This window comes from Sphaerisporangium sp. NPDC049003 (assembly GCF_043197795.1).
Lineage (GTDB): Bacteria > Actinomycetota > Actinomycetes > Streptosporangiales > Streptosporangiaceae > Sphaerisporangium.
Genome location: NZ_JBICTU010000025.1, coordinates 1 through 115343 on the forward strand (window position 1 = coordinate 1; position 115343 = coordinate 115343).

The 115343-nt window shown below is 70.0% G+C and carries 99 protein-coding genes, 1 tRNA gene and 1 pseudogene (1 of these 101 running past the window's edge); 51 read left to right on the forward strand and 50 right to left on the reverse strand.

The window, feature by feature from the left end; genetic code table 11:
* Positions 1-443 precede the first annotated feature (443 nt).
* Positions 444-845 (forward strand): hypothetical protein, encoded by a 402-nt coding sequence (locus tag ACGFIV_RS26000; protein ID WP_358547161.1) that lies wholly within the window; start codon positions 444-446, stop codon positions 843-845.
* A gap of 106 nt (positions 846-951) precedes the next feature.
* Positions 952-1143 carry a hypothetical protein gene (locus ACGFIV_RS26005; protein WP_358547154.1) on the forward strand — a complete coding sequence of 64 codons (192 nt, stop codon included), beginning with the start codon at positions 952-954 and terminating at the stop codon, positions 1141-1143.
* Position 1144: 1 nt separating this feature from the next.
* Here the strand turns inward: ACGFIV_RS26005 and ACGFIV_RS26010 are convergent, their stop codons facing one another.
* Positions 1145-2731 (reverse strand): bifunctional 3'-5' exonuclease/DNA polymerase, encoded by a 1587-nt coding sequence (locus tag ACGFIV_RS26010; protein WP_358547152.1) that lies wholly within the window; start codon positions 2729-2731, stop codon positions 1145-1147.
* Positions 2732-2851: 120 nt separating this feature from the next.
* Between ACGFIV_RS26010 and ACGFIV_RS26015 the strand changes: the two genes are divergently transcribed.
* The 7 genes from ACGFIV_RS26015 (at position 2852) to ACGFIV_RS26045 (ending at position 10369) form a co-directional block, all read left to right on the forward strand.
* Entirely contained in the window at positions 2852-3667 is an 816-nt protein-coding gene (locus ACGFIV_RS26015) for a UbiA family prenyltransferase (protein WP_358547149.1), read from the forward strand.
* A gap of 225 nt (positions 3668-3892) precedes the next feature.
* Positions 3893-4711: an SCO2525 family SAM-dependent methyltransferase gene (locus ACGFIV_RS26020; protein ID WP_358547147.1), complete on the forward strand. Its 819-nt coding sequence runs from the start codon at positions 3893-3895 to the stop codon at positions 4709-4711.
* A 30-nt stretch (positions 4712-4741) separates the two neighbouring features.
* Positions 4742-6574 (forward strand): SCO2524 family protein, encoded by a 1833-nt coding sequence (locus ACGFIV_RS26025; RefSeq protein ID WP_358547144.1) that lies wholly within the window; start codon positions 4742-4744, stop codon positions 6572-6574.
* A 2-nt stretch (positions 6575-6576) separates the two neighbouring features.
* Positions 6577-7494 carry an SCO2523 family variant P-loop protein gene (locus tag ACGFIV_RS26030; RefSeq protein WP_358547142.1) on the forward strand — a complete coding sequence of 306 codons (918 nt, stop codon included), beginning with the start codon at positions 6577-6579 and terminating at the stop codon, positions 7492-7494.
* Complete coding sequence (locus ACGFIV_RS26035; protein WP_358547139.1) at positions 7491-8423, forward strand: SCO2522 family protein; 933 nt, start codon at positions 7491-7493, stop codon at positions 8421-8423. The genes ACGFIV_RS26030 and ACGFIV_RS26035 overlap by 4 nt, the downstream gene beginning before the upstream one ends.
* 37 nt (positions 8424-8460) lie before the next feature.
* Entirely contained in the window at positions 8461-9453 is a 993-nt protein-coding gene (locus ACGFIV_RS26040; protein ID WP_358547136.1) for an SCO2521 family protein, read from the forward strand.
* Positions 9454-9460: 7 nt separating this feature from the next.
* Positions 9461-10369, forward strand: a complete 909-nt coding sequence (locus tag ACGFIV_RS26045) for a hypothetical protein (RefSeq protein ID WP_358547133.1) — start codon at positions 9461-9463, stop codon at positions 10367-10369.
* Here the strand turns inward: ACGFIV_RS26045 and ACGFIV_RS26050 are convergent.
* From ACGFIV_RS26050 to ACGFIV_RS26075, 6 genes are all read right to left on the reverse strand, one after another.
* Positions 10332-11513, reverse strand: a complete 1182-nt coding sequence (locus ACGFIV_RS26050; protein ID WP_358547131.1) for an FAD-dependent oxidoreductase — start codon at positions 11511-11513, stop codon at positions 10332-10334. The two genes, ACGFIV_RS26045 and ACGFIV_RS26050, sit on opposite strands and share 38 nt — an antisense overlap.
* 199 nt (positions 11514-11712) lie before the next feature.
* Positions 11713-11789: transfer RNA gene (locus tag ACGFIV_RS26055), tRNA-Met, on the reverse strand.
* Positions 11790-11900: 111 nt separating this feature from the next.
* Entirely contained in the window at positions 11901-14822 is a 2922-nt protein-coding gene (locus ACGFIV_RS26060) for a UPF0182 family protein (RefSeq protein WP_392838027.1), read from the reverse strand.
* 338 nt (positions 14823-15160) lie between these two features.
* Complete coding sequence (locus tag ACGFIV_RS26065; RefSeq protein ID WP_358547125.1) at positions 15161-16204, reverse strand: PDZ domain-containing protein; 1044 nt, start codon at positions 16202-16204, stop codon at positions 15161-15163.
* Positions 16205-16303: 99 nt separating this feature from the next.
* A complete protein-coding gene (locus ACGFIV_RS26070) occupies positions 16304-16729 on the reverse strand; it encodes a molybdenum cofactor biosynthesis protein MoaE (RefSeq protein WP_358547122.1) in 426 nt (141 codons plus the stop codon).
* Positions 16730-16897: 168 nt separating this feature from the next.
* Positions 16898-17968, reverse strand: a complete 1071-nt coding sequence (locus tag ACGFIV_RS26075; protein WP_358547119.1) for an NAD-dependent epimerase/dehydratase family protein — start codon at positions 17966-17968, stop codon at positions 16898-16900.
* Between the two features lie 82 nt (positions 17969-18050).
* Between ACGFIV_RS26075 and ACGFIV_RS26080 the strand changes: the two genes are divergently transcribed.
* From ACGFIV_RS26080 to ACGFIV_RS26090, 3 genes are all read left to right on the forward strand, one after another.
* On the forward strand, positions 18051-19385 hold the full coding sequence (locus ACGFIV_RS26080) for a zinc-dependent metalloprotease (RefSeq protein ID WP_358547116.1): 1335 nt from the start codon (positions 18051-18053) through the stop codon (positions 19383-19385).
* The gene (locus tag ACGFIV_RS26085; RefSeq protein WP_358547113.1) at positions 19382-19924 is read left to right on the forward strand and encodes an NUDIX domain-containing protein; all 543 of its coding nucleotides are present in this window, start codon (positions 19382-19384) and stop codon (positions 19922-19924) included. The genes ACGFIV_RS26080 and ACGFIV_RS26085 overlap by 4 nt, the downstream gene beginning before the upstream one ends.
* Positions 19925-20081: 157 nt before the next feature.
* Positions 20082-21062, forward strand: a complete 981-nt coding sequence (locus ACGFIV_RS26090; protein ID WP_358547110.1) for an endonuclease/exonuclease/phosphatase family protein — start codon at positions 20082-20084, stop codon at positions 21060-21062.
* 6 nt (positions 21063-21068) lie between these two features.
* On the opposite strand, the gene ACGFIV_RS26095 is transcribed toward ACGFIV_RS26090, so the two are convergent.
* Entirely contained in the window at positions 21069-21659 is a 591-nt protein-coding gene (locus tag ACGFIV_RS26095; RefSeq protein ID WP_358547107.1) for a DUF2064 domain-containing protein, read from the reverse strand.
* Positions 21653-22168, reverse strand: a complete 516-nt coding sequence (locus ACGFIV_RS26100) for a M48 family metallopeptidase (protein WP_358547104.1) — start codon at positions 22166-22168, stop codon at positions 21653-21655. The genes ACGFIV_RS26095 and ACGFIV_RS26100 overlap by 7 nt, the downstream gene beginning before the upstream one ends.
* Positions 22169-22610: 442 nt before the next feature.
* Here ACGFIV_RS26100 and ACGFIV_RS26105 point away from each other — a divergent pair, with 442 nt between their 5' ends.
* Positions 22611-23735, forward strand: coding sequence for a ThiF family adenylyltransferase (locus ACGFIV_RS26105; RefSeq protein ID WP_392838028.1), 1125 nt, complete (start codon positions 22611-22613; stop codon positions 23733-23735).
* A complete protein-coding gene (locus tag ACGFIV_RS26110; RefSeq protein ID WP_358547098.1) occupies positions 23732-25075 on the forward strand; it encodes an AarF/UbiB family protein in 1344 nt (447 codons plus the stop codon). The genes ACGFIV_RS26105 and ACGFIV_RS26110 overlap by 4 nt, the downstream gene beginning before the upstream one ends.
* 457 nt (positions 25076-25532) lie before the next feature.
* On the opposite strand, the gene ACGFIV_RS26115 is transcribed toward ACGFIV_RS26110, so the two are convergent.
* The 5 genes from ACGFIV_RS26115 to ACGFIV_RS26135 form a co-directional block, all read right to left on the reverse strand.
* The gene (locus ACGFIV_RS26115) at positions 25533-25727 is read right to left on the reverse strand and encodes a hypothetical protein (RefSeq protein ID WP_358547096.1); all 195 of its coding nucleotides are present in this window, start codon (positions 25725-25727) and stop codon (positions 25533-25535) included.
* Positions 25728-25780: 53 nt separating this feature from the next.
* Positions 25781-26050: a WhiB family transcriptional regulator gene (locus tag ACGFIV_RS26120; protein WP_358547093.1), complete on the reverse strand. Its 270-nt coding sequence runs from the start codon at positions 26048-26050 to the stop codon at positions 25781-25783.
* A 128-nt stretch (positions 26051-26178) separates the two neighbouring features.
* Positions 26179-26517 carry a hypothetical protein gene (locus ACGFIV_RS26125; protein WP_358547090.1) on the reverse strand — a complete coding sequence of 113 codons (339 nt, stop codon included), beginning with the start codon at positions 26515-26517 and terminating at the stop codon, positions 26179-26181.
* A 111-nt stretch (positions 26518-26628) separates the two neighbouring features.
* Complete coding sequence (locus ACGFIV_RS26130) at positions 26629-27501, reverse strand: acyl-CoA thioesterase II (RefSeq protein ID WP_358547087.1); 873 nt, start codon at positions 27499-27501, stop codon at positions 26629-26631.
* Complete coding sequence (locus ACGFIV_RS26135; RefSeq protein WP_358547084.1) at positions 27498-29567, reverse strand: ATP-dependent DNA helicase UvrD2; 2070 nt, start codon at positions 29565-29567, stop codon at positions 27498-27500. Before ACGFIV_RS26135 ends, ACGFIV_RS26130 begins: the two co-directional genes overlap by 4 nt.
* 210 nt (positions 29568-29777) lie before the next feature.
* Between ACGFIV_RS26135 and ACGFIV_RS26140 the strand changes: the two genes are divergently transcribed.
* Positions 29778-30965: an alpha/beta hydrolase fold domain-containing protein gene (locus tag ACGFIV_RS26140; RefSeq protein ID WP_358547081.1), complete on the forward strand. Its 1188-nt coding sequence runs from the start codon at positions 29778-29780 to the stop codon at positions 30963-30965.
* 78 nt (positions 30966-31043) lie between these two features.
* The gene (locus tag ACGFIV_RS26145; RefSeq protein ID WP_358547078.1) at positions 31044-31289 is read left to right on the forward strand and encodes a mycoredoxin; all 246 of its coding nucleotides are present in this window, start codon (positions 31044-31046) and stop codon (positions 31287-31289) included.
* Positions 31290-31459: 170 nt separating this feature from the next.
* Here the strand turns inward: ACGFIV_RS26145 and nudC are convergent, their stop codons facing one another.
* Positions 31460-32446 (reverse strand): NAD(+) diphosphatase, encoded by a 987-nt coding sequence (gene nudC / locus ACGFIV_RS26150; RefSeq protein WP_358547076.1) that lies wholly within the window; start codon positions 32444-32446, stop codon positions 31460-31462.
* A 190-nt stretch (positions 32447-32636) separates the two neighbouring features.
* On the opposite strand from nudC, the gene ACGFIV_RS26155 reads away from it, so the two are divergent.
* The 4 genes from ACGFIV_RS26155 to ACGFIV_RS26170 all read left to right on the forward strand — a co-directional run bounded on the left by ACGFIV_RS26155 (position 32637) and on the right by ACGFIV_RS26170 (position 38977).
* A complete protein-coding gene (locus tag ACGFIV_RS26155; RefSeq protein WP_392838029.1) occupies positions 32637-33791 on the forward strand; it encodes a siderophore biosynthesis protein in 1155 nt (384 codons plus the stop codon).
* Complete coding sequence (locus ACGFIV_RS26160) at positions 33788-35590, forward strand: IucA/IucC family protein (protein WP_358547070.1); 1803 nt, start codon at positions 33788-33790, stop codon at positions 35588-35590. The genes ACGFIV_RS26155 and ACGFIV_RS26160 overlap by 4 nt, the downstream gene beginning before the upstream one ends.
* A complete protein-coding gene (locus ACGFIV_RS26165) occupies positions 35587-37611 on the forward strand; it encodes an IucA/IucC family protein (RefSeq protein WP_392838030.1) in 2025 nt (674 codons plus the stop codon). The genes ACGFIV_RS26160 and ACGFIV_RS26165 overlap by 4 nt, the downstream gene beginning before the upstream one ends.
* 88 nt (positions 37612-37699) lie before the next feature.
* Positions 37700-38977, forward strand: a complete 1278-nt coding sequence (locus tag ACGFIV_RS26170; RefSeq protein WP_392838031.1) for an alanine racemase — start codon at positions 37700-37702, stop codon at positions 38975-38977.
* Between the two features lie 119 nt (positions 38978-39096).
* Here the strand turns inward: ACGFIV_RS26170 and ACGFIV_RS26175 are convergent, their stop codons facing one another.
* The 3 genes from ACGFIV_RS26175 to ACGFIV_RS26185 form a co-directional block, all read right to left on the reverse strand.
* A complete protein-coding gene (locus ACGFIV_RS26175; RefSeq protein WP_392838032.1) occupies positions 39097-41328 on the reverse strand; it encodes a sigma-70 family RNA polymerase sigma factor in 2232 nt (743 codons plus the stop codon).
* Between the two features lie 45 nt (positions 41329-41373).
* A complete protein-coding gene (locus tag ACGFIV_RS26180; protein WP_358547066.1) occupies positions 41374-41706 on the reverse strand; it encodes a YciI family protein in 333 nt (110 codons plus the stop codon).
* Between the two features lie 355 nt (positions 41707-42061).
* Entirely contained in the window at positions 42062-42868 is an 807-nt protein-coding gene (locus ACGFIV_RS26185) for a carboxypeptidase-like regulatory domain-containing protein (protein ID WP_392838033.1), read from the reverse strand.
* 174 nt (positions 42869-43042) lie between these two features.
* On the opposite strand from ACGFIV_RS26185, the gene ACGFIV_RS26190 reads away from it, so the two are divergent.
* Positions 43043-44086, forward strand: a complete 1044-nt coding sequence (locus ACGFIV_RS26190; RefSeq protein ID WP_392838034.1) for a hypothetical protein — start codon at positions 43043-43045, stop codon at positions 44084-44086.
* A 161-nt stretch (positions 44087-44247) separates the two neighbouring features.
* Entirely contained in the window at positions 44248-45165 is a 918-nt protein-coding gene (locus tag ACGFIV_RS26195) for a TIGR03619 family F420-dependent LLM class oxidoreductase (protein ID WP_358547060.1), read from the forward strand.
* Between the two features lie 235 nt (positions 45166-45400).
* Here the strand turns inward: ACGFIV_RS26195 and ACGFIV_RS26200 are convergent, their stop codons facing one another.
* Positions 45401-46114, reverse strand: a complete 714-nt coding sequence (locus ACGFIV_RS26200) for a TioE family transcriptional regulator (protein ID WP_392838059.1) — start codon at positions 46112-46114, stop codon at positions 45401-45403.
* A 305-nt stretch (positions 46115-46419) separates the two neighbouring features.
* Between ACGFIV_RS26200 and ACGFIV_RS26205 the strand changes: the two genes are divergently transcribed.
* From ACGFIV_RS26205 to ACGFIV_RS26240, 8 genes are all read left to right on the forward strand, one after another.
* Complete coding sequence (locus ACGFIV_RS26205; protein ID WP_358547056.1) at positions 46420-47568, forward strand: erythromycin esterase family protein; 1149 nt, start codon at positions 46420-46422, stop codon at positions 47566-47568.
* A 274-nt stretch (positions 47569-47842) separates the two neighbouring features.
* Entirely contained in the window at positions 47843-49549 is a 1707-nt protein-coding gene (locus ACGFIV_RS26210) for an OPT/YSL family transporter (RefSeq protein ID WP_392838035.1), read from the forward strand.
* A gap of 111 nt (positions 49550-49660) precedes the next feature.
* Entirely contained in the window at positions 49661-49795 is a 135-nt protein-coding gene (locus ACGFIV_RS26215) for a hypothetical protein (RefSeq protein ID WP_358547051.1), read from the forward strand.
* A 99-nt stretch (positions 49796-49894) separates the two neighbouring features.
* Positions 49895-51418, forward strand: a complete 1524-nt coding sequence (locus tag ACGFIV_RS26220) for a radical SAM/SPASM domain-containing protein (protein WP_358547049.1) — start codon at positions 49895-49897, stop codon at positions 51416-51418.
* Between the two features lie 116 nt (positions 51419-51534).
* On the forward strand, positions 51535-52278 hold the full coding sequence (locus tag ACGFIV_RS26225) for a methyltransferase domain-containing protein (RefSeq protein ID WP_358547046.1): 744 nt from the start codon (positions 51535-51537) through the stop codon (positions 52276-52278).
* Positions 52269-53642 carry a TldD/PmbA family protein gene (locus tag ACGFIV_RS26230; protein WP_358547044.1) on the forward strand — a complete coding sequence of 458 codons (1374 nt, stop codon included), beginning with the start codon at positions 52269-52271 and terminating at the stop codon, positions 53640-53642. Before ACGFIV_RS26225 ends, ACGFIV_RS26230 begins: the two co-directional genes overlap by 10 nt.
* Entirely contained in the window at positions 53626-54996 is a 1371-nt protein-coding gene (locus ACGFIV_RS26235) for a metallopeptidase TldD-related protein (protein WP_392838036.1), read from the forward strand. The genes ACGFIV_RS26230 and ACGFIV_RS26235 overlap by 17 nt, the downstream gene beginning before the upstream one ends.
* A 10-nt stretch (positions 54997-55006) precedes the next feature.
* On the forward strand, positions 55007-56278 hold the full coding sequence (locus tag ACGFIV_RS26240; RefSeq protein WP_358547040.1) for an FAD-dependent oxidoreductase: 1272 nt from the start codon (positions 55007-55009) through the stop codon (positions 56276-56278).
* A gap of 1376 nt (positions 56279-57654) precedes the next feature.
* Here the strand turns inward: ACGFIV_RS26240 and pepN are convergent.
* Positions 57655-60207 (reverse strand): aminopeptidase N, encoded by a 2553-nt coding sequence (gene pepN / locus ACGFIV_RS26245; protein ID WP_392838060.1) that lies wholly within the window; start codon positions 60205-60207, stop codon positions 57655-57657.
* Positions 60208-60311: 104 nt separating this feature from the next.
* Between pepN and ACGFIV_RS26250 the strand changes: the two genes are divergently transcribed.
* The 3 genes from ACGFIV_RS26250 to ACGFIV_RS26260 all read left to right on the forward strand — a co-directional run bounded on the left by ACGFIV_RS26250 (position 60312) and on the right by ACGFIV_RS26260 (position 63359).
* On the forward strand, positions 60312-60701 hold the full coding sequence (locus ACGFIV_RS26250) for a metalloregulator ArsR/SmtB family transcription factor (RefSeq protein ID WP_358547037.1): 390 nt from the start codon (positions 60312-60314) through the stop codon (positions 60699-60701).
* Positions 60702-60823: 122 nt separating this feature from the next.
* On the forward strand, positions 60824-62149 hold the full coding sequence (locus ACGFIV_RS26255) for a GTP-binding protein (RefSeq protein WP_392838037.1): 1326 nt from the start codon (positions 60824-60826) through the stop codon (positions 62147-62149).
* A gap of 160 nt (positions 62150-62309) precedes the next feature.
* Entirely contained in the window at positions 62310-63359 is a 1050-nt protein-coding gene (locus ACGFIV_RS26260) for an anion permease (RefSeq protein WP_392838038.1), read from the forward strand.
* Positions 63360-63614: 255 nt separating this feature from the next.
* On the opposite strand, the gene ACGFIV_RS26265 is transcribed toward ACGFIV_RS26260, so the two are convergent.
* The 4 genes and pseudogenes from ACGFIV_RS26265 to ACGFIV_RS26280 all read right to left on the reverse strand — a co-directional run.
* On the reverse strand, positions 63615-64088 hold the full coding sequence (locus ACGFIV_RS26265; protein WP_358547028.1) for a hypothetical protein: 474 nt from the start codon (positions 64086-64088) through the stop codon (positions 63615-63617).
* 176 nt (positions 64089-64264) lie between these two features.
* On the reverse strand, positions 64265-64477 hold the full coding sequence (locus ACGFIV_RS26270; RefSeq protein WP_358547026.1) for a DUF397 domain-containing protein: 213 nt from the start codon (positions 64475-64477) through the stop codon (positions 64265-64267).
* Positions 64465-65070 (reverse strand): DUF5753 domain-containing protein, encoded by a 606-nt coding sequence (locus ACGFIV_RS26275; protein WP_358547164.1) that lies wholly within the window; start codon positions 65068-65070, stop codon positions 64465-64467. The genes ACGFIV_RS26270 and ACGFIV_RS26275 overlap by 13 nt, the downstream gene beginning before the upstream one ends.
* Before the next feature lie 3 nt (positions 65071-65073).
* Positions 65074-65349 (reverse strand): annotated as a pseudogene (locus tag ACGFIV_RS26280) (helix-turn-helix domain-containing protein); the annotation flags it as partial.
* 199 nt (positions 65350-65548) lie between these two features.
* Between ACGFIV_RS26280 and ACGFIV_RS26285 the strand changes: the two are divergent.
* Positions 65549-65926: a hypothetical protein gene (locus tag ACGFIV_RS26285; RefSeq protein WP_358547023.1), complete on the forward strand. Its 378-nt coding sequence runs from the start codon at positions 65549-65551 to the stop codon at positions 65924-65926.
* Between the two features lie 331 nt (positions 65927-66257).
* Positions 66258-67673, forward strand: coding sequence for an ice-binding family protein (locus ACGFIV_RS26290; RefSeq protein ID WP_392838039.1), 1416 nt, complete (start codon positions 66258-66260; stop codon positions 67671-67673).
* 118 nt (positions 67674-67791) lie between these two features.
* Here the strand turns inward: ACGFIV_RS26290 and ACGFIV_RS26295 are convergent, their stop codons facing one another.
* The 4 genes from ACGFIV_RS26295 to ACGFIV_RS26310 all read right to left on the reverse strand — a co-directional run bounded on the left by ACGFIV_RS26295 (position 67792) and on the right by ACGFIV_RS26310 (position 75645).
* Positions 67792-68370, reverse strand: coding sequence for a PIN domain-containing protein (locus tag ACGFIV_RS26295; protein WP_358547017.1), 579 nt, complete (start codon positions 68368-68370; stop codon positions 67792-67794).
* Between the two features lie 21 nt (positions 68371-68391).
* Positions 68392-68844 carry a helix-turn-helix domain-containing protein gene (locus ACGFIV_RS26300; RefSeq protein ID WP_358547014.1) on the reverse strand — a complete coding sequence of 151 codons (453 nt, stop codon included), beginning with the start codon at positions 68842-68844 and terminating at the stop codon, positions 68392-68394.
* A gap of 211 nt (positions 68845-69055) precedes the next feature.
* Positions 69056-72424: an ATP-dependent helicase gene (locus ACGFIV_RS26305; protein WP_392838040.1), complete on the reverse strand. Its 3369-nt coding sequence runs from the start codon at positions 72422-72424 to the stop codon at positions 69056-69058.
* A gap of 68 nt (positions 72425-72492) precedes the next feature.
* Positions 72493-75645, reverse strand: a complete 3153-nt coding sequence (locus ACGFIV_RS26310) for an ATP-dependent helicase (protein ID WP_392838041.1) — start codon at positions 75643-75645, stop codon at positions 72493-72495.
* Between the two features lie 338 nt (positions 75646-75983).
* Here ACGFIV_RS26310 and ACGFIV_RS26315 point away from each other — a divergent pair, with 338 nt between their 5' ends.
* Entirely contained in the window at positions 75984-77042 is a 1059-nt protein-coding gene (locus ACGFIV_RS26315) for a DMT family transporter (RefSeq protein ID WP_358547006.1), read from the forward strand.
* Here the strand turns inward: ACGFIV_RS26315 and ACGFIV_RS26320 are convergent.
* The 10 genes from ACGFIV_RS26320 to ACGFIV_RS26365 all read right to left on the reverse strand — a co-directional run bounded on the left by ACGFIV_RS26320 (position 76969) and on the right by ACGFIV_RS26365 (position 88141).
* Entirely contained in the window at positions 76969-78423 is a 1455-nt protein-coding gene (locus ACGFIV_RS26320; RefSeq protein ID WP_358547003.1) for a PLP-dependent aminotransferase family protein, read from the reverse strand. The genes ACGFIV_RS26315 and ACGFIV_RS26320 overlap by 74 nt on opposite strands.
* Before the next feature lie 87 nt (positions 78424-78510).
* Positions 78511-79380: a GNAT family N-acetyltransferase gene (locus ACGFIV_RS26325; protein WP_358547000.1), complete on the reverse strand. Its 870-nt coding sequence runs from the start codon at positions 79378-79380 to the stop codon at positions 78511-78513.
* Between the two features lie 133 nt (positions 79381-79513).
* Positions 79514-80113 carry a type II toxin-antitoxin system PemK/MazF family toxin gene (locus ACGFIV_RS26330; protein WP_392838042.1) on the reverse strand — a complete coding sequence of 200 codons (600 nt, stop codon included), beginning with the start codon at positions 80111-80113 and terminating at the stop codon, positions 79514-79516.
* Positions 80113-83070 carry a CDP-glycerol glycerophosphotransferase family protein gene (locus tag ACGFIV_RS26335; RefSeq protein ID WP_392838043.1) on the reverse strand — a complete coding sequence of 986 codons (2958 nt, stop codon included), beginning with the start codon at positions 83068-83070 and terminating at the stop codon, positions 80113-80115. Before ACGFIV_RS26335 ends, ACGFIV_RS26330 begins: the two co-directional genes overlap by 1 nt.
* A gap of 71 nt (positions 83071-83141) precedes the next feature.
* Complete coding sequence (locus ACGFIV_RS26340; RefSeq protein WP_358546992.1) at positions 83142-83444, reverse strand: MGMT family protein; 303 nt, start codon at positions 83442-83444, stop codon at positions 83142-83144.
* Positions 83441-83803: a hypothetical protein gene (locus ACGFIV_RS26345; protein WP_358546989.1), complete on the reverse strand. Its 363-nt coding sequence runs from the start codon at positions 83801-83803 to the stop codon at positions 83441-83443. Before ACGFIV_RS26345 ends, ACGFIV_RS26340 begins: the two co-directional genes overlap by 4 nt.
* 137 nt (positions 83804-83940) lie before the next feature.
* Positions 83941-85137 carry a S8 family serine peptidase gene (locus tag ACGFIV_RS26350; protein WP_392838044.1) on the reverse strand — a complete coding sequence of 399 codons (1197 nt, stop codon included), beginning with the start codon at positions 85135-85137 and terminating at the stop codon, positions 83941-83943.
* Positions 85131-86036, reverse strand: a complete 906-nt coding sequence (locus tag ACGFIV_RS26355) for a hypothetical protein (protein WP_358546984.1) — start codon at positions 86034-86036, stop codon at positions 85131-85133. Before ACGFIV_RS26355 ends, ACGFIV_RS26350 begins: the two co-directional genes overlap by 7 nt.
* A 9-nt stretch (positions 86037-86045) precedes the next feature.
* Positions 86046-87428, reverse strand: a complete 1383-nt coding sequence (locus tag ACGFIV_RS26360; protein WP_392838045.1) for a S8 family serine peptidase — start codon at positions 87426-87428, stop codon at positions 86046-86048.
* Entirely contained in the window at positions 87422-88141 is a 720-nt protein-coding gene (locus tag ACGFIV_RS26365) for a hypothetical protein (RefSeq protein ID WP_358546980.1), read from the reverse strand. The genes ACGFIV_RS26360 and ACGFIV_RS26365 overlap by 7 nt, the downstream gene beginning before the upstream one ends.
* Before the next feature lie 127 nt (positions 88142-88268).
* Here ACGFIV_RS26365 and ACGFIV_RS26370 point away from each other — a divergent pair, with 127 nt between their 5' ends.
* Together ACGFIV_RS26370 and ACGFIV_RS26375 are read left to right on the forward strand one after the other, a co-directional pair.
* A complete protein-coding gene (locus ACGFIV_RS26370) occupies positions 88269-88763 on the forward strand; it encodes a hypothetical protein (RefSeq protein WP_358546977.1) in 495 nt (164 codons plus the stop codon).
* A complete protein-coding gene (locus ACGFIV_RS26375; RefSeq protein ID WP_358546975.1) occupies positions 88763-89065 on the forward strand; it encodes a transcriptional regulator in 303 nt (100 codons plus the stop codon). The genes ACGFIV_RS26370 and ACGFIV_RS26375 overlap by 1 nt, the downstream gene beginning before the upstream one ends.
* An 82-nt stretch (positions 89066-89147) precedes the next feature.
* Here the strand turns inward: ACGFIV_RS26375 and moeZ are convergent, their stop codons facing one another.
* Complete coding sequence (gene moeZ / locus ACGFIV_RS26380) at positions 89148-90326, reverse strand: adenylyltransferase/sulfurtransferase MoeZ (protein ID WP_358558836.1); 1179 nt, start codon at positions 90324-90326, stop codon at positions 89148-89150.
* A 117-nt stretch (positions 90327-90443) separates the two neighbouring features.
* Positions 90444-91418, reverse strand: a complete 975-nt coding sequence (locus tag ACGFIV_RS26385) for an alpha/beta hydrolase (protein WP_358558835.1) — start codon at positions 91416-91418, stop codon at positions 90444-90446.
* Between the two features lie 329 nt (positions 91419-91747).
* On the opposite strand from ACGFIV_RS26385, the gene ACGFIV_RS26390 reads away from it, so the two are divergent.
* The gene (locus ACGFIV_RS26390; protein ID WP_358558833.1) at positions 91748-92260 is read left to right on the forward strand and encodes a hypothetical protein; all 513 of its coding nucleotides are present in this window, start codon (positions 91748-91750) and stop codon (positions 92258-92260) included.
* Positions 92261-92541: 281 nt separating this feature from the next.
* Here the strand turns inward: ACGFIV_RS26390 and ACGFIV_RS26395 are convergent, their stop codons facing one another.
* Positions 92542-93468: a Ku protein gene (locus tag ACGFIV_RS26395; RefSeq protein WP_392838046.1), complete on the reverse strand. Its 927-nt coding sequence runs from the start codon at positions 93466-93468 to the stop codon at positions 92542-92544.
* Positions 93469-93641: 173 nt separating this feature from the next.
* Here ACGFIV_RS26395 and ligD point away from each other — a divergent pair, with 173 nt between their 5' ends.
* The 4 genes from ligD to ACGFIV_RS26415 all read left to right on the forward strand — a co-directional run bounded on the left by ligD (position 93642) and on the right by ACGFIV_RS26415 (position 95969).
* The gene (gene ligD / locus ACGFIV_RS26400; protein WP_358558829.1) at positions 93642-94550 is read left to right on the forward strand and encodes a non-homologous end-joining DNA ligase; all 909 of its coding nucleotides are present in this window, start codon (positions 93642-93644) and stop codon (positions 94548-94550) included.
* A 58-nt stretch (positions 94551-94608) separates the two neighbouring features.
* Entirely contained in the window at positions 94609-94842 is a 234-nt protein-coding gene (locus tag ACGFIV_RS26405) for a hypothetical protein (protein ID WP_358558827.1), read from the forward strand.
* 162 nt (positions 94843-95004) lie between these two features.
* Positions 95005-95625, forward strand: a complete 621-nt coding sequence (locus ACGFIV_RS26410) for a TetR/AcrR family transcriptional regulator (protein ID WP_358558825.1) — start codon at positions 95005-95007, stop codon at positions 95623-95625.
* A gap of 113 nt (positions 95626-95738) precedes the next feature.
* The gene (locus tag ACGFIV_RS26415; RefSeq protein ID WP_358558824.1) at positions 95739-95969 is read left to right on the forward strand and encodes a DUF3107 domain-containing protein; all 231 of its coding nucleotides are present in this window, start codon (positions 95739-95741) and stop codon (positions 95967-95969) included.
* A gap of 361 nt (positions 95970-96330) precedes the next feature.
* Here the strand turns inward: ACGFIV_RS26415 and ACGFIV_RS26420 are convergent, their stop codons facing one another.
* Positions 96331-97032 carry a ferritin-like fold-containing protein gene (locus ACGFIV_RS26420; RefSeq protein WP_358558822.1) on the reverse strand — a complete coding sequence of 234 codons (702 nt, stop codon included), beginning with the start codon at positions 97030-97032 and terminating at the stop codon, positions 96331-96333.
* A gap of 406 nt (positions 97033-97438) precedes the next feature.
* On the opposite strand from ACGFIV_RS26420, the gene ACGFIV_RS26425 reads away from it, so the two are divergent.
* The 3 genes from ACGFIV_RS26425 to ACGFIV_RS26435 all read left to right on the forward strand — a co-directional run bounded on the left by ACGFIV_RS26425 (position 97439) and on the right by ACGFIV_RS26435 (position 101385).
* Complete coding sequence (locus ACGFIV_RS26425; RefSeq protein WP_392838047.1) at positions 97439-99268, forward strand: DEAD/DEAH box helicase; 1830 nt, start codon at positions 97439-97441, stop codon at positions 99266-99268.
* A gap of 212 nt (positions 99269-99480) precedes the next feature.
* Positions 99481-100359, forward strand: a complete 879-nt coding sequence (locus ACGFIV_RS26430) for an alpha/beta hydrolase (RefSeq protein ID WP_358558818.1) — start codon at positions 99481-99483, stop codon at positions 100357-100359.
* 117 nt (positions 100360-100476) lie between these two features.
* Positions 100477-101385 (forward strand): oxygenase MpaB family protein, encoded by a 909-nt coding sequence (locus ACGFIV_RS26435; RefSeq protein ID WP_358558816.1) that lies wholly within the window; start codon positions 100477-100479, stop codon positions 101383-101385.
* Positions 101386-101450: 65 nt separating this feature from the next.
* Here ACGFIV_RS26435 and ACGFIV_RS26440 read toward each other — a convergent pair whose 3' ends face one another.
* From ACGFIV_RS26440 to ACGFIV_RS26450, 3 genes are all read right to left on the reverse strand, one after another.
* On the reverse strand, positions 101451-102401 hold the full coding sequence (locus tag ACGFIV_RS26440; RefSeq protein ID WP_392838048.1) for a RecB family exonuclease: 951 nt from the start codon (positions 102399-102401) through the stop codon (positions 101451-101453).
* 150 nt (positions 102402-102551) lie between these two features.
* The gene (locus ACGFIV_RS26445) at positions 102552-103268 is read right to left on the reverse strand and encodes an MBL fold metallo-hydrolase (RefSeq protein ID WP_358558812.1); all 717 of its coding nucleotides are present in this window, start codon (positions 103266-103268) and stop codon (positions 102552-102554) included.
* 122 nt (positions 103269-103390) lie between these two features.
* The gene (locus tag ACGFIV_RS26450; RefSeq protein ID WP_358558810.1) at positions 103391-104071 is read right to left on the reverse strand and encodes a DUF6758 family protein; all 681 of its coding nucleotides are present in this window, start codon (positions 104069-104071) and stop codon (positions 103391-103393) included.
* Positions 104072-104098: 27 nt separating this feature from the next.
* On the opposite strand from ACGFIV_RS26450, the gene ACGFIV_RS26455 reads away from it, so the two are divergent.
* Complete coding sequence (locus ACGFIV_RS26455) at positions 104099-104506, forward strand: NUDIX domain-containing protein (protein ID WP_358558808.1); 408 nt, start codon at positions 104099-104101, stop codon at positions 104504-104506.
* A 157-nt stretch (positions 104507-104663) separates the two neighbouring features.
* Here ACGFIV_RS26455 and ACGFIV_RS26460 read toward each other — a convergent pair whose 3' ends face one another.
* The 3 genes from ACGFIV_RS26460 to ACGFIV_RS26470 form a co-directional block, all read right to left on the reverse strand.
* Entirely contained in the window at positions 104664-107306 is a 2643-nt protein-coding gene (locus ACGFIV_RS26460; RefSeq protein WP_392838049.1) for a hypothetical protein, read from the reverse strand.
* A 923-nt stretch (positions 107307-108229) separates the two neighbouring features.
* Positions 108230-109126 carry a CPBP family intramembrane glutamic endopeptidase gene (locus tag ACGFIV_RS26465; protein WP_358550343.1) on the reverse strand — a complete coding sequence of 299 codons (897 nt, stop codon included), beginning with the start codon at positions 109124-109126 and terminating at the stop codon, positions 108230-108232.
* A gap of 413 nt (positions 109127-109539) precedes the next feature.
* Positions 109540-110478 (reverse strand): CoA ester lyase, encoded by a 939-nt coding sequence (locus ACGFIV_RS26470; protein WP_358550345.1) that lies wholly within the window; start codon positions 110476-110478, stop codon positions 109540-109542.
* A 157-nt stretch (positions 110479-110635) separates the two neighbouring features.
* Between ACGFIV_RS26470 and ACGFIV_RS26475 the strand changes: the two genes are divergently transcribed.
* Both ACGFIV_RS26475 and ACGFIV_RS26480 read left to right on the forward strand, forming a co-directional pair.
* Complete coding sequence (locus ACGFIV_RS26475) at positions 110636-111202, forward strand: biotin transporter BioY (RefSeq protein WP_358550347.1); 567 nt, start codon at positions 110636-110638, stop codon at positions 111200-111202.
* A 229-nt stretch (positions 111203-111431) separates the two neighbouring features.
* A complete protein-coding gene (locus ACGFIV_RS26480; protein WP_358550349.1) occupies positions 111432-111668 on the forward strand; it encodes a DUF6879 family protein in 237 nt (78 codons plus the stop codon).
* Positions 111669-111701: 33 nt separating this feature from the next.
* Here ACGFIV_RS26480 and ACGFIV_RS26485 read toward each other — a convergent pair whose 3' ends face one another.
* A complete protein-coding gene (locus ACGFIV_RS26485) occupies positions 111702-111845 on the reverse strand; it encodes a hypothetical protein (RefSeq protein WP_358550351.1) in 144 nt (47 codons plus the stop codon).
* 448 nt (positions 111846-112293) lie between these two features.
* Positions 112294-112782, reverse strand: coding sequence for a hypothetical protein (locus ACGFIV_RS26490; RefSeq protein ID WP_358550353.1), 489 nt, complete (start codon positions 112780-112782; stop codon positions 112294-112296).
* A 113-nt stretch (positions 112783-112895) separates the two neighbouring features.
* On the opposite strand from ACGFIV_RS26490, the gene ACGFIV_RS26495 reads away from it, so the two are divergent.
* On the forward strand, positions 112896-114233 hold the full coding sequence (locus ACGFIV_RS26495; RefSeq protein ID WP_358550355.1) for a hypothetical protein: 1338 nt from the start codon (positions 112896-112898) through the stop codon (positions 114231-114233).
* An 899-nt stretch (positions 114234-115132) separates the two neighbouring features.
* Positions 115133-115343: the 5' portion of a hypothetical protein gene (locus ACGFIV_RS26500; protein ID WP_358550357.1), read on the forward strand. 173 nt of this gene lie beyond the right edge of the window; only the first 211 of its 384 coding nucleotides appear in the window; its start codon is at positions 115133-115135; its stop codon lies beyond the right edge, outside the window.

Consider the following 115343-nt stretch of genomic DNA (forward strand, 5'->3'; position numbering starts at 1 on the left):
ACCAGATCCAGACACTTTCTGTCAAATCATCCGATCTGGCAGAAACCGCCCCGAACTGGTACAGTTCGGCCGCCCCGTCTCCAGGGCAACCCGTCTAACTTACCGGATCAACCGGACAGATGCAATCTTACTGCATCAACCGGGATGATCCCGACGCTAGATGGGGGTGTGGGCAGGCCAGTAGCCCGCAAGATTTTTTGGATCTCCCGGGGCCCTGATCGCCGCCCAACGAGGGGAAACTCTAGCAGCATCCCAGGAGTGCCGGACGCCACTCTGATATCCGGTAAACCTTTCCCGCCCCTCAGCCATCCCAAACAGCGAGCGATTCGCGCCGGCGCAACCTGCCAGCAAGTCATCCGCAATCGCCAGACGTTACGAAGAGGGTGCGGGACTCCGCTGGCGCCACCCCGGTGCCCGGATCCCCGCCCGTGGAGGTGGTCATCATGACGCGGTCGGAGTTCGACGACATCCGCGCTCACATCGCGGCCGAGGAGGGCGACTCAGACGATCTCCTGCAGATCGCCCGAACCCTGCTGGACGACTTGGAGCAAGCGCGACTTCGCGAAGCGACCCTTCGCACCCAGTACCTGGGCCTGCTGACGGCCGGACGGGCGACCGTCGCCTCCGACGCCGTAGGAGACGCCGACCCACTGACATTCCTGCGGCACGAGCTGGACAAGCGGGGCCAGCTCCCCGCCGGCGACGAGGAGGTCGTGCGCATCCTCGCGGACGCACGTATGGCCGAAGAGCTGCTCGCCCATCTGGAGGAGGCGCCGCCCGCCCGCCTCAGGACGGGCGGGCGGATGCGCCGGTGCGCCGGCGTCTCGCGCAGGCTGCCTCACTAGCGACAACCCGCACTAGCAACATTCCGTCGAAATCGGTGATGCAAGCTCACTTGTTGAGATGACAGCCTTTGCCCTGACATGAGGGTCGTCCTGGAAGACTTCCCCCATGTGGATCCGGGGGCTGAACTGGGCGGCCATCGCCCTGGTAGCGGTATTCGGCCTGCTCTGGCTGGGCGTGGTGGTCTTCGCCGCCACGACCACGCCAGGCTGGCTGCGCACCGTCCAGGCTGTCTTCAGCATCTGCCTGCTCGGCTGGGCCGGCAGGAAGTCACTGCACCTGATAAGAGCCGTCGCGTGACCTATTTCGCGTCCGCGTAGCAGGACACCGCCACCGCCTCCATGGGAATGCGGACGGGCGTCTCTCCGAACAGCAGGCGGGTGGCGTCCTCCGCCGCCCGGCCCACCGCCGCCGACACCTCGCCGACGAGGTCCTCCGGGCAGTGGACCATCACCTCGTCGTGCTGGAAGAACACCAGCCTGGCCGGATGGGGCAGCCGCCCGCGCAGCAACGCCATCAGGGTGAGCGCCCACTCGGCGGCGGTGGCCTGCACGACGAAGTTGCGGGTGAACCGCCCGCGGTCGCGCGCCGCGCGGCTGCCCTCGGGGCCTGTGACGAGGTTCCGCCAGTGCGCCGACGGGGGCGGGCACGTACGTCCGAGCCAGGAACGCACCAGTCGGCCCTCCTCGCCGGATCGCGCGGCGTCCTCCACGAACGCGTACGCCTGCGGGAACCTCTGCCGCATTATGGCCAGCAGCTTCGAGGCGTCTCCGCTGGTGCCGCCGTACATCGCGGAGAGCATGGCGATCTTGGCGTTGTCGCGGGCGCCGCCGAAGGCCTGGGCCAGCGCGGCGTACAGGTCGATCTCCCCCGCCGCGCGGGCCAGGCCGCGGTCGCCGGCCATCGCCGCCAGCACCCGGGGTTCGAGCTGGGCCCCGTCGGCCACGACCAGCCGCCACCCCTCGTCGGCGACCACCACGCGGCGCATCACCTTGGGGATCTGCAGCGCCCCTCCCCCGCTGGTGGCCCAGCGGCCCGACACCACGCCCCCCACCACGTACTCGGAATGGAACCGGTGATCGCGCACCCACTGGTGGGCCCAGGCCCAGCCGTGGAAGCTGTGGAGCCGGGCCAGCTCCTTGTATGCCAGCAGGGGCGCGACCGCCGGATGGTCGACCTGCTTGAGCACGTGGGACCTGGTCGAGGAGACGTCGAGGCCCGCCGACTTGAAGGCCTTGACGATCTGCTGCGGGGAATCGGGGTTGACGGTGGCGCCGAAGGCGGCGCTCACCTGGTCGGCGAGGGCCTGGAGCTTCGCGGGCCGCATGCCGTGGACGGGCCGGGGTCCGAGGAGACCCGTCAGCAACTCGTCGTGGACGTCCTCACGCCAGGGCATGCCGTCGTGGCCCATCTCGGCGGCGATCAGGGCTCCGGCCGACTCCGCGGCGACCAGGAGACGGAAGCGGCCGGGGCTCTCGGTGGCCTCGATCCTTCTGAGCTGGTCGAGATAGACCTCGGTGACGTCGATCTCGGCGGGCTCGGGCTCGAACAGCGTGTCCTGCACGGCGTGTGGGCCCGCCCCGTCGTCGGGGACCGGGAGGCCGTGCAGCCTGGCGTACGCGGCCTGCGCCGACCTGGGCTCGCCGTACCTGCCCTCGTGACCGAGGAGCAGTGACTCGGTGAGCGTCAGGTCGTGACAACGCGCCAGCCGTACGTCGCGGGCGAGGAGCGCCGGGTAGATGTCATGGGTGCCGGCCCAGATCCACCGGGGACGCTCGGATCTCTCCAGGTCGCCGATGGCGCGCGCGAGGTCGCCGACGCGCCTGGCGCCCTCCCCTATCGGTCGCAGCGTGCCGCCGCCGGCGTCCGCCGTCACCGCGATCCGCATACCGACGAGAGTATCCGAGGCCACCGACAGTCTTCGATCACAGGTTCGAGTGCGCGGTCCGCGCGTTCATCCGGTGGCGGTGCGTTGCGTGGACGGGGGTGCGGGCGCGAGTCTGATCACATGCTTGCGTTGATCAAGGCGTGTCACCCGGGTCCCACGGCGGTCGTCACGGCCGTGGGCTGCGCGCTCGCGGCGGGTGCCGGGCGGGGCACGGGCGGCGCGTTCCTGGTCGGCGCCGCCGTGCTCAGCGGTCAGCTGTCGATCGGCTGGAGCAACGACTGGATCGACCGCGCACGCGACCGCGCCATCGGACGGCCAGACAAGCCGCTCACCGGCGACTCGGCCGAGCCTCGCACGGTCGCGAGGGCCGCGTTCGCCGCGCTGGCCCTGTGTGTGCCGCTCTCGCTCGCCAGCGGCGTCCTGGCCGGGATCGTGCACCTCGCCGCCGTCGCCTGTGGATGGCTGTACAACCTCAGACTCAAGGCCGGAGTGGCCTCGCCATTGCCCTTCGCGGTCGCCTTCGGCCTGCTGCCCGCATTCGTGACGCTGGGACTGCCCGGGGAGCCGTGGCCCGCGTGGTGGGCGTTGCTGGCGGGGGCGCTGCTCGGTATGGGAGCCCATTTCGCCAACGTCGTCCCCGACCTGCCCGACGACCTCGCGCTCGGGGTGCGCGGCCTTCCCCAGCGTCTCGGGCCGACGGGGGCGAGGCTCGGCGCCGCGCTTCTCCTGGTCGCCGCGTCCGTGGTGATCGCCCTGGCTCCGGGGGATCGCGGGGGGCCGGTCGGTGTGGCCGGTCTCGGAGCGGTCGCGCTCGTGCTGGGCGGGAGCCTGATCGTGGCCCGGCGCTCGGTGCGGCGGGCCGCCTTCGCCGTGACCGTCGCCGTGGCCGCCATCGACATCATGATGTTCGCCGCCCAGGGCGCGAGCCTCGTGTGATGACAAGTCCGAAATGCCCGAAAATAGCGGATCGTTCCATTAGTCGCTTATTCTGGAAGGGGTCCGTCCAACTCACATGTTCCGAGATTTATCCGTACCGTGACCTTCACACTCGCAAGAAGTGATCAAGCTATCACAGACTGGGAATGACCTGCGAAAACACAGGGGACGAGTGTATAAGAGTAGGACCTTGGTCGTCCCGGTCCTCACCCTCTGGGGAGAGGCGTGGCCCCGGCGGCAGAGGGCTCCACCGACCGAGACGAGATAAGGCAGCGGCGCGCAATGACAGGAAATCAAGCGGGCGACACGCTCGTCAAGGGTTCGAGAAACACCGACTACCCCTGGGACGAGTTCGATCCCCACGCGTATTGGCAGCACAATTACGGCGTACTTCGCGAGGACGACCGAAAAATAGTCGAACAGGTGCGCGATTTCTTCGCGGGCATACGCGATGTCTACGATGCCGAGGGCCTCGACGTGGGGACCGGTCCCAATCTCTATCCCGCGCTCGCGATGCTGCCGTTGTGCGGCAAGATCACGCTGTGGGAGCACTCCAGCGCCAACGTCGAGTGGCTGGAGCACGAGGTGCTCAACTACTCCCCGACGTGGGACCCCTTCTGGAAGGTGCTGCAGGAGAAGATCCGCTACCAGAAGATCCGTGACTCGCGCTTCGCCCTCGCCGAACGCGCCGTGGTGCGAAAGGGAAGCGTCTTCGAACTCCCGCGGGCCAAGTGGGACCTCGGCACCATGTTCTTCGTCGCCGAATCGATCACGACCGCCAAGCTGGAATTCGAACGGGCGATCAGAAGCTTTCTTGAGGCGCTCAGGCCGGGAGCGCCGTTCGTGATCGCCCTCATGGAGAACTCCGAGGGTTACCGGGTCGGCACCCATTTCTTTCCGGCCATCAGAGTCGACGAGCTTGTGGTGCGCAGAAAACTGATACCGTACGCGCCTGATGTCGTCGTGAGGCATATTGACAGTGACGGGTTGCTGCGCGAGGGCTACAGCGGGATGATCCTGGCGCATGGTCGACTGCGAAAGTGACGTAACGCCGCCGGGAGAGGTCCTGCGCCTATGAAACTGCAGCCACGGCAACAACTTCTCGAAGTCTGGAAAGCAGTTTCCCGCGCGTCTATCCAAGATGGCCGGTGGACGTGGGGCGGGCGTGACGGCTCCAACTCGATTTCGGACACCGAGCAACTCTTATGTCTCATGTTTCCGGCTTCTGAGCTGGTCGGATTCAAGCTCGACGTACCCGACGAGACGGCCGAGGACGTCCTCGACGCGCTCGGCGCCCTCGGGGACAGCGTCGAGATCCCCAAGACCCTGATCAAGGTCATCGGCGAGTACCTCGACGCCTACACCGATGACATGGGCCGGCCGGTGTTCGCCGGCGGCAGCTACTTCAAATCGAACGACCCCGACCAGGAACCGACCAAGGAACAGCAGCGGCTCGACGTCGTGGACTCGTTCTCGATGTCGGTGACCCTGATGCTGAGCGTCCTCGGGTTCCTCCGGGTCTTCCGCCGCAGCGTACGCCGTGAGGATCTCCTCAAGGAGATCGCCGACGTGGAGACGCGCGCCGGCAAGCGGCTGTCGGCGGCCATGGTCAACCTTCTGCGCAGCTTCACGATCAATGTGTTCGACCCGGCTTCACCCCAGGGCAAGGCGCTCATCCGCTCGGTCAACCAGGAGAACCTCCCGGAGCGCCGGGTCGTCGAGGAGTTGCAGAAGCAGCTCACGGGCGTACGGGCCGGCCTGCGCGACCTCACCATCGGATCCGGGCAGGTCGACCTCGACAACCACAACCTCATCTTCGAGTGTGGCTGGAGCTGGGGCATCGTCCAGGACGCCCCGGAGGTCGAGACGGACCTGGACGTGGGGCCGCAGCCGAACGGCATCGCGCCCAACCTGCCGTTCCTCTACTTCACCGTCATCGCGCTGACGACCATCACCGACCTGTTCTCGGAGCGCACACGCGTCCTCGGCCTGCTCGACGACGAGCAGCAGCAGCTCGCCAACGCCCTGCAGCGGCGCTGGGACCTCACCCAGGCCTACTGGGCACGCGTCGCCATGTACGGACGTGGGCGCTGGCCGCTGGAGGACATCCCCTGGCGCACGACCGACGACGTCGAGTCCGACTACTTCTCCCTCCTGGTCACCGCCATGGTGGTCGAGAACCTTCTGAGCACCCGCGCGACCGACACGGTCCTCAGCCGCGTCGCCGGAATCCTCGACGAGCTGGCCATGAGAGCCCGCATCACCCGCCGGGCCACCAGGGACGACCCCCCGGTGAGGATGCACTCGCCGGGCGTGGTCTACCAGCTCGACGGCAGCGACGCCCTGGGCCCGCCGATGCACTGGCTCATCTCGGACTTCTCCATCACGCTGCTGAAGCGGACCATGGGCGTGGCGTCCATCGCCCGCAGCACCCAGATGCGCGAGCGGCTGTTGTCCCTCGCGGACGAGATCTGGGACCACATCTCCCACCGCCGCTACACCAAGGGCCCGGCCACGGGTCTGTGGGACCAGCCGTCCAGGGTCTTCACCGACCTCGAACCGGTCACCGACCTGCCGTCCTGGTACTTCACAGAACGCGCGGTGGAGTTCCTGGTCTCGGCGGCCAAGACCATCGAGACTCAGCCCATCCGCAGCCCGCTGCTCGCCGACATCGCCAACGAGATGCTCAGCGAGGCCGAGCATCTGTACGACCAGGAGCAGCTCATCTGGGTGGCCGGCTCCAGGCAGGCGCTCCAGCCGAAGCTGCGAAGCATCGAGGCCAACCTCGGGCGAGCGCGGGTGATCATCCGTTCGCGGCCGGGGAGCGCCATCGCCCTCGTCAGCGAGTGCCTCCGCGATCTCGAACTGCTGGCCCTCGCCCGGGAGAACGCCACGGAGGGAGGCTGACGATGCTGGTTTTCGCGATCAGCGACAAGGGCGGCACCGGCCGTTCCGTGACGAGCAGCAACATCGTGTACCGCCGTGCGCTCGACGGCAACGACGTCTGCTATCTGGACTTCGACTTCGGCTCCCCGACGGCCGGCGCCATCTTCAACGTGAGCACGGCGGAGCGCGGCACCGACCGCGGCGGCATGCACTCCTACCTTCAGGAGAAGGTCCAGGAGCCGTACCGCATCGATATCTGGGCCGAGTCCGACCGCGGCGCGCTGCGCGGCAAGCCGCCCGGTGCCGGGCAGCTCGTCCTGTTTCCCGGCGATTCGAGCGGCGGCGAGTTCCGCACCACGACGGGGATCGTCCAGCAGTGCGTACGGCTCTTCCTCCTCCTGCAGGAAGAGTTCGACCTCTGCCTGATCGACCTCAGCGCCGGACGCTCGTACGCCGCCGACATGGTCCTGGCCGCCACCGCGCACCCCGAGCTCGCGGCCGTCCCCTTCCGGTGGCTCGTCTACCACCGGTGGACCCGCCAGCACATCATCGCGGCGTCCGGGCTCGTGTACGACAAGCGGGGCCTGCTGGAGGTCGGCGCCGCCCACGGGCACGACAAGAGGGCCCTCGCCGAGCAGATCCGCTTCGTCCGCACGGCCGTCGTCGAGCCGAGCGCGCCTGAGCTCTCGGCCCTGCGTTCCACGCAGCTCGCCTGGCTCGACGAGTGCAACCGCGACCTGCACGAGCTGGCGAGGCGCCACCGGGTCGGCCGTACGGCGATGCTCGGGAAGGTGCCGCTTGACCCGGTGCTGCAGTGGAGGGAACAGCTCATCGTCGACGAGGACGTCTACGCGAGCCGCATCGCCAACGAGAACACGATCAAGGCGTTCGACGACCTGGCCACGAAGATCTTCGACGTGCACGCCTGGGAGGGACTGTGAAAGCCGTCTTCACCGAGGACACCGCGGAGCGCCGAATCGAGTCGACTCCCCTGTCCCACGTCTCCGTCGAGCTCGGCCACCTGTACATGGAGGACTTCGCCGTCGGCCCCGAGCGCATCCGTGAGCAGTTCCGCCTGGTCGCGCCCTGGTTCGAGACCCTGCGCAGGACGCTCCACCCGAAGGCGCGGGTGAGCACGTGCTTCCTCATCGACGACTACTTCAGCCGTTTCAGCACTCCGGCCGAGGTCGTGCCCATGGTGATCGAGGCGGCGGCTGAGGCCGGGCTGGTGATCGACTACCTGGCCCGGGAGTCGGCCTGCGCCCACTCGGGCACCGTGGACGTGGCCCGGTTGGTCCTCGACCGGATCGTCGACGACCCGGCCCCGGGGTCGAACGGGTCGCGCCCGCCGCTGACCAAGAGCGGCTGGCTCTGCAACGGCCGGCGAGAAGCGGACGGAGCCGAGTCCGAGGCCATGGGCACCGAGTCCGGCTGGCGGCCTCCCGAGCAGAACGCCGCCCGGCGGCACTCGATCTTCATCGACGTGGAGCTCTGGGACGAGCCCCGCGGTACGCGGGTGTGGTCCTGCCCCTACCTCGCCGCCGTCTGGCAGTTGATGCGCCTCGGCCTGCTCCGGCACCACGGCAGGCCGGTGGTGACCATGTCCCGCGTGGAGGAGGGGTTCCCCGGCGACTGGGACGCGCTTCCGCCCTTCGTGCAGCTCAACCCCGGGGCCCCGCCGTTCGCCGCCTACCGCACCGCGTCGGTCCTGTCCTCGCGGTTCCTTCCCGTCGAGCTGGCCGTACGGACGATCCTCGGCCAGGTGGCGGCCGATCCGGTGGTGCTCTCGCAGGTGGCCGGCCGCGCGCGCGGCGAGGGCCTGCGGCTTGAGGACGAAGTCGTCGACCGCGTCTCCTACGTCTTCCTGTAGGGACCGGCCGCCTGCGAGGGACCGGCCTGGAGGCCACATGTTGATAGTGGGGGAAGTGCACACCGGGCTCCTGCGCAACCGGGGAGAGCTCTCCGACGCCCAGTGCCGGGAAGCTCTCTGTCTCGTCTCAGGTGAGCAGGTTCGTACCTCGCTGCGCCCCTTGCCCCACGCGATCTCCCCCGAGGTCCTCGCCGGGGTCGACTGCCGCCTCCCGAGCCTGTCGGGTGCGCGCATCAGGGCGACCGGTACGGTGACCCACCGCGCCGCCATCACCGGAGGACGGATCCTGCAGGGCTCGTCCTACGCCGTCATCGTGCGGGCGGAACGCGACTACCGGATGCCCTGGTCGCACTACCTGGCGCGCCCGGGGCAGGTCGAGGTGCAGGGCAGGCCACGCTGGCGTGACATGGCCGACGGTTTCATGGCGTCGGAACTCGCGCTGGACATACTCGATTTCGGGGCGATAAGCGGGCGGCTGATGAACCGCGTCCAGGATTCTCCGCGGCTGGACCGGAAGACGCCGTTCAAGACGACCCGCACCCGGCTGCGATGGGTGATGGAGCGGGGGAAGGCGGAAGAGGAGGAGGGCCTCCCGCCCGTACGGCTCACCCTCTGGAACGGCATGCTCCGCACGCTGCGCCTCACCGGGGAGCCGGATACGCGGATCGTCGCCTTCTGCGAGGACCTGGCCCTTCACGACTGGCTTCTGACAACGCTGCAGACGCTCATCGAACGGGCTCTCATCGGGACCGCGGCCCCCACGCAGATCGCCGCGAAGCTGTCGCCCGCGATCGACCATCTGCTGCACCTGTGGATGCCGGGAGCCCGTATGGACGACTCCTTCCAGCCTTTGTGGGAGGAGCTGGAAAGGCACCCGGGTTTCTCCCGGCAATGGAAATCGTCTGTAGAAAGAATCCGCGACCAGGTCGCGGTCAACACCCTATCTCTTCTAAGCGTGATGGCAGAGAGCAGGCGAGAAGCAGATGGCGACCCCATCTCGAGCCGAGTTACTCCCCCAGACGGTACGTAAGATCCTGGTGACCCTCCTGATCGGCGGGTCGTCTTTCGTGCTGACCAATGTGCTCGTGGCCGAGGCCGATGTCCTGTCCAGCGTGACCCTGTCGGTCTTCATCGGCGGAGCGGTGTTCGTGGTGCAGTTCCTCGTGGACGTCGACAGGCAGTTGCAGGCCGTCCTGCGGGACCAGCGCGTGCATCACAGCGCGCTGCACCTGCTGGTCGACAGCGGCTTCAACCGGATCAACGAGGCGACGGAGCTGTTCGGCCTGGCCGAGACGTCCGCCCTGCAGACCGATGTGATCACCCAGTTCGTGCGCAACGCCACCGCGCTGAGCACCGACCTGCCGAAGCTGATCCAGGACCTGGCGCAGTCGGAGATCGCCCGGATGACCCACTTCCTGCGCGAGCTCAGCGAGGGCATCGTGACCCAGGAGGGCGAGGACCGCGACTGGCTGCTCGGCCTGTCGAAGCACGCGAGCGCGTCGATAGACGCGATCAGCATCCCGATGGTCGACGCCGGAGCCTGGGACATCGAGGGCGGCTTCTGGACGACCGACCTCGGCATGCGATACCTGGAGAACCAGCGTGACCGCGCGGACAAGGGCGTCCGGGTCCGGCGTATCTTCGTCCTAGATCGTTCCGACCGGCCCGACGAGGAGCTGTTCAGGCGCGTCTACACCTGGCAGGCGGAGGTGAACATCGAGGTGCGGGTGCTCGACCCGTCGACGATCCCGACCACCCTGCGCGGCTGGCTGTCGGACTTCATCGTGTTCGACGGGGTGGTCAGCTACGAGACGACCCTCGGGCCGAGCGTGGGCGAGGGCATCTACATGATCAAGAACACGCAGCTCGTCCTCGACCCCGTGCAGGTGAGGACCCTGTCGGAGAGGTTCACCCATCTGTGGGCGCTGGCGCGACCGCTGGACTGAACCTCGCCGGATCGCACAGCCCGAGCAGCGCGCGCGTGGCCGCGTCGGCGGTACGGCCGCGGTCGAGCAGCGCGCCGACGAGCTCGGCGCTGACGGGCGCGAGCGTGATGCCGAGCCCGACGTGCCCCGTGGCGAGGATCACCCGGCCGTGGGGCTCGACGTGACCGATGAGCGGGATGCCGTCCAGGCTCCCCGGTCGTACGCCCGCCCAGTGCCGGCCGTGCCTCCAGGTGGCGGCCTCCGGGGCGAGGACGGCCAGCCCGCGCCGCATGACCGCGAGGTTCCCCGGCGTGGGCGCCGTGTCCGATCGGCCCCGCTCGTAGGTGACCCCGACCGCGAGCCGTCCGTCGATCCTCGGGACGACGTAGATGTCGCGCCCCTCGACGCAGGCGTAGACGTGATGGCGCATGGGGTAGCCACGCGCGCCGGGAGCCACCACCTCCATCGCCTCCCCCTTGATCGGGAGCAGCAGGTTCGCGTGGTCCGGGACCAGGGACCCGCTGAGGTGGCCGCCGGCCACGACGAGGTGGCCGGACTCGACGCGGGCGCCGTCTCCGAGGGTCACGGCCACGCCGCCCGCGTGGACGTCCACGCGCTCGACCCACGAGCGCGACTCGATCCGGACCGCCGGGTCCCGCCAGAGGACGGCCGAGAGCGCGGACATCAGCCGCGGCGGCTCCAGAGCCAGCTCGGTCGGCAGGTGGAATCCGCCCCGGACCTCCTGGCTGATGAGCGGCTCGACCCGGAGCACCTCGTGCCTCGACAGGGGCTCGACCTTCGCTTCGATGGCGCGCCAGCGGGGCAGGACGCTTTCCTGGAGCCTGGCCATCTCCTCGTCGTCCAGCGCGATTTGCAGAGCGCCGGTGGAAAGCAATGGAACCTGTATTCCCGACAGGCCGATAATGGTTTCCAGCCACACGGGATACAGATCTCGGCTGCGTTTGACGAGCTCGCGCAATGGGCCCAGGCACAGTTCGTCGGTCTCGGTGATGATGCCGCCCATCGCCGCCGAGGAAGCCCCGCTGCCGAGCCTGGCACCTCCATCGACGAGCACAACTGTGCGGCCTTCGGCGCTGAGCCGATGGGCGATGGCGCAACCAACGATCCCCCCACCGGCAATGGTCACGTCATAGGTTGCGCGCACGCGCGACTCCTCGCCACCCCGTAGTGCCCGTGCCCTGTTTTCGCGCGATACGCGGACCCATTCCTTTCTCAACGAGGCATTTGCGTCCGTACGACGATATCGCGGCGGGACAACGCCGAGGAGAGCCGAGCGACATCGGGAGACAATCCGACCCGGACATGCGTGAGGGCCCGGGATCCATTGGATCCCGGGCCCTCATTGGTAGCGGGGGTAGGATTTGAACCTACGACCTCTGGGTTATGAGCCCAGCGAGCTACCGAGCTGCTCCACCCCGCGTCGGCTTGCATTTAAAGACTATCGGCCCTTTGGGGCACTGGCAAATCGTATGGTCCTCGCCGTTCCGGGGCGGGCGCGGCCGTCGCCGGCCGTACCCGCCCCGGAACACGCCTACGAGCTGGGCGTCGGCGTTGGAGTGGGGCTCGCCGTGGGCGTCGCGGTGGCGGCCGCCGCCGGCGCCCCGGTGGGCGTCGCCGAGGGCGTGGCCGACGGGCTGGGCTTCTGCTTGCCCAGCGCCGACTCCAGGTCCTTCAGCGCCTGGGCGAGCCGCTTCTGCGCCTCGCCGTACGCCGCGAAGTCACCGTTCTTGATCGCCTTCTGCCCGTCCTCGTACGCCTTCTGGGCGCTGTCGAAGGCCTTGGTGAGATCGGGCGTCACGGTGGAGGTGTTCGGCTGGCTCGGCGTCAGCGGCGTCGTCGGGGTGGACGGCAGTTGCTGGCCCTGGCCGAACACCTGGTTCAGCGCGTCCGCGAGCGTGGTTCCGATGCCCACGTCGGACCCGAACATGACCAGCACCCGCGCCAGGGTGGGATAGCGCGCGGAGTTCTGCACCTTCGGCTGGACGTAGACCGGCTCGACGTACAGCAGGCCGCCGCCGAACGGCAGGGTCAGCAGGTTGCCGTTCAAGGTCTCCGTCGTGCCGCCGATCCGCAGGTCGTTCAGGACGCTGGCGGCCTTCGTGTCGAAGGTGTTCTGCGCCTGTTTGGGACCGGGGATGGTCGTGTCGCTCGGTAGCTGAAGGATCTTGATCTTCGTGGCCGAGTCGCCGGTGGCGTCCACCGCCATGAAGGCCGCCAGGTTGTCCCGGTTGTTCGGCACCATGGTCGTGGTGAGCGAGAAGCGCGGCTCCGCCTCGTTCGGCATCCTGAGCGTCACGTAGTACGGGGGCTGCTTGGTCTTCGAGCTCGCCGGGTCCTCGGGCACCTTCCAGAAGTCCTGGCCGCCGTAGAACGCGTTCGAGTCGGTGACGTGGTAGTTGCCGAGGATGTCGCGCTGCACCTTGAACAGGTCTTCGGGGTAGCGCAGGTGCTCCATGAGCTCGGTCGAGATCTTGGACTTCGGCTGGATGACGCCGCCGAAGGCCTTCTCCCAGGTCTGGAGCAGCGGGTCCTTCTCGTCCCAGGCGTACAGCGAGACGGTGCCGTCATAGGCGTCCACCGTCGCCTTGACCGAGTTGCGGATGTAGTTGATGTGGTCGCGCGGCTGCGGGGCGGTCAGGAGCCTCTCGGTCGAGGTGTCCCTGGTCATGTCACCGAAGCTGCGACGCTCGGAGTAGGGGTAGTCCTCGGACATCGTGTAGCCGTCGACGATCCACAGGATGCGCCCGCCCACGATCGCGGGGTAGGGGTCGCCGTCGAGCGTCAGGAACGGGGCGACCTGCTGGATCCGGTCGCGCGGGTCGCGGTTGTACAGGATGCGCGACTTGCTGTTGATGTCGGACGACAGCAGCAGGTTGGTCTCGCCGTACTTGCTCGCGTACAGCAGGCGGGTGAGGAAGTTCCCGATGGGAACGCCGCCCTTGCCGGTGTAGGTGAAGTTCTCCTGGCCGCTGCCCTGCCCGTTGTTGCTCTGCTCGGGGAAGTCGAGCTCGATGGGCTTGGCGCCGCCGCCGACGATGGAGTACTCGGGGGAGTTCTCACCGAAGTAGATGCGCGGCTCGAAGTCGCCCAGCCCCTTGGTGGGCGGGATGTCCTTCACGATGAAGTCGGGCTTGCCCTGGGGGTCGGTCTTGCTTCCCGGGCCGGCGACGAACCCGAAGCCGTGGGTGTAGACCAGATGGTCGTTGATCCAGTTGCTGTCCGGAGCCTTGCCGACTTCACGGACCGCCACCACCGTGTCGCGCGACACTCCGTCGATCTTGTAGCGGTCGACGTCGAGCTGGTCGGGGAACTGGTAGTAACCCTTGATCTGCTGGAGCTGCTCGAAGGTCGGGGAGAGCACGCTCGGGTCGAGCAGGCGCACGCCGGGGATCGTCGAGACCTCGCTCTGGAGCTCCTGCTGAGTGCCCTGCGTCTTGGCGCTGTAAGGGGTGACCTCGGTGGACGAGACCCCGTAGGCGTCTCTGGTCGCCGTGATGTTGCGCTGGATGTAGTCCTGCTCTTTGCTCTGCTGGTTCGGCTTGACCTGGAACTGCTCGACCAGCGCCGGGTAGACGGTGCCGACCAGGACGGCCGAGAGCACGAGGAGCCCGAAGCCGACTCCGGGGAGCATGCCGCCGGACCGTACGATGCCGGCGAAGAAGAGCGCGGCACAGATCAGCGCGATGATCGCCAGGATGCTCTTGGCGGGCAGCACGGCGTGGACGTCTGTGTAGGAGGCGCCGAAGACCTTGCCCCGGTCGGAGAAGACCAGGCCATAACGGTCGGTGAAGTACGCGACGGCCTTGAGCAGCACGAACAGGCCCACCAGCACCGACAGGTGGACCCGGGCGGCACGCGTGGCGTGCAGGCCCGGCGACTGCAGCCGGAAGCCCCCGTACAGGTAGTGGACGATCGCCGCCGCGACGATCGAGATGATCACCGCGGTGAACAGGAAGTTCAGCACCATCCGGATGAACGGGAAGGTGAACATGAAGAACGAGATGTCCATGTGGAACATCGGATCGGACTTGCCGAAGGACGACCCGTTGATGAAGAGCAGCCAGGTCTTCCACTGGCCCGCGGTGGAGGAGCCGGTGAACAGGCCCAGCACCGCCAGCCCGACCAGAAAGACCATCTTCCGGTGCGGGTCGATCGCCGCGCGGTAGCGGTCGGCCCCCTGGGAGGCGCCGCCGAACATGCCGATCCCGAACAGGGGACGGGCGCGGTAGGCGATGATCATGTTGCCGCCGACCACGCCGCCCATCAGCAGCGCGCCGAACACGAACAGCAGCAGCTGGGTGACGAGCATGGTCGAGAAGACCGAGGTGTAGCCGACCGAGTCGAACCACAGCCAGTCGGTGAAGATACCGGCGAACACGAAGAACAAGATGACGATCGCGACCAGAGTGATCGCGACGGGAACGAGAAGCCGCGGCCGGCGGGGCATACGCATCGCCCGACCCGCGCCGGGGTTCCGGAAGGTCAAGGCCCACCCCTAGATTTCACGAGTAACGGTCCGTGTCTGGCAACCTACACCGGTAGTGAAGCGGTCACCTTCCAAGCCACGGGCACGGTCGGGCCACAACTTGCGGCCTTCCCGCGCCCGGCCGGCCCACGCGCCGCGTGAGGTCGGGCACGGCTCGGAGCACGCGCGACGCCACCGGATAGGACGTGCGCGTACAGGTGGCCCAACGCCCCGGGCACCCGGCGGGTTCCCCGCCGGCGGGCCGGGCACGCGGGACGGGCCGCGAAACCCCGAAGGTTCACGCGGGCCCGACCGGCCGGGTGAGGTCACCTGGCCGGACAACTCGCCACTTGCCCGGACCCCGTGCGCAGCGCGTCGATCGCCTTGACGGCCTCGTGCATCGTGCTCACCTTCACGAGACGAAGGCCCTTCGGGACCGCCTGGACGGCGTCGTCGCAGTTGTCGGCGGGGGTCAGGAAGATCGTGGCCCCCGCGTCGCGCGCGCCGACCATCTTCTGCTGGATGCCGCCGATCGGGCCGACCTTGCCGTCGGGAGTGATCGTGCCGGTGCCGGCGATCGACGAGCCGCCCGTGAGCGGGCCGGGGGTGAGCTTGTCGTAGATGCCCAGGGAGAACATCAGGCCGGCGCTCGGGCCGCCGACGTCACCGACGTTGACGTTCACGGTGAACGGGAACTTGAACTGGGTGCCCATGATCATGCCGACGATGGAGCCGTTGGCGCCCGCCACCGTGCCGATCTTGAGGGTCATGGGCTTGCCGTCGCGCACGACGCTGAACTCGACCTGCTCGCCGGCCTTGTGCTTGCGCACGCCGGCCGCGACCTCGTCCACCGTGCGGACCGGCGCGCCGTCGACGGCGGTGATCTCGTCGTTGCGCAGCAGCTTGCCGTCGGCGGGCTTGCCCTTCTGCGTGGAGGCCACGGCCACGATGACCTTGATGGGGATCTTCAGCTCGTTCAGCGCCGCGGCGGTCGCGTCCTGCTGGGAGCTGCTCATCTCCTGGGTGTTCTGCTCCTCGACCTCTTTCACCGACACGGCCTTGGGGAAGATCGTCTCTTCGGGCACGACGGCGACGGTGGGGTCCATCCAGCCGCGCAGCGCGGTGAGCAGGTCGATGTGGGCCTCGGGCCCGCCCTGGTATGCCACGGTGACCAGGCTCAGCTTGCCTGAGGTGGGATAGGTCTGGTGCCCCGAGATGCTGATGACCGGCTTGCCCTTGACGTCGCCCAGAGTGTTCTCCGTCGGACCGGGGCTCAGGGCGACGTACGGCACGGGCAGCAGCGCGCCGGCGCCGCCGAGCACGAGCGTGAGCACGCCCGCAACCATCAACGTCAGACGTCGTCGGGACATGGGGGCAACTCTATGCGCTCGCCGGGACGACGGTTACGCGGACACACACAGGGCGGACATCCAGGTCAATCACAGCCTCAGGTTCGGTGAACCCCCTGGTCAGCCGCAGGCGCCGACCCATTCGGCGGAGCCGTCGGCGAAGACCTGGTGCTTCCAGATGGGCACTTCCCGCTTGAGGTCGTCGATCAGGCGCCGGGAGGCCTCGAACGCCTCGCCCCGATGGGCGGCCGCCACGGCGACGATCACCGCCGTGTCGCCCAGCTCCAGATCGCCGACCCGGTGGACGGCCGCGAGCGCGGTCAGGGGGAAGTCGGCGGCGACCTTCTCGGCGACGCGGCGCAGCTCGGCCTCCGCGCTCGGGTGCGCGGAGTACGAGAGCAGGGTGACGGGCTTGCCGTGGTCCTGGCTTCGCACGGTGCCGACGAAGATGGTCGTACCGCCCGCCGCATGGTCGCCGACGGCACCGAGGACCTCGTCCACGGAGAGCGGGGTGTCGCGAATGCCCAGCAATCGGATGACGTCCACGCCATGAGGGTACTCCGCGGCCCGGACGTGGCCGGAGATCTCCATGCCCATAGGGGTGCCCGGATCCGCTGCCGGACCCGTACACCCGCAGGTCCGGCGGGGGACCCCAGAACTCCTCCTAGATCCGCTGCGATCCCTCTAGATCCGCCTGGTTCCGCCTGGTTCCGCCTAGATCCGCCGCTTGCGGCGTGCTCTGCGGACGATCGCGGCGGTGCCGATCACGGCGACGGTGGCGCCGGCGGCGGTGAGCGTGGCCTCCTTGCCGGAAAGGCGGCGGCCGACGACCGCGTGCTTGCCCTCGCGGAGATCCAGAAGCTGCTGGAGCGCGGCCTCGTTCGTCCAGGCGGGCTTCCACCCGGCGGCACGCAGGGAGGCGCAGTCGACCACCCAGGGGTAGACGACATAGTGCAGGTCGGTGGCGGGGGCCGGCGTGATGCCGAGGCGGTGCAGCCGCTGCGCGGTGCCGAAGGTCAGCCCGGCGGGCAGCTCGAAGCGCCGCAGGCCGGACAGCTCCTCGACCTGCTCCATTTCCAGCCATCCGTCGCTGCCGACGGTGACGACCCCGGAGACCAGGCCGAGCGCCGCCAGCTCAAGGGCCGACACCAGGTCGTCCACGTGGCAGAACTGCCAGTGCGGAGCCGAGCCCTTGACGGTGAGCAGGCGCGGAGCCTCGAAGTGGCGCGTGACCACCGTGTCCATGCCCGGCCCCACAACGGCGGCCGGCCGCAGCACGGTCACCTCCAGGCCGGGATGACTGCGAAGGCAGCGCCGCACCAGGGCCTCGATCTCCAGGTGGTCGCCGACCACGCCGGAGTCGGGCTCGGCGGCCACCGGCGCGTCCTCGGGCAGCGGAACCGGGTTGTCCGGCACCGCCCCGTAGACCATCGCGCTCGTCACCAGGACCACCCGCCGCACCCGCGCGGCGGCCGAGGCCGTGAGCACGGTCTGCGCCGCCCTGAGGTTGTAGGCGCGGCGCTCGGCCGGGTCCGCGTCGAGCCGGTAGTCGGAGGCGAGATGGACCAGGACGTCGACGTCGGAGATCCGGTTCGCCAAGAGCGGATCTCGGACGTCGAGAACCCGCCAGGTGACGTTCGGGACGTCGCCTCGCTGGTCGTCTATCGCCACCACGCGGCGGAAATCCGCAGACGAGGCGACCCGGGAGAGGAACTCCCTGCCCAGCCCTGTGGCCGCGCCGGTGACGGCGACGACCGGTGGCCGGAGGCGTTTCGAGGTAGGCACGAGGTCCTCACTTTGCACTGATCCGCCCTACGACGGATAACGTGGCGGATGTGGACTCCTCCATCCTGCACGAGGTAGAGCGGTGACTGACCTGCCAGGTCGCGAAAACGACCCCAACGAGAATCCGTTCGCGATGTTCGGCGACCCGGAGCAGATGGCCGCGGCCATGCGCCAGTTCGCCGACATGCTCTCGGCCCCAGCGGGCTCTGGGCCCGTCAATTGGGATATGGCCAAGAACATCGCGCGCCACGCCGTGGTCGCCGAAGGCGATCCGAGCGTCATGGAAGGCGAGCGCCGCCAGATCGTCGACGCGCTCCGCCTCGCCGACCTCTGGCTGAACGAGGTCACCGATCTGCCGAGCGGCCTGACCAATCCGGAGGCGTGGAGCCGTTCGGAGTGGATCGAGAAGACCGTCCCGGTCTGGAAGCGCCTCTGCGACCCGATCGCCGAGCGCATGGTCGAGACCATGGGCGGCGTCCTGGGCGGCGCGGGTCTCGGCGGCGAGGCCCAGGCGATGGCCGCGCAACTCGGGCCGCTGATGGGCATGATGCGCCAGATGGGCGGCATGATGGTCGGCACCCAGATCGGCCAGGCCCTCGGCACGCTGGCCCCCGAGGTGATCGGCTCCTCCGACATCGGGCTGCCGCTGTCGGAGACCGCGGCGCTGCTGCCCGGCGGCATCGCCGCGTTCAGCCACGGCCTGGAGATCCCCGCCGAGGAGATCCGCCTGTACCTGGCGCTGCGGGAGGCCGCGCACCACCGCCTCTTCCAGCACGTCCCGTGGCTGCGCACCCAGCTCTTCGGCGCCGTCGAGGAGTACGCCAAGGGCATCACCGTGGACACCTCCGCCCTGGAGGAGCAGATCCGCGGGCTCGACATCAACAACCCCGAGCAGATCCAGGAGGCTCTGAGCGGCGGGGCGCTGCTCAAGCCCGAGGAGACCGAGCGCCAGAAGATCGCGCTCGTACGGCTGGAGACCATCCTCGCCCTGGTCGAGGGCTGGGTCGGCACGGTGGTGGACTCCGCGGCGGAGGGCAAGCTGCCCTCCTCGGCCGCTCTGTCCGAGACCGTGCGGCGGCGCCGCGCGACCGGAGGGCCGGCGGAGCGCACCTTCGCCACGCTCGTGGGGCTGGAGCTCCGTCCGCGTCGCCTGCGGGAGGCCGCCGCGCTGTGGCAGGCCCTCGCCGCCGACCGCGGCGTCGACGGGCGCGACGCGGTGTGGTCCCACCCCGACCTCATGCCGACCGCCGGTGACCTCGACGACCCCCAGGCCTTCGTCCGGGGCGAGGCGAGGTTCGACCTCTCCTCGTTCGAGGACCAGGGAGGACGTGAGGGCGGATCTCCGGAGAAGCCCGGCGACACCGGCACCCCGCCCGGCCCCGGGGAACCGGGCACGAAGGAGCCCGGCGGCGAATGACGCTGCGCGACGAGGCACGAGCCGCGCTGAGCCTGTGGACGGCGCCGACCCCCGCCGAGGAACTGCTCCGCAAGGAGTTCGTGGATCACCTGCACGCCCACGACGACGCCATGTGGCGTTCGTGCGCGGCGGGCCACCTCACGGCCACCACGGCGGTGCTGTCCCACGACGGCGCCAAGGTGCTGCTGACCCTGCATTCGAAGGCCCAGATGTGGCTGCCCATGGGCGGGCACTGCGAGGTGTCCGACGCGTCGCTCGAAGCCGCCGCGCTGCGCGAGGCGACCGAGGAGTCCGGCATCCCCGGGCTCCGGCTGCTGCCGGGGCCGCTCGCGCTCGACCGCCATCGGGTGTGGTGCCATCCGCCGCACTCCTGGCACCTCGACATCGAGTACGGCGCGGTGGCGCCGCCGGGAGCCGAGTACGTGATCAGCGACGAGTCGCTGGAGCTGCGGTGGGTCCCGGTCGACGACATCCCCGAGCCGACGGATGAGGCGACACGCAGGCTCGCCCGCCGGGCGAGGGCGCTCGTGCTGTCCTGACGGGTCTGAGCCCGGGTATCGCTCCTCCCCTTGACACGCCCCCTGTCGTCCCGGCTTCTTCACGCGGTTCCTACATCCGCTCGATAGGGTCGTGATCGGAACACCGAGCCGAACCTTGAGATGGGTGAAAGCCACGGCCGAGACACAGGTGGGCGGCGTGATAGTGACCCCTGGCCGCCGACGGCTCCGACTGCGCGTGCCGGGCACACTGGCCTGGCTCGCGGTGACGCCGTTCGCCGCCTGGGCCGTCACCCGGGTGGGCGGCTTCGAGCGCGGGTCGTTCTCCGAGCAGATCATGACGGCCACGCCGTACGCCGCGGCGGGCTCACTGCTGCCGGTGCTGCTCTCGGTCCTGTCCAAGAAGAAGGCCGTGACCGCCGTCTCCGTCGCCACGTCCGTGGCGCTGGGGTTCAGCGTGCTCCCCCGCGCCTTCGGGGACGCCCAGGCCGCTTCAGGCCGGCCGTTCACGGTGCTCACGACGAACCTCTTCTTCGGACGCGGTGACGCGGAGACCGTGGTCGACCTGGTCCGCCGGCACCGGCCCGACATCCTCAACACCCAGGAGCTCACTCCGGCGGCCGTGGCCGATCTCGACGCGGCGGGGCTGAAGGAGCTGATGCCCTACCGCGTCCTGCAGGACGAGTGGAGCGCGGCGGGAAGCGGCGTCTACTCCAGCCATCCGGTCACCCGTCTCGACGGGCTGTTCCAGGTGATCGGCCACAACATGCCCGCGGTCCGGCTGAGCCTGCCCGGGGGAACGCAGGTCGAGGTCGTCGACGTGCACACACTTCCCCCGCTGGGCCGTCAGGCCACGCAGTGGGCCGAGGGGCTGCGGGCGCTGCCGCCGGGACCGGCATCTGGACCGTTCCGCATCCTGGCCGGCGACTTCAACGCGAGCCTCGACCATGCCGAGCTGCGGCGTCTGATCGCCCGGGGTTACCACGACGCGGGCGACACGACCGGCAACGGCCTGACCCCGACCTGGCCGGCCAACAAGCGGGTGCCCCCGATGATCACGATCGACCATGTGCTCGCCGACCAGCGCATCTCTGTGCTGGGGTACCAGGTGTACGACATTCCGGGCACCGACCACCGGGCCGTGCTGACCCGGCTGTCGCTGCCGGTCGCCGGGCACTGACGGCGGCTACACGCTGAGCAGTGCCCGGGTGTTCTCCCAGCCTTCGAGGCCGGGGTCCAGCCGGGCGATGTCGCCGGGGCCGCGCAGGCGGTGCCAGCCGGGGCCGGTGGCGACCATGCGGCTTCCGGGCGCCTGGCCGCGGAGCCGTGCGACCACGTCGTGATCGTCCATGCCGGCCGAGGCCCACGCGGGGTACGGCAGCCTGGCGGCCATCGCCACCGCGCCGCCGTCGGCGGCCGGGCAGACCGCGATGGGCGCGCGGCCCAGCTCGCGGAAGAGCTTGCCGATCAGCAGCGGGGGCAGGTCGGGCGCGTCACCGCTGATCACCACCGCCTCCTCGCCGTACGGCCGGAGGGCGGCGAACGCCTCGGCGGGACCTGCCTGATCGGAGAGCGGGAACACGCGGGTGCCCGGCCAGGCGAGGTCGTCCAGCCCGTCCACACCGGCGGCGAGGATCACCGGCTCCACCAGGTCGAGCCCGGCGACGATCTCGTAGGTGTCCTCAGCCAGGGCGAGCAGGAAGTCGCCGGGGTCGATCCCGGGCGGCGCCCCCTTGCCCATCTCGGGCGTGACCAGGACGGCCGCGAGCCTCAACACTCCTCCACAGAACCATTGGCGGCCATGGAGTAGCCCTCCAGGAAGCCACGCGCGCGCTCGGCCTTGGGATAGCGCTCCACCAGCGCCCAGAAGCGGGGACCGTGACTCGGCACCAGCAGGTGCACCAGCTCATGCATGATCACATAGTCGACCACCCAGGAGGGCATGCCCCGCAGGCGCGTCGAGAGGCGGATGCTGCCGTGGTCAGGGGTACACGAACCCCAGCGGTGCCGCTGGTTGTCCACCCATCGCACGCTGGTCGGCCACGCCTGGTCGTCGAGATAGCGGGTGGCCAGCTCTTTGGCCCGCCCGAGCAGGTCGTCGTCGCTCGGGCGCCTGCGCTGCTCCTTGGCCGCCAGCCGATCGAGCATGCGGCGCACCCATTGTTCCTCATCCACACTGCTCAAACCGGCAGGCAGGAGCACGATGGTCTTGTCGCCATCGCGGTATGCGGATACGGTCCGCCGTCGGCGTGCACTCCGGCGGACCTCGACTGTCTCGGGGGGCACATATGCACGGTAGCCGAGACTTGTGGGATTCCACAGGGGGTGAATCACGTTTTCCCTGGTCAATCCGCGTTCGCGTAATGTTCAACAACCACTTGACTCACACCTGCCCCACGAGATGGTGAGCACGGGGCCTGCGAGACGGGACCGGTCCATTCTTGTTCGCCCAGGGCGCATCACCCCTGTCGCCGCCTCCCGCACCCATCCGGATCCGTGACCGCAGGACGGAGGCGGCCGGCTCCCGTCACCTGCTCAAAGGACGATCCGGCTCCGATCATCGTCTCGCGGAGGTCATCCGGTTCACGTCGTCGCCTCGCGGAGGTCATCCGGGTCACGTCGTCGTCTCCCGAGTTCCCCCCGGCTCGCCGCGTCGTCCTCCGAAGTTATCCACAGGTGGGCACAACCGGCCTCGGCCCGGGGTGGAGGTGTGCCAGGCTGCGCGACCGTGACCACTTCACCGCCTCCCGCACGCCGGCCCGCCCGGCAGCCCGTCCGGCCCCGGCTGAAGCCCGCGCTGCGCCGCCTCGACCGTGACGACCGCACCCTCCAGCTCGGCGTCCATCCCCTCCGGGCCGTGGTGCTGACCGATCTCGAACCCCGCATGCGCAGGTTCGTAGAAAGCCTCGACGGCACGCGCACGCTCGACGAGCTCATCGCCCATGGCGATCTCGACGAGGGCACCGTCCACCAGGTCATGCGCCTGCTGACCGAGCGCGGGCTGCTCGACGACGCGTCGGTGCGGCCCGAGCCGCTGCGCGGGTTGTCCGCCTCCGAGCGCGACCGGCTCGGGCCCGACCTCGCCGCCCTGTCCCTGTCACCCGCCGACGCGGGCGACGGCGGGCTGGCCGCGCTGGAGACCCGCCGCGCGGCCTACCTCCGGGTGTACGGCGCGGGCCGGGTCGGCGCCCAGATGGTCGCCCTCCTCGCCGCCGCGGGCATCGGCCACCTGTGCGTGGTCGACCCGGGCCCGGCCCGCCACGAGGACGTCGTCCCGGGCGGGCTCTCCTTCGCGGAGGTCGGGCTCTCCAGAGAAGACGGCGCCGTGGCGGTCGCGCGCCGCGTGGCGCCGGGCGTCAACGCCTGGACGGGCCGCGTGGCCTCCCACCTCACCGATGGCGCCCGCCGTCCCGACCTGGTGGTCCTGGCTCCCGTGGGGCCGCTCGACGGTGTGGTGGCCCGGGAGCTCGTGACCCTCGGCATCCCCCATCTGCTCGTGACGGCGGGTGAGGGGGTCGGCTCGGTGGGCCCCCTGGTGCTCCCCGGGCGCACCCCATGCCTGAGGTGCCTCGACCTGACCCGGCGCGACCGCGACCCCTCATGGCCGGTCGTCGGCGCCCGGCTCGGCGGTTTCCCTGCGGGCGAGATCGCCTGCGACACGGTGCTGTCAACGCTGGTCGCGGCGCAGGCGGCCGGTCATGTGCTGGGTTCTGTCGACGGCCTGGAGCCGATTGTGACCAATAGCACAGTTGACGTAATGCCTGATTGGCGTTGGAAAAAACGCTCGTGGAGCACTCATCCGCAATGTCGTTGTAGTCGAAACCAGTTCGGTCCGCTAACAATGGTCGCGTGAGTGACTTCCCCCAACATGCCGTGACGCGTTCCGCCAAGCTGGCGACGCTCCCTTTGGGGTTCGCCGGCCGCACCGCTCTCGGGCTGGGCAAACGGATCGGTGGGAAGTCCGCCGAGATCGTCGCCCAGGAGATCCAGCAGCGCACCTCCGAGCAGATCTTCCGGGTCCTGGGCGAGCTCAAGGGCGGCGCGATGAAGCTCGGCCAGGCTCTGTCGATCTTCGAGGCGGCGCTCCCGCCCGAGATCGCCGGGCCCTACCGGGCGACGCTGACCAAGCTGCAGGACGCGGCGCCGCCGCTGCCGGCGTCCACGGTGCACGCGGTCCTCACCGAGCAGCTCGGCGACGACTGGCGGGAGAACTTTCTGGAGTTCGAGGACACCCCCACCGCCGCCGCCTCGATCGGCCAGGTACACAAGGCCGTCTGGCACGACGGCCGGGAGGTCGCCGTCAAGATCCAGTACCCCGGCGCGGGCAAGGCGCTGCTGGCCGACTTCAACCAGCTCGCACGGCTCGGGAAGCTCTTCGGCGTGCTGTTGCCGGGGCTCGACATCAAGGCCGTGGTGGGCGAGCTGCGAGAGCGCATCTCCGAGGAGCTCGACTACCTCCGGGAGGCTGAGGCCCAGCACGGCTTCGCCATGGCGTTCCACGACGACCCCGACTTCCGCGTGCCGGACGTCATCGCCGCCAACGAGCAGATCCTGGTCACCGAGTGGATGGACGGCACACCGCTCTCCAGAATCATCTCCGACGGCACCAAGGAGCAGCGCGACCGCGCCGGGCTGCTGTTCGTGCGTTTCCTGTTCAGCTCCCCCGCCCGCGCCGGCATGCTGCACGCCGACCCTCACCCCGGCAACTTCCGCATCCTGCCCGACGGCCGCCTCGGGGTGCTCGACTTCGGCGCGGTGAACCGCATGCCCGACGGCTACCCCGAGGTCTTCGGCACGCTCACGCGCATCTTCAACAAGGGCGACATGAGCACCGTCGTCCAGGGCCTTCGCGACGAGGGGTTCATCCGTCCCCACATCGAGGTCGACACCGAGGCGCTGCGGGCCTTCCTCGCGCCGTACGTCGAGCCGACCCAGGTGGAGGAGTTCACCTTCAGCCGGGAGTGGCTCCAGCGGCAGGTCGCGACCGTGACCGATCTTCGCCCGACGAACGTCGTGCGCCAGCTCAACCTGCCGCCCTCGTACGTGCTGATCAACCGGGTCCACGCCGCGGGCATCGGTGTGCTGTGCCAGCTCGGCGCCACGGCGCGCTTCCGCGACGAGGTCGTCCGATGGGTCCCCGGCTTCTCCGACGACGACCCCGAGGGCATGCCCACCGCCCTCGCCGCCTCCTGAGCCCGCCCGTACCGGAAGACGGGTCAAGGTCGCTCGCGCCCTCACCGGAGGACGCGGGTACCTTGCCCTGACCGGAAGACGCGGTCGCTTTCGCCCTGCACGGAAGGCGCGACCGCTCTTGCCCTGGCCGGAGGACGCGGGTTCCTCACCCTGACCGGAAGACCCGACCACCCTCACCCTGACCGGAAGACCCGACCACCCTCGCCCTGACCGGAGGACTCGGGTTCTTTGCCCGTGCCGGAAGGCGTGGTCGCTTTCGGCCTGGCCGAAGGCGTGGAATTCTCGCGCTGATCCGGGGGCCGGGATTTTCGTGAACGCACGGTGAATCGGGGAGAGCGCACGGCGAAGGGGCGAATCCGGGTTGCCGGATCCGCCCCTTCGATTGTCATCTCCACGCGGTGGTCACGGCGGTTCCACGAGCATGCGGCGCCATGATCACGGGCGTGTCGTCATCGCGTCAGACCATGCGCGCGAGCGCCTGCCGCAAGCGTACGGAAGCGCGTTCGGCCTGCTTGCGGGCCCTCTGCACGCGGACGATCTTGTTGACGAGCCGTTGCTCCTCAGCCTCGCGGTGAAGGGTTTGTATTCGGTCGTGAACCAGTTCTTTGTGCATATAAGGCATCTCGCTGGTCCAAGAAGGAAGAGTGGCCATCGGAGTGGTCCTTTCGAAGTCTTTGGGCTTGCTAAGAAGGGTTACGAGGTGTTTCAGGCTGCGACCGGGGTCTTGCGAGGACGCCCACGCGGCCTCTTCTTGGGAACGACGGTTCCCCTGAGAACGAGCTCCCCGCCCCAGACGCCCCACGGCTCCTCGCGCTCCAGCGCGCGGGCCAGGCAGGCCTTCTGGATCGGGCACCCACCACAGAGTGCCTTGGCGAACTCGACGTCGTCGGGGGACTCGGCGAACCACAGGTCGGGGTCGGTACGACACGGGATATCGGCTTCGTCGACCAGGTCCATGGTCGTCCAAACCGCCATCTGCGTCACCTTTCTGTCTGCTGTTGATCTGGTCTTTTACCTCTTGGGTGGTCGGATCATGGCGGCCGGACAACAAGAAGGCCGCGGATCCTGGTACGGATCCGCGGCCTGGAGGCTTTATCAACCGGTCAGGTTGTGACCGGTTGCCTCCAGGGTGGCGGACCCTGCACCCCACCATTGGCGGTGCTCGTGGTCTGCGGGTCGCCGGCCTGTCGCTCGAAAGCGATCGGGTGCGCGGTGACCATGGCGGTGTCGCCGTAGGCGAAGGCGGCCGAGCCCAGGGCAGCCTGGACGCGGGCAGTCTTCTCCTGCCGAAGTTTCGCCGGGCCATCAGCCGTGAGGCCGAGGGTCGTGGGCGTGATCGGAGCGCTCATGCTCCGCTCGGCTGCGGCGGGAACGACAGTGCTGCTGCTCCGCAGGGAAGCGAGCCACGGCGTGGCGAACTTCGAGATCAGAATCGTCTTCACGGTGGTCACCTCCCAATCGAGTGCGGGGTCGGACGGGGATCGTCCGACCGGCTTGTGCATGACTCTAAACGCGGACCGCGCAGCCCGGCAACACATTTTCTACCTGCGATTTCACGGATTCGCGACACGAATCATGCACTCCTGCACGACCGAGACCGCAAGCTCTCCGGTGGGAGTGAACATCTGCCCCTGGGCGAGGCCGCGCGCGTTGCCCGACCACGGCGACTCCTGCGCGTACAGGACCCAGTCGTCGACCTTGAGCGGACGGTGGAACCACATGGCGTGGTCGAGGGAGGCGCCGATGACGTTCGAGGCGCCCCAGGCCAGCCCGTGCGACAGCAGCACGGTGTCGACCAGCGTGTAGTCGGAGGCGTAGGCCGCGAGCACGACGTGCAGGAGCGGGTCGTCCGGCAGGTCGGCGTCGTAGCGGAACCACACCTGCGTCTCGGAGCCGCGCAGCGAGGGGTCGCGGTGCGCCTCCCAGGTGAGCGGCGTGACGTAGCGCGCGTCCACCGGGCGCGGCTTGGCCAGCCACTCGCTCCAGGGCTCCGTGTCTCCCACCAGATCGCGCATACGGTCCTGGAAGATCGGCAGGGTCTCGGGTTCGGGCACGACCGGCATACTCGCCGCCTGGTGGCTGACGCCCTCCTCGAAGACGTGGAAGGACGCGGACAGCGCGAAGATGGTCTTGCCGTGCTGGATCGCGACCACCCGGCGGGTCGTGAAGGACCGGCCGTCGCGGACGCGCTCGACGTTGTAGACGATGGGGATCGCCGGGTCGCCGGGTCTGATGAAGTACGCGTGCAGCGAGTGGACCGGGCGGTCGGAGGGCACCGTGCGCCCCGCCGCCACCAGTGCCTGCGCCGCCACCTGCCCGCCGAAGACCCTCTGGATGCGCTCCTCCGGGCTCCGCCCCCGGAAGATGTCGAGCTCGATCTGCTCCAGGTCGAGCAGGTCGAGGACCTCCTTGAGCGCCTCGTTCACGTCACTTCCCCTCCGCGGCAGATCTCCAGCACGGCCTCGCCGTACCGCTCCAGCTTGACGCGGCCGATACCGGCGATCGAGAGCAGGCCTTCCTCGGATGTGGGGACCCGCTCGGCCATCGCCTGGAGCGTAACGTCAGTGAACACGACGTATGCGGGCACCTTCGCCTCTTTCGCCGCGTTCGTACGCCAGAGCTTAAGCCGTTCGAGCAGTTCCTCGTCATAGTCGGCGGGACAGGAGGAGCAGCGGCCGAGCTTCTGCTCGGCGCCGACGGTCAGGGTCTTGCCGCAGACCCGGCACTGGATCGGGGTCGCGACGCGGGACTGCCCGGAACGCCTGGCGCTCGCCTGAGCGCCCGTACGGCCTGCGGCGCCGGCGGTGACGCCGGTGAGCCCGTCCAGGAAGCGCGACGCGCGCCGGGCCTTGCGCCCCCCCGGCGAGCGGGCGAGCGCCCATGACAGGTGGAGGTGGGCGCGCGCGCGGGTGACGCCGACGTAGAGCAGGCGCCGCTCCTCCTCGACCTGCTCAGGGGTCTCGGCGTAGATGATCGGGAGCATGCCGTCGGTGAGGCCGACCAGGAACACCGCGTCCCACTCAAGACCCTTGGCGGCGTGCAGGGAGGCGAGCGTCACGCCCTCGATCGGCGGGGCGTGCTGCTCGGTGGCGCGGCGCTCCAGCTCGGCGACGAAGCGCGGCAGGTCGCCGCCCTCGGCCGCGAGGTCCTCGGCCAGCTCCGCCAGGGCGTTCAGCGACTCCCAGCGCTCGCGCGCGGTGCCGCCCCCCGGCGCCTCGGCGGTGAGGCCGATGCCGGCGAGGATGCCGTGGACGGCCTGCGCGAGCGGCTCCTGGTCGTTGGCCGAGCGAGCGGCCCCCCTCAGCAGCACGACGGCCTGCCGTACCTCGGGCCGCTCGAAGAACCTCTCGGCGCCGCGCAGGAGATAAGGAATGCCCGCTTGGGCGAACGCCTGCTCGTACACCTCGGTCTGGGCGTTGACGCGGAACAGCACCGCGATCTCGCGCGTGGGCACGCCCTGGGAGATCAGCTCCTTGACGCGCCTCGCGACGGTCTCGGCCTCTGCGGGCTCGTCGTCGCACTCGGCGAAGACCGGCCTCGGGCCGTCGGGCCGCTGCGCGACGAGCTCCAGCCGGTGGGGGGTGCGCGACTTCGCGAGCACGCTGTTGGCCAGGCCGACGACCTGCGGAGTCGAGCGGTAGTCGCGCACCAGCTTGATGACCGTGGAGGACGGGTGCTCGACGGCGAAGTTGGTGAGGTAGCGCGGCGTCGCGCCGCTGAAGGAGTAGATGGTCTGGTTCGGGTCGCCGACGACGCAGATGTCGTCACGCCCGCCGAGCCAGGTGTCGAGCAGGAGCTTCTGCAGCGGGTTGACGTCCTGGTACTCGTCGACCACGAAGTAGCGATATTGCCGGCGGATCTGGGAGGCGACCTCCTCGTGCTCGGTCATCACCGCGGCGGTGAGCTCAAGGATGGTCTCGAAGTCGACCAGGTGACGCCGGCGCCTCAGCGTCTCGTACGCCTCGTACAGGCGCGCGACCTCCTCGGGGGGGATCGGGGGCGTGCGGCCGGACTTCGCGGCGAGCCCGGGGTAGTCCTCCGGCCCGACCTGGGTGACCTTGGCCCACTCGATCTCGCTCGCCACGTCGCGGAGCTCGCCCCGGTCGGGGTTGCGCCGCAGCTCGCGGCAGGCGTCGATCAGGAGCGGCAGCTTGGACTCGACCACTTTCGGCGGATCGCCGCCGATCACCCGGGGCCAGAAGTAGGTGAGCTGGCGCAGCGCGGCGGCGTGGAAGGTGCGCGTCTGGACACCGTGGGTGCCGAGGTCGCGCAGGCGGTGCTTGAGCTCGCCGGCGGCACGCGTGGTGAAGGTCACGGCCAGAACGCCCTGCGCGTCGACCACGCCCGTGCGGACGGCGTGGGCGATGCGGTGGGTTATCGCCCGGGTCTTGCCCGTGCCCGCGCCGGCGAGCACGCAGACCGGCCCCCGCACCGCCTCGGCCACCTCGCGCTGCTCCGGGTCGAGCCCGGCGAGGGCGTCTTCGCGCTCCAACTGGGCCTCCTAACGTGCGATGCGGACAGGGGTGCTGGCATCATCCTTCCAGCAGCGAACCACGCGCGTGGCTTCTCATGTACACAACCCAGTGCTGTACGGGCATCATCAAGGCACCTGGGTGTCCGCCACCGGGGCGCTCGCGCGTGCACAACCGAGGCATTTTGCACCACAATGGGGTGTCATGATTACGGGGAAGGAAAGAGCCCAGTGAGAAGCGCGGTAACGGTGGGATCGCTCGCTCTGGCCGCCGCCGTGGCCCTGGCACCCGCCGTGGCGTCGCCGGCCGGTGCGATGACCGCTCCGTCCCCCACCCCCACCCCCACACCTACACCCACCCCCAGCGCCACTCCCTCGGAGGACGTGCTGGCCTCGACGGTGGTCCGCACCTACTCCTACGGGCGGCAGTCGGCGCACCAGCGCATGGACGTGTGGTGGCAGCCGGACGCGGGGCGCAGGCCGGGTGTGTTCGTCATCCACGGTGGCTGGTGGAGCGGCGGCGACAAGAAGTACATGACCGAGGTCACCCGCATGTACGCCTCGATGGGCTACACGGTCTTCAACATCAACTACCGGCTCTCGCAGGAAGCGCCGTGGCCGGCGCAGCGCACCGACACGCTGTCGGCCATCGCCACCGCCCGCAGGCACGCCGACCTGTTCTCCTTCGACCCCGACCGCTATGTCGTCATCGGGTTCTCCGCGGGGGGCCACCTCGCGACGGCCGTCGGCACGTACAAGGACGGCATCCCGGGGTTGCGCGGCGTCGTCGGGGTCTCCCCCGTGGTCTCCCCGCTCACCGCGTACTCCGACGGTGACGAGGGGGCCGACTTCGAGCAGCGCAAGCTCCGTCAGGCCGCCATCGCGCTCGCGGGCCACTGCCGTCCGACCGGCGCGTGCGCGAAGGTCTGGTCCAGCATGGAGGTGCCCTGGCACGCGAGCGCGCACGACGCGCCCGTACTGACCGTGCACTCCAAGGACGAGTTCGTCCCCGCCTACCAGAGCGAGTTGCTGAAGGAGCAGCTCAACCAGGTGGGTGTGGCGATGAACATCCGGGTCGTGCCGGGCATCAACCACAGCGCGCCGCTCTACCGCGAGCCCGGTGTCGCCACGGGCATCGCCGAGTGGGTCGCGGGCAAGCTGGCACCGCCCGCGCCGCCGAGGACGGACGCCCAGCAGCAGACCTCGGCGCAGCGGAAGACCGCGACGCAGCGGAACGCCTCCGCGCAACGGAACACCGCGATCCAGCGGAAGACCACGGTGCCGCGCAAGACCGCGGTTCAGCGGGACACGTCGGCCGAGCGGGACACGTCGTCCGAGCGGAAGACCCTGGCCGAGCAGAGGGCCGCGATCCACCTGCCCGGTCTTCACAAGGTCAGCGCCCGCAGATCCGTCTTCTAGAGCGCCGGGAACACGAGCGATCCTCACGGTGTTGCCAGCTAGTGGCCAATCGGAGGACGTGAAGGGATAAATCACGCTATGGCGCTCAAGGTCTACACCACCAGTTGGTGCGGTCCGTGCAAACGGCTGAAGAGCCAGCTGACGCGGGAAGGCATCTCCTACCAGGAGATCGACATCGAGGCCAACCCCGCCGCGGCGGAGTTCGTCATGAGCGTCAACGGCGGGAACCAGGTGGTCCCCACCGTCGTACTCGAAGACGGCACCGCGCTCACCAATCCCTCCGTCATCAAGCTGAAGGGGCTGCTCGCGCGCGCGCAGTCCTGAAGCGGCCACGGCAGGTCCAGCGGCGATCGGGGTCTCCCGGTCGCCGTTCGCCGTTCACGGACGTCCCGAGCGCGTACGGCCCGTACCCGCTCGCGGGCCTGGGGTTCACCAGTCTCCCTTCACGGATGTCCCGAGCGCGTAAGGCCCGTACTCGCTCGCGGGCCCGGGGTTCACCAGTCGCCGGGCAGGTACGAGCCGTACCACGTCTCGATGAGGCGGCGGGCGATGGAGACGCCGGGCGGGAGCCGGATCTCGCCGTTCTCCACGGCGGCGCCGAGCTCGGCGCGGGTCACCCAGAACGCCTCGGCGATCTCCTCGGGGTCACAGATGATCTTCGTGGTGGTGGCCTGCGCGAAGAAGCCGAGCATCAGGCTGCGCGGGAAGGGCCACGGCTGGCTCCCCATGTAGCGCGGGGCGGTGACGGTGACCCCCACCTCCTCGAACACCTCACGCGCGACGGCCTGCTCCAGCGACTCGCCGGACTCCACGAACCCCGCGAGGACCGAGAACCGCCCCTCGGGCCACTGCGGGCCGCGAGCGAGAAGGCAGCGGTCGCGGCCGTCGTGGACCAGCATGATGACGGCGGGGTCGACGCGGGGGAAGTGCTGGCTGCCGTCCTCGGGACAGACCCGCATGTGACCGCCGGCGGCGACGTTCGTCGGGGTGCCGCACCTCGGGCAGTGGTCGTGGGTGGCGTGCCACGCCTCCAGGGCGACGGCATTGACCAGCAGGCCGGCGTCGCGGTCGCCGAGCGCCGCCCCCGCCTTGCGCAGCCCTTCGGAGGCGACATCGGCCCAGTCGGGGACGTCCTGGATCGCCCCGGCCACCTCGGTGCCCCCGGGCAGCGGCAGCGGAGCCGGAAGTGGCAGCGGGGCCTCGACCGCGACGGCGAAGTACGCGACGCCCTGGGGGTCGACGCCGAGAAGGTAGCGCTCGCCCGCCGGTGCCTGATGCGGAGCCAGGAACACCAACTCGGCCGTGCCGTTGTGACGGCGGATCAGCGTGTTGCCGTCGTTGATGAGCAGGACACGCGTGCCTGGGTCGGCCCATGCAGACTTCAGCCAGGCCTCGTCGTTTCGGTGAAGAGCGGACCTGTCGACCCCTCCTCGCGCCAGAAGCAAGGGTCCGAGCAGCCCCTCCTGCGAGATCTCCTCCACGCGCGCCTCCTCCCAGCAGACTGTCCATCCTATGCCGCCCCCACCCGCCCGGAAGAACCGACCGAAATGCCCAGCGAACCCATGCCAACACGGACTTTCTTGGTGATTAGCATGTCGGGCAGCGGGATGATCTCCATACGGCTAGGATGCGCTAGTTAGGTTAGCCTTACCTGATCCGGGGGTGCCCTGCGTGCGGCTGTACCTCACCGCGCTCAATCCGACCGACTCGGTCACCAATGGATTCCTTCCCGCGGCCCGGGCGCTGGGATGCGAGGTGACGCTGCTCACCGACCAGCCCGAACGTCACCCCGGCGTGGAGGCCCTGCGGACCGACGTCCGCGACGTCCGCTCGGTGATCGACACGATCGCCCGTCACCACCCGCCCGAGGCGATCTTCTCCAACTCCGACCACATCCAGCCCGAGACCGCCCTGGCGGCCGACTATTTCGGGCTTCCCCGCAAGGACTGGTGCGCCTGCCTGACCGCCAAGAACAAGGCGCTCACGCGGGACAGGCTCGCCGCCGCCGGGGTGGAGACCGTCTGGTCCGTACGGCTCGCGCCCGGTGACCCGGTGCCCGGCGATCTGCCGTACCCGGTGGTGGTCAAGCCGCGCGAGGGGGTCGCCAGCGAGGACGTCGTCCTGGCCGTGGACGGCGGCGAACTGGCCCGGGTCGTGGAGGACATCCGTTCCCGGCGGCCCGGCGCGACGCTGGTCGCCGAGGAGTACCTCGAAGGGCCGCTGCACACGCTCGAAACGCTGGGCGACGGCCGCGCCCTGCACGTGCTCGGCGGGTTCCGCACCACCCTCGGCCCGCTGCCCCACTTCGTGGAGGAACGGCTCGACTGGCATCCTCCCGACCCCGCGTGGCAGGAGCACGTCCTCCGGGCTCTCACCGCGATCGGTGTCGGCTTCGGTGCCTGTCACACCGAGTACGTCCTCACCGCGCGGGGTCCGCGCATCGTGGAGGTGAACTACCGGGTCATCGGCGACACATGCGACTTCCTGCTCGCCGAGATGCTCGGGGTGCCGCTCTTCGAGTGGATCCTCCGCGTCCACCTGGGCGAGCCCGCCATGACGCCCCCGCACGCGGCCGGGCACGGCGCGGCGGTGAGCCTGATCGCCGGACGGTCCGGAACCATCCAGGAGGCTCCCGGAGACGTGACCGACACCATCCAGGGCGTACGGCTCTGCCACCGGCCGCTGCGGCCGGTGGGAGAGACCGTCGAGCTGACCCGCACCAACCGCGACTACCTTGGCATCGTCCGTGCCACCGGTCCGGACGAGCAGGCCGTGAACGGGGCGATCGACGCCTTCCGGGCCCGCTCCCCCTGGGTCGTCGAATGACCCCCGCGACCGTGGAACACGACGCACCCCGCTCGGCCGTTCTGGGGCGCGGCGGGGACACCGCCGAGTCCTACCTCGCGGCTCGCGTGCTGAACGCGCTGCTCCGTGAGGACTACGGCGGGCTGGCCGCCCGCATGACCCGGACCAAGGACGGTGTTCAGCTCGTCCTGCCCACGGGGCGGCGGGTACGGCTGGCGCCCGGCCGGTTGTATCAGGACTTCGTGGTCGCCGGTGATGAGTCACTGACGCTAGACGAGGTGCTGAGCACGCTCACCGGGATCGCCGACCCGGCCGACGTCGGAGGGGTGGCCGCCTTCACCGAGGAGTGCCGCGCGGCCCTGCGCGCGTACGAACTGCACGCCGCGCACCGGGCGGACGTACTCAGTCGCCTCCGCCGCGAGCCGGGAACCGCGTCGGGCCGTTCAGCCGGTCACGGGGGTCTCGCGGGTTCGGCGGGTCAGGCAGGTTCGGCGGGTTTCGTGAGTTCCGCGGGGGTGATCGGTTCGGGGGGTGGGGAGGTTCGGGCGTTTCCGAGCGTTGTCTACGAGACGTTGGGGGCGTTCGCCGATCACCCGGTGTACCCGACCTCACGGTCGCGGCTCGGCCTCTCTGATGAGCAGGTGACCGCCTACGCGCCCGAGTTCGCGCCGAGCTTCGCGCTCCGCTGGGCGGCGGTGCCGATCGACCGGGTCACCCGCTCGGGAGACCTTCCCCACTGGTGGCCGGCCGCCGCGGACCCCTCGTACGCGCCGTTCCCCGCAGACCCTCCGTACGTGCCGTTCCCCGTACACCCCTCGTACGTGCCGTTCCCCGTACACCCGCTGACTCTGGACGCGGTGCGGGAGATACCGGGCGTGGTCGTCCACGACGAGCCGTACCTGGTGGTGCGGCCCACGCTGTCCATGCGCACCGTCGAGGTGGACGCCCGCACGCATCTCAAGCTGCCCCTGGCCACCAGCACTCTCGGAGCGCGCAACCGCAGGTCCATCAAGCCGGGCACTCTGGGCGACGGCGCGCGAGCGGAGCGGCTGCTGCGTGAGGCGCTGCTCAGGGAACCCGACCTCGACGTGCTCCTCGCCGACGAGCAGACCTACGCCCACGCCGGGAACGAGCACCTCGGCTGGATGGTCCGCCGCCTGCCGCCCGGAGAAATCGTCTCGATCGCCGCCCTGCTGGCCCCGTCGCCCACCCGGACCGCCGGGCCCCGCGTGCTCGACGACCTGGCCGCGCGGTATCACGGCGGGGATGTCAGCGCGCTGCTGCTCTGCTACCTCCGGGTGCTGTTCACGTGGAATGTCAGGCTGTTCGTCACGTACGGCATCGCGCTGGAGGCACACCAGCAGAACCTCTCCCTCGTCTTCGGCGAGGGGACGACGCGGTTGCTGGTCAAGGACAACGACGGGCTGCTCGCCTCGCCGGACCGGCTGCTCGCCGCGGGCCTCGCCGTGCCGGACTTCGCCGACCGGCGGCTGCTGACCGACGACCCGCATGCCCTCGCGGACGTGTTCGTGACGATCACCCTGCACCTGGCCGCCGCCGCGATCGCGTTCGGGGCCGGCCACGGCGAGTTGGTCGCGGCAGCCCTCGAAGGCGCCCTCGCTCAGCACGGTGGTCATCCGATGGCCCGGCTGCTGCGCGCGCGGACGCTGGACGCCGCGCGGCTGGTCGGCAAGTCCATGGTCAGCGCGGGAACCCTGGTGGACCGGGCACGCATCGGCGCCGCCGACATCAACAAGCACTACGGCACCAGCGGCCCGAACTACCTGCGCCGCCATTCTCGCAGAGAGGCGAACCATTGAACGGCGTCGTGCTCGACTCCCCCACCCGCGGCTCTTCCGACCTCGACTCCTCCGGTCGCGGCGCTTCTGACCTCGACTCCTCCGACCTCGGCTCTTCCGGTCGCGGCGCTTCCGGCCTCGACTCCTCCGGACACCGCTCGGCTGGACACGGGGCCTCCGGCCTCGGCTCGTCCGGCCTCGCGGCGGGCGGATCGGAGGAGGTCGCGCGGGGGATCGCGGAGGAGGCGTCACTGGCGGCACTGCTGCGCTGCTGCGTGCGGGAGGTGGCGGGCCCGCGTGGCCAGGTGTGGGCCACCGCGCCTTTCCTGCTGCTGCGCCTGGCGGGGAGCCTCATCCGCGTGCCCACCTCGGGTGGCCTGGCCCTCCGCTTCGACGGCCCGGCCGAGCGCCTGGAGTACGGGTGCTGGCATCCCCTCTCCGTGGACCGTCTCGTACGTCTCGTCGAAACCGAGCTCGGCGGCGGCCAGGACACCGGCACCAGCACCAGCACCAGCACCAGCGATGGCGCCGGGCACGACGAGGGCGGAACCAACGCGACCTGCAAGGAGGCCGGGACGAGCGCGGGGCACAACGAGGAGTTCGCGGGGCAGGTGGCCGGCAGCCGGGAGGCGATCGCGATCCTGCTGCGCGAGCGGGCGTCCACGGCGGCGCCGGAGGATCCGTGGCTGGCCTCCGAGCAGGCGCTCGTCTTCGGGCATCCGTTTCATCCCTCGCCGAAGTCCCGGGGCGGGTCGGCATGGGTGCGGTACGCGCCGGAGGCACACGCCGCGTTCCCGCTCCGGCTGCTCGGCGTACGTGACGACCTGGTGGAGGCCGGGGGCGATCCCGGAGTTCTCGACGGACTGGGCCAAGCGCCCCCTGGATACACGCTGCTGCCCGCCCACCCGTGGCAGCTTGAGCTGCTCGGCGCCGAGCTTGCCGCCCCGTTCGCGGACGGCCGGCTCGTGGACCTCGGGCACGGCACCCTGCCGACGGTTCCCACCTCGTCGGTGCGCACGGTGTACGAGCCGCATATCGGCAAATGCCTGAAGTTCAGCATCGATGTGCGGATCACGAACTGCGTGCGGAAGAACGCCTGGTACGAGCTGGCCGCGGCGGCTGAGCTGAGCAGGCGGCTGGAGCCGGTGTTCGGCGACCTCGCCGAACGCCTTCCGGGGACTGGCTGGCTTCCCGAGCCCGGATACCGGTCCGCGTCGCTCGGCACACGCCTGCTCGAAGGCCTCGGGGTGATCGTCCGCTCCAGCCCGTGGGAGGTCACGGGGCCGGGCATCACGCCCGTACTGGCCGGCGCGCTCGCCGCACTCGGGGACGGTACGCGGGACATGGGCGGCCACTCCGAAGACGAGGCCGGGGGCGTGCGCGGAACGGTCGCGGGCGCCACGCTCCACTCCGGGGCCGGGACGGGGGACGTCTGGGGTGCGGTGGTCGGGGCCATGCGACGGGATCCGGTGGGTTGGTGGGGGGCCTATGTCGATCACGTCGCGCTGCCGGTGCTCGACGCGTACTTCCGGCACGGCGTGGTGCTGGAACCCCACCTTCAGAACGTGCTCGTGGGCATCGACTCCGCAGGCATGCCAGGTGAAGCCATATTTCGGGATATGGAAGGCACCAAGCTCGTTGCCGGACGGCACGACGTCTCCGGCCTGCCCAATTCGGTCGCGAGGGCCGCCACCTATGACGCCACGCGTGGCTGGAACCGCGTGGTCTACTGCGTCATGGTGAACCACCTCCCCGAGATCGCGGCCACGGTCGCAGGCTCGGCGACACTCCCTGGCGGAACGGCCGTGGAGCAGGTGGCATCCTGCGGCAGAGACGAACTGCTGCGTGAGCTGTGGGCCGACGCGCGCACCCGGGTCACCCGGTACGCCGACGAGAACGGCCGGCCGCTGCCTCTGGGCGACCTGCTGGCCGGGGTCCCCCTGCCCGCCAAGGCCAACCTGTCGACCCGATGGGCCCGCTCGGCCGACCGCGACGCCGGGTACGTCCCTGTGGCCAACCCCTTCGCGGGAGGACACGCGTGAACGTCGCATTCGTCCCTGTGGACCAATCCCATCGCGAGAGGGTCGGCATGATCGTCCCTGTGGGCGACGCCTTCATGGGAGGGGGCGTGTGATCGTTCCTGATCGGGTTCGGGAGCGGGCGCTTCGGCTGGCTGACGCGCTGCCGGCATACGTGTACGACATGTCCGCGCTGGACAGGCACGCGTCCGCCGTACGGCGGGCGCTGCCCGGGGTCGAGATGTACTACGCGGTCAAGGCCAACCCCGACCCCGCGCTGCTGCGCGCGCTGGCCCCCTACGCCGACGGCTACGAGGTGTCCTCCATAGGCGAGGTCGCCCACGTGCGGTCGGTGCTGCCGGACGCCCGGCTCGCGCTGGGCGGTCCGGGCAAGACCGACGCCGAGCTGGCCCTCGACGTCCACCGCGTCCACGTCGAGAGCCCCGGCGAGCTGCGCCGCCTCATCGCCGCAGGCCGTCCACGGGGCGGTCGCCTCATCGACGCCGCCCGCCCACCGGGTGATCGCCTCATCGACGCCGGCCGCCCGGTGGACGCGCTGCTGCGGGTCAACCTGGACGTCCCTGTGGAGGGCGCGTCGCTGACGATGGGCGGCGGCGCGACGCCCTTCGGCATGGATCCCGACGGGATAAGCGAGTGCCTGGAGCTCCTCCGGGGCCAGAACCGGGTACGGCTGCGCGGCGTCCACGCTCACCTGGCCAGCGGGCTCCAGGCCGGCGAGCTGCTCGACCTCGCCAAGGCCGTGATGTCCTTCGGCCGCGAACTGGAGGCGGCGGAGATCAACCTCGGCGGCGGGATGGCCGTGTCGTACACCGACCCCGAGGAGCGGTTCGACTGGGAGGCCTACGGACAGGGCCTCGCGGGCCTGCGGCGGCCCGGCGAGACGCTGCGCGTCGAACCCGGCCGGGCGCTGACCGCCTACTGCGGCTGGTACCTCACCCGCGTGCTCGACGTGAAGCGCGTCCACGGCGAGGTGTTCGCCGTGGTCACCGGTGGCACCCACCACCTGCGCACCCCGGTGGCCAAGGGCCACGATCAGCCCTTCGCCGTCCTACCGACCGGCCGTCCGAGCCGTCCGAGCCATCCGGGGCACCCGGGGCATCCGGGCTGTACGAGCCCCGGGGTCATCCCCGGCACCCCGGTCAGCGGGGGCAGGCAGGGTACTTCCCCCCTGCCCCGCGGGGTCACCGACGAGCTGGTCACGATCGTCGGCCAGCTCTGCACGCCCAAGGACGTGTTCGCCCGGCGCGTCCTCACGTCGGTGAACGTGGGTGACATCGTCGCCTTCGGCATGGCCGGCGCCTATGCCTGGACCATCTCCCACCACGACTTCCTCATGCACCCGAAACCGGGCTTCCACTACCTGACCTGACCCGCCTCCTCCCCGCCGTCCTGCAGGGGTGCCGGAGCCCCCGCCGCCCCGGACCCGCACGCCACGCTCCCCCCCCGCCCCGGACCCGCACGCCCCGGACCCGTGCGCCACGGTCCCCGTCATCCCGGAGGGAGCTGCGTGAAGTGGTCTCCGCCGGTCCGTAGTTGGTTGAGGGTGTGGCCGGTGGCCTGTTTGAACAGGTATTCGGCCCGTTCGTAGGAGAGCCTGCGGCGGCCGGTCTCGGGGCACAGGTCGCCGGGGGCGGGGGGACGGCCGGGGCCGGGCCTGCGGTCCGACAGGAACAACGGACCACGGCGACGGCCCGCGAGGAGGCGGGGGATCAGATCGGCGGTGCCGGACCGCCACTGGATCCAGCGTGACCCGCCGGTCGGCTTCGCGCGCATGCCGGCCAGATCGAGGTCCTCGACGTTGAGCGCGAGCGCGGCGCCCACACCGGCCCCACTCTCGTAGAGCAGCATCCACAAGGTGCGCTCGCGCAGGGCGAGGTCAGGTCGTTCCCACAGCTCCTCGACGCGCGGGCGGTCGATGGGGCGGGTACGTCCCCGGGGCTCGGGCCGCCGCTCGATCCCGGCGGCCAGGTCATCGATTCTTCCTGCTTGCGCGCCGACGGCCAGGTCACCTGGCGGCCGGTCCTGGGCGGCGGCGACCAGGTCATGTGTCCGCCGTTCGCCGGTCGCCGCGGCGCCGGGGGTTCGGGCCTGGGCGGCGGCCCAGGTGGAGAAGGAGCGGACGGCGGCGCGGTGGCGGTTCCACGTGGCGGGGGCGACGTTCCCCCAGGCGGCGGTGAAGGCCGCGACGACCTGTCCCGCGGTCACGTGCGGCAACGGGACGTCGTCCCCGAGTTCGCGGCACAGCCGGCGCATGGTCTGCCCGTAGGAGCGGACGGTCGCGGCGTCCAGGTCGTCACGGGCCAGGAAGGCGCTCGCGGCCCCGCCCAGCGTGACGCCCGTCCCCGGCGTGGCCCCTCCGGCGCCGGTACGGATCGCGGCGGCATCAGCGCAGGTCGCATCAGCGCAAGCGGCGGCATACGCGACATCGGCCGAGGCGGCGGCACACGCGGCGTCAGCGGAGGCGGCGGAGGCGGCGGCGCGTTCGAGGAGGATCTTGCGTTCGGGCAGGTTCAGGGTGAGCGTCGCGGCGCGTTCGAACTCCTGCCTGGCCTCTTCGTGGCGGCCGAGCCTGGCCATCAGATCGCCGCGCACGCTCGGCAGGCGGTGGTACCCCTTGAGCGCCGGCTCGGTGACCAGCGTGTCGGCGAGCGCCAGGCCCGCCTCAGGGCCGTGCGCCATGGCCAGCGCGACGGCGCGGTTGAGCTGCACGACCGGCGTGGGCAGCACCCGGGCGAGGGTCGCGTAGAGTGCGGCGATCCGCGCCCAATCGGTCTCTTCCGCTGTACGGGCGCGCGCGTGGCATACGGCGATGGCGGCCTGCAGGACGTACGGGCCGAGGGGTCCACCGGCCTCCCTCGCGCGCAGCATGGCCGCGAAGCCCCGGCGGATGTGAAGCTGGTCCCAGCGCCCTCGGTTCTGCTCGTGCAGCGCGACGGGCTCCCCCGACGGCCCCGTACGGGCGGCCAGCCGCGAGGACTGGAGCTCCATCAGCGCGACCAGTCCGTGCGCCTCGGCCTCGCCCGGCGTCAGCCCGGCCAGCAGCCGGCCGAGGCGCAGGGCCTCGTGGCACAGGCCCTTGCGCATCCAGCCGTCGCCTGCGGTCGCCACATACCCCTCGTTGAAGATCAGGTAGATGGCCTCCAGGACCGACGACAGCCGCGCCGCCCGGTCCGGCCCCTCGGGAACCTCGAAGGGGAGCCGGAGGGTCGCGATGGTGCGCTTGGCCCGGACGACGCGCTGGGCGACCGCCGCCTCCGAGACGAGGAACGCACGGGCGATCTCCTCGGTGCGCAGGCCGCCGAGCAGCCGCAACGTCAGTGCCACCCGGGACTCGGCCGGCAGCGCCGGGTGGCAGGAGACGAACATCAGGCGCAGGACGTCGTCGCCCACCTCGCCGTCGAGGGTCGCGTCGACGTCGGCCTCGGCGGTGTCCTGCCGCGTGGCGAGCTCGCGGGCGAGCTGCTCGTGCCTTCGGTCGAGCCGCTCGTCGCGCCGCGACCGGTCGATGGCGCGACGCTTGGCGACGGCCATGAGCCAGGCGCCCGGATTATCCGGAACACCCGACTCCGGCCACTGTTCGAGGGCGGCGAGGAGCGCGTCCTGCGCCAGTTCCTCGGCCAGGCCCACGTCGCCCACCATCCGGACGAGCCCGGCGACGACCCTCGCCGACTCCATCCTCCAGACCGCGTCGACCGCGCGGTGGGCGTCCTTGGACGTCACGTGCTCGATCAGAGCACCGGCCCGGCTGGACGCGCGAGCATCCGATCAGTTCTCCGGGCCGAAGACCTGCTGGATGTGAGCCTCGCCGTCACCGATGATCTTCCAGAAGCGCCGGGTGAGCTCGATGGCCTCCTCCTTCGAGCGCGCCTCGATCAGCGCGAAGCTGACGATCGCCTCCTTCGCCTCGGTGAACGGGCCGTCGGTCACGGTGATCTCGCCTCGGGAGGCCGAGACGTGGGTGCCCGCCGGGTCCAGTCCGCCGGTCGCGAGCAGCACCCCCGCCTGGGTCATCTCCTCGACGAACGCGGCCATCTCGGCGTAGACCCGCTCGTCCGGGGGCGCCGCGTCGCCGGCCTTGGTCGTCATGAGGAATCGCATATCCGTATCTCCTTCTGGTGCCAGATGACCGGGTCCTCGCCGGTGTCTGGCTACGCGTCGATCCGGCGCGGCGGAAATCGACACCGCGCCATCTGACCAGGTCGCGAGCATATGTGACAGGGAATGCGATGTGACAGGAAGGGCCCGCGAATCCCACAGGCAGAGCGGGCGGGATCGTCTGGCACAGATGTCCACGAAATAGCCCGGGTCGGGTCACTCCTCGCCGGAGAACCGCTCCCATGCGGACTGGCGGGTGATCCCGAAAGCTTCGCCGATCTTGGTCCAGGTGACGCCGCAAGCCGATCGCTGTTACAGACACACGCTCCTGGACCTTTGTGTCCTGGTCTTTCGATACCTAGGGCTTGAGGTCGAGTTCGATACGGTGGGAGGTGGTCAGGAATTTCTCGAATACGGTGTCGACGGCCTCGGCGTACTCGCCGGTGTCGCGAAGCCGGATCCGGAGGGGGCGCCCGAGGCTCTCGGCGGTGATCCGGTACCGGCCGATCGGGATGTCCGTCAGGCCGGGTCCGTCGGCGGTGCGCTCGGCTCGCCGCGTGATGGCCTCACCGGCCGACCCGTCGATCAGCGGCCCCTGGGGGGTCAGGGTGAGAGTGACGTCCTCCTCGCGCAGGTACTCATCCGGGTTCGGCAGATCCCAGACGTCCATGTTGAAGAGCACCAGGCTTCCGTAGAAGCCCAGCCCGTCGGGCCGTTCACCGGTGAGCCGCCAGGTGAAGTCGCGAATCGCGCCGGTCGGACCGGCGAAGGACGTGTCGTCGTGAGGGGTGAGCTGCATCGTGTAAACGCGGCCCTCGAAGCGCCGGGTCACGGTGCCGGACACCTGGAACGTGGCCGTGGCGACGTTGGTGCTCACCCGGTAGCGACCGTCCGCGTCGGTCATCACGACAAGATTGCTGTTGTGGAGAAACTGGTTGTCGGCGACGATCTCCGCGCCCGCGATGGGCCGGCCCTCCGCGTCGACGACCCGGCCCTTGAGCACCCCGGCCTCCACCCCCGCCGTGGTCTCCTGCCCGGTCGCCGTCTCCTGCCCCGTTGTCGTCTCCTGTCTGGCACCGGTCGTACCCGTCACCTGTTCCCCGCCTCCACCTGCGCAGCCGCTGAGGACCGCGATCAGAACACCCGCGACAATCACTTCACGCACACCGCTCACGCTAGGTGGACGACCTTGTATCCCACTTGGAGCGGACAGCCGGAGACGCGGTTCGCACGAACTCAGGCTTAAGCGGTGCGGCGGCGGTGACGATGGGCCAGGCGGCGGTCCACCAGCGATCTCCAAGTGGGAGTTCCTAGCCTCACGTCCATGAGAATGATCGGCATGAGAATGATCGGCAGCGGGCTCGCGGCCGTTCTGATCCTCGCGGGATGCGCCGAAGAGCGGGCCGAGACCCGTCTGCTGGACGCGATGGGCGAGGTCTCCGGAAACGGCCCCGCCGCCGCGTACTTCGAGTACGGCGAGCCGGCGTGGTGGAACAAGCTTGGTGTGACCGTTGGTTCCGACAAGGAGCCGGGGCGGCGCTGGCTTCCCGCGGTCACCTCCGGTTCCGGCGACCTGGTCAACGCCGGGACCGAGTTGCCGGAGGCGACGGGAGTGAGTCCCTACGCGGGGGACCGGGCGATCGCGATCGGCGTGGCCCCGAACGTGGCCTTCCGCTTCGACGGCGGTTTCAAGGCGGAGGTCGTCCGGGCCAAACTGGAGGGCCTCGGGGCCAAGCCCCGCCGCATCGGCGATCACGACGGCCTTTCGTTCGCCCCCGGCGCGGACGTGAGCCTGGCGAAACTCCCCGTCCCGGTGCGGGGGGTGACCAACCAGTTCAACCAGGTCGTCGTCACCGACTCGACGGTCGCCACGGCCCCGGTCATCGAGCCTCTCGTGGCCGCGCTCGGGGGCGAGAGTTCGCTGGCCGAGAGCCCGAACCACGCCGCGATGGGCGCGTGCCTCGGAGACGTCGCCGCCGCGACCATCACGGCCCCGCAGACTCCCGGAGCCGTGGCGCTGTACGGAGTGGGCCTGCGCCGCCCGGCGAACCTCGAAGAGCGGGCGGTCAACGTGATCTGCGTACTGCCCGTCCCTTCGGCCGGCTCCGCCGTCAAGAAGACGTTCACCACAGGGCTAACCGCGGCCGCCATGTCGCGCGAGGGCAAGACGTTGGGCGAGTTGACCGAGGAGATCACGCATGACGAGGTCCGATCCGGTGACCACACGGTCCTGCGGGCCACCCTCAAGCTGACCGACACCACTTACGTGCTGCTCGCCGCGGAGATGCTCAGGGACGCGAAGCTTCAGTCCCTGGCCGACCCGACCCGGCCGGTGGATCCGTTGGACTCTGTGAACCCAGGGTCCACTCCGGGATCCCCATAGTCGCATCGCGGCCGGTCAAGCCAGGCCCAAGTCCCATCCAAGGGGTGTCGCCTAACGTCTCCCTGGACGCTCGACCGGGAGCGTCCAGGGAGTGAGATGCGTACGCAGTGGCCACCTCATTTCTGACCGGCTTTCCACGGCGAAGTTCCAAGGAATCTCTCATGCAGATCGGATACACAGTCCCGCAGTACGGCGCCTTCGCCGACCCGGATTTCATCCGGCAGGCCAGCACGGATCTGGAGGCCATGGGCTACAACAGCCTGTGGGCGGGCGATCGGATCATGGTGCCGCTCGCGCCCAGCGACCCCTACCCAGGAGGAGACGGCACGATCCCCCCGGCCTTCTCGAATTTCTTCGACCCGCTGACCGCGTTGACGCTGGCCGCCGTCAGCACGCGGGAGGTCCGGCTGGGAACCAGCACGCTCAACGCGCTGTGGCAGCCGCCGGTCCTGCTCGCCCGCATGCTGACCTCGCTCGACCTGCTCAGCCGGGGACGGCTGGACGTCGGCATCGGCCTCGGATGGCTGCGTGACGAATACACCGCGACCGGGGTGCCCTGGCAGGGAAGGGGAGCCCGGCTCGAAGAGACGCTCGACGTGATGGAGGCCGCCTGGGGCAATGGGGTGGTCGAGCACACGGGCAAGCTCTGGACCGTGCCGCCATCGCACATCGACCTCAAGCCCTTCCAGCGTCCGCGCCCCCCGATCCTGCTCGCCGGTTACACGCCCCCGGCACTTGAGAGGATCGGCCGGCGAGCCGACGGCTGGCTGTGCGTGCCGCTGCCCATGCCCTATCTGACCTCCCTGTGGGATGTGGCGCTGCAGAGCGCGGCACGTGCCGACCGGGATCCGTCGGCCCTGCGGATGGTGGTGCGCATCAATCCGATGATCACCGATTCTCCCGCGCCCGACGACCAGGTGCCGTACGTCGGAACCCTGCAGCAGATCGGTGACTACATGCTGGCCGTCGCCGAGGCCGGTGCCCACGAGGTGTTCGTCGACCTGCAGACGACGTCGTCCTCGCGCGACCAGTTCATGGACGTCGCGCACCAGCTCATCACGAGGCTGCACGCCGGCTGAGACCGCGCGCCCGGCTCACGCGACGATCCGTCCGCACTCGACGCCAGCCGCGCCTTGGGTGGGAGGCACCGGCTAACCACCCCCCACGGGTGCCTGGCCCACCCTCGTGCGCGCCGGATCGTCGCCTCGTCGTGTTCTCGTAAGCGGCGAAAATCGCGAGGCCAGGGAACGGGCCGATCTCTCATCGATCTCGATGCTGCCCATTCATGGATTCTCCGCTGCTTGTTGTGGCGGTTCACGTATTCGGTGGATCGCCGGCGTCGCGCTCCCTCAGGTAGGCCTGGAGTTCGGATGCTCCCGTCAGCATCGAGAGGCCGCGCATGGTGAGCCGGCTGCGCCAGTCGCTCAGCGTGGCCTCCAAAGGTGCCACTCCTCCGGCCGACCGCACCTGCGCGAGGAGCGGGGAGATCTGGTTCAGTAGGTACCCGCCGCGCCTGAGCTGGTGAGCCAACTGGACGTCCCGGACATCAGCGGGCGTATAGACGCGATAGCCGGTCCTGGTGTCCCGTCGCGGATGGATCAAGCCGGCCTTTTCCCATTTACGCAGGGTCGCGGGCCGGATCCCCAGTTGCCGGGCAAGCGGCCCGACGAACGTCATCCCGGATTCGGGCGGCGTCGGCAGCCCTGACGGCACCAGGTCCCGGAGTGCTTTCTCGACGGCCGCGAGCGTTCGCCGGTCCTTGAGGAGCTGCGCGTGGCTCTCGTCGATCACCGTGAGGGCCTCCTCGATCGCGTCCTGGTTCACGGCCCGCATGATCGCCGTCGCGGTCTGGTGGCCGTGTGCCGGCGCCAGGGCGGCGAAGGCGCGCAGAGCCAGGGCATGGAGATGGGTGTACACCCGGTACCCGTGGGGCGTTCGGTCCGCTCGCGGAAGGATGCCCGCTTCTTCATAGTTCCGTATTGCCTGCGTGGACAGGCCGTGTCCACGCGCCAGGTCGACCGGCCTCAGCCGCCCACGACTCACGCTGTCTCCACTGTTTGAGGGTTCACCGCAGAAAGCGCGACCAGATGCACCCAAAGTCTACAAGAGAGGTTCAACGATACGGTTGAAGGTACCGCGAATACACCAAGGAGAACGGGATCGCCTTGACCACTCCCCCTTCAGTCCACGATGCCGGTTGGGCCTTCGCCGGAGACGGGGGCGTCGGGACCGCGCTCACGAAGTTCCTCCGATCGCTCGCGACGACGCCCCGCCTGCTCGGTCTCGGAGAACCCATGCACGGGGAGGAAGCGTTTCCGCGATTGCGAAATCAGGTGTTCAAGCACCTTGTCGAGCACGAGGGGTACCGGTCGATCGCGATTGAGAGCGACGGTGTGGCCGGCCTGATGGTCGACCAGTTCGTCTCCGGTGGTGCGGGGTCACTCGACGACGTGACGCGGCACGGCTTCAGCCATGGATTCGGAGAGTCAGAGGCGAACCGCGAACTCGTCCTGTGGATGCGGGAGTACAACCGGGACCGTCCCGCCACCGACAGGCTACGTTTCTTCGGGTTCGACGCACCAATCGAGATGACCGGTGCCACCAGCCCAAGGGGTGTGCTCACCGCGCTCCATGGCTACCTCGCGGACCATGTGGACGCCGGTCTGATCCCGTGTTCCGCCGGCACCATCGATCGTCTGATCGGCGACGACGAGCGGTGGACCGACCCTGAGGCGGCCATGGACCCTTCGCGGTCGGTGGGATCCTCCGCCGATGTCACCAGCCTGCGCGTGATCACCGACGACCTTGTGACCTTGCTCATGTCGGAGTCCCCGCGCTTGGTCTCCGCGACGTCGCAGGACGAGTGGTGGCAGGCGTGCCAGTGCGGACGTACCGCCGGGGGGCTGCTTCGTTACCACGCCTCGATGGCCGACCCGTCCGCGACGCGTGTGCCGCGGCTTCTCGGCCTGCGAGACGCGATGATGGCCGACAACCTCGACGCCATCATCGACGACCAGGCGCGGCACGGTCAGACGCTGGTGTTCGCCCACAACCGTCACCTTCAAAAGGACAAGAGTCGCTGGCGCCTACCGCCCGGCTGGGGGCCCTTGAACGGCCGGACGCTGGAATGGTGGAGCGCCGGGGCGATCGTCAACGCGCGACTGGGCGACCAGTACGCCTTCGTGGCCACGGCGCTGGGGGCCGCGCGTCACCATGGGCTCAACGATCCGCAGGCGGACACTCTTGAGGGAGTTCTGTCCACCCTCCCGGGGGACCGGTACGTCCTCAACGCCGAACGCCTGTCCGCGGCTCTTGGCAGCACGGGAACCGAGTTGGCCCTGCGAACCGACAACTCCACCGACCACGGCTACTTCCCGCTGGACCCCGACTACCTGGAAGAGACCGACGGGGTCATCTTCCTCAAGCGCATCGCCGCAGATTCACCGTGGATGCCGGCCCCCGACGCAGGCAGCGGCGCCTGACGGAACACCGGGCCGTCGCCGCCGGCGATGAAGTCGGACGACAGACACCAAGCGCGAAGAAGCCGAACACCTCTTCTCGGCCTTCCTCGGAAATCATCCGGCATACAGCCGTAACGTGGCGAGTTCGTGCTGTGAGCGCCTCGCCCGCCTGGCCATAGTGATCTTGTAAAAGGGCCTTGACCGTGGCTTGTGGTCATCTTAGTGTGAGTTCTCGACAGCTACATTGATGCTTATCAATGTAGAGCCGTCCACGGCAGGCCGGGAGAGGCACTCTATGCGAGAGAAAGAGCGCGCCCCGTCCTCCTCGCCGGAAAATTCGATTGACTTTCTGGACCCCTTGCCCGGCTGGCGGGGATCACATCTGTCAGCCACACTGGTCGGCCTCGGAATCGGCGTGCTGCTGTGTGTGCTCAATGTGCTGGTGCTCTTCAGGACGGGAACGTCTTTCGGCGGATCGGCTCTGGTCGCCGCGCTGGGCGCCGCATTGCTCAGGCTCATCGGAGCGCTCAACTGGCAGGCCCTTTTCGTCGTCTTCTCCATCGCGTCCAGCGGATATGTGGCGACGGCCGCGCTTGACACCGGAATCGGCGCCGTGGTGCTGCGGTCCGGTGAATTACCGGCCTGGGGAATTCTCATGATATCGGCGATGGCCGCCAATATCCTGGGTATCGGGCTGGGTGCGCTCGTCGCCCGCACGCTGGTGATCACCGAGCGGTTGCCCTACCCCACGCTGAGGCCGGCGATCACCTTGATGGCGTCGCTCAGCAGCCCGGCGGGGCAGGAGGGCAGCCGACTCGGCAGGACGCTCCCCATCGCCGCGGGTATCGGTGCCGCCTCGGCTGCGGGCGTCGCCGCCTGGGGCCATGAGGCCACGCCGGAACTCTTCGGCTCCGGGACGCATCTGGCGCTGGCTCTGTCGCCGTTGCTGTTCGGCTTGGGATTCCTCATCGGCCCTCGCGCGTGCGCCTGGCTGGCGGCCGGCTCCTTTTACTCCCTCACGGTGTGGTTCGTCCAGGACCACTCGGCGTCGGCCGGACCGGTGGCCTACACCCAGCATCTCGCCTATCCCTGGGTGCTCGCGGCCGGAGTCGGCCTGATTCTCGGCTACTCGGTCGCCGCGATCGTGCGTGTTCGTGGCCCGCTGATGCGCTCGCTCCGCAGCGGTGACACAACCGGACGCCTGGTCGCGGGCCGTCCATGGCTTACCCGATGGTGGGGTGCCGCCGCCCTCGCCGTCGTCGCCCTCGCCGCAATGCTGTATCCCCCGCTTCTCAGGTATCTGGGCTTCGGGCTGCTGACACTGCTGCTGCTGGTCACGCTCACCGTCTTCCTCACCCGAGCCGGTGGAGAGATCGGCCTGGTGCCACTTGCTCCCGCGCTGTACTTCAGCGTCGCGGTGTTCGCGGTGTCGGGGGCCGATCCCGTGGTGGCGGTGCTCGCCTCCTCCACCATCTGCTGCGCCGCCATCGCCTCGGTGTACTACACCTACTCGGCCAAGGTGGCGCACGAGCGGCCCGCCGGGGTGGCGGAGCCTCCCGCCCGTCTGACCAGGTGGACGCAGGTGGTGGGCGGGCTCGCCGGGGCGGCGGCCGGCGTCATGGTGATCGCGGTCCTCACCCGCGCCGGGGTGATCGGCGGTGACGCCTTCCCGGCTCCCGTGGCGATCGCGGTCCAGTTCGTGGACTCCACCGTGCGGGGCTCGTCGGACTATCCCGTCGCCGTCGCCGTCGCGATGGCGGTGACCGGTCCCATCGGCGCGGGACTGGCCTTCACCACGGCCATGCCCACGATGCTCGGGCTGGGCGTCCTGCTCCCCCCGGCCTACTCGCTCACCATCGCGGCCGGGGGCCTGGCGCAGTGGCTTCTCACCCGCCGCAACCCCCAGCGTCGTAGCGGAACGGAGATCGCCGCCTCCGGCCTGATCATCGGAGAAGGTCTGGTCACCGTGGCCGTGCTCGTCGCGAGGGAGGTCTTGCGGTGACCCATGGCCTCCATCCGGGGCTCGTGCCCCACCACCGACTCTCCCTTCCGCCTCGCGGTCGGGAGTTGGCAGGAGAGCGCGGCAGAGACCATCGAGGAGGAGGTGATACACATGATCGCAATTTCCATGATCAAGGACGCGGAAGTCTCGGAGAAGCAGCCCGACTGCTGCACCGCCATGCGCGGCCGAAAGAACCTCGATGTCCAGACCAACGTCATGGTGGGCGACCCGGACGGCTGCGAGTAGCAGCGAAAGCCCCCTTGAAGAACCCGTTCCCACGGGTGCCACCTGCCGCGCTCTCCACTTCCCGGCAACTCCGTGGACACCGTTTCTGGGAGAGACCCCATGCTAGTGAGCCCGAACACCGTCACCTTCTCGGTGGCGCTGCCCGAAGGCACCCTCGATCCGAGTTACCTTGACGAAAGCGGCAAGGTCAGCGTCCTGGCCAACGCGGTGTCCGGATCGATGGACATCGTCACCCCAGCGGAGATCACGGCGCTGGAACGGCTGCGCACCGGAGACCTCACCGATGCCGACAGCACCGTCATGGCCGGACTGCTCGAACGCGGGTACATCTGCGCCGACGCGGACGAGGACGATTCCCGGTACCGCTCGATCGTCGACGGCTACTTCGAGGCGATCCAGCAGGCACCGTTCCAGTTCATGTTCATCCCCTCCTTCGTGTGCAACCTCGCCTGCCCGTACTGCTTCGAGGGCGAGCTGACCACCAAGAGCCCGCGCATGGACGAGGAGATGATCGACGCGGCGTTCGACGCGATACCGATGATCCAGGAGTTACACGACAACTCAGGCCCGCCGTACATCACCCTGTTCGGCGGGGAGCCACTGCTGGACACGGCCTACCAGCGCGGCGCGGTCGAGCGGATTCTGCGCGGTTCCTACGACCGCGGCTATCCGGTCACCGCGATCACCAACGGCGTGGCCCTGGACAAGTACGTGCCGATGCTGCTGCGGTACGGCTGCGAAGAGGTCCAGGTCAGCCTGGACGGCACCCCCGAGATCCATGACTCACGCCGGGTCTTCAGGAACGGCAAGCCGACCTTCGAGCTCATCGAACGCGGCATCGACGTGGCGGCCGACGCGGGTCTTCGCGTGCTGGTCCGGGTCCTCATCGACGACGAGAGCGTGGAGGCCATGCCGCGCTTCGCGGAGTTCGCCCAGTCGAAAGGCTGGATCGACCACCCGAAGATCCGCATGTTCCACGGGTTCACCAAAGCCATCACGTTCCTCTACGTCACCCCTGACCACCCCGAGGAACAGCGCAGGCGCATGGTCAGGGGCGATGTGAAACCTGGGCTCCAGGAGTCCTTCTACCGGATGCTTCGGGCCAACCCGCTCGTGGACCGGATGCTCGAACCCGACCCCGCCAGAATCCGGTCAGCTGTCATGGAAGGTGACCGGGTGCGGCCCAACCTGCAGGGGTGCAGCGCCGGCACCAGTGTCGTGGCCTTCGATCCCAACGGCAAGGTCTACGGCTGCCCGGAGACCGTGGGCCGTCCCCAGCACGCCTGCGGGACGTTCTTCCCCGAGTTCAGCTACGCGGGGGGCTACAGGGATCCGTGGCGGCACCGCCACGTCGACACGGTGCCCATGTGCCGGGACTGCAACGTCAAGCTGTTCTGCGGTGGCGGTGGCTGCCCCATCAAGGCGTGGGCGGCCAGCGGCGGTGACTTCAACACGTGCTACTGCCCGAAGGTGTCGGCCATCAAGACCCGGGTCGAAACCGAGCTTGCCTACCTGCTGCCGATGGCCCTGCGACGCCGGCAGGACAAGGCCGCGAGATCCGAAGGAGGAGAGGGAACGTGGGAGCAGATGACGCGCGTGGGTTCATTTCCCTGGATGAGCTGACCCGGCCGCGGACATCCGTGGAACCGGACGCCTGCGGGTGCGGCCCGGATCCCGCGGGAGAGGCCGCCGGGTGCGGGTGCGACGCCCCGGAGGCGACCCCGGTCAGGCGGGTCTCCGTGGAAACCCATGTCAAGCAGCGCTACGACCTGTTGGCCGGGCAGGGTGCCAGCACCCTGTGCTGCTCGCCCAACGCGGTTTACAGTACGGAGGAACTGGCGGGGGTTCCCACATGGGTGCTCGAACTGTCCAGCGGCTGCGGGTCGCCGATGAACGCGATCGACCTCCAGCCGGGCCAGACGGTCGTCGACTTCGGCTGCGGGGCCGGCCTTGACCTGCTGATCGCGGCTCGCAGGGTGGGCGTCACGGGCCGGGTGATCGGTGTGGACGCCTCGATGCACATGGTCAGGTCCGCGCGGCGCGCGGCCAAGGAGACCGGGTTCACGAACATCGACGTGCGCGTCGGCGACATCCGGCGGCCCCCGCTGCGCGAGGCCAGCGTCGACGTGGTGCTGAGCAACTGCGTCCTTGGGATGTTCCCTGACAAGCAGGAGGTGCTCAGGGCCATCGCCGGCGTGCTGCGCCCCGGCGGGTTCGCGGTGATCTCCGATGTCGTCTACGCCGACGACGCCCCTCCGCCGCAGGACGTGGCGGTCGGCGAGTCGGCCGACGCCGAGGACTTCGCCCGGTGCGTGGTGGGCATGACCGAGAGCCAGTACCGGGAACTGGTGCTGGGCGCCGGATTCGCCCGGGTGGAACTGCGCAGCGACGGCCCGGTCCCCTACCGGGACGGCGCCGAGGTGACCAGCGCGATGATCTTCGCCTACCGGGATGCCGGCACGACCGGGCAACCGTGCTGTTGACCTGCGCCGCGGTCTTCGGGGCCGCCGGGCTCCACGCGGACGACTACGCCGAGGTCCGCGTCGAACGAACAAGGATCATCGACCTCGTATGGCGCGGTGACGGCCTGGAGAGCACCCTGACCAGCGGCGACGAGGGCTGCTGCGCCCGGGTGGCCGGCCCGGCGGGGTCCTCGTTCGCCTCGTCCACCACGATGGACGCATCAGCGGTGCTCCGCCAGGCCACGCGGAACGCCCGGGAGCTACGGGTCAGGGGGGAACCTCTCGCGGACCGGCCACCGGAGTCGGGAGAGTACCCGTGCGACGTCGGCGAAGCGCCGGAGCGGGTCAGTCTGGCGGAGAAGACGGACCTGCTGGGCGGCTACCACGCGTCGGCGCTGGCCGCCCATTCCGCCGTGACCGGGGCGCTGGTCTACTACCGGGAGCTGGTGACCGATGTCGAACTCCTCACGACCGAGGGAACCCGGGTCGGGTACCGGCGCAGGGACCTGACGCTGCAGATCACCGTCTACGCCGACGGAGGCGCCGCGCGGACCGCTGGGTCGGTGTCCGTCGGCAGCGGGGGCGACTTCTCGGTGGCACGCGGGCTCGCCCCGGTCATCGAGTCCGCCGCCGCGACCGCGGTGGACCTGCGAGGAGCCCCCGTCGTGGAGCCGGGGAGCTATGACGTCGTCTGTGACGGCCCGCTGGCCGGCGTCTGGGCGCACGAGACGATCGGGCACCTGGCCGAGGCCGATCACCACAGGGGGGACGCGGAACTGCGGAGGGCGCTGGCTCCCGGGCGTCGGCTCGGCCCGTCCGGCCTGACGATCATCGATCACGCCGGGCATCCCGGTGCCCGCGGGTACGTGCCCGTGGACGACGAGGGAACTCCGGGTGGCCAGGTCGACCTGCTGCGGGACGGCGTCGTGGTACGGCCGCGGTTGCACGACCGCTCGACCGCGGCGGCCTTCGGCGAGGCGCCGACAGGGAACGCCCGGGCCCTGAGCTTCCGCCACCCGCCCCTGCCCAGGCTGCGGACCATCATGATCGATCCCGGCACCGCCGGTGACGAGGAGCTCATCGGCGGTGTGGATCGCGGGCTACTGGCCCGCGGGGTGCTCGGCGGCCAGACCGACCGCTCCGGTTTCACGTTCCTGCCCGCCGAGTGCCGTGCGATCCGTGACGGCAGGGTCGGTGAGTTGGTACGGGGCGTCGTGCTGTCCGGCGACGTTCTGGGCGCCTTCGGCGCCATCGACGCGATCGGGCGGGACCAGTGGCGCGGTGACACCTCTGCGAGCTGCGGCAAGCAGGGTCAGTACCCGCTGCCGGTGAGTTCCTGGGCGCCTGCGCTCCGCCTGCGAGGTCTCCGTGTCCACCCTGGCTGAACGTGTCGCGGAGATCGGAGCGGCGGCCGCGGCGCACGCCGACCACTGGGAGGTGCTCGGTGTCGACCGGGTCGACACCGTGGTCGAGGTCGGCTCAGGTGTTCCCGACGCCGTCCGGTCCGCGCACGAGGCGGCGCTGTGCCTGCGCGTCCATCGAGCCGGGCGGGTCGGCACGGTCACCACGACAGGGCCGGAGGACGCGGGTGCGCTCGTACGCCACGCCGTACGAAGCGCGGCGTACGGACCGCCGGCGTCACCACCAGCGCGACCGAGCCCCGCCCCCGGGCGTTCCCCCGCGGCCGAGCCGGCCGGCGACGGCGAAGGGGGCGCCGCCCGCGCCGTCCGTCGCCTGGCCGAGGGACTGGGCGCGCTGCAAAGTGCTGTCGGGCTGACGATGCACGGCACGGTGAGCCGCACCGAGCAGACGGTCCACCGCATGGCGCCGGAAGGCCACCAGGAAGGCCGGGACTGCTTCTTCCACGTCTCAGCGCTCGCCGAGGGGGCCGGCACGTCCGGCATCCAGCTACCTTGGAACGGCTGGACCCGATCGGCGGCGCTGCCCGCCGGGCTCGCCTCGTGGCTGAGCACCGCGGCCGGGTGGGCGGGGCTGCCGGTGCTCGACGCGCCGTCCCGCGAGCACGACGTGCTACTGGCCCCCGCCGCCGTGCACGCCCTGCTCACTCCCCTGGTCACCGCCCTGAGCGGCACCGCGGCCGTCTCCGGCAGGTCCTTCGCCGCCGGAGGCCTGGGCGTGCCGTTGCTCCACACGTCGATCAGCCTGCGGGACCACCCCTCTCCGCCCGCGGCCGGGGACGAGGAGGGAACGGAAGGGCTGGCTTGGCCCGGCAGCGACGACGACGGCGTACCGTGCGCGCCGCTGACGTTGATCGACAGCGGTGTGCCCGCCCGTCTTTACCACAGCCACCGGACGGCGGTCGCGTGCGGGGACGTGCCGACCGGGCACGGCTTTCGCGGGAACGCGCTGCGGCGCACGATGCTGAGACCGATCACGCCGGTACTCAACGGGGCAACACTGTCCGCCGAGGACTCGGAGACCGGCCGGTTCGACGACCTGCTGGGCGGCGTGCGCGACGGGGTGCTGATCGAATCCCTCATGGGTGGGCAACAGCGCGGTGGGCTGTCCCCGATCGTCGAAGGCCGGATCCGGCTCGGTTTCCTCATCAGGCACGGCCGGGTGGCCGGGGTCCTCCATCCTTGTGCTGTCGCCCTGGACCTGCGGGAGGTACTCGGCGCCCGCTTCCTGGGACTCACCGAGCACAGGTGGGCCGTGAGCCGGATCTGGTCGGGCCGGATGCCGTTCGTCCTCGCATCGGCAGGCGGCGGCCGCGCATGAGGAGCAGCCCATGTATGACGTGATCGTTGTTGGTGGCGGCGTCACCGGCGCCGCGAGCGCCGCCCTGCTGGCGCGACAGGGCCTGCGGGTCATGCTGTGTGACCGGGCCAAGCTGGCCGCGCCCGCCGTCTCCACGCACTTCTTCGGCCCCTCGGTGCTGGCCTTCCTGGAACGCCTGGGAGTGCTGGACGAGGTGCTGGCGACCGGTGCTCCGCCCCTGAGACGCTGGCACCTGGAGGTCGAGGGCGGCTACTACGGGGCGCCCATGCTGCCTCGTTCGGCACACCCCTACAACTTGTGCGTGCGCCGCCAGACCCTCAGCGGCATCCTGCTGAGCGCCGCGAGACGCCACGGAGCCGAGATCAGGGAGCGCCGCCCGGTACGGTCTCTGCGCTGGGAGGGCGACCAGGTCACGGGCATCGAGGGCGATGGCTGGTCCGAGAAGGCCAAGGTGGTGGTGGGCGCTGACGGGCGGGGCTCCCTGGTCGCCCGCCAGGCGGGAGCCGCCACCACCTTCGACGCCGGGGCCATGCGCTGCACGTTCCACGCCTACTGGGAAGGGGTCGCCCCGCTGCCGGCGCCCGCGCTCGAACTGTGGCATGACGACGGCCACGTGCTCCAGGTCGGCCCGTGCGACGGCGACCGCTGGGTGGTCATGCTGTCCGCGCCCGTCGAGGAGTACGACGCGCTCAGGCACGATGGCCGTGGCGGTACCGGCACGGGATACGAACAGCGACTCCTGGCGATACCCGCCATGGCGGACAGGCTGCGCCGGGCCCGCCGGGCCTCACCCGTATACGGGTCGAAGAACCTGCGGAACTTCCACCGCCGTCCCGCCGGACCGGGATGGCGTCTGGCCGGTGACGCCTACTGTCACAAGGACCCGCTGTTCGGCGCGGGTATCGCCGACGGCTGCGCGGCGGCGCAGGTCCTGGCGGACACGGTGCCTCCCGCGGTCAGGGAAGAGCACGACTGGCCTCAGTCGGAAGACCGCTATGCGGCGACCATGGAAGATCGGGTGGGCCGGAAGATGCGGATGGGCCTGGACGGACTTCGCATCGACCCGCCCCAACCGGGACAGCTTGCCTGGATCCGCGGAGTGCTGGCGCATCCGGGGCTGGCGATGGAGATGACCCAGCGCTGTTCGGAGCTGTTCGCCGCCCTTCCCGATGACCGCCGCGAGTTCTGGCAGCGCGTCGCCGACGGTGCCGCCGACCTTCTGGACCTGCCGGTCGCCGCGCGCATCGACGACCCGGCGACCACCCGGCAGGACCGGGCATGAGCCCGGACGGCGGCGCGGCGCGGAACCCGCCACCCCGCGACATCTCCGGCTACCTGTCCGGTCACGTCGAAGACCTCGTCTCCCTGCAGGCGCGCGTCGCCCACACCCGCTGGCTGGCCAGCACCGGGCAGAGCGACCAGGACCCGATCCTGCCCGAAGGCGATCACGCCTGGCTGACCGATGGCGAGCTGATCGCGCGGGCGCTGGCCTGCGGGGATCTGCACCATGCCGGGGAACTGGTCCGATGGTACTTCCGGGTCCAGCTCGCGGGGGCGACGGCGCGGCTGCGCAGGCTCCAGCGCACCGTCACGGTCGACGTCGACGGCCGGCCCTTCACCCACGGCGAGCTCATCGCGCTGGCCAAGGCCGCCACCACCCTGCGGCAGCGCGCCCAGATCGAGTCCGCCCTGGCCGTCGCCGACGCGCGGCTCCGCGACGCTCGCCGCCAATGGCTCGACGACCACGCCGAGGCCAGGGCCAGACTCGGGTTCGCGACGCACGGCGCCCTGGTGCGCGCGCTGCACCCGGAGGTCGACCTCTTCACTGAGCACGCGCGTGCCTGGCTGGACGAGACCCGCGCGGACTTCCTGCGGCAATGGCGTCGCTGGCGCGAGCGCGACGGGCTGGCCGCCCCGGCGCTGGGTGACGCCCGGCTCATCGCCGCCCGCGCCGCCGTACCCGAGCACGCGGCCGGACCGCTGGCCAGTGTCCGCTCGACCGTCACCGCCTGGGACCTGGGCGAGCACCTGGACCATATCCTCGTCGACGACGCTGTACGGCCCGGCAAGGCCGGATCCGCCTTCTGCTCCCCGGTCGCGCCGCCGACCGACGTGCGCGTGTCCACACCCGGGGGCACGACGCTCGGCCACTACGTCACGCTGCTGCACGAGTTCGGGCACGCGCTGCACTTCACGGTGGGTGTCCGTCATCCCGCCGACCTGTGGCGCGTCCCCGTGGCGCTGAGCGAGGCGTTCGGCTTCGCCCTGGAACGGGTCGTGCACGAGCCGGACTGGCAACGACGCCACCTGGGCGCCGTGGTCGACTCCGAGGCCGTCGAGCGTGTCCGGTTCGCCCGCGAGCACGTGCGGCGCGTTGTGGCGACCAGCCTCTGCTTCGAGATGGCCGTCCACGACGGCCACCCGGATCCGTCCGCCGAATACCTGCGCTGCTATCAGGCGGAGTTCGGCATCACCGTCGACGGACGGGTCGCCTGGAACCGGCTACAGGCCTACCTGGAGGGCCACCCCTGTTACCCGCTGGTCTATCACCAGGCGTTCTCGCTCCGGGATCGGCTCTCGGACCACCTCGTGGAGCGGGCGGGAGAGCGCTGGTACGCGGGGCCTGACGCGGCACGGGCCTTGCGGGAGTTGTTCGGGCTATTCGCCACCACCGACCTGGACGACTGGTTCGGCCGCTCCCCCGGCGGCGTCCCGCGCGGCAAGGCCCACGGAAAGGGCGAGCTCGTCCCTGGCCTGGCCGACCAGCCTTCGCAGGAGCGGCGACCGGCCGTCCCCGAGCATGCGATCGACCTCGGCCAGCGTCCGTCCTGACACCGACCACGTGGGGAACATCAGGGTCGCGGCGGCCCGTGCCGGTTCCGCGTCACCGGAACCCACCAGCAGCGGCGGGATGTCGCGGACGTAGCGCTCGGCGAAGGAGGCGATCAGGTGGTGCTGGGCGGGATGGACGAAGCCGCTCGCCAGCGCGCCGATCTGGGCCGGGCGCCCGCTGCCCAGGATGGCGTTCCACGCCCACTGTTTGGCATCCACGGCGGGCACCGAGGCCTTGATCCGCTCGACGCGCCTTTCCCCCGCGCCGGTCATGCCGTCGATGATCGGATCGACGGCGTCCCCGTGCGCGACCAGCGCCCGGGCCAGCCGCCATCGAAGGTCCTCATCCACCGGCCGTCCGGCCAGGACGGCTCGGTGAAACCAGTCACGCACCACGTCGAGCTGGGCGGAGGTCAGAGCCGCGTCCGCGACAGCGCGGACGGACACGAGCCGGTGGTCGGCGCCGGTGTCCTGGCGCGTGGCCAAGTCGAGCAGGTGGTCGACGAGGGCGGGCCAGCCACGGGCACGGGCCCAGCCTTGCTCGGTGTAGGCGCCGAGCAAGGTCGCGGCCTGGCGCAACAGCCGCTGCACCACGCCGATCTGCGTCTCGGCTTGAAGACCGCAGATGACCATCGTCAGGAACCGCCTCGGGGGCAGCTCGCGGTGCCGCACCATCTCCCACGCCGCCGTCCAGCAGAGCGAACGTGCCATGGGGTCGCTCAGGTGGCCTATCCGGTGGATGATCTCGTCGGCCGACCGGGCGTCCAGGACTATCCGGCAGTAGGTCATGTCACCGTCGTTGGGGAGGACCAGAAGACCAGGCCGGTGCCCGATCAGCGCCTCCACGCTCGTGCGGGCGCCTTCGACGTCGACCTCGTGACGGGCCACGCGCACCAGGGCGCCACACCGGTCCTCGGCGTAGACGCCCACCGCGAGGCGATGCGGTCTGAGCGATCCAGCCGGTTCCTGAAGGAGGTCGAAACGGGTGAAGCGTCCGGTGTGGTCGAGGCTGAAGTCCGCCCTGATCTCGGTCAGTCCGGCCGAGTGCAGCCAGGAGCGCGACCAGGCGGTCAGGTCATCGCCGGCCGCCTCCTGCAGAACGCTGATCATCTCGGTGTGGCCCGCGGTGCCGTAGGAGTAGGTGGCGAAGTAGCGCCGCATCCCCGCGAGGAAGCCGTCCAGTCCGAGGTGGGCCACGAGCTGCCGCAGCACGCTGGCGCCCTTGTGGTAGGTGAGCGCGTCGAAGGCGGTGGCCACCGCACTCAGGTCAGGGATGTCGGCCACCACCGGATGCGTGGACGGCGACTGGTCCTGAGCGTAGGCCATGGCCTTCTTGCCCGCCGTGAAGTCGGCCCATGCCTCGGCGTACTCGGTGATCTGGGTCTGCGCGTGGATACCGGCCCAGGTGGCGAACGCCTCGTTGAGCCACAGGTCATCCCACCAGCGGAAGGTGACGAGGTTGCCGAACCACTGGTGGGCAAGCTCATGAAAGATCATTTCGCAGCGGCGGCGGTGGGCGTGCCGGGTGACGGCCCGGTCGAACACGAACGTCTCCGCGGCCAGTACGCACCCGGCGTTCTCCATCGCCCCGAAATTGAACTCGGGAACGAAGCAGAGGTCGAGTTTCGCGAACGGGTAGGGGCTCGCGAACGCCTTGGCGAAGAACTCGATCCCGGCGCCGAGCTGCTCGAACAAGACCGGTGAGTCGACGTGTCCGGCCAGGGAGCGCCGGGAGTGGACGCCCAGCGGCACGGAAGCCGGGCCACCGGCCGTCCACGAGGCCCACGGGCCGGCCGCGACGGCCACGAGGTAGGTGCTGATCGGCGGAGTGGGCGTGAACCGATGCACCTCGGTCAGGACGTCAGGGCCAGACCGGTGGCGGCGGTCGAGCCGGCCGTTGGACAGGACGGTCCACGCGGCGGGCACCCGCACGCTGATCTCGAAGGTCGCCTTGAGGTCGGGCTGGTCGAAGCAGGCGAACACCCGGGGGGCGTGGTCGGCTTGGAGGTGGCTGTAGACGTACACCTCCTGGTCCGCCGGATCCACGAACCGGTGCAGACCCTGGCCGCAGGTCGAGAAGTCGTAATCGCCGTCGACGGTCAACTCGTTGACGGCCGCCAGTTCGGGAAGGTGGATCCGCCCGGTGTCGCTGCCGTACTCCAGCGGGCGTCCGTTCAGCATGACCGAGCGTACGCGCCGGGGTAGGGCGTCTACCCAGCTTGAGGCCCCCGGCCTGGCGCACGTGAACAGGATCCTGGTCCTGGACCGGAACGTCGGGGCGTCGACCTGGCTCAGATCGAGGTGTACCTGATAGGAGAGCGACTGGAGCAGCGCGGCTCGCTCGGCAGCCTCGGCGCGGGTCAGCGAAGTGCGCGAAATGGCGAAACCTCCTGGACAGGGAGTTGTCTAGACTGGGGTCACTGTCGCCGGACAGGCCCGCCAAAACGGCCGTGCCGTTGTTCTGCGGGAAGGAGCCGATCACCATGGCCGAGCACGACGAGCCCGTTTTGCTGCCGGATGAGAAGTTGCCGCCCGTCGCGCCCGATGTGCCACGTCCTTCCCGGGTGGCCGAACCCCTGACCCAGGAGCAGAGCGCCAGGATCGCCGCGGGCTTCAAGGCACTCGCCGACCCGGTCCGGCTGCGCCTGCTCTCGCTCGTGGCCTCCCACCTCGACGGGGAGGCCTGCGTGTGCGACCTCGTCGGGGCGTTCGATCTGACCCAGCCGACCATCAGCCATCACCTGAGGGTGCTGCGAGACGCCGGGCTCGTAGAGTCGACACGACGGGGGACCTGGGTTTACTACCGGGTCGTGCCCGAAGCGCTCACCTCGCTGACGACGATCATCGCACTGCCTTCCGTCGCCGCTCGCTAGCAGAGCCGCTGGGTGGTCTTCCATCACCCTCCTGATGTCGTCAGGACGAACGCCGCACACGAACAAAAGATGACAACGACTGCCGCCGGATTATTCTATCATCTACATTTATAGCCATCAATATGCCTTATCGGCAAACTTCGGAGATTATTGATAATTTCCTGCCGGACGTCAACCGCTTGACCACCCGACAAAGTTGTTGTTATCTTGCCCTCGAACAGCGCGGCAAATCCGGAAATGACCTGAAAGTACCATTGCCGCGACCGAGAATACTCACTCGTGCTGCACAGCGCCGCGATATCCCGCGGAACCCCCAGCACCACAAGCGAGGCGGGTGTCGGTTGATCAACTTTCTGACCTTGAGCGGATTCCTAGGAGCCGGTAAGACGACCACGCTCGTCGCGGCCGCGAAACTCCTCCAGTCGCGAGGGAGCCGAGTCGCGGTCATCACCAACGACCAGGGAACCGAACTGATCGACACCCAGCTGGCCCGCTCCGCCATCGCCCAGGCCGGCGAGGTCACCGGGGGATGCTTCTGCTGCCGTTTCGAGGACCTCCTCACCGTGGCGCATCGCCTGGTCGACGAGCACGGGGTCGACACCCTGCTCGCCGAGGCGGTGGGGAGCTGCACCGATCTGCAGGCGACGGTCATCCGGCCACTGAGCGCCCACTACGGCGACAGCTTCACCCCCGCGCCACTGGTCGTGGTAGTGGAGCCGGAACGGCTACAGACCCTCCGAACGACGCTGCCGCTGGACGATACCGACTCGGATCTGTCCTACCTGTTCGGCAAGCAGCTGCAGGAAGCCGATGTGATCGCGCTCAACAAGGTCGACCTCCTGGGCGAGGACGAGGCCGCCGCCCTGCTGGCGGACCTTCGCGACCGGTACCCCACGGCGACCGTGCTGGGATACTCGGCCAGATCCGGCGACGGCCTCGACCAGTTCGTCTCCCACTGGCTGGGACCATCGCCCGCCGGGCGCGACCTGGAGATCGACTACGACCGTTACGCCAACGCCGAGGCCGCCCTGGCGTGGCTGAACCAGAGCCTGACCGTCACGGCGGCAGGGGGGTTCGATCCCGACGCGTGGGCCCGATCACTGCTGGAGCACGTGTCCGGCGCCGCCGCGCGAAGTGGCTGGATGATCGGCCACGTGAAGATCAGCCTGGAGTCCGCTGCCGTCCTGACCAAGATGAGCGTGACCACCAGCGGCGGAGAGCCGACCGTGGACCGCGCCGCGGGGACGCGGTTCACCGAAGCCGAGGTGCGGATCAACGCCCGAGTCGCCTGTGAGCCCGCCGAACTCGACGAGGCCGTGGCCGAGGCGGTCAACACGGTGACAGCCTTGACCGGGACCCTGGCCTTCCAGCACGCGGGCGTTCCCTCGTTCAAACCGGGATATCCCCAGCCCACCTACCGGATCCCATCCGGAGCATTCCCCGGCTGAAGCCTCGCCTGGGTCGCGACCGCCTGGGTCGGCGACCGGGTCCGTCCGCCTCACCGATGCCTCCGATCAGAGGCCGGGCAGATCGCTTCCCGGCCTCCGCGAGGCATGCCCTCTCACCCTCGCCCCGGATGCGAGCCGGCAGTGAACAGGAGACGCCCGCATGTCATTGACCTCCGTCCTGGTCTTCTTACTGGTCGCGGCGCTGGCCGCGGTCAACGGCAGCAACGACGTGCCCAAAGGCGTCGCGACCCTGGCCGGGGCCGGGGTGACCCGGTACCGGACCGCCATCCTGTGGGGAACCGTCACCACGCTGGCCGGGTGCCTGTGCTCGCTCGCCCTCGCCTCGAAGATGACCGCGCTGTTCTCCTCCGGAGTCGTCACCGCCGAACCGACCAGCGCCTTCGCCATGGCCGTCCTGACCGGCGCGGCCGGCTGGGTCGGCCTGGCCACCGTGTTGCGACTGCCGGTCTCCACCACTCATGCCCTGCTCGGCGGACTCATCGGCGCGGGCCTGCTGTTCGCCTCGGACTCCATCGCCTGGAGATCCATCCCTGAACGACTGATCGCGCCCCTGCTGATCAGCATCGCCGTGGCGTACGCCGTCACCCTGATCCTGGCGCTCCTGTTCGGCCGGGTGAAGAACACCGGTGGGACCGCCGCCCCCGCTCCGGCCCCCGTAACGCCTGATGGGGGTGCGGCGCTGCTCCAGTCCACCGAGCCCGCCGTAGCCGCCAGGGAGGCGACCACCCACCAGGTTCTGACGGCGGCACACTGGCTGACCAGCGGTGCCACCGGCTTCGCCCGCGGCCTCAACGACACCCCGAAGATGGTGGCGATCGGCGCGTTCGCCCTTGTCCCCGCCGGGATGACGACGTGGCAGATCATGCTCGTCGTCGCCCTTTCCATGGCCGTCGGCTCCCTGGTCGGCGGCATGCGGGTGGCCGAGCGGCTGGGCCAGGGCGTGGTGAAGATGAACCACCGGGAAGGCTTCCTCGCCAACCTCACCACGGCAACCCTGGTCGGCCTCGGCGCCGGCTACGGCCTGCCCATGTCCACCACCCACGTCTCCACCGGCGCGATAGCCGGATCAGCGGGCCCCAACCTCAGCCGCCTCAGCGGCAAAACCCTGCGCGACTTCCTGATCGCGTGGCTGATAACCCCCATTTTCGCCGGCGCCGTCGCCGCCCTGGTTTACGCCATAGCCGGCTAATACTCCAACCGTAGCCAGCGATCTCGCCTCATAGCGGTGTGTAGAGACGCGTACGGCCACCACCGCCGCGTTGGTCAGGTCGTCCAGTTCTCCACCCACACCTTGATCCGATTCAGCGACGGGAAAGGCGGAACTCCACGCCTTCCGGGAAGTCACCAGCTCGGTGGGAAGCACCGGCTCACCACCCACACGGGTGCCGGGTGGGTCGAACAACCGATCATGCCAACGCCGGGCGCCGCCGGCGACGGACCACCATCACCGGCCGTCTGGCCTGTGCTTCTCCCCCAGCGGGGCCAGCGGGTGTTTGGACCGCACCCACGCCTTCGGCCAGTCCTCAAGATCCTCGACCTCGATCTCCTCGATCAGCAGGGTGTAGAGAGGTTCGGCCGGGAAGTCGTTCACCCGGATGATCAGAGTGCTGTGGTCCAGTTCGGCTCGATAAGGGAACTGGGCGTCGCCGGTGCGCTCCCACACGATCGGCGTGTTGTGCCGCCGGTCAGACGCGGCCTGCCACAGCGCAACCCTGCGAGCCTCGAACTCGACCCCGGTGATCGAGTCGATGTCCTTACCGATGCCGTGATCGGAGATACGCGACAGGTAGCTCATGTCGCGAACCAGCGTGCCGGTTGCCAAGTCGACCACATGCGCCACCAGCTCGCCGGTCGGCAGCTCCTCAAGCTTCACCGGGTGATCGTTAACCGCGTAGTAGCGGGGGTGATAGCGACTCATTACACAGCCTCCACCGACGTGGTGCGGTTAGGGATACCAGACTGGACTTCAATCACAGTATGGGCGAGGTGTTAGGCAGCCCCGTGAGCAACGGGTGCGGTACGCCGACAAGCTTCGGGTCGGCATCGTGCAGAAAGGCCCGCACCGGGAGGCGCGGGCCCTTCGCTCACCCAGGTTCAGACAGACAGGCCGCCGAACACGCCGTTCTTCACACCCGCACGGAACACGTCCCACTCAGCGGCGGTGACCCGCAACACCGGCCCGTACGGACGCTTGCTGTCCCGTACCGCCATACCCTCGCCGCCCAGCGAAGCCAACTCCACACACTCACCGCCGTTGCCACCTGAGTGTGAGGACTTGATCCACCTCGCATTGGTCAGGTCGTCCATTTCTCCACCCACTCCTTGATCCGATTAAGTGATCCGTCATGTGGGAGCGCGCTCGCTCGCACCGCCTCGTACCGTACTTGGATGTCTCGTACTTCTTTGGTTTGAGCGGTCACGTGCCCCTTACCAGCGGATTCGAGGTAGACAACTTCACGACCGTCTCGCAACTGCGCGAGGAAGAAACCTCCCAGCAATCCTGCCGTGCAACCCGCCATCACCGGGACTATCTGAATCGTGATACACGGATGCTCCGCCATGGTCAAGAGATGATTTAACTGCCCTTTCATGACGGCGGAACCGCCTATAGGCCGCTGGAGAACTCCCTCGTCCAGTACGGCCCACAGCATAGGGGGGTCCTTGCGGTCGAAGAGGGTTTGTCGCTCAAGCCGAGCTTCCACACCCTTATCGATCTTGTCGGATCGGATCCCTGGTTCCCCACGGAAGACCGCCCTTGCATAGTCGGCCGTCTGGAGGAGGCCCAGTACCAGGGTCGGCTGCCATGCACGCAGTGTCAGCGCCTGTTGCTCGGCCTCCAGCCATGGGTAGAACCAGCGCTGGTTTCCGTCGGATCGGCATAGTTCCCATACCTGGAGCAATGCCCCATTAACTCCTAGGGCCGCGTCACACTGCTCGACGAACCCTCGTTGCTGGGGCAGGCGTAGCCCCCTTTCGATGGCCCCCATCGCCGCTCCGGTGTAACCGATCCTTCGCCCTAGCTCGGACTGGGTGACTTGCACTTCCTGACGGAGTCTTCGCAGCTCGAACCCGAAACGGGCTGCCGGCGAGGTCTCCGGGTTGGTCGTCGGTTGTCGCGGCACCTGACCTCCACGCAACGGAATGCAACTGGATGCGATGGCACACAACAACGGAATCACTACGCTGTTGTCACCATTCCCTTACGCAGAGTAGAGGTTGAGCGGCAACCTTGGAAAGGCCAATCGAAACTGTCAACGAAAAGGTGGCCCCCATGCCACAGGAAATCATCCCCCATAGGATTACTCACCCGAGAAGATTCGTACAAGCCGCCCATGATGCCAAAACCACCTTCAACGCGGTAAATCGCGAGACGGTCCGATGAAGCCAGATGAGACCGTCTCCGAGAGCAGGGCGAACGAGGACGCCGACCTGCTCGCCATCCTGCACCGCCATCTGACCTCCGAAGGCATCCGGTGCCACATCTTCAAAAGGATGCGGCTCGTGATCGGCACCGAAACGGTCCCACCGCAGCGTGCGTACAACCCCACGGAGATGATCGTCTATGGCGCCGACGCGAGGGGGCGGGCGAAGGTCACCGTACGCACGAGACTCTGGGGAACCGCGATCATGATCACTCCTGCGGGGGACATGCCGGAGTTCCAGTTCCCCGTGCAGCAGGTCTCGGAAATCCTCCGCTGGCTCCGCCTGCTGGCCTGGGACGACCTCAGCCTCGGGGACTGCCGTCCTCACGCCTGAGATCGGGCCACCACCACACCGCCGTCGCGGCGGCGGCGGCGGCGATCGCGACCGTCCCACCTAACGGGAGCGGTGACGGCATTTCCTTTTATAACGGGAAATAGCCGTCGGATTTAGATCTCCCGCATGTCGGACTATAAGCACGACGACCTGAATAAGTAGGCTCGCAAACAATGGCGCACCCCGATTCGCCATGCGCCTGGACGGAGCAATACCAAGAGCAGAGGACAGCTTGATGATATATCTCGGTCGCCGTCGCGTCGTGCCGCGAAAAACCGCCCGTTCCTGGCTGGCCGCGACTCTCACGGCCATTGTGGCCATGGGAGTCGTGGTGACGACGCCACACACCGCTGGGGCCGCGCAGGCTCCGGTGGGGCTCGGCACAGCCACCAGCTACGCGGTCCTCGCCGGGTCCACGGTCACCAACACCGGCCCCACCGTCGTCACCGGGGACCTGGGAGTGAGCCCTGGTTCGGCGGTGACCGGCTTCCCGCCCGGCACCGTGATCGGGACCATCCACGCGGCCGACGCCGCCGCTGTACAGGCCCAGGTCGACCTGACCACCGCCTACAACGACGCCGCAGGCCGGACCCCCGTCACCACCGTGCCCACAGAACTGGGCGGCACCACCTTGACGCCAGGTGTCTACACCTCGGCGGCCGGCACCCTGGGGATCACGGGGAACCTGACCCTCAACGCCCAAGGCGACCCGAACGCGGTCTTCATCTTCCAGGCCGCGTCCACCCTCATCACCGCGTCCGCCAGCACGGTGACACTCATCGGGGGCGCCCAGGCGTGCAACGTGTTCTGGCAGGTGGGCAGTTCGGCGACCCTGGGAACGAGTTCCAGCTTCGTCGGGAGCATCCTGGCACTCGCGTCCATCACCGTGACCACCGGCGTGACCGTGAACGGTCGCCTGCTCGCTCGCAACGGCGCGGTCACCCTGGATTCGGACACCGTCACGCGTTCCGACTGCCTGATCCCTCCTGACAGGAGGACCACCACGACGGTGACCTCGTCGTCACCCACGGCTCAGGTCGGAACTCCGGTCACCTTCACCGCGACGGTGACCTCCGCGGCGGGGTTGGTCCCCACGGGCACGGTCAGCTTCACCTCCGGCGGAATGAGCATCGGCTCGGCCCCACTGGACGTGAAAGGCCACGCGAGCCTGACGGTCTCGAATCTTCCGCTCGGGCCACACCAGATCGTCGCCACCTATTCGGGCTCGGCACAGCTGAATTCCAGCATCTCAGCGCCGTTGACCCAGATCATCGTCACCGGCCCCATCCCACCCACTCCGACCCCCACCCCCACCCCGACCCCCACCCCCACCCCCACCCCGACACCGACACCAACACCAACACCAACGCCCACACCGACCCCGACACCGACCCCGACCCCGACGGCCGTCCCAGGTGGCTCCGCGCCGGCGAAGGGTGAGGAGAAGAAGTGCGACGAGAAGCCGAGGAACGCCAAGGCTCGCGATCAGCAATGCCGGGAATGGGACCGCAGGCACCATCGCCGGGAGCACGGCCGCCTGGTGACCGTCCAGACACTCCATACCCTCCACGGAGTGTTCAGTGAAGGCGGTCACGGAGGCCACCACAGCACCCACAGATCCTGGTCCGCACACCGACCGGGTCATCACCACGGGTACGGAAAGCCCCACAAACACAAGCGCCCGCATTTCCGTAGGCACCACATGAAGCACCCGAAACTGCGCGCGAGGATCGCCATAACCGGCTGACCCACCACTGGGCTTGGCGGCCGCGCCCGGGGTGAGCCCGGCCCGCAGGACGGCGCGGGCCTGGAAGCCGCGGCTCGACGTCGTGGCGCCGCCGCTGAGCGTGCTATCCGTACTGTTGTCAGGGTTCACCCGGTTGGACTGAAAGACTGCTGCGTATCCGTTGGGCAAAGCCTGGGACACCTGCCCGGTCCAGCGCGCTAGTGATGTCCAGCACAGACATGGGCGGGCGACGTTTCCCGGCCGACATCCTGGCCAGAACGCCCATCACCTCACGAAGGTTCTGGGCCAGGAGCGCACATAGGTAGGTATCGGGATCGACCACGGTGAGTCCATAGCAACTCAGAGTCGACGCAGGGAAGTCGGAGAGGTTCCAGGTAACCAAAATCTGTGCACGACCAGCAATTGCAGCGGCCATATGGTGACAGTCGTCGGGGTCGGGGCCGTCGATTCGGTCGAGCAAGTGCTTGTAGTCGTCTTCGGAAACGCGGGTATCGGCAAAGAACTCCCGGATGGCCGCACTGATGCGCGCCGCCGCCGGGGCCGAGCGCCCTCGCTCGCGCACGATCACACGCTCCCACTCGTCGAGCAGATGATCGCTCCAGACCAAGGCATGCACCGCGTCCTCAGTCAGAGCCAGCATCAGATCCATTAGTGAGAATGGGAACAGGACATTGGTATCGACGAAGACCCGGGCCATCGACCGGTACCCCTCGGGAGATCAGTAGGGAAGATCCGCCTCTTCGGCGACTTCCATGATCCTGCGTCGGCCTTCGGCGCGGTGCTCGCGACGCTCCTGGAACTCCAAGACGTCCGCCAGTCGGACCAGGCGGTGACTGCTGCCTGGCAAACGCTGGGAGGGAATCTCCCCTTCCTCCAGCAACCGCGTGACGAAGGGACGCGACAGACCGAGCAACTGGGAGACCTCGTTCGGGGTCAGACGGGCCTCGACCGGAAGGGCGAAGACTGCGTTGCCCTTCGCAAGGTCGTGAGCCGCAGCCACCACGAGATTCACAAGTGATTCGGGCAGCACAATGTCACGGCCGTCGGGCCTGCGAAGGACCAGTTGGGCATGCAGTGCGGCAGCGGCAGTCTCAAGATCAGCAAATAGCTCACGGTCGCCGCTACCTGCTTCGACACGCGTAGCGCTGGCCAGAACACCTGTGCGGGGCACGGTCGGTCACCTCCACCGCCAAGACCATATCTGAAATAACTGTAACCCGCGAGGCTTCAGAACGCTATCTCTGGCCCGCCGTACGCGCGACCAGGAGACTGCCTGGCTTCATCGCCATTCGCGTGCGGCCGCGCGGTAACCGCGCTGGCCAGGCAGTGATTCAGTAAGGTCGGTGGGCCCCCTTGGAAATGCCCGAGGCGGGGCGAGGGTCTTATCTGTCCTCGGGGACCGACTCGATGAGGCGGACGAGGCCCCTCGCGTCGAGGAGGTCGACGGGCCGTACGGTCTCGTTGGCGCGGACGTAGTGGAAGGCGGCGCCGACCTTCGAGAGCGGGACCCCAGCGAGGTGGGACCAGGCCAGCCGGTAGGCCGCGAGCTGGACGGCCGAGGCCCTGGCCGCCTGCCCGCGCGGGCGCTCCCCCGTCTTCCAGTCGACCACCACGTAGCCGTCACCGTCGGCGAAGACCGCGTCCATGCGCCCCCGGACGAGCCGGTCGGCGATCATGGTCTCGAAGGGGACCTCCAGGTCGACCGGTTCCAGGGCCGCCCACGGGCTCTCCTCGAACCGGGTCCGCAGCTCGGCGAGCTGGACGTCCACCCCCGAAAGGTCGTCGGAGGCGCCGGGCAGCTCGAAGTCGTCGATCAGGCGCTGCTGACCCCACCGCCCCTCCAGCCAGCGGTGGAAGGCCGTACCCCTGCGGGCGAGCGGCGCGGGCTTGTGGGGCAGCGGGCGGCGGATCTGCCGCGCGAGCGCGGCCGGGTCGTCCGCCAGGGTCACCAGCGACGAGACGGTCAGGTGGGCGGGCAGCTCCACGACGGCCCCGCCACGCCGTCTGGACTGGTCGCGCTCCTTCAGCAGCAGCTCCGTGTCCCGAGCCCAGGCCCGGACACGCTCCTGCTCCCACTCCTTCATCGAACTCGCGGAGCCCACGGAACTCACAGAACTCGCGGGGTCCTCCGAGCCGGACGGGGTGCCGGGACTCGTCGCGGAGGCGGGTGCAAAAGAGCCGGGACTCGGGAGAGGGGTCACGCCGTTGATGGCGTTCATGACCATGTCGGCGCCGCTCCGGATGGCGTCGTACCGCTCGCCTTCCGGGGTGACCGGCCACTGCTCCGCCGGGGGCTCGGCCAGCAGGGGGTTCACGGCGTCGTCCTCGATCTCCGGAGCCCAGTAGGCCACCTGACCGGACGCCTCGCGGATCTCCCGCAGGAAGTCGGACGGGTCGAGCGGCCGGGCGGCCGACCCCCACCGGTAGCCGGAGGCGATCAGCAGGTAGTGGGCCCGCGTGACGGCGACGTACGCGAGGCGGCGCTCCTCCATGAGGTCGCGCTCGCGGCAGCGCTCGTCGAACTCCGCCAGGTCGTCCTTCTCCAGCCCGTTCAGCACCGGAAGGTCGGCCCTGTCGCCCCGCAGGACGTACGGCAGCTTGCGGGGGTTCTCGGTCCAACGGGAGTTGGTCACGGGTGTGGCGGGGAAGACGCTGCCCTTGGCCAGGGCGCCCTTCTGGGTGGTGAGCTGCGAGAGCCCCGGCACGATCACGACCGGCCACTCCAGCCCCTTGGAGGCGTGCACGGTCATCAGCTTGACGCTGTTGGTCTCGCCGACCCGCCCGGCTTCCAGGCCGAACTCCTCCGACTCCGCCGCCTTGAGATAGGCGAGGAAGGCGCCCAGCGTGGGATCCTCGGCGTCGCCGGCGAACCGCGACGCGGCGTCGAGGAAGGCGTCCAGGTCGGCGCGGGCGGTGAGCGGCCCTCCGCCCCTGGCCGCGACCTCGACGTCCAGGCCGAGCCGCCGTTCGACCTCGGCGATCAGGTCGGGCAGCGGCTGACCGGTGTGCGATCGAAGGACGCGCAGCTCCTGGGCCAGGCGCGGCAGGCGCGCGCGGGCCAGCGGCGAGAACGGCTCCAGCCACTCGGGCCGGTCGGGCAGCTCGTCCAGCGCGTCGACCAGGCTGCCGCGCTCCTCGGCCATGTCGGCGACGACCTGCTCCAGCGGGTCGTCCGCGCCCGGGCGGCCCCGGTTCGCGATGGTCAGCTCCCTGGCCAGCTCGCCGAGCACCTTCAGGTCGGCCGGCCCGATGCGCCAGCGCGGCCCGGCGAGCAGCCGTACGAGCGCGTCGCCGGCGGTCGGCTCGTACAGCACGCGCAGCGTCGCGACGAGGTCGGCGACCTCGGGGACGGTCAGCAGGCCGCCCAGGCCGACCACCTCGACCGGGATGTCGCGCGCCTCAAGGGCCCGCCGGAGCGCGGGGAACTGCGCGCGCTTGCGCGCCAGGATGGCGACGTCCTGCGGTTGCAGGGCCATCGCGCCGCCCCAGGCGCCGCCCGGTTTGACCTTCTCGCGGAGCTTGTCGCGCTCGCCCTCGCCCCACGGCAGGCCGTCGGGCGCGATCTCCCTGCCGAGCATGCGGACCACGCCGTCGGCGATCCAGGCGGCCTCGTCCTCGGCGGTCTGGTGGAACGCGCACACGACCCTTCCGCGCCCGACGCGGTTCACGCCCGGCACCAGCACGGGCACCTCCCGCGCCTCCTCGCGGAGGGGGACCTGCACCCGGGCCGCGACGTCGAGCACCCTTTCGCCGTTGCGGAAGCTGACCGAGAGCCGGCTCACGGGGGCGGGCTCGCCTGCCGTGGTGGGGAAGTCGTGGACGAACCGCTTGAGGTTGCCGGACGAGGCGCCGCGCCAGCCGTAGATCGACTGGCAGGGGTCGCCCACGGCGGTCACCGGGTGGCCGCCGCCGAACAGCGCGCGCAGCAGGACGAGCTGGGCGTGGCTGGTGTCCTGGTACTCGTCGAGGAGCACCACAGAGAACCTGCCGCGCTCGATCATGCCGACCTCGGGGTGCCGGTCGGCGATGCGGGCGGCGAGCGCCATCTGGTCGCCGTAGTCGATGACCTCGCGGCTGCGCTTGAGCCGGTTGTACGCGTCGACCATCGGCAGGAACTGCTCACGGACGTCCTGAGTGCGCACCGGTCGGCGCTGCGCGAGCGTCGGCCTGCCGCCAAGCTGGGCGAGTCGCTCGTCGAGCCAGTGGCCGACCTCGCGCACCTCGTCGGGCGTGCGCAGGTGCTCCGACAGCTCGCCGGCGAGGTCGAGCACGGCCGCCGTGACGGAGGGCGGGGCGAGATCGACGCGGTCCATCGGGCCGTCGTACCGGCCCACCACGCGGGCCGCCATCTGCCACGAGATGGCGGGGCTCACCAGCCGCATGGTCGGCTCAAGCGCCTCGCGGAGGGCGTGGTCGGTGACCAGCCGCGCGGCGTACGCGTGGTAGGTGGACACCGTGGGCTCGGCGTCCAGCAGCTCGGGCGGGGCGAGCCCGACCTCGGCGAGCCGGGTGAGCCGCTTGCGCACCCGGGCGGCCAGCTCGGCGGCGGCCTTGCGGGTGAAGGTCAGGCCGAGGACGCGCTCGGGCCGGACCAAGCCGTTGGCGACCAGCCAGACGACCCGCCCGGCCATGGTCTCGCTCTTGCCGGAACCCGCGCCGGCGACCACCACCATCGGCTCCCTCGGCGCCTCGATGACGGCGGCCTGCTCGGGGGTGGGCGGCGCGATGCCGAGCTTCTCGGCCAGTTCCATCGGCCCGATCAGGGCCGGGCGGGTCGTCTCCGTGGCGGAGCCGGCACCCGGGCCCGGCGTGGACGGCCCTAGCAAACCTGGCCCCCGCTGTCGTTCACGGGGCAGCTCACCTTGGCCGCGCAGGTGCGGCAGCCGTCGTTCACCTTGGCGGTGAACACCCCGGCGGCCATGCCGGTGGCCACGGTCTCCACCAGCTCGCGCGCCCACTCGGGCTCGGGATCCTCGCCGAGGGCGCCCTGCCGCTGCTCCTTGGCGACCTTGGCCTCCTTGCCGGCCGCCTTGCCGACCTGGACGAGCGAGGCTCCGCCCGGCTCGGTCATGCCGTGCCGCTCGAAGGCCCCGAGGAGGGTGGCGAGCTGGTAGACCCCGAGCTGGGGGTGGCGGTCGAGCTCGGCGTCCGGCGGCTTGGCGGTGCCGGTCTTGAGGTCGATGATCACGGCCCTGCCCTCGCCGTCGCGCTCCACGCGGTCGACGCGGCCACGGATCTGCACGCCGTCGGACAGAACGGCCGTGAACGCCTCCTCGACCGCGACGAGCTCCCTGGGGTTCTCCTCGTGCCAGGTGAGGAACCGGGCGACCATCTGCTCGGCCACCTTGCGCTGCTTGCGGTTGAACCAGACGCCGCCGAAGTCGAGCTCGTCCCAGATCTCGTCGAGCCGCTTGCCGAGCGTGTCACCCGCCTGCCCGGCCACGGCCAGGACCGCGATGGCGTGGATGACGCTGCCGAGGCTGCGGGACATGTCGGTGCCCGAGGCGCCGACGGCCGTCTCCAGCAGCCAGCGCAGCCCGCACTTGGTGAAGCTCTCGACCGCAGAAGGCGAGACTCGGACGATGTTCTCGGGCCAGCTCAGCGGGCGGTCGTCGGAGATCGGCGTGAGCGCGTACCACTCGCCGGGGTGGGCTCCGGGGACGCCGGCACGGGCCAGCCTCGCCAGGTGCCCGGCGGCGGCCGTGCGCATCGGCTCGGGCCTCGTGGGGTCGCACACGGCCGATCGCAGGTCGGCGACCAGGGCGGACATGCTCAGCCAGCGTGCGCGGTCGTCGACCGCGGCCTCCTCGACGGCCCCTGGGAGCAGCTCGGACAGAAAGCGGGACGGCCGCTCGTCGGTGTCCTCGCCGCCGACCGCGGTCACCACCAGGCGGCGGCGCGCGCGCGTGGCGGCCACGTAGAACAGGCGGCGCTCCTCGGCGAGCAGCTTGGAGGCCAGGGCGGCTCCGGCCGCGTCGGCCCCGTCGAGCACGGAACCCTCCGAGAGCTCGACCAGCTCCTCGACACCCAGCAGCGACCCGCGCAGCCGCAGGTCGGGCCAGACGCCTTCCTGCACGCCCGCGACCACCACGACGTCCCACTCAAGACCCTTGGAGCGGTGGGCGGTGAGGATGCGCACGGCGTCGCCGTCGGGCGCGTGCTCGGCCAGCGAGTCGCCGGGGATCTCCTGCGACATCAGGTCATCGAGGAAGACCTCGGGCCCTGCGTGGGGAAGGCGGTCGACGAAGCGCGCGGCGTAGTCGAACAGCGCCACCACCGCGTCGAGGTCACGGTCGGCCTGGGCCCCCTTGGCCCCGCCCGCGAGGCTCGCTTCGGTCCAGCGCTCGGCCAGGCCGGAGGCCTGCCAGATCGCCCACAGTGCCTCCTCGGCGGTGTCGCCCCGGCTCACGGCCTCGCCGGCGGCGGTGACCAGGGCGGCGACGCGCCCGGCGCCGGCGCCCACGTGCGGCTCGATCGGGATGAGCTCGCGGGCGTCGCGTACGGCCGCGACCAGCAGCTCGTCGGACGAGCGCGGGGGCAGCGGCATCGGGGCCGCCGGAAGCGCCGCCGCCGCCAGCTCGGCGACGCGCAGCGCGCGGCGCAGGCGGCGCACGCCTATCGCGTCGGTGCCGCCCAGCGGGCCGGTGAGCAGCTCCTCGGCGGTGGCGACGTCGAGCGTGGCCGGGTGGAGCGCCACGCGCAGCAGGGTGACGAGCTGCCGCACGCCGGGCTCCTGGATGAGGGGCACCTCGTCGCCCGCCACCACGACCGGCACGCCCGCGGTGAGCAGGGCGCGTCGCAGCATGGGCACCTGGCGGCCGGCCGATCGCACCAGCACCGCCATGCGTGACCAGGGAACCCCTTCGAGCAGGTGCGCCCGGCGCAGCGTGTCGGCGACGACGGCCGCCTCCTGCGTCTCGCTGTCGGCGAGCAGGACCCGGACCTGGCCCGCGTCGGCGCCCTCCACGGGAAGCAGGTCACGGTGGTCGCCACGGGTGCGGCCCGCGCCCGGTGGCACGGGCAGGCGGGCGGCGACGCGCCGGGAGGCGGTCAGGAGGTCGGGGCCGCTGCGGCGGCACACCCGGAGCGCGACGACGGACGCCTCCTGGCCCTCCAGCGTGCGGAACCGCTCGGGGAAACTCAGGATGCCGCGCACGTCGGCGCCGCGGAAGCCGTAGATCGACTGGTCGGGGTCGCCGACGGCCACCAGGTCGCGGCCGTCCCCCGCGAGCTGCTGGAGCAGGAACTCCTGCGCGGGGTCGGTGTCCTGGTACTCGTCGACGAACACGACGTCGTAGGCGGCCCGCTCGCGCTGCCGAACCTCGACGTCGGTCAGCAGTGCGGCGGCGGCGCGGATCAGCTCGGCGTAGTCGAGCGCGGGGCTCGGATCGAGGTCGAACCGGTCGGCGTAGCGGTAGGCGAAGCGGCCCGCGGCGACCCAGTCGGCACGTCCGTGCTCGCGGCCCAGAACGACGAGGTCCTCGCCGTCGAGACCGCGCTCGGCGCCGCGCGCCAGGAAGTCGCGCAGCTCCTCGGCGAAGCCGCGCGTCTTCAGCGCCTCGCGCATGCTGGAAGGCCACTGCCTGGCGCCGTCCTCCAGCTCGCCGTGGAGCAGGCGGCGGATCTCCAGGAGCTGCTCGGGGCCGGTCAGCAGGCGCGGCGGCGCGGCGCCCGCGAGCACGGCCTCACGGCGCAACAAGGCGTAGGCGTAGCTGTGGAACGTGAGCGCGAGCGGCGTTCGCGTGGTGCGGCGCATACGGCCGGTGATACGCTCGCGCAGCTCTTCGGCGGCCTTGCGGCTGAACGTGAGCACCAGCACCCGCTCGGGGTCCGCTCCGCGCCGCTCGACGCGATCGACGACGCTCTCGACGATCGTGGTGGTCTTGCCGGTGCCGGGGCCCGCGAGCACGAGCAACGGGCCGCCCTCGTGGCGCACGACCGCGCGTTGGTGCTCGTCGAGAGCAGGAGGCATCGCCTGCCCCGTGCTTCCCCGCCGCACCAGACGGTAGGCCTGACCACTCACAACACGCTATTCCACCAGACCACACGGGTAGATCGTGCCGACTCGACCGTACGGCGCCTGTGTCGATCTCCGCCGAGGATGACAAAACACGTTACCGGGGGGTTGCTCCGGTCTCCGGGAGTGACACGGCCCATAGGTGAAAGGCCTTCTCCCGGGTCCGCTTCGGCCCTGATTGGCCCTGTCTGACGGCCGGGCGCCCTGCCAGCATGGCGAGCGGACAAGCCACTGGGGCTTCACGGGGAGGTCGACATGCCGGTGACCACTGTGCCCGCCGGGGCGGCGACCGCATGACGGGCGACCGCGCCCGTACGGACGCGGACGGCGACCGTATGACGAGCCACCGCGCCCGTACCAACGCGGACGGCGACCAACTGGGAGGCGTGGGCGGCGGTGTCCGTGGCCGGTGGCGGGGGGCGGTGGGGGCGGCGACGGCGATGTTCTGCGTCGGGACGCTGACGGCGGTGTCCCCGGCGCTGCACGACTATCCGATCTACGGCGGGCAGGCCCTGCGGTACGCGGCGGGCGCGATCCCGCTCCTTCTGGTCATGCGGGCACGCCGGCTCCCACATCTGCGCCTGAACGCCCGGGAGATCGTGCTGGTCGTGCTCCTCGCCGTCGTCGGGCTCGCCGCGTTCAACATCTTCGTCATCGAGTCCACCCGGTACGCCGACCCGGCGACGGTCGGCACGATCGTGGCCACCGTGCCCATCGTCCTCGCCCTGGCCGGGCCGCTCATGGAAAGGCGGCGGCCGACCCCGCACATCGTCGTGGCCGCCGCGGTGGTCGCGGGCGGCGCCGCGGTCGCCACGGGCCTCGGCCACGCCACGCTTCCCGGGGTGCTGCTCGCGCTCGGCGCGCTCGCGTGCGAGGTCGGGTTCTCGCTTCTGGCCGTCCCCCTGCTGCCGCGGCTCGGCGCGATCCGCGTGTCGGCGTACGCGACCGCCGCGGCCGTCCCGCTCCTGGCGGTCGCCGGGCTCGTGGCGGACGGACGCGCGGCGGTCCGGCCGCCGACGGTCGCCGAGGCGGCGGCGATGGTCTACCTCGCGCTCGTGGTGACGGCCTTCGCGTTCTTCTGCTGGTACGACGCGCTGCCCCGGCTCGGTCCCGAACGCGCGGGGCTGTTCTCCGGCTTCCTGCCGATCGGGGCGATCGTCTCCAGCGTGATCCTCGAAACCGGGCATCCCGGCGTCCCTGATCTCCTCGGCGCCGCGCTGGTCATCGGCGGCCTGCTCCTCGGCCTGCGTCCCCGGCGGGCGTCCCGCGCCGCCCCTCCTATCTCTCGAACTCCGACCACGCGCCTGCCAGCCGATCTACCAGACGGTCGAGCACGGCCGGGTCCAACGTGAAGGCCAGGCGGATGAACCGGTCGTGAGCGCCGGTGGGGTCCGTCGTCGAGCCCGGCACCACCTCGACGCCGTGCCTGAGCGCCACGTGCGAGAACTCGGTGGCGTCGACCCCGGGCAGCTCGATCCACAGCCCGCTGCCGCCGTCGGGCCGGCGCCATCGCCAGGCCGGCAGCCGCTCGCGGAGCAGCTTCTCGATATGACCGAGCCGCTGCTCGCGTGCGGGCGCGCGGGCGGCCTGGATCCTGGGCAGTCCGGGGATGAGCCGCGCCGCGAGCATCTGGTCGATGACCGGGCTGCCGAGGTCGGCGAGGGCCTTGCGGCGTGCCAGCCTCTCGACGAGCTCCGCCGGGCCCCGCACCCATCCGATCCGCAGCCCGGCCCAGACCACCTTCGTCAGGGAACCCGCGGAGAGGACCTTCGCCCCGCGCGGCGCGTACGCGGCGAGCAGGCCGGGGGCGTCGGCGAGATAGGCGTTGTCCTCCAGGACCGGCACGTCGTACCGGGCGGCGAGCTCGCCGATCCTGCGCCGCCGGGCCGCCGACATCAGGACGCCGGTCGGGTTGTGGAACGTGGGCATCAGGTAGATCAGGTCGGGCCTGCCGGAGGCGAGGACGCCCGCCATGGCGCGGGCGTCGGCGCCCTCGTCGTCCAGGGGCACGGTGACGATGCGGGTGCCGCGCGCCCGGAACACGTCGAGGCAGCCGGGCCAGCCGGGCGACTCGGCCAGGGCGGTGCCGCCCGGCCCTAGGAAGAGCTCGGAGACCAGCACGAGGGCCTGGTGCGCCCCCGTCGTGACGAGGATCTGGCCGGGGGTGGTGGGGAGCCCCGTGCCGGTCAGGTGCGCCGCGATGGCCCGGCGCAGCTCGGGAAGCCCGGCGGGGTGGTAGCCGGGCTCGTCGAAGGCCGTCTCAAGATCGGCGCCCGCGAGGTCACGTAAGGCCGTGACCAGCTCGGGGACGGCGCCCTGCGACGAGCTCGCCACCGTGATCAGCTCGCCCGGCCCGTCGATGAGGTGCTGGTACATCAGGGCGCCGGTGCCTCCGGGCACGCGCCCGTCCGAGATCGGCGGGCGCGTCAGGGCGTTCTCGGCGACGCGGGTGCCGCTCCCCCTGCGGCTCTCGACGAGCTCCGCCTCGCGCAGGGCCTCGTACGCGGCGACGACGGTGGTGCGGCTGACCCGCAGGACCCCGGCGAGCTGCCGTTCGGAGGGGATGCGCTGGCCGGGGAGCAGCGCGCCGCTCTGGATGGCCTTGCGGATGCCGTCGGCCAGCCTGCGGTAGAGCGGGCCCGTAGCGCTGGGCCAGGTCGCGAACGAGGCGATGACCTCACTCTCAGAGCGCTGGGAGCCGTGGGCGCGCCGTGGATGTGATGCGCGTGGCATGTCCACCTGTCACCTCGTTCGGCCGGAAGCTCGGTCCACTTTCCCACGGCGGCCAGCGAAGTGGGCCGCCTGCTCCCGGGAGCCTTCTCAGCCCAGCGCGAGCATGGCGGGGGCGAACAGGAGGTCGAGGTCGCCGGGGAGGGGGCCTCCGCGCACCATCAGGGCCGTGTCGAAGGCCCGGGTGAGCCCGCGCCCGGCCGTCCAGGCCGTCAGTTCGGCGTGCCGGGCGTCGATGTCCAGACGGACCGGCCCGTGCAGGCCGCTCACCAGTTCGGCGATCAGCGCCCGGGCGACGGCCGTGCTCTCGCCGACCACGGGCCCGACGGCGACGCTGTCCAGGTTGCGCCATGCCGCGCCGAACCCGGCTATGGCCCCGCCGTGCTCGACGACGCGGGTCTGGTCGGCGAAGGTGAACAGCCGGGTGACGAGCCGCGTGCGGGGCGCGCCCGACGCGCGGGCGTCCAGGGCGATGACCGCCTCCAGGTCTCCTTCGTGCGCCGGGCGGACCCCCTCGTGCTTGACGTCCTCGGGATCGAGTGTGAGGTGCCCGGTATGCGTGACGACCGTGCCGACCGTCTCGAAGCCCAGCCTCTCGTACAGCCCCTTGCCGTACCGCGTCGCGGTGAGGAAGACCGTCGCGCCGCCGGCCTGCTGGAGGGCGTGGAGCATGAGCCGGCGTCCGAGCCCCATGCGGCCGTACCGGGACGCCACCAGCACCATGCTGATCACGGCGAGATCGCTCCCGTAGCGGGTCAGCACCGTCGTGCCGGCCAGGCCGCCGGCGGGGTCGTCGATGCCGTAGACCTCGCCGACCTCGAAGAGCAGGCGCCACTTGGCCTCCTCGGGAAGCCACTGACGGTCGATGGCCAGCAGCAGGCAGTCGCGCAGGTCATCGAGACCGAGCCTCCTGACCGGTACGTGCGTGACGCCGGGCCGGTCGGCGAAGCCCGATTCCATGTGTTACCCCCGAAGATGCGTCCCGGGCCCTCGAACCCGCTCCGTCCGGCATCATCGACCACATTTGCTGACGAATCCACAGATTTTCCCCACAGCAAACCGCCCCTTGTGCGGACACCGCCGGGGCCCGGGGTCAGCCGTCGTAGACCCAGCCGGTTTTCTGGAGGCGGGTGACGCTTTTCCAGACGCGCGCGTCGCAGGAGGTGGCGGCCAGGTTCCGGAAGTCGCGGTCGCCCACGAAATGCGTCTCGGACAGGTCGAGCCAGCTGTCCTTGGTCGCGTGCGGATCCCACCCGGCCGTCGGGATCGAGAGATGGTCACCGCGGTCGGACTTGTCCTGGCTGGTGATCTTCAGGACTTCCACCTTGCGCGGGTGAGTCCGTACGACGAGGCAGGGACGGACCTTGGAACCCGAGCCGTCGGAGTAGGGGACGTCGGCCCACCAGATCTGGCCGGGCGCGGCACGCGACTCCCACGCCGGGCTCGGCGGCCGGGAGTGTACGACCAGGGGCCGCCGCCCCGGGCCGGCGGGACCGCCCCCGCGCCCGGGATGAGGCCGCTCGCGTCCGGGAAGCGGCCGCTTGCGTCCGGGACCGGACGCCTTCGCCCCGCGCCGCGACGCCCCCCGCCCGCGCGGCGCGATCCTCCCGCGTACGAGCGCGGCCACGACGCCCACGGCCACGAGCAGGACCCCGCACAGAATCAGCACGGCCATCAGCCGGTCGCCCGCCATCACGGGTGCGTGCTGAAGACGTGGTCGACGAGCCTGGCGGTGGCCTTCCCGTCGTCCCGGGGCGCGTAGGTGCGGACGAACGCGTCGTACCGGTCGGCGTAGTCGCCGGAGAGCGCGTCGATGAGGCGCACGGCCTCGATCACGTCGCTTCCCTCCGACAGCAGCGGCCCCGGGGCCTGGGTGCGCAGGTCGAGGTAGAGGCCGCGCGTGTTCCGGTAACGCTCCAAGTCGTACCCGAAGAAGACCATCGGGCGCCGGGTCACCGCGAAGTCGAACATCACCGAGGAGTAGTCGGTGATCAGCACATCAGCGATCAGCAAAAGATCGGCCATATCGGGGTAAGTCGTGACGTCGATGGCGAAGGGATACTCCCGGCTCATCGGCCCCGGACGCACCAGAGACGCGGGGCCGGGGACCACCAGCCCCGGAACCGTCGGCGGCGCCTGCGCCATGTGGCCCCGGACCAGCAGCACGTGGTCGCGCCCGAGCACCCGCCTGGCCTCGGCGAGGTCGAGCCGCACCGAGCTGTTCCTGCGGTCGTGGTCGCGCCACGTCGGGGCGTACAGCACCACGCGCTTGCCCACCGGCACCCCGAGGCTCCGCCGCACGGCCGCCGCGAGATCGGACCGGTCGTGGGCGAGGACGTCGTTGCGCGGATAGCCGGACTCGATGATCTCTCCACCGTAGCCGAACGCGCGGCGCAGCACCTCGGAGCCCCAAGGGCTCTGCGTGACGAGCAGGTCCCAGTTGGCCACCTCGGCGGCCTGGCGGTACCAGGCGGCCGGCCTCGGCTCGCGGGACATGTGGCGCTGGTCGCCTCCGACGCGCTTGAGCGGGGTGCCGTGCCAGGTCTGCACGCAGGTCTGGTCCTCGCGGGCACGGAACCACTGGGGAAGCATCGTGTTGGTGATGATGTGGCTCGACCTGGCCAGCGCCGTGTAGTGCTCGCGGCCGCCCTCGCGCACGACCGTGGGCGTGACGCCGGGACCGAGACCCAGCGCGGCGGAGTCCGGCGGGACGAAGGCGCCGTCCTTGACGACCCAGATGTGCTCGCGGTCGTCGCCGCGCCGAAGCCGCTCCTCGTAGATCGCCCGCGCGCTGTCGGAGTAGGACCGGCCGTCGAAGGACACGTACACCGTGGCGTCGCGCAGCTCGCGGCGGCGCTCGGCGGGGTAGTGGACCCTGCGCAGCGCCCAGAGACCGCCCGCGCCCTTCTCGTCGTCCGGCAGGTGCTCGGCGGCGACCAGGACGGGAACGTCGAAGCGCGTGGCCACCAGGCGGTACTCACGGTCGCCCACGATGTGGACGCCCTCGTCGAGCGTGTCGAGCAGGCGGTGGTCCACCCGCAGGGGCGCGGTCGTGCCCTTGCCGCCCGCGACCGACAGGCTCCAGGCGCCCGACGCCAGCGCCACCGTGCCGCCGAACCGGGGCATGGCTCCCGGCGCGAGCCGTACGGAGAAGTCCGAACCGGAGCGCCCGAGCGGCACACGGTAGGTCAGGCCGGCCCGCTGGCGCAGCACTATCTCGCGCTGCCCCGGGTCGGTGTCGGGATAGGTGCCCGCCAGCGTCAGCGTGCCGTCGTCACTCCACGTGGCCGAGGTGATCACCGGCCAGACGCGGTGGGCCGAGACCACGGCCCGGTCGCGCCGGTCGCGAAGCACGGTGACCTCGCGGCGGTCGATCGCGAGGTGGGTCTCGGCGGTGTTCTCCATCATGACCGGCGCGGCCGGATCGCCCTTGGGCTCGATCCAGAGGCGGCGGGCGTCCCGCTCCTTCATCAGGGCGGGCACGGCGAGCGCGACCGAGAACCGCGTGCCGCCCTCCACCGGAGTGAAGTCGGCGTGGATGCGGTGGCCGCCGAGGCGGGCCCTGCCCTTGGTCGCCGTCGTGCCGGGCAGGAAGCCGGTCAGCTCGATCTGGTCGGCGACGTGCGCGACCCCGGTCAGCTCGGCCCTTGTGGGCTGGAGCACGACCTGGAAGGCCCGGTCGGAGGTCCACGCCGGGCGCACCCACCAGCCGGGACGGACGCGGAGCCCGGCCGGGCGCTCGGTGCGCCCCACCACGGGACCGCGCAGGGCGCCGGTGGCCCGCGCGCCACGGCTCCAGATGACGATGTCGGCACGCCAGGTGGTGGTGTCGGGGACCGCCGGCCGGTGGCGCAGCAGCCGCTGGGCGCCGTGGACGGCGGCGCGGATCGCCGCGCGCCAGCGCAGCGACCACGGCCGTACCTCGGCCACGAACCCGGCCCAGTCGTAGTTGCAGCCCGGCTCGCCCGCGCCGTGGGTGGTCTCCGGACGGTAGACGCGACGGGTGCGCGCGTAGACGGGCGGCACCCAGCGAGGGCCCCTGAGCACCACGGTCGCGCGGTTGAGTCGCCGGCTCCGCACGGACAGCCCGACGAGGTAGGCGTGGCCGGTGACGCGCAGCCGCCCGCCGTGCCAGGAGACGTCGTCGACCTCGGTCACCGGGACGAGGTCGGACCTGCGCAGGCGGAAGAGCGGTTCGGGCGCGACCACGGGCAGGTCGGCGTACCAGGCGAGGCCCTTGCGCACCCTCTTGGACGGCTCGGCCGTGGCGGCCACCAGGTTCGCCAGCTCGTCGCCCTGGGCGAGCTCGGCCGGGTCGCGGTTCTCGATGAGGTAGCAGGCCAGCCGCCGGGCGACCGGCAGGCGGCGCTTGACCGATGGCTCCACCTCGGACAGGTAGTCGCGCAGCAGGTCGATGGCCTGCCGCAGGCGGGTGGCGTCGCGTCTGGCGGCGGTCTCCAGCCGCAGGGCCAGGAGCCCGTTGAGCGCCTCGGCGTGCAGCCGCCGGCGTTCGGAGCGGGTCAGACCCGTGGAGTGGACGGCCGCGATCAGCGCGTCGAGCGGCTCTCCCCTGTCATAGAGGTCCTGGGCGGCCCGCAGCCGGTCGGCGACGATGTCGCCGGTCCGCGCGGGCGTGGCACCGGTGTCCATCAGGGAGGCACCGCCTTTCCAGTCTGACCGCAAAGGGCGTACCTGGAATGGTAATGCGACTTACTGAGAACTCACTGATGATCTCCCTGCCATCGGGCGTGGCGCATATCGGCGCGCTCTCCCCGCAGGGGCGTGCCCTCCTCCCTCCACCGCGACAGGCACCTGCTCTCGTGGCCGGGAGGCGGGGTGCCGTCGGCGTGGACGACACGCCACCAGGGGACGCCGCCTCCCCAGGTGGACATCACGCGGCCGACCTGCCTCGGGCCGCCCTCCTCAAGATATTCGGCGATGTCGCCGTAGGACATGACCCTTCCCGGCGGGATGCGCTCGACCAGGTCGAGCACCCGCTCGGCGAAGGCGGTCGGATCGGTCATGCGCTCCACTGGGCGGGGCCGAAGGAGAGGATCTCCTCAAGCTTCCCGAACTCGTAGGCCGCGTCGCCGTTCACCTGTTCGACGATGCCGTCTCGGATGCCGTAGGCCTCGCCGTCCTCACCCACCAGGCTCCCGCCGAGCATTCCGGCGAGCCGCGCGAGCTGGGCGACCTCCCAGTCGGAGGTCGGCTTCCCGTACAGGCGCCCCTGCCAGATGGCGACGGCGTACTCGCCGTCGCCGTGGCGCGCGAAGACCTCACCGGCCTCCGGTGTGCCGCGCAGCTCCAAGCCGGCGTCCGCCGACGCCGTCGCCTCCGTCAGCTCGGCGTAGGCGAGCGGCGATTCGCGTTGTACACGCAACTCGTATCCCACGAGACGGGAACCCTAGCGAACCTTTACCGACTCACTGGTACAGGAAAGTGCAAGTTCGGTCAGACCGCATCCGAAATGCCGCCGAACGGCGGCCGAACAGCGCCCCAATCGCGTCCACCACGTGATCATTGCCGTTCTGAACGGCGGGTGAGCACGACCACACCGGCTCCGAACCCGATGAGCCCGAGGAGAACGCCCGCGCTGTAGACCCAGAGTCGCACGGGATCGGGCCCAGGCGGGGTAGGCGCGGGTGCCGTCGTGCCGTTTCCGAAATGGAGGTCGCTCTTCACCGGAAGCGAGGTGGCGTATCCCGTGAGCTCGCCCGCGCGCTTGAGCGCGGCGGCCACGTCGATGACCCCGAAACCCACTTTGTCGTCATAACGAGCGGCGGGCTTCTTCTGGGTGGTGGACGTCAGCGCACGGGCAACCAAATCAGGGCTTAGATTCGGATATTTCGCCTTTATAAGGGCGACCGCCCCGGCGACCAGCGCGGTCGAGGCGCTGCTCCCCTCCATCTCCTGGTACCCGCCGCCGGGAACCGCGGCGGGGACCCCCACGCCGGGCGCGCCCACCAGCACCGAGAGGTTGTCGCTGCTGAACCCGGCGGCCTTGCCCTGCTTGTCGACCGCGCCGACCCCGATCACCCCCGCGTAGCCCGCGGGGAAGCTCCAGAACGAGGTGCCGTACTTGCGCGCGTACTCGGAGTCGCCGTCGTTGCCCACCGCGGCCACCAGCACCACACCGCGCGCCAGCGCGTACGCCACGGCCTGCCGGTCGGCCCGCTGCGTGGCGTACTCCCCGAGCGACATGCTGATGACCTTGGCCCCGTGGTCGGTCGCGTAGCGCAACGCCCTCGACAGCGGGCTCTCGCTGGGCAGGCCGAGACCGTCGTCGGGCTCGACGAGGTCGTAGTCGAACTCGTCCTCGGCGATCACGGGAACCGACAGGATGCGCGCGTCGGGGGCCACGCCGAGCAGGCCGCCGTCGTGGCCGGAACCCGCGATCAGAGAAGCCATCGCCGTGCCGTGCGGCCCTACGGGCGACGCGCCGTCGTCGAACACGCTGGACCGCATGTCGGGAGCGACGGTGACCTTGCCCTTGAGCACCGGGGCCTTCGAGTCGACGGCGCTGTCGACCACGGCCACGGTCACCCCTGCCCCCCGGGTGACCTTCCACGCCTGCTCGGCGTTGATCGCGTCGAGCACCCATCGTTGCTGGTCACGCACTCCATCGGCCCGCACGGGAGGCGCCAGCAGCCCCGCGAGCGCCACGACCCCCGCCACGGCGCAGGCTCGCGCCGCGACCGCCCGCGCCCTCAACACACGTTCCCCTGGGTGCAGCGCGGGATCTCGGGGGGCGCCGAGAGGCCACGGGCGATGTGCCCGGCGACGGACTGCGCCGTCGGCCACAGCTCGCTGTGGGGGATCTCCTCGATCGGCACGGACTCACGAGTGCGCCCGTCGGCGTAGCCGGCGGCGGAGAAGACGATGTACGGCCCCGCGCCCGTCCAGCTCGTACGCTGGCGCTGCGCGGCCCCGAAGGACTCGGTGGCCGTGCCGGGAAACGCCACGGGCCGCACGCCCACGCGGTCGTCCACGGGCAGGTCGCCCCCGGTCTGCACCCGGGTCTCCTCGTCGTCGAGCACGGCCACCCCCACGGTCATCACGAAAGTCGAGGTCTGGTCGACGTACGTCGCGCGCAGCATGGTGCGGCAGCCGTGTTGCCGCAGGACGGTGGCGACGGGGGCGTCCACCACCGACGTACACGGCGCCTCCTTCGCGATGCCGACCCTGCGGGCGTACTGCCGCACCCGGGACAGGCCGAGATACTCCACCTCTGCGGGGAAGACGGCGTCGGCCCGCCAGGCGTACCAGCGCCGGGCGACGTCCTCCTCGGCGAAACGGGTGCGCTCGGCGACCGTGAGCGGTCGCGCCCGGGTCTCCTGGAGCAGGCCGACCACACCGAGCAGCACGTTGGTCGCCGCGATGGCGAGGATGGTGCCCATGATCAGAAGGAACAGGGATCGAAACCGGACCCCCCGCTCAAGCTCCATGCGGTCGATCGCCGCCTGCGCGTCGGCGGCACGTGCCCGGGCGCCGGCCCACGGCCGCGCCGCCCCATGGGCGCCATCGCCTGAAGGAAGCCTTCCCGCGCTCCGCGCGCCCTTCACACGTGCGGGCCAGGGCGTCACCGGTCGTGACCGTGGCTCCTCAGGCGACATACATCGATGCTACGTCGGCGCCTGCTGCCGCCAACCCGGTTGGGGCTCCCGGGGATCATCGTGTTCTGTGTGGTCTCTGTGGTCCCTGTCGCTCCTGGTGCGCCTGGTGCGCCGTACGAGCATGATCACGACGGTGAGGCTCGCGCCCGCGCAGGCGGTGGCCGCCAGCGCGACCCCGCCGTACACAGTGATCATGCCCGTGTCACGCCGGACTACCTGCACCGGAGGCAGGGCGGCGGGCGCCGCGCCGGTGTCGTCGGTCATCGGAAGGTCGGTGTCCTGGACGCCGGGGCCGGAGGCGGTGTGCCGGTGCCGGGCCAGCCGCGCGGCCTCGGCGAGCGACCGGGCCGCGTTGACCACGCCGAAGCCCATACCGGGGTCGTAGCCCCTGGCCGGGCGGCGGGTGGCGCCGGTGGTGAGCGCCTGGGCGACAAGCGCAGGCGACATTCTCGGATATTTCGCTTTTATCAGGGCGGCGACCCCGGAGACGAGCGCCGTCGCCTGCGACGTGCCCCTGCCCACCCAGTACTGGTCGCCCGGACCCGCCCCGAAGATGTCCACTCCGGGCGCCGCGAGGAGGACCAGCGAGTTGCGGTTGGAGAAGGACGCCTTGTGCATGCCGCGATCCGCCGCCGCGACCGAGATCACGCCGGGTAACGAGGCCGGATAGGAGTACGGCCCGTCCTTGCGGCCCGCCCCGTCGTTGCCCGCCGCCGCCACCAGGACCACGCCCTTGGAGATGGCGTACCTGATCGCCGCCCGTTCCTGCCGGGTCGGCTGGTCCTTGGAGATCGACATGTTGATCACGGCGGCGCCGTGGTCGACGGCGTAGCGGATGCCGCGCGCGACCACGTTCTCGAACCGCGCCTCGGAGTTGAAGTCGTGGAAGCCCGGCTCGTCGTCCTCCAGGATGACCCGCACCGAGAGCACCCTGGCGGCCGGCGCGACCCCGATCACCCCGTCCGCGCGCCCCGGGCCGTGCCCGTGCCCGGCGATCAGCGAGGCCATGTACGTGCCGTGCAGTCGGAGCGGCGCGACCCCGCGCGGGTTCGCGCCCGAAGTGAGGTCGGGGCCGGTGATCACGGATCCGGCCAGGTCGTGGTGCCGGGGGTCGACCCCCGAGTCCAGCACCGCGACCTTGACCCCAGCGCCGCGGGTGATCCGCCAGGCGGCGGCCACGTCGAGGGTGCGCATCACCTGGCGCTGGCTCCCGCGCACCTGGTCGGCCAGCGCGGGCCCCGCCGCGAGCGTGCCCATGACCAGCAGGACGAGCAGGACCGGCAGCAGAGCGAGCACCGAGCACGCGGACAGGACGGCGCGCGGGAGCGGCACGGCCCGGGTCAGCGCGGACAGGACCGCGCGCGGGAGCGGCACGGCCCGGGCGGTCAGCACTGCCAGTCCTTGCCCGCGCAGTCGGGACGCGCGGGGGTGGCCAGCGTGGTGAGGATCCGGTCTTCCAGATCGGAGGTGAAGCTGAAGATGGTGGAACGCTGGTGGCCGACCGACCGGGCCGGCCTCCCGTCGACCTGGCCCGCCGTGGTGAGCACGAGGTACGGCCCGGCCTGCCCCAGCGAGGACGCCTGGCGGGCGGCGGCGGTGAAGCGGTCGGCGACGGTCTGGGGGAAGGCCAGCGCCCGCAGCCCGGGTGAGGGCACCCCTCCCGGCGGGAACGCCGCCCTGGCCGCGAGCGCGGACCCCTGGTCGGGGAAGGCGGCCACCCCGATGGTCACGACCACACCCTGCAGCGCGTCCAGGTATGTGGCTCGGAGCACGGCCCGGCAGCCGGCCGCCTTCAACGCGGTCCTGAGCGCGGCGTCCACGGCCGCCGCGCAGTCGGTGCGCGAGGAGATGCCCACCCTACGGGCGTTCTCCTTGCCGCCCTGCTCGGCGATGTACGGCAGGTAGGCGGGGAAGATCTCGCCCGCGGACCACACCTGCCAGCGGCGGGCGGTCTCCTCCACCGAGGCCTGCTGGATCTCGGCGGCGCTCGGACCACGGGTCAGCTCGGCGCCCGCGGCCCCCGCCGCCACTCCGGCGACGATCGCGCAGATCAAAGTGAGCGCTGATGCCACCACAAGGGACGGCCAGGCACGCGACTCACTCACCTGCCCGACCCTAACGCCCTCGGTGGGGAGGCATCCGCCGTTCCATCCGCATAGATCCCTTTGGAAAGTACTTGACGGTATGGAAAGTGGAAAGTACTTTCCTGATTGGAAACGATGGGAGACATCCATGGACGCCACCCCCGAGGACGCCCCGTACATCAGCCCGGAGGCCGCCGCGCGGAGCCTGCGCGAGATCCGCTCGTCCCAGGCGGGCATCGTCAGGGCCCGGCCCTGGTTCCCCACCTGGTATCCCACCGGCGTCGGCGTCTACGTGACCGGGGTGCAGTTCCTCACCGAGCCGGGCTCCTCCCGGCCACTGGCTGTGACGGGCATCACCCTGCTGACCCTGGGCCTTGCCGCCCTGGTGTTCGCCCTGGCCCGCACCAACCGGCAGGTCCCCCATCGCAGCCTCGTCAGGCCCGGGCTGGTCGGCGCCTTCGTCGCCTGGCTGCTGGTGGGAGTCGCCCTCTGCCTGGTGCTCGCGGTCGCCCTGACCTCCGCCGAGGTCCCTTACGCGCGCACGTGCGCGGGCCTCGCCATGACGGCGTACCTGGCGATCACCGGCTGGGCCGTCGCCCGCGCGATCACGCGGCGCATAGCGGCGAAGATCGAGCAAGGCTGATGGCGCTCGACCCGATCATCCACGCCCCGGCCCGGCTGCGCATCATGTCGCTGCTGGCGGCGATGGAGGAGTCGGAGTTCGCCTTCGTCCGCGACGCGGTGGAGGTCAGCGACTCGGTGCTGTCCAAGCACGCCTCCGCGCTGGAGACGGCGGGGTACGTGGTGATCCGCAAGGGCCACGTGGGCAAGCGTCCCCGCACCTGGCTCAAGCTCTCCGACGTCGGCCGGGAGGCCTACACGGCCCATGTCGCCGCCCTTCAGGCCATCGTCGCCCAGTCGGGGCTGTCGCTGACCGGCGAGTGACCCGGTTCCCGGCCAAGAGGAACGCCCGCGGCCCGCGCCATCCGGAGGGAGGACGCGGGCCGCGGGCGTTCGCCCGACCGGATCAGTAGGTCGGAAGCGAGGGGTCGACGGTCTTGACCCAGCTCAGCACGCCACCGCCGACGTGGACGGCGTCGGAGAAGCCGGCGTTCTTCAGGACCGCCAGCGCCTCGGCGGACCGGGCTCCCGACTTGCAGTGCAGGACGATCTTCTTGTCGTGCGGCAGCCGCTCCAGGGCCGTGCCCCGCACGAAGTCGCCCTTCGGGATCAGCACGGCGCCGGGGATGCTGACGATCTCGTACTCGTTCTGCTCGCGGACGTCGACGAGGAAGATGTCGTCCCCGCGGTCCTGCATGTCCTTGAGCTCCTTGGCGGTGATCGTGGAGCCCGACGCGGCCTGCTGGGCCTCGTCGGAGATCGTGCCGCAGAACGCCTCGTAGTCGATCAGCTCAGTGATCGTGGGGTTCTTGCCGCAGAGCGGGCACTCGGGGTCCTTGCGGACCTTGACGTCGCGGTACTTCATCTCCAGGGCGTCATAGATCATCAGACGCCCGACCAGCGGATCGCCGATGCCCGTGAGCACCTTGATCGCCTCGTTCACCTGGATCGAGCCGATGGAGGCGCAGAGCACGCCGAGGACGCCGCCCTCGGCGCAGGACGGCACCATGCCCGGAGGCGGCGGCTCGGGGTACAGGCAGCGGTAGCAGGGCCCGTACTCGGACCAGAACACGCTCGCCTGGCCGTCGAAGCGGTAGATCGAGCCCCAGATGTAGGGCTTGCCCAGCAGGACGGCCGCGTCGTTCACCATGTAGCGAGTCGCGAAGTTGTCGGTGCCGTCGACGATCAGGTCGTAGGCGGCGAAGATGTCCATCACGTTGTCGGTCGTGAGCGCCACGTTGTGGATCACGACGTTGACCAGGGGATTGATCTCGCGGACCGTCGCGGCGGCGCTCTCGGCCTTCAGGCGGCCGACGTCCGACTGTCCGTGGATGATCTGCCGCTGAAGGTTGGACTCATCAACGACATCGAAGTCGACGACGCCGAGTGTGCCCACACCGGCCGCTGCGAGGTACATCAGCGCCGGGGAACCGAGGCCCCCGGCGCCCACACAGAGCACCTTGGCGTTCTTCAGCCGCTTCTGCCCGGCCATCCCCACATCGGGGATGATCAGGTGGCGAGAGTAGCGGCGCACCTCGTCAACGGTCAGCTCGTCGGCCGGCTCTACCAGCGGTGGCAACGACACAGTTCTACGCTCCCGTTTCAGGGGATCTTCCCATTTGGCGGCTTGCCCGTCAGGCTACGCGCCCAGCCGTCTGTCACAACCTAACCCGGTTGCCCCCGCATTCCCGAATCGGCGATCTTAGCCGACGGCGGCCGTATTCTCCGGGCTCCGCGCGTCCTTCGCGTCCCCCAGGGACTTCGCGCCGTCGTGGCTCGCGGTCGCCCTCCTCGCTCCATCCTGCATCAGGACGCGTACGTGGCGGGCGACGAGCGCGGGGAACTCCATCTGCGCGACGTGGGCCGCGTGGGGCAGGAGCACCAGCCGGACGTCCTGGAACGTGCGCCCTGCCCTCGACGCCATCCTCGGGTCCACGAGGCGGTCGTGCCGCCCGTGTACCACCAGCGTGGGAGCGGTCACCTGGGCGGCCAGCCGCCACAGGTTGTCCGCGCCGCGCCGGAAGTACTCGTTGACCAGGGCGCGGGCCGTGGCCACCAGCGCCAGGCCCGCGTACGGAAGCTCGTCGCGGCGGCGCAGCTCAGCCACGGCGTCCTCCAGGCGGTCGGGGTGGACCCGGGCGCTGTCGGCGTAGCACATGGCCATGGTCGCCCTGATCCTGCGCTCGGGCGGCAGCGAGCGGAGGCGCATGACGGCCCACTCGCCGAGCCGGGGGGCCGCCGACATGGCGACGCGGGCCGGGCCGTACCGGGGAAGCAGGTCGGGCAGGGCCGGCGAGACGAGCGTGAGCGTGCGGACGAGATCGGGGCGCGTGGCCGCGACCCGGACCGCGACGGCGCCGCCCAAGGAGTTGCCGAGCAGGTGGACGGGGCCGCCGATGTGCTCGATCAGCGCCGTGACGGCCGCGGCGTGCGCGCCTACGGAGTAGTCGCCGCCGGGCGGCGCGGGAGAGTAGCCCGCTCCGGGCAGGTCGATGGAGTATCCCCTGACCTGGCCCTGGAGCTCGGCCATCAGGTCGGTCCAGTTGGTCGCGGACCCGGCGAGCCCGTGCACGAACACGGCCTTCTCCTGCGGCCCCTCGGGCGTGGACCGCACGTAGACGCCGAGGCCGCCGAGATCGAGCAGTTCCCCGGGCCAGTGCGGAATCGGTTCATCCACGATCTTTTCCCTCCTGTTCACCATCCGTTCCGACGATATCCCGGCGCCGTACGGCTCGCGCCGACCACCGCGCCCAGGTGGGGCTACCCCGGACAGGACCGAAGAGGCCACACGATCGCAGGAAATATCGGGCAAATCGGGAAATATCGAACTGAAAGACATAAGGGCAGGTTAAGTAGATGCCAAAAGGCAGCGATCCCCGTTTGTCGTATGCGTCGCTAGGAAAACATGGCAAGTGGGAAGACTCTTAACGAGTCACCCCAGCATTTACCTCGAAAATGAGGAAATGCGTCCGCTGGGCAACCCGATGCGTCAAGGGGGAAAACGCAATGCCCGACGTCAAGAAATACGCCGCAATGCTGACCGTCACCGCGGCACTCACTGGTGGTCTCGCCGGTCTCGGCGCCACCACGGCTACAAGCGCCAACGCGTCCACTGCGATCGGTACCAACTTCGGAGGCGGCTTCGACGGCTTCGACGGCTTCGATGGCGGTGGCTTCGGCGGAGGCGGCGGCTACGGCGGCGGCGGCCACTGCCACCACGACGGCGGCGGCCACCACGGCCACCACGGCGGATGGGGCGACGAAGGCTTCGGGGACGACGACGGTGGCTGGGGCGGTAAGGGCTTCAGCAAGCACCACCGTCGCCACCACCGTGCCGGGGGCGGCCACCGCAACTGCTACTTCAAGATCGTAGAGGCCCGCTTCTTCCGCGCGATCATCGGCCACAACAGCCACGGTGGCGGCCACCGTGACTTCTTCCGTGACGACCGTCGCCACTGGCGTCCCGAGCACCACCACCACGGCCACAAGCACCACGGCAACCGGCACGAGGAGAGGTAAACATCCATTCCTGAGCGGATTTCCCGGGCGGCGATCCGCCCGGTGACTCCAGCCGCTCAGCCGACAGATCATGGGAGGCCCCGGAGTGATTCCGCTCCGGGGCCTCTCCCTGCTCGGATATTTATCCCGGCTCGAAATTCCCCCGCCGTCCCCCGGCAATTCACTTTTCCAGGAGACTTCTCCAGAGCACCGGCCTTTCACCGCCCCGGCGGTTATCTGACGCTGAATAACTCGAATAGGGCGGCAGGATCGTACGCCGCGCGCCGCCGGGATCACCGCGGTCAGGCGGTCTTGCGGGTGCGGCGCTTCGGGGCCTGCTTCTTGGCGTCCTTCTCGTCCTTCTCGTCCGTCTGGGCCTCCACGGCCTTGGCGGACTTGGCGGCCGGCTTCTTCTTCGCGGCGCCCGAGGCCGGAGCCTTCTCGCGGCCGCCCTCGCGCTCCCGCTTGGCCGCGTCGACGCTCGCCCGCAGCGCCGCCATCAGGTCGACGGCGGGCCCCGCCTGCTCGGGGGCCTCGGGCCGCACGAGCTCCTTGCCCGCGACCTTGGCCTCGATGACCTGCTGGAGCGCCTCACGGTAGGCGTCGTGGTAGTCGGTGGGGTCGAACTCCCCCGCCATGGTCTCGATGAGCGACTCGGCCATCTGCAGTTCCTGCGGGCGGACCTCGACGTCCTCGTCCTGGAAGGCGAACCCCGGGTCGCGGACCTCGTCGGGCCAGAGCATGGTCTCCAGCACGAACACCCCGTCGCGGATGCGCAGGGCGGCGAGCGACTCACGCTGCCGCAGCGCGACCTTCACGATCGCCACCTGCCCGGTGCGCTCCAGCGCGTCGCGGAGCAGCACGTACGGCTTCACGCCCGTGGACTCGGGCTCCAGGTAGTACGACTTGTTGAACAGGATCGGGTCGAGCTGGTCGGCCGGGGTGAACTGCAGCACGTCGATACGGCGCGAGGTGCTCAGCGGCAGGTCGGCGAAGTCCTCGTCGGTGAGCACGACCACCTCGCCGCCGGGGAGCTCGTACCCCTTGGCGATCTCGGAGTACGCCACCTCCTCGCCGTCGACGCTGCACACCCGCTTGTACTTGATGCGGCCGGCGTCCTCGCGATGCACCTGGTGGAACGTCACGTCCTTCTGCTCGGTGGCCGAGTAGAGCTTCACAGGGATGGTGACAAGCCCGAACGAGATGGCACCCTTCCAGATGCTACGCATGACTTCTCCTCACCTCGCCCCTACTATCGAACGCGTGTTCGTTGGCGGCAAGGGCACAAAGCATTTCTAGATGGGCAGATACCCAGTGTTGAATGCCGTATCCGGTCAGGCGCCCGCCTGGTTTGATCGGTGCCCAACTGAGCACGGGAAGAGAAAGACAGGAAGGGGCGCGTGTGGCGGAGAAGGTCCGGGTCAGGGTCGACGGCCGGGAGCTGACGCTGACCAACCTCGACAAGGTGCTGTATCCCGAGGCGGGGTTCACCAAGGCCGAGGTGATCGACTACTACAGCCGCCTCGCCCCCGTCATGCTCCCGCACCTCAGGGGCCGTCCGATGACCGTCAAGCGCTATCCCAACGGCGTGGGCGAGCAGTTCTTCTTCGAGAAGAACCGGCCCGCGCACACACCCGCGTGGGTGCGCACGGCGCGCCTGCCCGCTCCGGGCAGCACCAAAGATCGCGACACCATCGTCTACACCATCGTCGACGACCTGCCCACGCTGGTCTATCTCGCGAACCTCGCCGCCCTGGAGTTCCACACCCCGATGTGGCGGATCGACGAGCAGGGACGGCCCCAGCCGCCCGACACCATGGTCTTCGACCTGGACCCCGGCGCGCCGGCGACTATCGTCGAGTGCTCCCGCGTGGCGCTGCGGCTCAGGGACGTCCTGCGCGAGGACGGCCTTGCGGGCTGCCCGAAGACCAGCGGCAACAAGGGGATGCAGGTCTACGTCCCCTGGTCCCACAGGTCCGGCAGCCCCTCCGAGTACGCCAAGGCGCTCGCCCAGCGGCTGGAGAAGGAACGGCCGGACGAGATCGTGAGCCAGATGGCCAGGAAGCTGCGCCCCGGCAAGGTCTTCATCGACTGGAGCCAGAACAACCCCGCCAAGACCACCGTCTCCCCTTACTCGCTGCGCGCCAACCGGCTGCCCACGGTGTCCACGCCGGTCACCTGGGAAGAGGTGGAGGGCTGCGACCGGCCCGAGGATCTGGCGTTCACCGCCGAGGACGTTCTGCGCCGTGTCGCGGAATTGGGTGATCTCATGGCGCCGCCGGAGCGGAGCGGCACCGGGGACGGGCCTTAGGCTGGACGCATCGGGGTATGGAGCGGGCGAGTTCGCCTGCCGACGGAGGGTACTGAACATGTCGGAGATGGATGTGGGAGGCAACGAGGCCTCGCTGGACGCACTGGAGCCCCTCGACGACGTCGCCGACGCGCTGGAGACCGAGGTCCCCGAGGCCGACGCCATCGAGCAGCACCTGACCATACGCGCCGACCAGCGCGAATGGCCCCTGGAGATCCCCTACGACGTCGATCCCGCCGACGCCGCCGACCAGGAGCGCACGGTCGATCTCGGCGACGACGACTATCGCTGACCTGGTTACCCGCGCGTAGGATGTGAACCCCGAACCGGATCCACGGGAGCGTGGGGCAGGCGGATGCCTGGCCGGCTGAGATCCGAATCCAACTCGATCAGCAGGAAGGCCGAGCGCGATCGCCGATCGCGCGACGCGTGAACCGTCCCCAAGGAGAGTCCCGTGACCGCTACCCCGGACGCCAAGCCCCGGGGCACCCGGCTGCCCCGGATGGCCCGTCGCCGACAGTTGCTGAACGCGGCGCAGGAGGTCTTCGTGGAGAACGGCTACCACGCGGCCGCGATGGACGAGATCGCCGAGCGGGCCGGGGTCAGCAAGCCGGTGCTCTACCAACACTTTCCGGGCAAGCTGGAGCTCTACCTGGCGTTGCTCGACCTCCACGTCGACGACATGGCGAACCGGTGCCGCGAGGCCCTCGCCTCCACGACCGACAACAAGCAGCGCGTCCAGGCCGCCATCGGGGCGTTCTTCGACTTCGTGTCCAGCCAGGGCGAGGCCTTCCGCCTGGTCTTCGAGTCCGACCTGCGCAACGTCGCCCCCGTGCGCCAGCGCATGGAGCGCTCGCTCAAGGAGAGCGCCGAGATGATCAGCCAGGTGATCCAGGAGGACACCGGCTGCTCCAGCGACGAGGCCCACCTCCTCGGCGTCGGCCTGGTCGGCATGGCCGAGGTCAGCGCGCGTTACTGGCTCGCCAGCCACGGCACCATTCCCAAGGACGTGGCCACCCAGCTCATGGCCCGCCTCGCCTGGAGAGGCATCGGCGGCTTCCCCCGCACCACGTAGCGGGTCCTCCCGCACCACACCGTTGTTCGCTTGACGCGATCAGCAGGGGTCACGGGACACCCGAAGAGTAACGATGAGGGTTACAGCGCTCGTCGAAACCGAAAGGGCTCCCGATGGAAGTAAAGATCGCCGTACGCTCCGTGCACCGCGAGATCGTCATTGAGACCGACCTGTCCGCCGACGAGGTGGAGCAGGAGCTGCGCAACTCGCTCGCCGCGGACCGCGGGGTCTTCTCGCTCACCGACACCAAGGGCATGCGTGTCGTCGTCCCGGTCTCCTCGCTCGGGTTCGTCGAGATCGGCGAGGACGCGTCACGCATCGTCGGCTTCGGCGGCACGATCTGAGCCCGGCGCTTTGGGGGGCCTGAGCTCCCCAAAGCGCCGAGGTGAGCACGGGGCCGTCTCCGGGCCCCTGAAGATCGGACTGGCGCGGGCTCAAAGGCCCGTGCACTCCTCGCGTGAGCCGAGCGAGCAGCCACATGGGCGATGGAAACGCCTGACGTCGTCTCGCTTGTGGCTGACGGCCGGGCAACCCGCGCTCCCCCTTCGTAACACGGGCCGCGAGGTCCAGCGATTGGGTCCACATCTCATCAAGGAACTGCCGTAGCGGCGCGAGGCCCTCATGTCTCGAACGCTACAACCGCTCGGGGGTTTCGCGCCGCTCGATCACGGCACCTAATTGGCCAGGAGTCCGAAACCTTCTCGCCTAGGGCCCCGGAACCAGCCCCATGGCCGCCATGCGCTTGCCGTGCTCCTCGGTCAGACGGGCGAACAGCCGGCCGATCTCGACCAGATCGGCGGCCAGACCGGCGTCACCCGCCGCCCCGCTCCCAGGAACCTCCTCGGAGGGGGAGACGAGCAGCAGCGCGAGGTCGGGCCTGGCGGCGGCGAGCCGGTGGCCCTGACTCAGCGCCTCGCCCACCATGCGCCGCGCCCACAATGCGAGACGGCCGGTGAGCTGGGATTTCTCGGCCAGCGCCGCGCGCACGCGCTCGACCACGAACTCCGACCTGCTCTCCTCCGCCAGCACCTCGTCGACGAGCTTGCGCGTCTCGGGATCCACGTGCCGCGCGGCCTCGCGGTAGAAGTCCCCCGCGATGCCCCTGCCGACGTAGGCCTTGACCAGGGCCTCCAGCCAGTCCCCCGGCCGCGTCTGGGCGTGCCAGTCGTCCAGGGACGACACGAACGGCGCCATGGCCTCCTCGGGGTCCGCGCCGAGCCAGGACAGCCGGTCGCGCAGGAGCACGAAGTGGGCGTACTCGGCGGCGGCCAGGCCGCTGAGCTCGGCCTGGTCGGTCAGCGAGGGGGCGAGGGTGGCGGCATCCTCGGCGAGCCTGAGGAACGCGGTCAGCTCCGCGTAGGCGAGGACGCCGAGCAGCCCGACGACGCCGGCAGGGGTATCGCTCATGGATGCAGCGTACGAGCTTCGCACACGGCCGCTGACCCGGACGGACGGGCCCGGACCACCCCCCAGGACACGGCGAACCACCATGCGGAACACGAAGAAATCGGCTGGGTCTTGTGGTATCGAGTACACTGCCCTGTAAGAGTGCGACCGCAGTATGTATTCAGGGAGATTATCGCCTGATAGCCCCCACGCGAGCTACGCCGCAGCGGTCGCCGAGACGAGATGAGGGTTGGCTTTTCCGCGCGGACCCGGCACGAGACCAACTCGGCCAGCGGTCCCGGAAGCCCGCCTTCGCAGGAGACTTAGGCAGGCCGAGCTGACCACGTTCCGAGACCTTGGAGTCATACCCGAGATCGCTGATGCCCTGGAAACCGAGGGCATCATCTCACCGTTCCCCATTCAAGAGATGGCCCTTCCGCTCGCGATCAGCGGACAGGACGTCATCGGCCAGGCGCGCACGGGCACCGGCAAGACCTACGCCTTCGGCGTGGCGATGCTCCAGCGCGTCGGCAAGCCCCGCAAGAACCGCAAGAAGCCCCGCGGGCTCGTCGTCGTCCCGACGCGTGAGCTGGCCCTCCAGGTGACCGAGGACCTCGTCGTCGCCGGCGGCAAGCTGGGCTCGCGGATCCTCACGGTCTACGGCGGGCGCGCGTACGAGCCCCAGATCGAGGCGCTCAAGCAGGGCGTCGACGTCATCGTCGGCACGCCCGGCCGCCTCCTCGACCTGGTGAACCAGAAGCACCTCGACCTCAGCCAGGTGTCCATGCTGGTCCTGGACGAGGCCGACCGCATGCTCGACCTGGGCTTCCTTCCCGACATCGAGCGCATCATCAAGCTCATCCCGGCCGAGCGGCAGACCATGCTGTTCTCCGCCACGATGCCGGGCGAGATCGTCACCCTGTCCCGCCGCTACCTGTCCCGGCCGACGCACGTCCGCGCCGAGAACGCCGATGCGGGCGACGAGGACATGTCGAAGACGATCCAGTTCGTCTGGCGCACCCACCGCATGGACAAGATCGAGATCGTCGGCCGCATGCTGCAGAGCGAGGGTCACGGGCTCACGATGGTGTTCTGCGAGACCAAGCGCGCCTGCGACATGGTCTCCGAGCAGCTCAAGGAGCGCGGATTCGCGGCGGCGGCCGTGCACGGCGACCTCGGGCAGGGGCAGCGCGAGCAGGCCCTGCGCGCGTTCCGCAGCGGCAAGATCGACGTTCTGGTGGCCACCGACGTGGCGGCGCGGGGCATCGACATCGACGACGTCACGCACGTCGTCAACTACGACTGCCCGCAGGACGAGAAGACCTACGTCCACCGCATCGGCCGCACCGGCCGGGCGGGCCGCACGGGCGTCGCCGTGACCTTCGTCGAGTGGGAGGAGCTCACTCGCTGGAAGGTCATCAACAACGCCCTCGGCCTCGACTTCGCCGAGCCGGTCGAGACCTACTCGACCTCTCCGCACGTCTACACCGACCTCAACATCCCTCAGGGCACCAAGGGCGTGCTCCCGAGGGCCCAGAGGTCCCGCGCGGGCCTGGACGCCGAGCAGATCGAGGACATCGGCGAGACCGGGCGTCACCGCTCCCGCAAGGAGCGTGACGACCGCAACGAGCGATCCGACCGTTCCGAACGCCAGGAGCGCCGCGAGCGCCCGGCGCGCAACCGGCAGCGCCGCCGCACCCGTGGCGGTCAGACGGCCGAGAGCGTGGCGTCCGAGGTCACGGGCGTCGCCGAGCCCGCGGCTCTGGTGCCCGCCGACGCGGCGGTGGAGGGCGACATCCTCGCCCCCGAGCCCGCCATCGTGTCCCAGGCGGCCGTGAGGGCCCCCGAGGCCGCGACCAAGGCGGCGCCGGAGCCCGTCGCCGCCGAGGTGCCCGCCCCGCGGCGCACCCGCCGGGGCGCGAGCAAAGCAGCACTGTCCGAGGCGCTCGCCGAGGTCACCCCCTCGGCAGCGTCCGACCGGGGCGCGACCGCGCCCGTCGCCCAGGAGGCGCTGATCAGAACCGAAGAGTTCGAAGCGACGGCACGGCGCACGCCCGCGCCCGCCCTGCCCGACGGGTTCGGAGTCGCGCCCGTCGAGCGCGCCGAGCCGGAGCGGATCATCCCGCCGACTCCGTTCTCGATCATCTTCCAGTCGCCCGACCTGGCGACGGATGACGATGTGGCGCCCTCCGCGGCCTCCGAGCGCGTCCAGCAGCGCCGCCGGCCGACCTACCAGCGTCCCGCCAGGAGGGGCTGAACGGGCCGGCGTCTGTGAACGACCGCGGCCCGAGCGGCCGACGCGGTGAGAACGGCGGGAAGCCCTCGCGGGCGGCCCGCCGTTTCGAACGACGCGCTCCGGCCGCGGCGACGCGCCATCCGATCAGGTGAGAAAGTGGAAAGTCAACCACGCGACCAACGTAGAGCGTTTGACGGTGTTGCCAGGATGAATCCTCAGTATCGTGGTGCCGCGTGAGTACGCCGCGCTTCCTAACGCTGCCTCCTGGTGTCTGTGCGCAGCAGATCGAGACGTCCGTGGGCACCTTCGCGGCCCTGGAGGCGCTGCCCGTCCGCGGCGTCCCCGAGAGATGGCCGGCGCTGCTGGTCCCGGGGTACACCGGCAGCAAGGAAGACTTCATCGCGATCTTCCAGACGCTCGCCCAGGCCGGGCGCCGGGTCATCGCGGTCGACATGCGCGGCCAGTACGAGACCAAGGGGCCCGACGACCACTCGGCCTACACCTGTGAGGCCCTCGGCGAGGACATCGACCATGTCGCCTCCCTGGTGGGGGGCGGTGAGCCCGTCCACCTGGTCGGCCACTCCTTCGGTGGGCTGGTCACGCGCGAGGCCGTGATCGGCGGCGCCACCAAGCTCGCGTCGCACACGCTGATGAGCTCCGGCCCGTCAGGGATCACCGGTCCCCGTGAGAAGGCGTGCCGCGTCATGCTGCGCGAGCTTCCCGAGGCCGGGCTCGAACACCTCTGGACCCACCGGCTGGAGCCGGAGGCCATCGTGGCGGGGGTTCCCGACGACATTCTCGCCTTCCTGCGCAGGCGGCTCCTTTCCAACTCGGTGACCGGCCTGATGACCATGGCCGAGCAGGTGCTGGACGCCCCCGACCGGCTCGACGAACTGGGCGAGGTCGACGTGGCCACCCTCGTCCTCTACGGCGAGCACGACGACGGCTGGCCGCCCGCGATCCAGGCCGAGATGGCGCACCGCCTCGACGCCGACTGCGTCGTGGTGCCGGGAGCGCTCCATTCCCCCGCGGTGGAGGCTCCCGAGACGACGGCGCACGCGCTCACCCGCTTCTGGAACCAGGCCGAGCAGCACCTCCTCCACACCGGCTGATCCACCGGCGCCGGCCGGGCGCCTCCCGGATCACCCCGGGGCCACGGGCCGTCCACCGGCGGATCCGCCGGACCCTCCCTGATGGCCGGCCCGATGCCGTGTAATCCTTTACGTGCTATGTCGAGCATCGGCGAGATCGTCGTCCAGCCGCCGGACCGGGTCACCTGGCTGGTCCACATCGACCGTTCCATGTGGGTGGGAGGGGTCAGGGGCCTCATGCTCCAGGCCCTGCACCCTGTGGCGATGCGCGGCATCTGGCAGAACTCCGGCTTCCAGGAAGATCCGTTCGGGCGCCTGCGACGCACCGCCGACTTCGTCGGCCGGGTGACCTTCGGCAGCCCCGAGGAGGCCGACGCGATCGGCAGGCGCGTACGCGGCATCCACCGGCGGCTGCGCGTCAGGGATCCCGGCACCGGCAGGACGCACCGCGTCGACGACCCCGAGCTGCTGCTGTGGGTCCACTGCGCCGAGGTGTCGTCCTACCTGGAGACGGCCCGGCGTGGCGGGCTGCGGATCACCGACGCCCAGGCCGACCGCTACCTCAGGGAGCAGCGCCGCAGCGCCACCTACGTCGGCCTGCACGAGGAGGACGTTCCCGGCTCGATGGCCGAGATGCGCGACTACTTCGCCGGCGTGCGGCCGGCCTTGGAGGTGACCCCCGAGTCGGTGTCGGCGGTCCGCTTCCTGATCTGGCCGAAGATGCCGCGGCGCCTTCGCTTCCTGACGCCCGGCAAACCGGCGTACTTCCCCTTCGGAGCGCTCTGCTACTACACGCTCCCCGCGTGGGCCAGGCGGATGTACGGCGTGCTGCCCGAGGTGCCCCAGGCGACCGTGACGGCGGCGCTGCGGGCGTTCCGGCTCGGTATGAACGCGCTGCCGGAGACCGTTCATGACCACGCGTTCATGCCCGGCACCCGCGACATGCTCACCGGGGCCCGCGCACGTCTCGGCGCCGCCGGTTACGACGTGAGCAAAGGACTCAAGGGACTGTCGGACCCACGCCGGTGGCCCTCCCCACCCGGCTGAACGAGCCCAGCACCCTTCCCCCCGTTCTGCCTCCAGGCCCTGGCCACCCGCAGCCTATATGCGTGTCAGGCGGGCTCCGCGAGGCCGTCCCAGGGCTGGTGTGGGGAGCCGGAGGCCTGGCCCTCCGGGCAGTGCCTGCGGTAGTCGCACCAGGAGCAGATCGGGCCCGTGTTCGGGGGGAAGCTCGCGTCGATCTCCGGCGGCACAGGCCCGGCGCCCGTGCCGGACGTACGCGAGCTCGTATCGGACGCGCCCTTGCGAGAGCCCGTGCCGGACGTACGGGAGCCGGCGCTCGCCGGGGCGGCGTCGGCGCGCCAGGCGCGGTAGCGCTCGTCGGCCTCCGATGCCTCCAGTGCGATGTCCTCGGCGCGGCCGATGTGGCGGCGGAGGGAGTCGTCGGAGTGCTCCCACTCGACGATCGAGCCCGTCGGGACGTGGTGCAGCTCGACCCTGCGGCACGTACGGTGCATCACGCGCGAGGAGGCCACCGCGTAGATCGCGAGCGCGAGCGAGGAACGGGCGTCCTCCTCGGTGAGGGGACTCCTGCCGGTCTTGTAGTCGACGACCACCAGCTCGTCGCCGCGCCGGTCGAGCCGGTCGACGCGCCCGGAGACCGCGATCGCGGAGGTGCGGGTGGCGACCGTGCGCTCGACACCGACCGGCTCGTCGGAGGGGTCGAGGGTGCTCGTGTAGCCCGAGACCATGGCCCGCGCGCGGTCGCGCCACACCGTGGACTGCTCCTGGTCGCGGAAGCCCTCGGTGATCCATCCCTTGGTGAGCAGGATGCCCGCCATCGCGGGGGTCCTGCGTTCGTACGGCTCGCGCCACCACCCGGCCAGCGCGTTGTGGACCGAGGCGCCCACGCTGTTGTGCGCCCACGGCGGCCCCTTTGGCAGGGACGGGCGGTCGAGATAGGAGAAGCGGTAGCGCCGGGGGCAGTCGAGCCAGGCGTTCAGCCGCGACGGCGTACACGTATAGAGCCGCCTGGGCATGCCTTCGAGACCGAGTTGCCCCACAGTGAGCCTCTCCCTTCGCCCCGGAAGGCACAGGCCGCCCGACAAGGCAGCGAATCGCTGGTCACCGACGCCGGGCGAGCGCCGGCGTCGGACTAAGGCTCGATCTCTATCGGTCAGCTCCGCGGCCGAACCCGGGGGCTCGGCCGTGGATCACTCGTCGTCGAGGTTGAGCTTGATGCCGGAGGCACGCGTGCCGTCGGAGAGCGGGCTCTCGGCGGCGGCGGCCGGGCCGGCACCGGTGAGCGAGCCGGCGAGCCAGTCGTCGAAGTGCGGCTCCTGCTCGCCGATGGTCGTCTCCTCGCCGTGGGCCGGCAGCACCCGGGTGTCGGCCGGAAGGGTGAAGAGCCGCTCGCCGATCGCCGTGAGCTGGTCGGCCAGCGCGGGATACTCCCCGCCGAGCTTGCCCGGCCCGTCGGCCAGGAGCGTCTTGCCGGTGAAGACCACGCCCAGCGCCTCGACGTAGAGCGAGACGCCACCCGGGGTGATGCCGGGTGTGGCGATCACCTCCAGCTCGACGTCGGCGACGCCGAAGATGCCCTCGTCCTCCATGTCGATGTCGGGGTAGGTCTCCTGCCAGGTGTCACGCCAGAGCTGGCGGTCCTTGCGGTTGAGGGCGACGACCGCCTCGTCACGCGCCGCCACCTCGATGGCCCCGCCGACGTGGTCGGGCAGGCCGTGGGTGCAGATGACCGCGAGCACCTCGCGCTCACCCACGCTGGAAAGGATCGTCTCCGCGTCGCGCGCGGGGTCGATGACGATGACCTCCTCGTCGTCGCCCACGATCCACGTGTTGTTCTCGACCTTGTATTCGGCGCCGTCGATGTCCACGACGCCCTCGGTCACCACTCGCTCGATACGCGCTGTCACGGCCACGACCTTACCGAACACTTGAACCCGTCTCGATAAGCAAACGGATGACATCGACGAAGAACCTCACACCATGTCCCGGTTCCGCCGTCATCACCGGCCCGGGGGACCGTGCGCGGAGCCTACGACTCGGCCCCGAGACGCGGTGAGAAGGCACCGTAGGGCAGGTCGAGCTCCTGGTCCTGCTCCCTCAGATCGCGCAGGACGAGCTGGGCGAGCTCGACGAGGCACCCGGCCTCGGCCGGCCAGCCGATGACCCACAGCCAGTTGCCCATGGCCTCGCCGACGTACGCGACGCGGTCGGACGGGCCCTCCACCAACCAGAGCGCCGTGGGGTGACCAAGGGTGTCGACCTTGGCGTTGGGCGGGCCGAGGTCGAACCCCGGCCCCGGATCGGGGCCAGGAAGCCCCGCGAAGGCCGCTCCCAGCCCGATGCCCGGCTCCTCCGCCACGACGACGAGGTCGGCGGGGCCGTGGGTGACCGACGGCCCGGACAGGGCCACCACACCCGCGTGGGTGCCGGTGAGCTCGTCTCCGGCGTCTCCGAACCCGGTCACCAGCCATCCCGTGGGCAGCGGCCACGGCAACCAGAAGGGGACGCGCGAACCCTTGCGTACCACGTCGAGCGCCTCGTCGGACGGGCGCCTCGGCTGGAAGGGCAGGACGGTGCCGTGCACGGCGCAACGCCAAGCGCTGGACCATGCGCTGGGTGGTTGCAGCGTGCCGAAACACCGAGGGCAGGTAGGCGCGGCTCTCACAGTTATCCACGGTGCTTCGGTCAACGCGCGAAAGTCAAGGGGCATCCCGTTATCCCGGCGTAATCTTGGCCTATGCGCGTGAGATGCGTGGGAGCGATCGTCTCCGACGACGCGGGGCGGCTGCTGCTGATCAGGCGCGGGCGCCCACCGGGCGAGGGCCTGTGGTCGCTCCCGGGCGGCCGGGTGGAGCTCGGCGAGTCCGACGCGGACGCCCTCGCGCGCGAGCTCCTGGAGGAGACCGGCCTGCCCGTCTCGGTCGGGGCGCGGGCCGGCACCGTGGAGCGGCAGGGCCCCGGCGGCGTCGTGTACGAGATCCACGACTACTTCGCGACGGCCGGCCCCGGCACGCCACGGCCGGGCGACGACGCGGCCGACGTCGGGTGGTTCTCCCCCGGTGATCTCGCGCGGCTCCCCCTCACCTCCGGCCTCCTGGACACGCTGATCGCCTGGCACGTCCTGGACGCCGGCGTCAGCCGCTGAAGGACGTCCACCACGACCGAGGTGGCCAGCCGCTCGCGGACGTCATCACGACCGAGGAGGTCAGCCGCTCGCGGACGTCATCACGACCGAGGAGGTCAGCCGCTCGCGGACGTCATCACGACCGAGGTCGCACGGAGGTCCACCACGACCGAGGTGGTCAGCGGCTGAAGGACGTCCTCCACAGGGTGAGGTGGTCGGAGGTGTAGGTGGTGGAGCGGCCGAGAGCGACGACCCTGTCGTCGATCACGGCTATCGCGCCGAGCCACTGGGCGCCGTCGCCCGTCATGCCGTCCCCGGTGAGGGTGTGGCGCTGCCAGTCGCGGCCGTCCTCGGACGTCCAGACCGCGCTGTCCCCGGTCGCGGGCGGGCCGTACGACCCCACCGCGACCAGGCCGGAGTCCGAGGTCGTCATGTCCAGCACGGTGGCCGGGGCGTCGGCGGGCAGCCAGGAGTACTGCCAGGTGACCCCGTCGTCAGAGGAGACCGCCGCGAACGGCTGGTCCACCCCCTTGTCGTTCGTCGCGCTGCCCACCGCCACGACATCATGATCACGCAGGAGCACCCTGCGCAGGCTCGCCGAGCGCGCCCCTTCGGGGATCACGCGCTTGCGTGCGGTCCAGTTCAGCCCGTCGCGCGAGACCCAGACCACCCCTGACGTACGGCCCGACGTACCGGACCCGCCGACCGCGAGGAACCCGTCGGCGGTCGCGACGACGTCCTCGATGCGCACGTCGGCGCCGCCCGCCGGAAGGCTCTGCGGTGCGGAACGTGAATAGCGGCGCAGGTCGGCGGAGAACCACAGCGCGGCCACCACACCGTCGGGCCCGCTGTCGTCGCCCGCCAGCACGTACCCCTTGGGACCGGCCGCGACCACGCGCGGGACCACGGCGTACCGCCCGGAGGACCCGAGCGCGGGCGACTCGGGCGCCGGGCGCCAGGAGCGCCCGTCGGTCGAGGTGGCGAGCAACGGCCTGACGAACGCCGAATCGGCCGTGGTGCTGCCCACCGCGAGCCATCCCTGGGGGCCGTGTGCCACGTCGTTGAGCGCCTGTCTGCCCGCTCCGCCGAGCGCGGGCGAGGTGACGGCCTTCCAGTTCTGGCCAGTGGCGCTGGTCCAGATGCCGGCGTCGCCCTTGACCGAGCCGACCGCGACGAACGAGTTCCCCGCCGCGACCAGGGCGGTGGTCTCGCGGGCCGAGCGGGTCAGCCCGCTGATCTCGGCCAGCGGCACCGGAGCGGCCGCCTTGCCCTTGGCGGCCGTCATCAGCACCGGCAGGTTGTCCAGGCCTCCGGCCCGCTGGTCCCCCGCGGCGACGAGCGTGCCCGCGTCGGTGATCGCGAGGCCCCGCAGCGTGCCGGGGATCTGCCCGAGTTCGGTGCTCTCGTTCCAGTTCTTGCCGTCGCCGCTGGTGAAGACGCCGTAGCGCTCCCATCCCGACTCGGCGACCGCCGCGACCCCGGCGGCGGAGGTGGCGAGGCCGCGCACGCCGGTCGCCTCGCGTCCGAGCCCGCCGATCACCCCGCACTGGCGCCATTCGTCTCCGAGGTCGGAGCAGTAGACGCGGACCTCTCCGGCGTTCGACTTCTGCAGGGTCGGCACCAGGAGGAACCCCTTGGCGGCCACCGCGAGCGCGCCGGGCTCGGGCCGCACGCCGGGCAGCGCCGCGGCCGTACGGAGCCAGGTCCTGCCGCCGTCCGGGGAGCGCAGGATGACCGAGGTCGTGTCACCCTTGCCCGGATCGGCCAGCGCCACGACGGCGTCCCCCTTGGCGACCACCGCGCGGATGGCCCGCACCTTGTCCGTGGCACCGATCTGCCCGGTGTCCACGCGGCTCCAGCTCTGCCCGTCCGGCGACACCCAGGCCACCGGGCCGTACCCGCCGTCCTTCTGGGTCGTGGAGCCGACGGCCACGAAACCACCGGCCGTACGTGCCAGGTCGGTGATTCGGTCGCCGTTCCAGAAGACCGAGAGCCGCGAGGGGTCGACCGCCGTCCAAGAACGGCCGTCGGTGCTGGTCCACATGCCCCGGGCGGAGGCGCCCGCCGAGCCAGGCGCCTCGGTCCCGGCCGCGAGCCAGCGCCCGGCGCCGCCTGCGACGCGCCCGGCCGACCCCGCCGGCTGGTACCCGGCCGGCCCGGTCACCCTGCCGAGCTCCCAGGACTTGCCGCCATCGGGTGAGACCAGGAAGAGCGGCCGTGGCACCGGGCTGGTCGTGTCGCTGCCTACCGCGACCACGGTCGAGCCGACGGAGGTGACCGCGTTGAGCACCTGGCTGGAGCCGTTGCCGCTGATGCCGGGCGGGGCCACGAAGGCCTGGTCGCCCGAGCCTCCGTCGCCCGCCGCCAGCCGGAGCCCCGAGGTCGTCGGGGAGTTCACCCAGTTGACGATCACCAGTCCGAGGCCCGCCGTCGCGAGGAGCACGACGACCACGAAGATCGGGGTCATCAGGCCGCGCCCGAGCCCGCGCCGGGCCGGGCGCGGCTGGCGCGGTGGCCTTGGAGCCGCCTGGTCGCGGTGGTGACGGCCGCGCCCGCCGCCGCGCGGGCGCGCCGGGCCGGACGCCACGAGGATGTCGGGACGGGAAGGGCGGGCGGGCCGTCCGGCGGGGGGCCTGCCGATCCGCTCCTCCGTCGGGACATCGCCGCCGTACGGATCGGCAGGCTCCGTCGGGACGTCGCGGCCGTACGGGCCGTCGCCGCCATACGGGACGTCGCGGCCGTACAGGACGTCGGGCTCGGGCGAGCTGCCGGACTCCGGCTCCGGAGCCTCCTCCGGCTCGGCCGGGATGCTGGGCTCCACCCTGATGCCCTGCCTGTCCCACTCGGGCGCAGGGGGCGTGTGGGCCCGCGACGGCGCGCGCGGCGGGGTTTCCTGCGGCGTCGGCGATGACGCTTGTTCCTCTGTCCGCGAAGGCGTTTGTTCCTCCGTCCGCGGAGGCGTTCGCGGAGGCGTTGCGGTTGAGGTTCGCGGAGGCTTGCGTGGCGGTCCGGAGGCGACGAGCTTGTCCGGACGGTTCACCAGCCGGCGCGGAGGCCACGGAGGCTCGCCGGGGTCCTCTGGAGGCGCCTCGGGCACCCATCCGGGAGGAGCCTCACCCCATGTCTCGGGTGACGGGTGGCCCGCGCTGTGGCGGGGCTCGGCGGCGGCGCCGTACGGGCGCGCGTAGGGGTGGCGCCCGGCCGAGGACTGCCTCGGAGGCTCCGCGGACGGGTCCTCAGGGGTGGAGGAACCCTCGTCGGGGGTGGGCGCCCCGAAGGGAGGCAGAGCCCACGGTGAGTCCAGGGGGAGGCTCCGGGAGCGGGTGTCCGAGGGGTCGGGCGGGGTGTGGTGCAGGGTCGGAGGTGGCATGTGGGCCTGGTGGGACCCGTTGGGGCGTGACGTGCTTCCGTGGTCGGCGCCGTCGCCGGCCGACCACCATGACGAGCGCGGGTCGTGGGGGCCCGAGGCCACGCTCAGCACCTCCTCGTAGGCAGCCTAACCCAGTCTGAAGGCCGTGATTCGGGACCGTTCCACCGAACTCCAGCTCATCCATTGCATCGACAGCAGATCACCTGCGATCGTACCGATACCCAACCCATGCCCAGTGATCACATATCTGGGTGGGGTGATGGTCGCTCTCGCCCTCGCCGCCAGCGCGCACCTCCCTGGGACCGACTGCCGGCCCGCACATCTTCCAGGGCAACATGCCGAGGCCCCTTCTGGCGAGACCTCTCTAGTCAGATTTATCTAGAGACCGTCTGAATTGCCCGCCTCTGGGCGATTATCGCGACCACAATGACGAAGAAACCCAACTGCACGACGGTTCCCGAGAGCGCCTGCCACGGCACCGCGCCTTGCTTCAGGGCATCGCCGAGCTCGCCGGAGGCGGCGGCCGGCAGGAAGCTCACCACGTTGTTGATCACGTGCAGCGCGATCGGCGCCTCCAGGCCGCCCGTGCGGACGGCGAGCCATCCCATGAGGGCGCCGAAGCTGAAGACGTCGATGATGCCCCAGTCGGTGTAGGCGTGCAGGGAGGTGAACGCCGCGGCGCCCAGCAGGATGCCAGGCCAGGGGGTCCTGAAGTACGCGCCGAACGCCTGGAGCACCCATCCGCGGAAGATGTACTCCTCCGTCGCCGCCTGGAACGGCACCAGCAGCAGGATGACCACCAGGCCGGGCAGGAACCTGTCCCATCCGACCCAGCCGAAGAGGTTCCCGAGGCTCTCCCCCGTCACGGCGTACGTCGCGACCATGGCCGCCTGGCCCAGGATGAGCGCCACCAGGGCCACCCCGAGACAGATCAGCAGCCATCGCCAGCGCACCCGTCCAAGGACGGAGGAGAGGGTGCCCGGCGGGCGGCGCTGAACCACCCACGCGGTGGCGAACACGACCGGCAGGACCGCCGCGATCGACAGCAGCAGCACCGCCAGCTCGAACACCGGGTTCCCGAACAGCCGGTCATCCTGCAAGATCACCGGGATGTCCGCGAGCCCCGCGACGACCACGCCGATGAAGATCACGAAGAGGCCGATGCCCACGAACCCCGAAGCGATGAGGGCCGTCCCGACGATCGGACGCCACCAGCGGTGCAGAGACGTACGCGCCAGGTGGTCGTACCGCGTGCCGGGCGGAGACGGCACGATCCACGGCCCCGGCGCCTGCGGCGGATGCCAGGCATGGGGCCCCGGATAGTACGGATGCGTCGCCGGCGGATACCCGAATCCCGATGATCCGGGCTGTGGCTGGTGCGCCTGCGGCGGATGCCCGAATCCAGAGGGACCCGGCTCCGGCTGTGGCTGGTGCGCCTGCGGCGTTCGTCCGAATCCGGAAGGACCCGGGTCTGGCTGAGGGGCCTGCGGCGGATGCCCGAATCCCATAGACCCCGGCTCCGGCTGTGGCTGGTGTGCCTGCGACGGATCGTGCATACCCGCCATTCTCCTCACCGGGCAGGGACGTCCCACGGCTGGATGCCGCTGTACGCCTTCCTCCATCCACCCTTCCAGGCTCAGCACCTGTCCTGGCGCAGAGCGGGAAACGGCCTGGCTCTGCTCGGTCAGGCGGGCGGGGAGAAGGTCTTCGTGCGAGTGAGCCCGGCCGCCCGTCCCTTGGCGGCGACGACCAGCGCCATCTTGCGTGAGGCCTCGTCGATCATCTCGTCGCCGAGCATCACCGCGCCCCGCCTCTCGACCGTCGTGGCATGCTCGTAGGCGTCCAGGATCAGCTCGGCGTGGTCGTAGTCCTCCTGCCTCGGCGAGAACACCTCGTTGGCCGCCTCGATCTGCGTCGGGTGGAGCACCCACTTGCCGTCGAAGCCGAGCGCCGCCGCCCTGCGCGCGACCTTGGCGAACCCGTCGACATCCTTGATCTGCAGGTACGGCCCGTCGATCGCCTGAAGGCCGTACGTCCTGGCGGCCATGAGGATCCGCATGAGGACATAGTGGTACGCGTCCCCCTCGGTGTACCCGGGGGGTTGCTGCCCGACTACCAGCGTCCTCATGTTGATCGAGGCCATGAAGTCGGCCGGCCCGAACACCAGCGCCTCCAGCCGTGGCGACGCGGCGGCGATGGCGTCGACGTTGACCAGGCCCCGGGCGTTCTCGATCTGCGCCTCGATGCCGATGCGTCCCACCGGCAGCCCGTTCGCCTTCTCGATCTGGGTGAGCAGCAGGTCGAGCCAGGCAACCTGGACCGCGTCCTCCACCTTGGGCAGTGTGAGGAAGTCGAGCGCGTCCCCGGCTCCCTCGACGACCTCGATCACGTCGCGGTACGTCCACGCGGTCGACAGGTCGTTCACCCGTACGCCCCGGATCTTGCCCGTCCAGTCGCCGGTGCGCAGCGCCGCGACGATGTTCTTCCTGGCCTGCTCCTTGGCCTGCGGGGCGACCGAGTCCTCCAGGTCGAGGAAGACCTCGTCGGCGGGGAGCCCCTGCGCCTTGTCGAGGAAACGAGGATTGCTGCCGGGGACCGCGAGACAGGAACGACGGGAGCGCATACGCCCACGGTAGTGGCCCGGCCCGCCGCCACAGGCTGTGGGAGCGTCACAAAGGCCACCCCCTGTTCTTGGCACGGATCAAGTAGGGATATACCAACCCCTGTCCCGACAATGGACCTCAAGCCCCGGTAAAGGGGATTTCAATGGGGAGATGGCCATGACTGACGCATCCATAGCGGTTCGGCCCGCCGTACTGTCCGACCTCATTCCTGGAAAGCTCGTCCGCGACGTCGCGCTGGTCGTGGGCGCGGCGGGTCTGACCGGACTGGCCGCGCAGGTGAGCATCCCGCTCCCCGGCACGCCTGTGCCGTTCACGCTGCAAACCTTCGCCGTCCTGCTCGCCGGTGCCGCGCTCGGCCTGCCGAGGGCCTTCCTCGGAATGGCGCTCTACCTCGCGATCGGACAGCTCGGCGTGCCGTGGTTCGCGTCGTCGGGCGGCAACGCCACCCTCGGGTACGTCGTCGGCTTCGTCCTCGCCGCCTCGGTCGTGGGGGCGCTCGCGAGCAGGGGCGGCGACCGTACCCCGCTGCGCACCATCGCGACGATGGCCCTCGGCACCCTGCTCATCTACGCCATCGGCCTGCCGTGGCTGATGGTGGCGACGGGCCTCGACCTGCCGGCCGCCCTGTCCGCGGGTGTCGTGCCGTTCCTCATCGGGGACGGCCTCAAGGTGCTGGCCGCCGCCGGCCTGCTCCCCGCCGCCTGGAAACTCGCCGGCCGCTGAGCCACGTCACCCTGGGCGCCCCGGCGACTCACCCTGGGCGCCCCGGCGAATCCGGCCGGGGCGCCCATGCGCGTGCCCACCGACCGGACCATCTGGTGGCGACCGCCCCTGATCTACGGTGCCGACCGTCTCGGGGCGCCGGTTGAGGTCCGGCATCACTCCCAGGGCTTCGGTTGACCTGGATACGATGGCTCTCGGGCGCACGGTTGAACGGCGTCGAGGGAGGACCATGCCGCGGCTGTCCGCTGAGGAATGGCGGGATCTGTTCACCCGTGTCGAACGCGATGCCTTCCACCTCGAACTCCGCGACTCCTATGACGCGGCCGGCGAGCACACCAGGTTCGGCCGGTGGCTGGGCGGCGAGCATGAAAGCTACGAGCAAGTCTCCGCGTGGTTCGCCGGCTGGACGGACCTGGTGCGCGCTCCCGTCCGGGTCCTAAGAAGGCATGGTCGGCGCACCACGTGATCGCCGACCGAGACTCGCGGCGAACCTTCCCGATCAAGCTCGAAGAACCGATATCTCGCCAAATGCGACCGGGTATAGAGCATTAACTCGCTCCTCGACGGCCGCCAGAAACTGGTCGATGTCCAGAACTCCAGCTCCGAAGGATGCAACAATATCCTCGAGGATTTGCTCACTCATGGCGCATCACTCCTTAGTTCCCCCAGCCCAACCGGAAACTTGAGCCGCTCGGCTAGTGGCTGCTATAATTGATGGTCAGAATTGCCACCACCCTATGCGCATCGCCGCCAGGTGTCGCCTTATAGCTATCCGAAAATTGATAGTCGATGCGGCCGGCACCACTTATTTCGTAATGCACAGTTCTAGACCAACCCTCACCCTGCGGTCTGCCAGCCTTACCGCGCAAAAAGCATGTTGAGGCAATCGGGTCTGGCTCTCCTGGCGTCTTACTTACATGATCCCAGAACTGCTGGGCGGCCTTAATTCCTATATTGGCTACCAACTGATTCCAGTGGCCAAGAAATTTGCGATGAACCAAAACGCGATAGGCGGGGCGCGTATCTGGCTTCCCGCCAGGCCGTCTGGCGGGAGTGAAGGGCTTGTAGGCGCTGCTACTCCCCGTCATCCGCTAGCCAGCCTCTGAACTGTTGAGAAGCTCTGGCTCCTCAGCAGCGACGTATTCATCGGAACGATGTGTACCCAGCAGAACGGAACGTCGAAGCGGGTCCGATAGCTGGCGTGCTGTTGCCTTCCATGCGCGGACGCACTCATCCAAGACCACTGTGTCCTCATCGGCTCTCGCCGCGACGATGGCGTCTTGAAGTTCAGATACGAACTCCTCGACATCCTCTCGATCAAGCGATCGCAGCCAGGCCAGTTCGCCCAGATCAGAAGTGCTCGGGACGCCTGTGGATCTACGCAACAGGGTGCTGAGCTTGACGTACGCCTCGCCCCACTTGGCGATCGCTTCGAGCAGGTCCAGTGTGCGCTCAGGCAACATCACCAGGCTCGTCCCATCGGTAGCACGCAGGCGCGCTCGATCACGGCGGGCCTCGTTCAGGAACTCAACCCGCTTGGCACCCGCCAGATCGGTTGCTTGGTAGATGGTGTCACTCATGATCTACTCGCTCCAGGCCTACCATGTTCATACCCATGATACTACCCATGATTCTGCTAGAATGGCACCCTCACAGCTGGCAGCGAAGGGTAAAACTTAGGAGGTGTCTCGAGGTGCAGGGCGAACGCCCCTTCGATGCGCACGAGATCTACCTCTCTGACCAGGCCAGAGAGACAGCCGGTCGTCGGACGATCAGTCCTGTCGTGACCTTGCGCGGAATGCTGGAAGGAGGCCGGGCCTTCAAGGATGAGAGGTCCGCAGCCAGGGTGGAGGCCTTCAGTACCGCGGCCAGCGAGCTCACTCGGCGCGGCCTGGATACAACCGCCCTGGTTCGCCACGGGATGTTCCAGCAAGTCCTCGGAGCCCTGATCGCCAACCTCACCGCTGCGCGACTGGCACCTCACTGGCATGTCGAGCCATTCGCCGGCTTCGAGAACTTCGATCATGAAGCATGGGCGAAGGTCTTGCACCTGCCAGCCAAGATTCCCGTCATCGATGCGGGAAGTCCACGCGCAGCCTCAAAGGCTTTCGCCAATTTGATAATTCCTACGATTCCTCGCATCATGTCGTGGATCTCTGTCGCGTCACTCCAGGACATGGTATGTCTTACTCCGCCGGGGAGCATTCGCGGTCTTCCACAGGAAGATTTATCTCAGTTTCTTGCTCTGCAGGTACCTTATCGGTGGATGGTCGACTATTTTTCACACACGTTTCTCCACGAGTGGGAAACCGAGTCACTTCATCTGACACATCGATGGATGAAGGGTCTTGAGGTGCCGCCATGCTCGCCCGAGCTTATGGAAGATAGGAAAATCGATCCCGAACTGCTAGCGTTTGAGATCGCGGATCGTGTCACCGCTGACGAGGGCCGCAAATCCCCTGTTTCGACGTCGACGAGCATGACTGTTCGGCCGCTCACAGCGTTGTCGACTCCCCCCGAGGAGACTACCGCTCTTGTCATGGTGAGCCTCGCGATGGAAATGACTCGCCATGCGAAGCATCTTCTGTCTGAAGGACGGCTGCGGGAGGCAGCAGCAGTATTTGAGTTTGGCGTTCAGGGTGCTCCCGAAAGTGCCGATCTGCACAACAATTGGGGCTTCTGCCTCATCCCCCTAGAGCCTAGCAAAGCGCTAAACCTCCTAATAAGAGCCGAAGAGTTGGGATTCTACAACGAGGCCCTTACCATCTATAACCAGATGTGTTGCCTTTTTTCCTTAGGGCGACACAAGGCCGCTCTTTCTTTGGCGGCAGGCAAATGGGAGCAAATTAGATCCGCCCCATCGCTCCACGCCACAATTTGGAAATTGGAGGGCTCAGGCTGGGTGCTTAAGGAAACCGAGAACTTGGGCCAAGACCTCGTTGAGCTCGCAATATCAGTCGCTACCAGCAACGGTTGGCACGGGGAATTGGAGATCTGGAGCGTTCGCAGACGCGACCTCAGCGCATCTTAAGAACGCTAGACCCAGACCACTGCGACGTGAGCCTAATGGTAATTCGATGTTGGCGCTTCGCTCGAGTGCCTCCCCCAGCACCCCTTCCAACCCGTTCGGGTGGCGTTCATGCCCGCACGTCCGCACACCGCTCCTCCGTCGCACTATCTGATCGGCCGCGGGGAGCGATTAGTGATCGTCCGAGAGTGGCCCTGAGAGTTCGTGCCCTCCCGTCACCCGATTGACGGGTGATCCGTGTGCTGCCCACCCACATACGGCCCCTCACCAGCATGGCGGGCAGGAAGGCGCTGCCCCTCCGGGATCCCTTCGCACCCCGCCGCCGGCCCGCCCTTGCCCAAACGCGTGACGACCTGGCCAACCCGTCCAACCAGGCCCTCCTGCACGCCACTCCCACGCCCCCTCGCCGCCAGGCAGCCCAATTCTTGGGTGGGCAGCAACCGGATCACCACCCAACCGCTGGACGGGCGGGCGAAAATCCAGACCCATCAACCACAGCCCGGCTCGGTGCCCGAGACATGGCTGGTCTGCACCTCCGACAGGCCGGGAGCTCCCTGTGATCCCTGGGCGCCGGTGGCTCCCTGTGGGCCTGTGGGGCCGGCCGGCCCGGACTGGTTCCAGGTGATCTCCTGCTCAAGGTCCCCGCACACGCCTTCGCTGGTGGGACTCGGCGTGGGCTTCGCCGTGCCGACCGACTGCGGCGCTGTCGACTGCGGCAGTGCCCCCTGGGATTCTGATCGCCGCTGGTGAAGGACACACCCCCCGCCCCCGCCTCCAGGCAGGTGAATTCCCGGGTGGGCAACGCCCGGGCCACCACCCAGCCGCTGGACGGGCGGGCCGGAACCACCTCGCCCGATCCCTCCAGGTACCCGATGAGACACGGGCGTCGTAGATTGCTGGGTGTGAGTTTGTCGCTGATCGAAGAGGGTGCGAAGAAGTCGAGCGTCCTGTGGGTCTCGCTTTCCGGGCGTGATCGGCTGGCGTGGCACATCTGGCATGAGGGTGCGATCTACATCGTCACCGGCGGCGAGGAGCAGTCGCTCCCCGGCCTGGTGGAGGCCTCACGGGTCCGGGTGACGCTGCGCAGCAAGGACAACGGGGCAGAGCTGGTCT

Excerpts from the sequence above, each read along its gene's own strand:
- ACGFIV_RS26220 (WP_358547049.1), top strand. The coding sequence starts at position 49,895 with ATGCTAGTGAGCCCGAACACCGTCACCTTCTCGGTGGCGCTGCCCGAA.
- ACGFIV_RS26490 (WP_358550353.1), bottom strand. The coding sequence starts at position 112,782 with ATGAGTGACACCATCTACCAAGCAACCGATCTGGCGGGTGCCAAGCGG.
- ACGFIV_RS26190 (WP_392838034.1), top strand. The coding sequence starts at position 43,043 with ATGAGAATGATCGGCAGCGGGCTCGCGGCCGTTCTGATCCTCGCGGGA.
- ACGFIV_RS26335 (WP_392838043.1), bottom strand. The coding sequence starts at position 83,070 with ATGGACACCGGTGCCACGCCCGCGCGGACCGGCGACATCGTCGCCGAC.
- ACGFIV_RS26315 (WP_358547006.1), top strand. The coding sequence starts at position 75,984 with ATGACGGGCGACCGCGCCCGTACGGACGCGGACGGCGACCGTATGACG.
- ACGFIV_RS26455 (WP_358558808.1), top strand. The coding sequence starts at position 104,099 with ATGCGCGTGAGATGCGTGGGAGCGATCGTCTCCGACGACGCGGGGCGG.
- ACGFIV_RS26260 (WP_392838038.1), top strand. The coding sequence starts at position 62,310 with ATGTCATTGACCTCCGTCCTGGTCTTCTTACTGGTCGCGGCGCTGGCC.
- ACGFIV_RS26085 (WP_358547113.1), top strand. The coding sequence starts at position 19,382 with ATGACGCTGCGCGACGAGGCACGAGCCGCGCTGAGCCTGTGGACGGCG.
- ACGFIV_RS26030 (WP_358547142.1), top strand. The coding sequence starts at position 6,577 with ATGCTGGTTTTCGCGATCAGCGACAAGGGCGGCACCGGCCGTTCCGTG.
- ACGFIV_RS26425 (WP_392838047.1), top strand. The coding sequence starts at position 97,439 with ATGGCCCTTCCGCTCGCGATCAGCGGACAGGACGTCATCGGCCAGGCG.
- ACGFIV_RS26255 (WP_392838037.1), top strand. The coding sequence starts at position 60,824 with ATGCCTTATCGGCAAACTTCGGAGATTATTGATAATTTCCTGCCGGAC.
- ACGFIV_RS26210 (WP_392838035.1), top strand. The coding sequence starts at position 47,843 with ATGCGAGAGAAAGAGCGCGCCCCGTCCTCCTCGCCGGAAAATTCGATT.
- ACGFIV_RS26435 (WP_358558816.1), top strand. The coding sequence starts at position 100,477 with ATGTCGAGCATCGGCGAGATCGTCGTCCAGCCGCCGGACCGGGTCACC.
- ACGFIV_RS26395 (WP_392838046.1), bottom strand. The coding sequence starts at position 93,468 with ATGCGTAGCATCTGGAAGGGTGCCATCTCGTTCGGGCTTGTCACCATC.
- ACGFIV_RS26265 (WP_358547028.1), bottom strand. The coding sequence starts at position 64,088 with ATGAGTCGCTATCACCCCCGCTACTACGCGGTTAACGATCACCCGGTG.
- ACGFIV_RS26215 (WP_358547051.1), top strand. The coding sequence starts at position 49,661 with ATGATCGCAATTTCCATGATCAAGGACGCGGAAGTCTCGGAGAAGCAG.
- ACGFIV_RS26480 (WP_358550349.1), top strand. The coding sequence starts at position 111,432 with ATGCCGCGGCTGTCCGCTGAGGAATGGCGGGATCTGTTCACCCGTGTC.
- ACGFIV_RS26060 (WP_392838027.1), bottom strand. The coding sequence starts at position 14,822 with ATGCGTATGCCCCGCCGGCCGCGGCTTCTCGTTCCCGTCGCGATCACT.
- ACGFIV_RS26145 (WP_358547078.1), top strand. The coding sequence starts at position 31,044 with ATGGCGCTCAAGGTCTACACCACCAGTTGGTGCGGTCCGTGCAAACGG.
- ACGFIV_RS26015 (WP_358547149.1), top strand. The coding sequence starts at position 2,852 with ATGCTTGCGTTGATCAAGGCGTGTCACCCGGGTCCCACGGCGGTCGTC.
- ACGFIV_RS26325 (WP_358547000.1), bottom strand. The coding sequence starts at position 79,380 with ATGGAATCGGGCTTCGCCGACCGGCCCGGCGTCACGCACGTACCGGTC.
- ACGFIV_RS26405 (WP_358558827.1), top strand. The coding sequence starts at position 94,609 with ATGTCGGAGATGGATGTGGGAGGCAACGAGGCCTCGCTGGACGCACTG.
- ACGFIV_RS26415 (WP_358558824.1), top strand. The coding sequence starts at position 95,739 with ATGGAAGTAAAGATCGCCGTACGCTCCGTGCACCGCGAGATCGTCATT.
- ACGFIV_RS26340 (WP_358546992.1), bottom strand. The coding sequence starts at position 83,444 with ATGACCGATCCGACCGCCTTCGCCGAGCGGGTGCTCGACCTGGTCGAG.
- ACGFIV_RS26485 (WP_358550351.1), bottom strand. The coding sequence starts at position 111,845 with ATGAGTGAGCAAATCCTCGAGGATATTGTTGCATCCTTCGGAGCTGGA.
- ACGFIV_RS26005 (WP_358547154.1), top strand. The coding sequence starts at position 952 with ATGTGGATCCGGGGGCTGAACTGGGCGGCCATCGCCCTGGTAGCGGTA.
- ACGFIV_RS26025 (WP_358547144.1), top strand. The coding sequence starts at position 4,742 with ATGAAACTGCAGCCACGGCAACAACTTCTCGAAGTCTGGAAAGCAGTT.
- ACGFIV_RS26120 (WP_358547093.1), bottom strand. The coding sequence starts at position 26,050 with ATGGCGGTTTGGACGACCATGGACCTGGTCGACGAAGCCGATATCCCG.
- ACGFIV_RS26270 (WP_358547026.1), bottom strand. The coding sequence starts at position 64,477 with ATGGACGACCTGACCAATGCGAGGTGGATCAAGTCCTCACACTCAGGT.
- ACGFIV_RS26450 (WP_358558810.1), bottom strand. The coding sequence starts at position 104,071 with ATGCCCCTTGACTTTCGCGCGTTGACCGAAGCACCGTGGATAACTGTG.
- ACGFIV_RS26285 (WP_358547023.1), top strand. The coding sequence starts at position 65,549 with ATGAAGCCAGATGAGACCGTCTCCGAGAGCAGGGCGAACGAGGACGCC.
- ACGFIV_RS26295 (WP_358547017.1), bottom strand. The coding sequence starts at position 68,370 with ATGGCCCGGGTCTTCGTCGATACCAATGTCCTGTTCCCATTCTCACTA.
- ACGFIV_RS26065 (WP_358547125.1), bottom strand. The coding sequence starts at position 16,204 with ATGTCCCGACGACGTCTGACGTTGATGGTTGCGGGCGTGCTCACGCTC.
- ACGFIV_RS26195 (WP_358547060.1), top strand. The coding sequence starts at position 44,248 with ATGCAGATCGGATACACAGTCCCGCAGTACGGCGCCTTCGCCGACCCG.
- ACGFIV_RS26320 (WP_358547003.1), bottom strand. The coding sequence starts at position 78,423 with ATGCCACGCGCATCACATCCACGGCGCGCCCACGGCTCCCAGCGCTCT.
- ACGFIV_RS26375 (WP_358546975.1), top strand. The coding sequence starts at position 88,763 with ATGGCGCTCGACCCGATCATCCACGCCCCGGCCCGGCTGCGCATCATG.
- ACGFIV_RS26370 (WP_358546977.1), top strand. The coding sequence starts at position 88,269 with ATGGACGCCACCCCCGAGGACGCCCCGTACATCAGCCCGGAGGCCGCC.
- ACGFIV_RS26000 (WP_358547161.1), top strand. The coding sequence starts at position 444 with ATGACGCGGTCGGAGTTCGACGACATCCGCGCTCACATCGCGGCCGAG.
- ACGFIV_RS26330 (WP_392838042.1), bottom strand. The coding sequence starts at position 80,113 with ATGGCGGGCGACCGGCTGATGGCCGTGCTGATTCTGTGCGGGGTCCTG.
- ACGFIV_RS26305 (WP_392838040.1), bottom strand. The coding sequence starts at position 72,424 with ATGGAACTGGCCGAGAAGCTCGGCATCGCGCCGCCCACCCCCGAGCAG.
- ACGFIV_RS26475 (WP_358550347.1), top strand. The coding sequence starts at position 110,636 with ATGACTGACGCATCCATAGCGGTTCGGCCCGCCGTACTGTCCGACCTC.
- ACGFIV_RS26470 (WP_358550345.1), bottom strand. The coding sequence starts at position 110,478 with ATGCGCTCCCGTCGTTCCTGTCTCGCGGTCCCCGGCAGCAATCCTCGT.
- ACGFIV_RS26010 (WP_358547152.1), bottom strand. The coding sequence starts at position 2,731 with ATGCGGATCGCGGTGACGGCGGACGCCGGCGGCGGCACGCTGCGACCG.
- ACGFIV_RS26040 (WP_358547136.1), top strand. The coding sequence starts at position 8,461 with ATGTTGATAGTGGGGGAAGTGCACACCGGGCTCCTGCGCAACCGGGGA.
- ACGFIV_RS26355 (WP_358546984.1), bottom strand. The coding sequence starts at position 86,036 with ATGTCGCCTGAGGAGCCACGGTCACGACCGGTGACGCCCTGGCCCGCA.
- ACGFIV_RS26420 (WP_358558822.1), bottom strand. The coding sequence starts at position 97,032 with ATGAGCGATACCCCTGCCGGCGTCGTCGGGCTGCTCGGCGTCCTCGCC.
- ACGFIV_RS26250 (WP_358547037.1), top strand. The coding sequence starts at position 60,312 with ATGGCCGAGCACGACGAGCCCGTTTTGCTGCCGGATGAGAAGTTGCCG.
- ACGFIV_RS26160 (WP_358547070.1), top strand. The coding sequence starts at position 33,788 with ATGACCCCCGCGACCGTGGAACACGACGCACCCCGCTCGGCCGTTCTG.
- ACGFIV_RS26180 (WP_358547066.1), bottom strand. The coding sequence starts at position 41,706 with ATGCGATTCCTCATGACGACCAAGGCCGGCGACGCGGCGCCCCCGGAC.
- ACGFIV_RS26310 (WP_392838041.1), bottom strand. The coding sequence starts at position 75,645 with ATGCCTCCTGCTCTCGACGAGCACCAACGCGCGGTCGTGCGCCACGAG.
- ACGFIV_RS26390 (WP_358558833.1), top strand. The coding sequence starts at position 91,748 with ATGCCCGACGTCAAGAAATACGCCGCAATGCTGACCGTCACCGCGGCA.
- ACGFIV_RS26240 (WP_358547040.1), top strand. The coding sequence starts at position 55,007 with ATGTATGACGTGATCGTTGTTGGTGGCGGCGTCACCGGCGCCGCGAGC.
- ACGFIV_RS26115 (WP_358547096.1), bottom strand. The coding sequence starts at position 25,727 with ATGGCCACTCTTCCTTCTTGGACCAGCGAGATGCCTTATATGCACAAA.